Genomic DNA, 109,666 nt, shown 5'->3' with positions numbered 1-109,666 from the left:
GAAGTGCCGGCCGCGGCCTATGGCTATGGCGGCAAGAGCCAGGAGTTCCGCTTCATCAGCGGGAGGCTGAAGGCGGCATAGCGCCCTCTTCCCCTTCTCCACTTGTGGGAGAAGGTGGCCGAGCGAAGCTCGGTCGGATGAGGGGTGATGGACGGAGCGCGGCATCGCAAGTTAAGGGCGTCAAATTGCTCGATTTTCCGGCGACTCATTTCGTCCAGCACCCCTCATCCGTCTCGGCGCTATCGCGCCGATCCACCTTCTCCCACAAGGGGAGAAGGGGAGCGCAGCCTTCCCCGCATTGACCTTGCCCCCACTTCCGCTACCCTCTGCCACCGAAGCGGCCGCTCAAGAGCCGCGCTGGAGGACTGGGAGAGAGCGGCATGATCCTGACCCTGGCGCTGCTGGCGGGTCTTGTTTTTGCCTGGCTGCTGATCGGCGTGATCGAGCGGTTCCGGCTCGACCTGCGCTTCACCCAGGCGCTGCTCTATGTGCCGTTCAAGCTCGCCTACCGCATCGCCGACAATCGCATGCGCATCGCCCGCAGCGCCAAGACGCCGGTCATCTATGTCGTCTCGCACCAGTCGCGCATCGAGCCGGCGCTTATGCTGTCGCTGCTTCCCGACGACACGCTGCACATTCTGGACGAGGCTTCCGCGCGCTCGCCGTGGCTGGAGCCGTGGCGAGAGCTTGCCCGCACCATCGCCTTCAATGCCGAACATATCTTCGTCAGCCGGCGACTGGTGCGCGTGCTCAAGGGCAAGGGACGGCTCGCCGTCTACCTGCCGGACAATGTCGAGCCGGACGTCAAATCGTTCCGGCTGTTTCGCGCCATTACCCGCATCGCCATGCAAGCGGATGCCACCATCGTGCCGATCTTCGTTGCCGGCACGCGCGACCTGCCGGTCTCGCTGACGCCGAAGGAGAAAGCGCCGCGCCACTGGTTCCCGCGGCTTTCGGTGAGCGTTCTGGAGCCGATGACCATTGCCGAGTTGGTGGCGCGCAACCCCGACATGGCCTCCAACACCAACGCGCTGTTCGACCGGTTCGCCGAGGCGCGGCTCTACGGCACCAATCTCGATCGCGGGCTCTTCCTCGCCATGCGCGACGCCGCCGACCGCATCGGCCCTTCCAGCCCGATCATCGAGGACGTGATTTCCGGTTCGCTCAGCTACCGCAAGCTGTTCATCGGCGCGCGCGTGCTCGGCCGCCATTTCGAGGCGGTGACGGCGCCGGGCGAAGCGGTCGGCGTGCTGTTGCCCAACGCCAATGGCGTGGTGCTTACCTTCGTCGGCCTAATCTCCGCGGGCCGCGTGGCGGCGATGATCAACTACACCGCCGGCCCGGCCAGCGTGACCGCGGCGGTCCGCACCGCTGTGATCCGCACCGTGATCTCGTCCCGCGCCTTCATCGAAAAGGCCGCCATCGACGATATCGTCGCTGCGGTCGAGGCGGGCGGCGCCAAGATGCTGTGGCTGGAGGATGTGCGCGCCGGCGTGACGACCCTGGACAAGGTCGCCGCCGCGCTTCTGTGGCGTTTGCCGCTGCAGCGGCAGCAAGCCTCGAAGCCCGCTGTCATCCTGTTCACCTCCGGCTCGGAAGGCACGCCCAAGGCGGTGGTGCTGTCGAACCGCAACCTGCTTGCCAATGTCATGCAGGCGGAGGCGCGCGTCTCCGTCTCGCCGGCCGACATCCTGCTCAATGTGCTGCCGGTGTTCCATTCCTTCGGATTGACCGGCGGCACCATCCTGCCGCTGGTGCTGGGGATAAAGCTGTTCCTCTATCCCTCGCCGCTGCACTACAAGATCATCCCGGAGATCGCCCGCAAAGTGAAGCCTACCGTGATGTTTGGCACCGACACTTTCCTCGCCAACTATGCCCGCACCGCCAAGGACGGCGACTTCTCCAGTCTGCGCTTCGTCGTGGCCGGCGCGGAAGCGGTGAAGCCGGAGACGCGGCGCACCTATCGCGATCGTTTCCACGCCTCGATCGTCGAAGGTTTCGGGCTGACCGAGGCCGCGCCCGTGGTGGCGGTGAACACCGCCATCCATAACCGCGACGGCACGGTCGGGCGGCCGCTGCCGGCCATCCGCGTGAAGCTGGAGCCGGTCGAAGGCATCGCCGACGGCGGCCGGCTGTGGCTCGACGGACCGAACCTGATGATGGGATACATGACCGCCGACCGTCCAGGCGAATTGCAGCGGCTGGAAGGCTGGCACGACACCGGCGACATCGTCTCGATCGACCGCGAGGGCTTCATCACCATACGCGGGCGGGCGAAACGCTTCGCCAAGATTGCCGGCGAGATGGTGTCGCTGGGCGCCGTCGAGATGCTAGTGCAGTCGCTGTGGCCGGAAGAGCGCCACGCGGCGGTGGCGGTGCCCGACAAGAGGCGCGGCGAGCGCATCGTGCTGGTCACCACCGCCGACGACGCCAATGCCGAGGAACTGCGCCAGTTCGGCAAGAACGCCGGCGCGGCCGAGCTGATGGTGCCCAACGACATCATCAAGGTCGATGAGATCCCGGTGCTCGGCTCGGGCAAGACGGATTACATCTCGGCGCGCAAGCTGGCGATCGATCGGCTGGGGCTCAGCGCGGCGGCCTAGGGCGCAGCGCTACCCGATATCCGACGGCGGCACCTTCTCGCCTTCGCGCATGGCCCGCTTCGAATAGGCGCGCACCGAGAATGGCAGGAAAAGCAGATAGCCGGCGACGGAAGCCGTCAGCGTGTACCAGGGATAGGCCATCAACAAAAGGATGTAGAGCAAGACGCCGAGGATCACCGGCAGCACCCGGTCGCCAGGTATCTTGACGCTCTTGCCCGAATAGACCGGCAGGCGGCTGACCAGCAGGAACGCCACCAATACCGTGAAGCCCGAGCCGACGAAGGCCGCCGGCCGGGTGGGCTCCAGTCCGAGCCGCAGAAAATAGAGATAGAGCGGCAGCATGACCAGTACAGCGCCCGCCGGGGCCGGCACGCCGACGAAATATTCGGTCTGCCAGGCCGGCTGGTCGGTATCGTCGGCCAACACGTTGAAGCGGGCAAGCCGCATGGCGCAGGCAATGGTGAAGAGAAGTGCCGCGATCCACCCCGGCGAGCCGGCGCGATCAAGCAGGAAGGCATAGAGCACCAGGGCCGGCGCCACGCCGAAATTGACGATGTCGGCCAGCGAATCCATCTGCGCGCCGAATTTCGAGGTCGCCTTCAGCATGCGCGCCAGCCGCCCGTCTATGCCATCGAGGAAGGCGGCGAGCAGCACCATGACTACCGCGATCTCGAAGCGGTTCTCGAAGGCGAAGCGGATGCCGGAAAGGCCGGCGCAGATGGCAAGCACGGTGACCAGGTTGGGCAGCACCATGCGCATCGGGATCTCGCGGATGCGCGGACCGCCGCTGGCATGAGCCTCGAATTTTTTGAACGGCGCGCCCAACGCTCAGGAAATCCTGACCAGGGGCGTGACGGCGGCGCCGCCGAACTCGGCAAGCACGGTCTCGCCGCCAACCGCCGTCTGGCCGACCGCCACGCGCGGCACGGCGCCCGACGGCAGGAAGACGTCGACGCGCGAGCCGAAGCGGATCAGGCCGAAACGCTCGCCGATCGCGATCGAGCCGCCAGCCTCGGCCCAGCAGACGATGCGGCGTGCCACAAGGCCGGCGATCTGCACGGCGGCGATCGTGCCGTTCGGGCTGTCGATGACCACGCCGTTGCGCTCGTTCTCGGCGCTGGCCTTGTCGAGCTCGGCATTGAGGAATTTGCCGGGCTTGTGCTCGATGCGTGTGATCCGGCCGCGCACCGGAGCGCGGTTGATGTGGCAGGAAAACACGTTCATGAACACCGAGATCCGGGTCATCTCGCCCGAGCCCAGGCCAAGCTCGCTTGGCGGCACGGCGGGGCCGACCGCCGAGATCACGCCATCGGCCGGGCTCACCACCAGCCGGTCGTCGACCGGCGTGACGCGCTCGGGATCGCGGTAGAAATAGATGCACCACGCGGTGAGGATCAGCCCGATCCAGAACAGGATCGAGGAGAAATAGCCGAGAAACAGCGTCGCCGCGGCGAAGGCGGCGATGAAGGGGTAACCTTCGCGATGGATCGGAACGAACGTATTCTTGACCGAGTCGAGAAGCGTCATAGGGCTTGGGGCGGTCCCTGTTTCAGGTTGCGCCTCAATAGCGGAAAGCACCCCTCCCCGCAACGCAACAATGGGGGATAGGATGAGCCCCAGACGGCAGCGCCGGCGTGCAAGCCTAATTTTGCTCCTGTTGTCGGAACTCGGCTCCGTCGCGCGTCCTTGCGAGAGGACACCCAAGGAGCCCGCCAATGCCTTCGCAGAAACCGTCTGCAATGAGTGCCAATATCGTCACAACAGGCCTCGCCTTCGGCGAGTCGCCGCGCTGGCATGACGGCCGGCTCTGGCTGTGCAACTGGAGCACCGGCGAGATCGTCGCGGTGGACGAAAATGGCCGGAGCGAGATGATGCTTACCGTCCCGGCTGTCCTGCCCTATTCGATCGACTGGCTGCCGGATGGGAGGCTTCTGGTGGTCTCGGGCCGGGAAGGCCTGCTGCTCAGGCGGGAAGTAGGCGGGGCGCTCGTCATCCATGCCGATCTCAGACATCTGTCGAAGAACCCGTGGAACGAGATCGTCGTCGATGGGCGCGGCAACATCTATGTCAATGGCGGCGGGCCGGCACCGGCGCCGGGCGAGCATTTCGGCCCGGGCACGATCGTGCTGATCGCAGCGGACGGCGGCGTGCGGCAGGTCGCCGAGGACATCGCGTTCGCCAACGGCATGGCGGTGACACCGGACAACAAGACACTGATCGTCGCCGAATCCCACGCCAGACGGCTGACCGCCTTCGATATTGGCGAAGACGGCAGCCTTTCCAAGCGGCGCGTCTGGGCCGATCTCGGCAACGACTATCCCGACGGGATCTGCATCGATGCCGAAGGCTGCGTCTGGTACGCCGACGTGCCGAACCGGCACTGTGTCAGGGTGCGCGGGGGCGGCGAGAAAATCGACAGGGTCGAGGTCGATCGCGGCTGCTTTGCCTGCATGCTGGGCGGCGTCGACGGCAGGACATTGTTCATCGCCGCTGCCGAATGGCGCGGCTTCGAAAACATGGTGAGCGACGCCCGCACCGGCCAGGTGCTGAGCGCCGCTGTCTCCGTGCCTGGAGCCGGATGGCCGTCCTACACTTCCGGCAGGCGCTGGTAGTTGGCGATGTCGGCCTTGACGCCGAGGCGCGCGATGGTTTCCTGCGCGCTGAAGGCGATGCGCTCATGCGCGGCCTTGACGATCGGCACCACCTTGTCGACGGCGGCCTGGCTTTCCCACTCGACCACGGTGACGAAGTTGAACTCGCCGGGGCCGGAGAACTGTTCGAGCAGGAAGTCCTGCACGAAACCTTCCTGCCGGCGCAGCAACTCGTGCGTCATCCTGGCCTTGCTGAGGATTTCGTCGCGCGCGTGCGCCGGCACGACGAACTTGTCGACGCGGAACACGCTGCCGGTGCGGTGATTATTGGTCGTCATTTTTGATCCATCTCCGTTGTTAGGGTTGCCTGGCTGGTGGCTCGGAGATGGGTCTGCAAGCTCAAGATAGGTTGAGGTCAAGGGGGATTTTGTCCTTCCCTTCTCCCCTTGTGGGAGAAGGTGGATCGGCGCGAAGCGCCGAGACGGATGAGGGGTGTTCCAGGGAACGCCAGCGTCTCACTCCGCTGGAACACCCCTCATCCGGCCGCTTCGCGGCCACCTTCTCCCACAAACAAGGGGAGAAGGAGAAGCCTCAGCTCACCTCCGCCGTCCTCCTGCGCACGACCACCCCAAACTCGTCGCTCTCGCGCGCGATGCGCAGGCGCTCTTCGGCTTCGGTCGCTTCGCGCTGGCGGTCCCACATCGAGGCGTAGAGGCCGTGCTTGACAAGCAGCGCCGCGTGGGTGCCGCGCTCGGCGATCTGGCCATCCTTCAGCACGATGATCTCGTCGGCCGAGATCACCGTCGACAGCCGGTGGGCAATGACGATGGTGGTGCGGCCCTTGCTGACGAGGTCGAGCGCGGCCTGGATCTCCTGCTCGGTCTGGGTGTCCAATGCCGAGGTCGCCTCGTCCAGCATCAGGATCGGCGGCGCCTTGAGGATGGTGCGGGCGATCGCCACGCGCTGCTTCTCGCCGCCCGACAGTTTCAGCCCGCGCTCGCCGACCATCGACTTGTAGCCCTCGGGCAGCTTCTGGATGAACGGGCCGATCTGGGCGAGCTCGGCCGCCTTGCGCACCTCCTCCTCGCTGGCGCCGACGCGACCGTAGCGGATGTTGTAGGCGATGGTATCGTTGAAGAGCACGGTGTCCTGCGGCACCATGCCGAGCACCGCGCGCAGGCTCTCCTGCGTGACGTCGCGGATGTCCTGGCCGTCGATCAGCACCTGGCCGCCCTGCACATCGTAAAAGCGGAACAGAAGCCTGGAAATGGTCGACTTGCCGGCACCGGACGGGCCGACGATCGCCACCGTCTTGCCGGCCGGAACCTCGAAGGAGACGCCTTTCAGGATCTTGCGGTTCGGGTCGTAGGAGAAATGCACGTCGCGGAACTCCACCTTGCCGGGACCGACCTTCAAAGGCTTGGCATCCGGCTTGTCGACGATCTCCTGGGGCACGTCGAGCAGGTCGAACATGTGCTCGATATCCGTCAGCCCTTGCCGGATTTCGCGGTAGATGAAGCCGATGAAGTTGAGCGGCACCGAAAGCTGGATCAGCATGGCGTTGATGAAGACGAAGTCGCCGACGCTCTGCGTGCCGGCCTGCACTTCCAGCGCCGACATGCACATGACGATGACCGTGCCTAGGCCGAAGATGAGGCCCTGGCCGAAGTTCAGCCAGCCGAGCGAGGTCCAGGTCTTGGTCGCGGCGATCTCATAGCGCGCCATCGAACGGTCGAAGCGCTCGGCCTCCATGCGCTCGTTGGTGAAATATTTGACCGTCTCGAAATTCAAGAGCGAGTCGATCGCCTTGGTGTTGGCGTCAGTGTCGCTGTCGTTCATGTCACGCCGGATCGAGATGCGCCAATCGCTCGCCTTGACGGTGAACCAGACATAGAGCCAGACGGTGATGGCGACCACGGCGACGTATTTCCAGCCATAGGTGAAGGCGAAAATGCCGGCGGTCAGCGCGAATTCGAGGATGGTCGGCGCCGTGTTCAGCATGATGAAGCGCACGATCGTCTCGATGCCTTTGGTGCCACGCTCGATGATGCGCGACAGGCCGCCGGTGCGCCGCTCGAGGTGGAAGCGCAGCGACAGCTGATGCATGTGGACGAAGGTGCGGAAGGCGAGCTGGCGCACCGCATACTGGCCGACCCGGGCAAACAGCGCGTCGCGCAGCTGGTTGAAGCCGAGCTGGACCAGGCGCAGCACGTTATAAGCGATGACCAACATAACCGGCGCGAGCAGAAAGGCGGGCAGCGGCGGCGGTGTCTTCGAGCCATGGGCCAGCGCATCGGTCGCCCATTTGAAGAAATACGGGCCGGCGACCAGGGTGACCTTGGCGACGACCAGCAGCAGCGTCGCCCAGGTGACGCGGGCTCTGAGATCGGCGCGCTCGGCCGGCCACATATAGGGCCAGAGGGTGCGCAGGGTCGTGAGAGTGCCGGCTTCGGCGGATACGGTCTTTTCGGCCACTAGTCTTGCCTTTTAGGTGAGAGGCTGGGGCAGCAGGAGTTGACGAGTTCACTGAGCGAGGCTGAGACGCCCGCCAGCGCGACTTGGTCGACGGCATAGCGCGAGCGCTGGCGATCGGCCTCGAAGCGGACGAGCCCCGCCTCGACCAGCACCTTCAGATGTTGCGAAACGGTCGACTGGGCGAGGTCGAGATGGTCGACCACCTCACGGCATGAGCAGCAGCGGCTGGCCGAAAGGCGTTTCAGGATCTCGATGCGTGCCGGATGCGAGAGCGCCGCCAGGCGGAGCGCCATGACGTGACTGTCGCTGCAGCGGATTTCGGGGGATTCGGCCATCGTCCATCGGCGATAGACGATGAAGAGGAATGGGGCAAGCTAGGCGGATGGGTAGATTTGAGGTGCTGGCGGGACAGCACCCCCCTCTGCCCTGCCGGGCATCTCCCCCGCGAGGGGGGAGATTAGACGTCACATAAGCTTTCGCCAATTTTCAACGCCGCAGAACTGGCGAGGCGCGAGAACTGCCAATCTCCGCCCTTACGGGGGAGATTGGCGCTCACTCCGTCTTCGCCGGTGCCGCTGTGATCTGCTCGCCCATGGCCTTCATGTCGGCGGCCTCGCCTTCCTTCGAAGTCGAGGGCACCCTGAACACCTGGCCCGGCCAGATGCGGTCGGGATCGCGGATCTGGTCTTTGTTGGCGAGATAGATGGTCGAAAACCGGGTGCCGTGGCCGTAGACGCGGCGCGAGATGCGCCATAGCGTATCGTTGCGGCGGATGATGACGGCGCTGTCGGCATGTTCGAGCTTCGGCGCGACCGTCTCAGGCATGTCGGTCGAAGGCGTCGCCTCGGCTATCTTGGCGGGCGCCTCGGCTGCCGGAGCCGACATAGCAGGCTTGGCCGCTTGGGCCGTCGCGGCTGCTGGAGCCGCGGCGTCGGCGGTCTTGGTCTCCGCCGGCTTCGCATCGCCGGTCTTTGTTTCATTCGGTGCGACGGCGGCGATCGACTCGCCGGGCTCGCGCTCGAACGGGACGGCAGCGCGGGCGACGACCTTGGCGCCATCATGGTCCAGCCCATCGACATGGATGGTGTAGCTGCCGACCGGAATGTCGCGCGTCGCTTCGATCAGGAAATGCCCGTCGGCCGAAGTCTTGGCATCGCCGAGCAGGATGGCGTCGGCATAGGCGCGCACCTTGCGGCCAGGATCGGCCTTGCCGGCGACGAAGATCTTGCTGCCGTCGATCTCGACTGCTTCGACGGTGATCTTGGGCTCCGCCGCAGTGGCCGCAGCCGGCGCGGTCGCCTGGTCCGTGGCGGCCGGCGCGGTCGTAGCAGGCGCTGCCGCCTGATCGCCAGTTGCCGGCGCGGACGGCGTGCTCTCGGCCTCCGGCACGGTGATCAGTTGCGATGCCTTGCCCGGCTCCTCGACCATGGCCAGCACCTGACCGGTCGGGCTCTGCGGCACCGACACCACGGCGGTCTGAGCCGAGGCGACGGCAGTGCCGCCAACCGTCTGGCGCAGCGTGATCGTATAGTCGCCGGGCTTCAGCGGGTTATCGAGCACGATCGCGAAGGCGCCGTCGGGGCCGGAATCGGTCGAGCCGAGCACGGCGCCGCCATTCAGGATCTCGACCTTGGCGTTGGGCGCGGCGCTGCCGGCGACGACGATCGAGCCATTGCCCTCGACGCGCACGACATCGAAGGTCGGCAGTGTCGGACCAGCCGCGGCGGCAGACGGCTGGGCGGGCGTTGCAGTGGCCGGAGCCGTCGCGTTGTTGGCCGGCGCCATCTTATTGGCGGGCGCCATACTATTGGCTGGCACCATCGTGTTGGCCGGCGCCATTGTGTTTGAAGGAGCCTGAGGCACGCGCGCCTCTGTGCTCCTGCTCGAGGATTCAGCCGGTTTCGCATCGCTCTGCGGCAGCGCCGCAACCTGCGCCGGCTTCTGGCTGTTAATGTAAGGGTCGAGCGCGCCCGAGCCGTAGGCGACCGCCGCGACGGCGACAACGCCGCCCGCCGCGAACAAAAACGCCTTAGAAGGATTGATAGCCATAATTCCGTATTGCCCCCTTAGCCACCTAACGCCCGGTCTAGCGTGTTTTCTCTATGCTCACAAGAAAAAGCCCGTCCGCGGGCTTGACCGCGCCAACCGTCCCCATCACCAATCATCGCCATGAACACGATTCGATCCGTCTGCGTCTATTGCGGCTCGTCTCCGGGCCGCGACGAGGCCTATATCAAGGCCGGCCACATACTCGGCCGCTCGCTTGCCAAATCCGGGTTGCGCCTGATCTATGGCGGCGGCACGAAGGGCATCATGGGCGCCGTCGCCGAAGGCGCGCTCAAGGCCGGCGGCAAGGTCACCGGCATCATCCCGCGCTTCCTGATCAACAAGGAAGCGACCGAAACCGCGCTCGACAAGCTCGATGAATTGCTGATTACCGACAACATGCATGAGCGCAAGCACAGCATGTTCGAAAAATCCGACGCCTTTGTGGCGCTGCCCGGTGGCATCGGCACGGTGGAGGAAATCGTCGAGATCATGACCTGGGCGCAGCTCGGCCATCACCGCAAGCCGATCGTCTTCGCCAACGTCAAAGGTTTCTGGGACCCGATGCTGACGCTGATCGAGCATATGTCGGAGGAAGGCTTCATCCACACCGCGCACCGCGTGAAGCCGCTGGTGGTCAACGACCCTGAAGCGATCGTCGCCGCCATCATGGTGGCGGGTTCGTCTGTCGATGCGCCGACGGAAGGGGTGCAGTCGGTTATCGACAAAATGTAAGGGCGCATTTAGCGGCGCTCGACGCCCTTTGCAGCCAAGATGTCGTCAACGGCCATCGACGTCAGAAATCCCGATAGCTGCTTGGCGGCTTCTGCATGCGTTGGATCGGTGCTGAGGCCAATGGCGAATTCAACGTAACTTTGGAGTTCCGCCGGAAACAGACCGACAAGCGTGACCTCGGGAGCGGCGGCGAGAATCGAAGTCACGGGAATGACCCCCAACTCAGCTTCCCCACGGCCTACGGCCGCTGCTGTCTGCCCTCCCGATATGGCAACCAGCTTGGGCTTCACCTCATCTGCTATTCCCAAGCGTTCCAGCAAATCGGAGAAGTAGCCACCGCTGGTCCCTTCGCTGGCGTAGGCGACTGATCTGGCGCTCTTCAACGCGTGTTCGAATGTTTCCACGGACCCAATCTCGGGCTGTCGACAGCCTGCCTTGGCCGCCACCCCCATTGCTACCCGACCGAACGCCGCCTGGCTTCCGGCCTTGACCTTTCCCGAGGCGACCAGACCCTGGATCAGGTTCGGATTGGTGATGACAAGGTCAAAAGGTTCCCCAGCCTCAATCTGCTTTTTTACTGTCGGATTGAGCTCCCACTTGGCCGCTACGGTGAATCCTGTGGCCTTTTCGAACTGGGATATGAGTGCAAGCACGGCGGGACGAACCGCAATAGCACCAAAAAGTCGGACAGCGTTATTCATGGCCTAACCCGAAATCGGCCGAAACGGCCTTCCTTATAATACCTAGCTAAGCTTTGACTCCATGCTCCGCGTCCGGTGGTGCCGGCCTTCTGATCAAACCGGCTCGAAGAATCGCGCCAAAATCATGTCCGGAATGCACCTTTCCGCCCCATTGGAGCTTGCCTGGAATTCACGTCCCGTTGCCCTACAGTCCTACTGACCGCCTCAAATCCGCAATCGCCGCCCTCCGATCATTGCGCCGCCAGGCAAGGTGGATCTCAACGCTGCGCTTGAACCAGAACAGGTCCCGGAAGACGATGCCGGGCGGCGCGGTCGAGCGCAGGCTTTCCTGTACCGTCGCCAGGCCCAGCCCGGCGCTGACCAGGCCGAGCGAAGTCAAGGGATCGGCCGTCTCGTAGGCGATGTCGGGCATGAAGCCGGATTCGACGCAGGCCGCCAGGAACTGCGCGCGGTTGGTGTCGCCTGGCTGGCGCACGACGGTGATCCAGACGCGGCCGTCGAAATGGCCGGGCGCGATATCGGCGACAGCGGCGAGCGGATCGCCTTCCGGCATTGCCAGCACTAATGGCTCGCGCCGCACCAGCATGCTTTCGATATCGGGATCGCCTCGCGGCGCCGGCGCATAGACGAAGCCGAGATCGAGGGCGCGCTGGCGCAGATCCTCGAACTGTGCCGCGGTCCGCCGGCTGCGCAATTGCAGATGGAAATCCGGCCGCGCGCGTCGAAAATCCCTCAGCATGTCCGCGACCAGTCCGGAATGCACCGCGCCCTCGACATAGCCGATGGCCAGGCTGCCGGCGGCGCCGGTGGCGAGGTTGCGGCCGAGCTCTTCCAGCCTCGCCGCATTGGCAAGCAACGCGCGGGCTTCGGCAAGGAAGGCCCTGCCCTCGGCATTGAGATGGACGCGCTGCTTCGCCCGCTCGAACAACGTGACGCCGAGCTGCTCCTCGAGCTGGATGATCTGCCGGCTCAGGGGCGATTGCGAAATGTGCAATTGCTCGGCGGCGCGGCCGACATTGCCGGTCTCGGCAACGGCGACGAAATATCTGATCTGGCGCAGGTCGAGCATGCGTCCAAGTCCTCAGAGGTCCTAACTTTAGCCTAATCGGTCTTGGACAGTCTGACCAGCGGCGCGCGATATCTCCCGGCGTCAACCAGCCATGAAAGGAGACCGCGATGCAGTTCTTTGCCCTGCTCACCCGCAACACCCAGAAGTTCGGCGACGCCGATTTCGCGCCGCTGCTGCCGCCCGAATCCGAACAGCGCAAGACGCTTTACGCCCAAGGCGCGGTGCGCCAGATCTGGAACCGCGGCGACGTTCCCGGCACCGGCGTAATGTTCGAAGCGGCCGACGAAAAGGAAGTGCGCGGCCACCTCGCCACGCTGCCGCTGATCGAAGCCGGCATGATGGACATCACGGCGATCGTGCCGCTCAACCCTTATCCCGGTTTCGGGCCCAAGCGCTGAGCATGATTCACGTGAGGCTGTCGTCCTGCGCGGCAGCCTCATCGCTTCAGGGCCGTTATCGCGGCCAACCGCTCCCCTTGCCGAAGAAGAGGCCGTGGCTTTCTCGGCACGGGCGCCCTGAGCTCGGCCATCGTCACGGGGTTGAATTCGTTGCCGGGCGAGAAGACGCCGGTGGTGGTCTCGCCGCGCAACGAGGCGATCGCGGCCGAGCTTGCCGCGCGTTATCCGGACGTGCGCGTCGCCGCCGACAACCAAGCCGTGCTCGACCAATGCGACACCGTTATGCTCGCGGTGCGGCCGCAGATCGCGCGCGGGGTGCTGAAGGAACTTCGGTTCCGGCCGGACCATCACGTCGTCAGCCTGATCGCGACGATATCGCGCGAGGAGATCGCCGGCCTCGTGACGCCGGCGGCGCATGTCGGCAAGGCGTTGCCGATGCCGATGATCGCGCGCCTGCAGGGCGCAACGATCATCTGTCCGCCGGACCCAATCGTGGCGGCGTTCTTCGGCAGGCTGGGCGGCGTGATCGAGGTCGAGGACCAGAACGAGTTCGACGTGCTCAGCGTCGTCACCGCGACCTATGCCAGCTATTTCAAGTATCTCGACACGATCCACGCGTGGGTGCGCGGCCAGGGCGTGCCGGGCGACAAGGCGCGCGCGTACATCACCAGCATCTACAAGGCGCTGGCCAACGCGCCGGACACGGCCCCGAACGAAGACTTCATGCATCTTGCCCAAGATTATGCGACGCGCGGCGGCATCAACGAGCAGGTGCTGCGCGAACTCACCGAGCGGGGAACGTTCGAGACCTTCGCGGAGAGCCTGGAGCGCGTGCATAAGCGTATTTCAGGCAAGTAGCCCTGAGCGCCAATGCTGCCGGGCACTGGTTGGTGACGGCGCGCCTCCCTGACTGGCTTAGGTGACACCGGTCAACTCGACGGCGGTGCGTACGCGGGCGAGCACTTCGCTCAGCATATCGTGCATGGCCTTGCGCGCCCTGGCCGCGTCGCCGGCCTCGATCGCTCTCAGCACCTTGCCGTGCGCATCGAGGTCGCCGACCGGATGGCCGAACAGCGCGTTGGTGGTCGGCACGCTGTATTGCAGGGCGGTATGGATCAGCGCCGAGAGCGGCAGGAAGAAGCGGTTGCCAGTGGCCGCGAGCACCGCTTCGTGGAAGGCGGCGTCCGACAAGACCGGATCGCCCTGGCCCGAGGATGCCGCGCGCATCGCTTCGAAGGCCTCGCGGATGGCGGCGATCTCGTCCGCTTTGTTGCGGCTCGCGGCAAGGGCCGCGGCCTCGCATTCGAAGCCCAACCGCACTTCCAGAAGCTCGATGATGAAGTGGCGCGGGGTGGCGCTGGCGCGCAACCAGCCCAGCACCGAAGGGTCGAGGAAATTCCAGTCCTTCAGCGGGCGGATGCGCGAGCCGCGGCGCGGGCGGGTGAGCAGCAGGCCCTTGGCCGACAGGATCTTCACCGCTTCGCGGGCAGCACTTCGGCTGGCGCCGAAGCGGGCGCAAATCTCCTCCTCGCCGAGCAGTGTCGCGCCGGGCGGAAACAGCCCGCCGAGAATCTCGCGGCCGAGAATGTTGGTTATCTCATCGGTCACCGACGAGGTCTGATTGCCTGCCATTGTCCCGGCCCAATTCAGCGTCTTCACGACAGTGTTACACGCGCCGGCGATCGACGCACCGACTAATTATCGGCGCTGCGGATTTTATCTGATTTATCAGATGAATTGTTTTCAACAAGCGTCGCATTCCTGCTAACTGGAGGATCGAGAATTTCAGGGCGAAGCAGCGGAGAGCCGGTTTGTCGCCAATATCCTCCATGCGTGCGGTGGTGCTGCGCCGGCCACTCGACCTCCATGTCGAGGAGCGGGCCGTCCCCTCGCCCGGTCCCGGCGAGGTGCTGGTCCGCATTGCGCGCGGCGGCATCTGCGGCTCGGACCTGCACTATTTCCGCCATGGCGGCTTCGGCACCGTGAGCATGAAGGAGCCGATGATCCTCGGCCACGAGATCGCCGGTCGCGTCGAGGCGCTGGGCGCCGGCGTTTCAGGACCGGCGGTCGGTACGGCGGTCGCCGTCAATCCGGCCAACCCCTGCGGCATCTGCGCCTTCTGCCACACGGGTGAGCCGATTCACTGCCTCGACATGCGCTTCCTCGGGTCCGCGATGCGCACGCCGCATGTGCAGGGCGGCTTTGCCGAGCATCTCGTCTGCCGCGCCGAAAACGCCGTGCCGCTGCCGAAGGGTTCCGACCCTACCGCCGGCGCCTTCGCCGAGCCTCTCGCCGTGACGCTGCATGCCGTCGCCCAGGCGCCGGTCTATGGCAGCCGTGTGCTGATCATGGGCGCCGGGCCGATCGGCACGCTCTTGGTGCTCGCCGCGCGCTTTGCCGGCGCGCGCGAAATCGTCATCACCGACTTGCAGGACAAGCCGCTGCAATACGCCGCCAAGGCCGGTGCCGACCGCACCATCAATGTCGCTACAAATACCGAGGCGATGGATGGCTATGCCGCCAACAAGGGGTATTTTGATTTCGTCTTCGAGGCCGCCGGCCAGGGCGCCACGGTGGCCAGCGCCTTGCCTATCATCAAGCCGCGCGGCACCTTGGTGACCGTCGGCCAGGGTGCGACGGCGGAGCTTTCCATTTCGATGATCGTCACCAAGGAAATCCAGGTGAAAGGCAGCTTCCGCTTCGACACGGAATTCGCCCTCGCGGTCGACCTGATCGGCTCCGGCCGCATCGACGTCGCGCCGTTGCTCAGCAATATTTTGCCGCTTGCCGAGGCCCGCAAAGCCTTCGAACTGGCCAGCGACAAATCCCAATCGATGAAGGTGCAAATTGCGTTCGACTGATTATCTCGGCCGTCTCTTCGGCCTCGAAGGCAGGCATGCTTTCGTCACCGGCGCCAGCCGCGGGTTGGGCCTCGCCTTCGCGGAGGCGCTGGCCGCCGCCGGCGCGCGCGTCACCATCGGCGGCCGCAAGGCCGACGAGCTCAAGGCCGCCGGCGATCGGTTGCGCGCCGACGGCTACACTGTGGCGGAAGCCGAGATCGACGTCACCGACACGCAGTCGGTCGACGCGGCGATCGCAGCGAGCGAAGCCGGCACCGGCCCGATCGACATATTGGTCAACAATGCCGGCATCCAGCGCCGCGCGCCGCTCGAAACTGTTTCCGATGCCGACTGGGACGCGCTGATGGCGACCAATCTCGACGGCGTGTTCAAGGTGAGCCGCGCCGCGGTGAAGGGCATGATTTCGCGCTGCAGGGGCGTGATCATCAACGTCTCCTCGGTGCAGAGCGTGCTCGCCCGCCCCTCGATCGCGCCTTACGCGGCAAGCAAGGGCGCCATCACCATGCTGACCAAGTCGATGGCAGGCGAATGGGGCCAGCATGGCGTGCGCGTCAACGCCATCGCGCCCGGCTATTTCAAGACCGAGCTCAACAGCGCCTTGGTCGCCGACGAGAAATTCTCGACATGGCTGACCGGCCGCACGCCGATGCGGCGCTGGGGCGCTGTGGAGGAACTGGCGGGCGCAGCGGTGTTCCTGGCCTCGGATGCGGCGAGCTTCGTGACGGGACAGACGCTGCTGGTGGATGGCGGGATCACAAGCGTGTTGTAAGGCCGCCCTCACCTCACGCGGACCCGCGCCTCAAACCGGCAAGCTCGTCTCCCCCACCGACGGATGCTGCTCGATGGGCGGATCGATCTTGGTGTCTCTTGCGAACCCAGCCAGCACCCTGTCGACAGACAGCCTGCCCGAACCGGCGAGCGCCAGGATGAACATGCCACCAGCGATTGCCAGGTCCTTCTCGAAATGCAGCAATTCGTTCTGGCTGGCGAAACTGGTGTGGAATAGGCCGGCCGTCATCATGCAGAACAGGCCGAGTCCGATCGCTCCCAGCCGCGCCAGGATGCCGAGCGCCACCGACAGGCCGGCACCAAGCTGCAGCGCGATGGTGGCCAAAAGCAGCGGCGTGCTGACGCCGACCGCGGCCATCGCCTTCTGAGCGCCCTCGAAATGCGTCGCCAACTGCAGACCCTCATGCACGAAGATCAGCGATAGAAGCAGGCGGCCGGCAAGCAGGACGACGTCCCTGGCGTGAAGTCTTTCGGCAAGTTCGATCGGTGTCATGGTCGGCTCCGGTCTTTGAAAACAGGCATCTGGTATGAGCGGGGCGCCACGCCGATGGACGTGCGCCTGCAAGTGCTCGAGGTTGAAAGGTCGGAGCCGGCGCGAGGGAGAGGAACGCCGGCTCCGGTTTTCGGGCGCGCTACCGCCGTGGCGCCCAAAAGTCGGCACTCGGGGCAAGGTCAGTGCCAAGCCCCTCTCCGGCCGCTCCGCGGCCAGTTCTCCGCCACCTTGTGGGGGCCAGGAAACAGGTCGAGCTACTTCGTCACCTTGGTGTCGATGGCCTGCTTGAGGTCGGAAAGCTCCTCGCAGCCCGCCGGGCAGAGTTTTTGCAGCGAGGCGAGCTGCTCGTTCGCCTTGGCCATGTCGCCGGTCTCGACATAGAGCTCGCCCAGATATTCATGCGCGGCCTTATGATCGGGCTGCAGCTCCAGCGCCTTGGTGTAGTAGGTCAGCGAGGTCTGGTAGTCGCCGGTCTTGCGCAGCGTGAAGCCGAGCAGATTGTAGACGTCGGCCTGCTGGTTGTCCTGCGCCAGGTCGCGCAGGTCGGCTAGCGCGCCCTTGTAATCCTTGGCCTCGATCTTGGCCTTCACCGCCGTCAGGTCCGGCGCGTCGGCGCCTTCGATGTCGTCCACGGCATAGGCCGGCACGGCGATGGCGATCGGGGCCGCGGTCAAGACCGCAATGGCGCCGAGCACCGCGAAAAGTGCGTGTTTCATGGGAGATGTCGCTTTCTCTTCAGGATCCGATTCAGATCAGATCTGCGTTGGGGTGAAGGCGTAGGCGTTGCCGTCCTTGACGAAGCTGCCTGTGCCAGGGAACGGGAAGTGCGAGCCGCAGATGCGGATATTGTCGGCAATCACCTGGTCGATGATCTTGTGGCGTGTGGCGATCGCCATCGGCCCGTCCTGGTCGTAGCTGCCCTGCCATTCGGGATGCGGGGCGAGCAGCGCCGGCACGTACATGGTGTCGGCCGAGACGAGGAATTGCTCGGAGCCGGCGTCGACATGGTAGACGGAATGGCCGGGCGTGTGGCCGGGCGCCGCCATGATGCGGATGCCGGGCACCACTTCCGTGCCGTCGTCGACCAGCTTCCAGTTCTTCCATTTCGGGAAGTTCTCGGCGATGCGCTTGCCCGCCGGCTTGCGGCCCTCGGGCAGCTTGACGAGGCGGCTCGGATCCGTCCACCAATTGTACTCGGTCGCGTTAACGATCAGCTCGGCATTCGGGAACACCGGATTGTTGGTGCCCTTTTCCATCAGGCCCCAGACATGATCCGGATGGAAATGCGAGATCATGATGGTGTCGATCGCCTTGTAGTCGATGCCGGCCGCCTTCATGTTGGCCGGCAGATGCGTGGCGTTGGCCTGCCATTGGCCGACGCCGGAGCCGGCGTCCATCATGATGGTGCGGCCGTTCATCTGGAGCACCACGACGGTGAGCGGGATCGGCATGAACTCGGTGGTCAGCCCCGCCTTGGCGAGCGCTGCCTTGGTGTCGTCGACCGACACGCCCTTGATGAAGGCCGGGTCGTGGGGCTTGCGCCAAATGCCGTCATAGACGGCGGTGACCTCAAGCGAACCGACTTTGTATTTGTAGAAGCCGACCAGCGGCTCCACCGGGGTTTCGGCGTGAGCCGCGGGCGCGAATTCCAGCTTGCCGGCAATGCCGAAGGCGGCCGCGGCGGCGGCGGAACCGAGCACCATGCGGCGTGTCATGTTGAACATCAGAAATCTCCTCTTGTGGCTTGCGCGTTTGCTTCAAGTTTCAGGCGGCGTGAGAGAATGGCGGAGGGCCCGGTGCTGCCCTCCGCCGGCTGCGGAAACCGTAACCGGCCGATCCGACTGAAGACCGGCCGGCGCCGGGGAGATCGGGACGTCTGGTCGTTGACCCGAGGCGAGGCGTGCCTTCCTCACACCGGCATCAGAACCTTTGGTCCCGACTCCTGGGCGAGGACCTTTCGGTCCCGCCTGCCTACCGACCCCAAATGCCCTGGCCGGGCTCTTCCGCAGCGATCCTGGCCGCCGGCTTCATGGCGTGGCGGTCCATGTCGGGCTTCGCGAGGGAAGCGGTGGTTGTGGTGTCGATGGCGACGGCCTGCTGGCCGCCATTTGTCCCGGAGAAGTGGTCGCTGCCGGCGAAGGCGCTGCCGGTGGCAACGAGCATGGCGACTGCGGCAAAAGCGGTTCTGTTCATATGCGTAGTCCTTCCGGTTGGTTGATGCGTGCCTTGGGAGGATGGCCCCGCTACAGCCAAGACCCGGAAGGCCCGGGCTTTATTCCCGGGACGCGGAAGAATTTTTTGGCAACGGAAGATCGCGATTTTTGCGGAATGAACGGCCCAGTTAGCCGGCGTTAATCATGGCTTGAGTTTGTTGGCTCAAGGCAAGCCTCCAGGCCGCGAATGGCGCACCTTGAGGCGGGCATGGAAGTTCTAATTTAAGCACTTTCCTTTAACTCCGATCGATGGCGCGTCGTCCTCCGATCGACGGAGCGTCGTCCAGGAAAGCTATTCGGGTTGAATTGACCGCGACAAATTTCAACATCGGCCGTATCAGGCAGGCCGTTTTTTCTTCCGCCAACGTGCCGGCGGCGATTGCTTTCGTCGTGCTCTTGATCTGCGCGATCTTCGTCGACCAGCAGAACAAAAGGGTTTCCGATCAACTCACGCGCGCCGACGTCCTCTACAAGGTCAACATCATCCGCGCCAAGCTGGAAGGAAACATCAACGGCAATCTCCAGCTGGTTCAGGGCCTCGTCGCGGCCATCGTCACCGAGCCCTATATGGGCCAGCAGAGATTTGCCTCCCTGGCTGCCAATCTCTTCAAGCAGAAATCGCAGTTGCGCAACATTGGCGGCGCGCCCGATCTCGTCATTTCGATGATGTATCCGATGGAGGGCAACGAGAAGGCGATCGGGCTCGACTACCGCAAGAACGAGGCGCAACGCTTGGCGGCACTTAGGGCGCGCGACCAGCGCATATCGGTGCTTGCCGGTCCCGTCGACCTCAGGCAGGGCGGGCGCGCCTTCATCGGCCGGATCCCTGTCTTCGTACCGACGGCGGGGGGCGGCGATCGCTTCTGGGGCCTTGTCTCGGCGGCTATCGACATCGATCGGCTCTACGCCGCAAGCGGACTCACCGACCCCGATCTCGACATAGACGTGGCGCTTACCGGAAAGGACGCGCTTGGCGGTGGCGGCCAGCGCTTCTTCGGTAGCGCCGACATCGTCGAGAACAATCCGGTGACGGCAGAAGTGCAGCTACCGTTCGGTTCCTGGCAGATTTCGGCAATTCCCAAGGGCGGTTGGCCGACCGTGCCGAAGAACGAGCGAGTCTTGCAGGCGCTCATGGCGCTCGCCGCTGTGCTGGTGGTGCTGCCCATCCTGGTGGCCGGACGGCTGTTCGGCGAAAGGCAGAAAAACTATGCCGAATTGAGGCGCCTGTCCGGGAGGCTGGAACTGGCTCTGGAGGCTTCAGGCATCGGCGTGTGGGAGCAAGACCTCGTCACCGACGAGCTGCTGTGGGACGATCGCGTCAATGAGATCTACAGCAAGCCCGCCGACGGGAAGCCGCGCGGCTATGACGACTGGGCACTGGCGATCCACCCCGAGGATATCGCGCGGGCACAGCGCGAGTTCGACCTTGCCGTGGCTGCAAAAGGTCCCTACTCCTCGCAGTATCGACTGCTTCGCCCAGACGGCACCGTCCGCCATGTGCGCGCGCGCGCAAGCTACTTCCAGGACAGCGACGGCACGCCGAAGATGGTCGGGGCCGAATGGGACGTGACCAGCGACGTTCTGCTCAACGAGAATCTGGTGCGTGAACGGCAATTGTCGGAATCGAAGAATGCCGAACTCAAGACCGCCAAGGCGCGCATCGAGCATGTGGCGCTGCACGATTCGCTAACAGGCCTGCCCAATCGCCGTTACCTCGACGAGATGCTGGCCAGTTCGCCCGAGGATCGCACTGCGCTGCTGCATCTCGACCTCGACCGCTTCAAGCACATCAACGACACGCTCGGCCATGCGGCGGGCGACGCCATGCTCATGCACGCCTCGAAGGTCATCAAAGCCAACGTCCGGGCAGGTGACTTCGTGGCGCGCATCGGCGGGGACGAGTTCGTTGTGGTGTGCCAGGGGCGCGATGACAATGAACTCGCCGCGCTAGCGGACCATATCATCGAAGAAATGCGTCAGCCCGTCGACTATAAAGGCCACCAATGCCGGTTCGGGGTCAGCATCGGGATTGCGGCGCTTAGCGGCATCGATGCGAAGCAGTTGCTGGTCAACGCCGATCTCGCGCTCTATCGAGCCAAGAGCCGCGGTCGCAACCGTTATGAGTTCTTCAACGAAGAGCTGCAGAGCGAGATCGTCAGGACCAAGCAGACCGCTGACGAGATCCTCGGCGGGCTGGAGCGCAACGAATTCATCGCCTACTATCAACCACAGTTCGATGCCAAGACGCTCGAGATCGTCGGCGTCGAGGCGCTGTCGCGCTGGCGCCATCCACGGCGCGGCCTCCTCGCCCCCGACATCTTCCTCAAAGTGGCCGAGGAATTGAATGTGGTCTCGCTGATCGACCGCACGATCCTCGAACAAACGCTCGAGAATTTCCAGCGCTGGTCGCGCGACGGCCTCAACATCCCGCGCTTTTCCGTCAACGTATCAGCACGAAGGCTGGAGGACAACGACTTGATCAACGGCCTGCGCATGCTGGCGATCAAGGAGGGAACCATCTCGTTCGAGCTCGTGGAATCCATTTTCTTGGACGAAAATGACGAGCTTGTCGCCTGGAACATCGAGCACATCAAAGAGCTCGGGATCGACATCGAGATCGACGATTTCGGCACGGGCCATGCGTCCGTCGTCAGCTTGCTCAAACTGCAACCGCGCCGTCTCAAGATCGACCGGCAGCTCGTCACGCCGATAACGGGCTCAGCGGCGCAGCGGCGGCTGGTGTCGTCCATCATCGAGATCGGCAAATCGCTCGGCATCGGGGTCGTGGCGGAAGGCGTCGAGACGATGGAACATGCGCGAATCCTGAAAGAGCTTGGCTGCGACATCCTGCAAGGCTACGCATTCGGGCGCCCGATGGACGCAAAATCCTTCAGGACCTTCGCGGCGTCACGCAAATGGCTGGCCACGGCATAGGCGGATGAAGCGAGCTTCCGTTTGACCGCACCGCTACCGGCTGCGCAACCCGTTCGGCAAACGAGCAAACGATAGGACAGCCCTGTCGAGAGCGACAGCAGCTGCAGTCATAAGTCACCAAACTGTCACACCAGGCGGCAACCGCCATGGTAGGTTTGCCGAGGCCGCCTCCGCGGCCCCTGACCACATCAAGAGCCGGCGCAGCCGCCATGAACATCGCCCTCCCCGCCGAAGGCACCGACCTCTCGCCCTATTTGCCGGACGAGCACGGGCTGTTCTTCATCTACCATTTCAAGGCCGATGGGAGCCGCACCAAGGATCCAGCGGAGGCGCATTGGAGCTGGCGCAGCTACCAGATCACCGACATGCGCGCCCGCCAGGAGATCGGCGCCGAGCAGGCCTTGCCGGCGGCGGTGCGCGATGCTTTCCTGTCGCCCAGCCATGGCTGCCAGATCGACTTCGAGGACGACTTCCTCTATGGCGACCTGCCCGACTTCAGGCACGATTTTGCCGAGGCGCGCGGGCTCACGCATTTCCGTTTCGCCTTCAACGAAAAGATGCTGGTCGGCGCCCGCAAGCAGCCGCTGGAATCGGTCGACAAGATCCGCAAGCTGGTGGAGAGCGGCACGCGAAAATTCCGCGCGCCGGCCGAGCTAATCGAGGCGGTGATGGGCCAGTCGCTCGACGGCATGGCGGCCGAGCTCGGCAAGATGGGCGACACGCTCGACGGAATCGAGGATCGCATCGTGTGCGATGCATGGCACAATGAGCGCCAGGCGCTGGTCGACGCGCGCCGGCAGCTGGTGCTGATCCACCGGCAGATGGCGACGCTCACGAGTCTCTTTCGCCATCTAGACCATTCGCATCACAACGAACTGCCCGACCCCATCAACGACATGGCGACCCGGCTTTCGCACCGGGCGCACACGCTGCATCACGACGGCGAACAACTGCAGGCGCGCACGCGCCTGTTGCAGGACGAGCTGATGGCCAAGCTGACCGAGCAGTCGAACCAGCTGCTCTATATCCTCTCCGTCATGACGGCGGTGCTGTTGCCGATGACCATCATCTCCGGGCTGTTCGGCATGAATGTCGGCGGATTGCCGCTGGTCGGCACGCCGCTGGGATTCTGGGCGGTGACGACGATCTCGGTCGTCATCGCCGGCATCATCTATATGGTCGTGCGACGGCTGGGGCGCGTGTAGCGCTTCAGGCGGTTGCCCGCAAATCCTCGACGATCGTGCCGGCGGCCTGGACTTCGGCTTCGTGGCCGGGTTCGCGCCACGTCTCGGCAAGTCCGGCCGCGTACCATTCGCGCATGGCCGGGAGGTCGAGCAGCCGCTGCGGATAGTTAGCCGCTTCGCCTTCGAAAATCAGGCCATAGGACTGCGCCCTGAATGCGATGGGGGCAAAGAAGGCATCGACGGCACCAAAACGGTCGCCGGCCAGGAACGGCCCGCCGAAACGCGCAAGGCCATCGTTCCACAAGTCTCCCAAGCGGAAGATGTCGTGCTTCAGCGCGCCGGACATCGGCAATGGCTGGACGCGGACGCCGCAGCTCATCGGGCAGTCATTGCGCATCGCGGTAAAGCTCGAATGCATCTCGGCGGCGGCCGAGCGCGCCCAGGCGCGCGCCTTCGCCTCCGCCGGCCAGACGCCCTGGTGGCGTTCGGCCAGGTATTCGACGATCGAGAGCGAATCCCAGACCGCCCAGCCGTCATCGACCAGGCAGGGTACCCGGCCATTAGGCGAGAATTGTCGGTAGAGTTCGAAACTCGGCCCGGTCGGGAACGGCGTCAGCCGCTCCTCGAACGGAATGTTGAGGACGCGCATCAGCAGCCATGGCCGCAGCGACCAGGACGAATAGTTCTTGTTGCCGATATGCAGAACGTACATCTGACGCCCCTTCCCCTGGTCACGCAATCTCAGACGGAGAACGTTGCGCTTGCTTATCTTGTTGCGGGCGCCGGCGGGCGGACCTCGCGGCCCCTGAACATCGACCATGAATACATCGCCAGCGCCGTCCAGATCAGTGCGAAGGCGATCGCCTGCGTGGTGCCGAACGGCTCATCGAAGATCAGCACGGCGATCAGGAACACCATGGTCGGCGCGATATATTGCATGATGCCGATGGTAGACAGGCGCAGCAGCCTGGCGCCGAAGGCAAACAGCAGCAACGGCACCGCGGTGACCGGACCGCAGCCGATCAGCAAGGCCGTGTCGGCACCGCTGCTGGAGATGAAATGATCCTGGCCGGTGGCGATCAGGTAGGCGATGTAGCCAAGCGCCGGCACCGAGAGCAAAACCACCTCGAGCAGAAAACCCTGGCTCGGGCCGATCGGCAGCGTCTTGCGGAAGAAGCCATAGGCGGCAAAGGAAAAGGCGAGCGCCAGCGATACCCATGGCAATTTGCCGGCCTCGACTGTGAGCACCGTCACCGCGATCGTGGCGAGCGCTACTGCGGCGATCTGCAGCCTGTCGAGCCGCTCGCCGAGCAGCACGGCGCCGACGACGACGCTGACCAGCGGGTTGATATAGTAGCCAAGCGCGGTCTCGACGGTGCGGTCGACCGCGATCGCCCAGACATAGATACCCCAGTTGATCGAGATCAGCACCGCCGTCAGCGCCGCCATGGCAAGGCTCTTCGGCGAGCGGATCGCCGCCTTGAAATCGGCGGTGCGGCCGGCCCAGATGAGCACCGCCGCCGCGATCGGCACCGACCAGACGACGCGGTTGGCGATCACCTCGGCAAGCGGCAGATGCGCCACCGCCTTCATGTAGAAGGGTAAGAGCCCCCAAAGGAAATAGGCGCCAAGCGCCAGGAGGAACCCGCGGCGGGCCTTGGCATCCTGATCGAGATCGGCTGTAGCGGTGACCATGGCCTAACGCTATGGCCCAGCGGAGCGCCCAAGACCATCACAAAATCATGATGGATCAACGGAGTTTTGGTGATGGTTCAAGGAGGTCCCAGTTCTCGCCTCACTTTGGGGACGAGGAAGGGCGGCGGCCTACTCCGCCGCCACCAATCCCGCCATGTCGCGGTTCTTCATCAGCTTGTAGACGATCGAATCCATCAGCGCCTGGAAGGAGGCGTCGATGATGTTTTCCGACACGCCGACCGTCCACCAGCGGGCGCCGGTGGAATCATGCGATTCGACGAGGACGCGGGTGATGGCCTCGGTGCCACCGTTGAGGATGCGCACCTTGAAATCGGCGAGCTCGAGATCGGCGATCTCGTTCTGGTACTTGCCGAGATCCTTGCGCAGCGCGATGTCGAGCGCGTTGACCGGGCCGTGGCCTTCGGCGACCGACATCTTCTCCTCGCCGTCGACCTCCACCTTCACGATCGCCTCGGAGACGGTCTTCAGATTGCCGTTGGCGTCGAAGCGGCGCTCGACCATGCAGCGGAAGGACGTGACGTTGAAGAACTCCGGCAGGCCGTGCAGCATTTTTCGCGCGAGCAGCTCGAAAGAGGCGTCGGCGCCCTCATAGGCATAGCCTTCCGCCTCGCGCTCCTTGACCACGGCGATCAGCGCGTCGAGCCGATGATCGTCCTTCGGCACGTCGATGCCGCGCCGCTTCAGCTCGGCGAGGAAATTGGCCTTGCCGCCCTGGTCGGAGACCATGACGCGGCGGCGGTTGCCGACGGCTTCCGGCGGCACATGCTCATAGGTCGCCGGCTCCTTGGCCAGGGCCGAGGCGTGGATACCGGCCTTGGTGGCGAAGGCGGAGGAGCCGACATAGGGTGCCTGCGCTTCCGGCGCCCGGTTGAGCAATTCGTCGAAGGCGCGGGAGAGCCTGGATATCCCCGTCAGATCTTCGGCCGAAATGCCGGTTTCGAAGCGGTCGGCGAAGGCGGGCTTCAGCGAAAGCGTCGGGATGATCGTGATCAGATTGGCATTGCCGCAGCGCTCGCCGATGCCGTTCAGAGTGCCCTGGATCTGACGCACGCCGGCTTCGACGGCGGCGAGTGAATTCGCCACCGCCTGGCCGGTGTCGTCATGGGCGTGGATGCCGAGATGATCGCCTAGGATGCCGCCGGCGATGACCTTCCCAACGATCTCCCGCACCTCCGAAGGCTGCGTGCCGCCATTGGTGTCGCACAGCACCACCCAGCGCGCGCCGGCATCATAAGCGGTTTTCGCACAGGCCAGCGCGTAGCCCGGATTGGCCTTGAAGCCGTCGAAGAAATGCTCGCAGTCGACCATGGCCTCCTTGCCGGCCGCGACTGCCGTCTCGACCGAGGTCTTGATCGAGTCCAGGTTCTCCTCATTCGTGCAGCCGAGCGCGACGCGCACATGATAGTCCCAGCTCTTGGCGACGAAGCAGATGGCATCCGACTTCGACTGCACCAGCGCCGCCAGCCCCGGGTCGTTGGAAGCCGAGAGCCCTGCCCGCTTGGTCATGCCGAAGGCGACGAATTTCGCGCTCTCAGTCCGTTTCTTTTGGAAGAAGGTCGTGTCGGTCGGGTTGGCGCCCGGATAGCCGCCCTCGACATAGTCGATGCCGAAGTCGTCGAGCAGCTTGGCGATCGCGATCTTGTCCTCGACAGAAAAGTCGATGCCCGGCGTCTGCTGGCCGTCGCGAAGGGTCGTGTCGAAGAGGTAGAGGCGTTGCTTTGTCATGGCAGTAGCTCGAAATCCCGCGCTCCTTCACCGTGGAGCCGCGAACGTGCATCACTATCTCCCCGCGAACCGATCCGTCGCCCGGATCAGCCGGTCCAGAATCCCGGGCTCCGAATAGGCGTGGCCGGCGCCCTCGATGAGGTGGAAATCCGCCTTCGGCCAGGCCTTGTGCAGCGCCCAGGCATATTTCGCCGGGCACGGCATGTCATAGCGGCCGTGGACGATGGTGCCGGGAATGTCCTTCAGCTTCCAGGCGTCGCGCAAAAGCTGCCCTTCGTCCAGCCAGCCGGCATGGACGAAATAGTGGTTCTCTATGCGGGCGAAGGCGATCGCATAGTCGTCCTGGGCGAACTGGTCGCTGGTCTCGGGCTCGGGAAGCAGCGTGATCGTCTCGCCTTCCCAGATGCTCCAGGCGCGGGCGGCCTCAACTTGAGCCTTGCGGTCGGAGCCGACCAGCCGCTTGCGATAGGCGGCCATCATGTCGCCGCGCTCGGCCTCGGGGATCGGCGCCAGGAACCGCTCCCATTTGTCGGGAAACATCTCCGAGACGCCGAACTGATAGTACCATTCGAGCTCGGCGCGGGTCAGCGTGTAGATGCCGCGCACGACGAGCTCGCTGACGCGCTCCGGATGCGTCTCGGCATAAGCGAGCGCCAAGGTCGAGCCCCAGGAGCCGCCGAACACCAGCCATTTGTCGAAGCCCGCCATCTCGCGCAGACGCTCGATATCGGCGACGAGATGCCAGGTAGTGTTGGCCTCGAGCGAGGCGTTGGGCATCGACTTGCCGCAGCCGCGCTGGTCGAACAGGATGACGTCATAAAGTTTCGGGTCGAACAGGCGCCGGTGTTTCGGCGAGATGGTGCCGCCCGGACCGCCATGCAGGAACACGGCGGGCTTGCGGCCCTTGGTGCCACAGCGCTCCCAATAGACGGTGTGACCGTCGCCGACATCGAGCATGCCTGACTCGAACGGCTCGATCTCGGGATAGAGCGTACGCAACGAACTGCCGTGGATCGTCATAGTTTCAAACCGTGCTGCGGCCAGTTGGCCGTCTCGTGGTCGGGATGCTGGAAGGAGATGATCTGCTCCTGCCGCCGATAGAAGTCGGGGTCGTCAAGGATCGGCGCCTCGAAGATCTTTTCCACCCAGGGCAGGCGAACGGCGTAATTCACCTGGATCTGCGGTGCGAGGTCGGAGCGGTCGTCGAAAGCGCCGATGGCGATCTCCAGCGAGCCGGGCTGGCGGTAGGTCAGCGGCGTGCCGCAGCGGGCGCAGAAGCCGCGGTCGATGTTGACCGAGGACTGGAAATAGCTCGGCTCCTCATGGGTCCACTCGACGCCGTCCTTCGGCACCGTCACCAGCGCGCCGAAGAAATTGCCGAACTGTTTCTGGCACATGCGGCAATGGCAGATGGACGGGCGCCCGAGCTTGCCGTGCACGCGGAAGCGCACGGCGCCGCACTGGCAGCCGCCGGTTCGAACTTGATCGGTCATGGTTTTTCCTCCGGCGGCCATTGCTCGGTGTCGTGATCGGGATGCTGATAGGAGACGAGCTCGGCGAGGTAAGGCGCGGACGTGATATCGCCCATCGTCTCCTCGGACGGCAGTTTCGCGATGCCGTCTACATAGGGAAGCTTTGCTTCGACGCCCCACTGGATGGTGGGCGCGATGCCGGTCGGGTCGTCGAAGGCGGCAATCGCTAGCGCGATGCCATCCGGCGCCTCGAAGGTCAGCGGCGTGCCGCATTCGGCGCAGAAGCCGCGCCGGACGGCATTGGACGAGCGGAAGCGTTTCGGCTCGCCGCGCGTCCAGTCGAGCGTAGCGCCGCGCACCGAGACCAGCGGCAGATAGAAATTGCCGCTCGCCTTCTGGCACATGCGGCAATGGCAGACCGAGGCGTCTCCCAGCGCGCCTTCGACGCGGAAGCGCACGGCGCCGCACTGGCAGCCACCTGTATAGACCGGCCGGTTGTCGAGGCTCATCGCTCACTCCTGGGTATCGGCTTACTCCGGGTCATGGGTTTACTCCGGGTCATGGCAAACCGCTTCGACATTGTTGCCGTCGGGATCGAAGACAAAGGCGCCGTAATAGTTGGGGTGATAATGTGGATGCAGGCCCGGCGCGCCATTGTCCCTGCCGCCGGCGACAAGTGCAGCCGCATGGAAGGCATCGACCTCGGCGCGGCTGCGGGCGGTAAAGGCGACATGCTGGGTGGATTTCGGCTTGTCCGTGCTGTCGCTCAGCCAGAACACCGGCCGGTCGCGACCATAGCCGCCAACCTTGGCGCCGCCAGTATATTGCTCAGGCACCATGTAAAGTAGGGAAGCCCCCAGCGGCGCCATCGCCTTGTCGTAGAAGGACTTGGACTTTCCGAAGTTGGAAACATTGATGCCAAGATGATCGATCACGGGACGAACTCCTCCGTTTGTGGCGCGGGCGCATCGGCAAGGCCGACCACGATGACGATGTGCTGGCAGACATTGTCGATATCGCGGATCACGTCGTCGTTCCAGAAGCGCAGAATGGTCCAGCCTCCGGCAGCTAGATAGGCAGTTCTTTCCTCGTCCCGCCGAGAGTGTTCCGCATCACCATGCTGGCTGCCATCAACCTCGATTATGAGGCGATATGCCGAACATGCGAAATCGACAATGTAGGGTCCGATGGGCACTTGCCGCCTGAAGCTCATTCCCATCAGCCGGTGAGCGCGCAACTCGTTCCAGAGTTTCAGCTCGGCATCGGTCATCGCGCGGCGCATCGACTTGGCGTTCTTGCGCTGACCAAGAGGAAAGCGGTCGTGGCCCATGTTCAGACCGCCTTCCGCTGGAGATTAGCGAAACCGGACGCGCCGGCTAATCTCCCCCCTTGCGGGGGAGATGTCCGGCAGGACAGAGGGGGGTGCTGCCCCGCCAGCGTGGCCGAAACTCGGGAGTGCTGCGCTCTCAGAAGATGGTTATCGCCAAAGTGGGCAAGCTCGGACGCTGGCGTTCCTTCACACCCCCCTCTGTCCTGCCGGACATCTCCCCCGCAAGGGGGGAGATTGGCCGTCACCGGCGCCTTCGCCAATCGCCAAGGTTCCCTCACCGCTTGATCTCCCAGGTCGTCACGCGCTCGCCGGTCACGGGGTCCTTTCCGTCCTTCAGTTGCACGCTCTGCGCCAGTAGCTCATTGCGGATGCGATCACCCTCGGCCCAGTTCTTGGCAGCGATAAACTCCAGACGATCCGCGATCGCCTTGGCGATCGCCGCCTCGTCCACCTTGGCCGCGCCCGTATCGAAGCCGAGAAAGGCCAGCGCTGCCTTTAGCGAAGCGGCTGCGCCATTCCCGACATTGCCGCCGGCATCGACCGCCTCGCCGGCAAGCTGCGTCAGCCGCTGCAAGGCAGTGTAAGTGGCGAGATCGTCCGACAGCGCTTCCACCACCTCGGCCGGCAATTCTTTTGCCGCCACAGGCGCGAGGTCGGCGGCGCGCTTCCATTTGCGCAGCGTGTTCTCCGCCTCCTCCAGCTTGCGCACGGAGAAGTCGATCGGCTCACGGTAATGCGTCATCAGCATTGCCAGCCTGAGCACCTCGCCCGGCCAGGTGCGGCCGCCGAAAGTCTCGGTCTCCAGCAGCTCATGGATCGAGAAGAAGTTGCCGAGGCTCTTCGACATCTTCTGGCCCTCTACCTGCAGAAAGCCGTTATGCATCCAGACATTAGCCATGACCTTGGTGCCGTGCGCGCAGCGCGACTGGGCTATCTCGTTCTCGTGGTGCGGAAAGATCAGGTCCAGCCCGCCGCCATGGATGTCGAAAACCTCGCCGAGATAGGCGGCCGACATGGCCGAGCATTCGATGTGCCAGCCGGGCCGGCCCCTGCCCCACGGGCTCTCCCAGCCGGGCTCTTCGGGCGAAGACAATTTCCACAGCACGAAATCGCCGGGGTTCTTCTTGTGCGCGTCGACGGCGATGCGCGCGCCGGCCTGCTGCTCGTCGAGATTGCGCTTCGAGAGCTCGCCATAGTCCGGCATCGAGGCGGTGTCGAACAGCACTTCGCCGCCGGCGACATAGGCGTGGCCGCGCTCGATCAGTTGCGCAATCAGCGACAGCATGTCAGCCTTGCCGTCGGCGCGGGGCGCAACGAACTCGGTGGCCCGCGGCTCGAATGTCGGCTCAAGGCAACCGAGAGCCTTGATGTCCTTGTGGTACTGGTCGGCGGTCTTTTCGGTGACCTTGCGGATCGCGTCGTTGAGCGAGAGCTTTCCGGCCGCAATGTCGTCGCCGAAGTCGCGCAGCGCCCTGGCATTTATCTTGTCGTCGACATCCGTGATGTTGCGCACATACGTGACATGGCTTTCGCCGTAGAGATGGCGCAACAGACGGAAGAGCACGTCGAAGACGATCGCCGGGCGCGCATTACCGATATGGGCGAAGTCGTAGACGGTCGGGCCGCAGACATACATGCGCACATTTTGCGGATCGATCGGGACGAAAGGTCCCTTGGCCCGCGTTAGCGTGTTGTAGAGGCTGAGGCCCTTCGATGCGTCAGACATGCGGTCCCGGTCCTTAGTTTCTTGTTGAGCATGACTTATCCGAAAACCGGCTTCCGCTTTTCGGGGTCATGCTTGAGCCGGAACCGGGTCTGCACCGAAGGCGCAAATCAGGCTCCAGCCTGCTGGCCGGGGCGTTTTTTCCGATCTGGGGAAAGATGAGGCGAAAACGTCCGGACCAGCGCGAGGCTAGCCAATAATGCAAATGCCACAAATGGCGAAAGACGTTTTCATGCGCGGCTTTATCGCGCCGGCAGGTGTTGCCGTCAAGTCGCTCTGCCAAGGAAAGATGTCGTCGGATCACAGGTAAAGGTAGGACGAAACATTTTATTAAACATGTCGGCACAGTTATGAAACATTCGCCGGCTAGACCCGCCAAGTGTCACGATTTGGTCCGAATCAGCCGCCAAACGCTGAACACGAAGCCGTTACCAGGGAAGAGAACAATGCCTCGCAACAAGCAGGAACAGAACCGACAAGCGCAGCCGGCTCTCGCCAGCCACTACCGCGCGATCGGCCCGGCGGCGATCGTCGCGGCCCTTCTCCACACCGCGAAGAAGAAGAAGCCGGCGCAGAAGATCGTTTCGCCGCGCGCTGCTTGAAAAGGTACGATCGGCACGGTCCCCCGACGGCGGGACGCCGGCGATGAGGGCGCCAAAAGAGCGCCCTGGAGATGAAAGGCCCCACAGCAGCCTTTCGAGGCAAGCAGCCTTCCGCTGGATGGTTTGACGCAATCCGAACGGAAGGTTACGGCGAAGGCGCCGAACCTAACCGCTCCACACTTTTCCTGGAATTGCGCTAAAATAAAGTCATTTGGTTTTCGTCCGCGCCGGGCTTCTGGCGCCTGGGTTTTTCGGCCTGCGGCGGAACGATGCCGCGCTGCTGGATCTCCGGCCCGGTGTTGGCGACCTTGTTGACCAGGTCGGAAACCGGAATCGCCTCGAAGAAATCGGGCTCGGCGGGCTTCAGCAGGTCGAGCACGGCGCGCGGCTCCTGCGTGCGGCAATCGAGCCAGCGGGCGAAGTCGTGTTCCTTGATGACCACCGGCATGCGGTCATGGATATGGGCGATGCCGGCATTGGCCTCGGTCGTGATGATCGCGCCGGTGTCCATCTCCGAGCCGCCTGGTTCGGCATAGGTCTCAATCAGCCCGGCGAAGGCAATCACCCCACCTCGCTTCGGCCGGATCCAGTAGGGCTGGCCCTTGGCCGAGCCCGACTGCTGCCATTCGTAAAAGCCGGAGGCCGGCACAAGAGCGCGGCGGTGGCGCATCGCGGCCTTGAACGAGGCTTTTTGCAGCACGCCTTCGGAGCGGGCATTGATGAGCAGCGGAAACGCCTTTGTGTCCTCGACCCAGGCCGGAATCAGGCCCCAGCGCACCAGCATCGCCTGGCGGTCCGGCAGGTTCGAACCAGGTTCCCGCTGCGGACCAGCAAGCGCCATCAGCACCGGCTGTGTCGGCGCGATGTTGTAGCGCGCCGGAAATTCCTCCAGCTCGGCCAGGCCAAGGAAGGCGGCGGTCTGGTCCGGCGTAGCGGTCAGGGCAAAGCGTCCGCACATGGATCTGGGCTCTTCGATTGATGTGCCACGAAAGTGGCGATGGAACCGCCGGGCCGCAACGGCTAAAGCTGGACTCGCCCAACCGGTCCACAAAAGGCTGCAGAAAGATCGGCACGCATGGAACAGCGCAAGATCATACCGGCCGTTTCCGTCGCGGTCGTGCGCGACGGAACCGTGCTTCTGGTCAAGCGCGGGCGGGCGCCGTCGCAAGGGCTCTACGCCTATCCCGGCGGCAAGGTCGAGCCGGGCGAAACGCTGGCGGAGGCCGCTGCGCGCGAATTGCTGGAAGAAACCGGGCTCGAGGCGACAGGCTATCGCCCGCTGCGCGACATCCATATCGACGGCCATGCTGAAAACCACGCGGTCGACTACCTGCTGACGGTGTTCGGCGCCGCCTATGCCGGCGGCGAGCCCGTTGCCAGCGACGATGCCGAGACCGCTGCGTTCTACACGCTGGCGGAAATGGCAGCGATGCCGCTTGCCGGCGATGTGTTCTCGGTCGCCGAGGAGTTGCTCGGCCCCGCGCAAGGCGCCAGACGGTGAGTCTCCAGAATGGCCTTGCAGGCGACAAAATGTTTCGCCACAAAGCCCTGCCCTTTCACCGCAAGGCTTTGATGACCCGCGCTTCCGCTTTTTTCGCCGCCTGCCTCGCCGTCAGCGTCGCTGTAGCGGCACCCCCGGCGTTCGCCGCCGAGGCGCCTTTCGAGCCCGGGCTGATGCGCTTGGCCGAAGTGCTCGGATCGCTGCATTTCCTGCGCAATCTCTGTGGCGAAAAAGGCGACCAGTGGCGGGTCGAGATGGAAAAGCTGCTCGAGTCCGAAAATCCCGATCCCGATCGGCGTGCCCGCTTCATCGCCTCGTTCAATCGGGGCTACCGCTCCTTCAGCGGCACCTACACGCGATGCACGCCTTCGGCGACCGAGGCCATCGCGCGCTACATGAAGGAAGGCGAGACGCTGTCGCGCGACATCGCCTCTCGCTACGGGAATTGAGCCCGGCTCGTCCGGCGGCAACGTTTTACGCGGATTTTGGCGGCAACCGGCGCCAGTATGGCGTGTGTTATTGTGTCCTGTCCCGCTCTGGTGCAATCTGTGTTGCACTTGCGCAACAGCGTTAATGAAACGTTAGTGGACAAATCCGGAATTAACTCAAACTGAAGGTTTTAATGCCGCAAGCTGGGCTAATCGGCTAAGCTCAATACCAATTGAACGCAGCCTTGTTCGATAAGTAGATCGCGACCGTAAAAATGTCGTATTTACAGGCACTTATTCCAGGCTGCCGATAAAGGTCGAGCCCGATCCCTCCTCGGATCGCCGCTTGCGAAGGGTGGACATCGCAAATGGAACATGGTGTCAGCGACATCGACGCGTTGGTCAGGGAAGAAAAGCGCCTGACCGCCGTGGAGAGCCACAGCGAAGCCTGGGCCGAGGGCCTGTCGGCTGGCATCGAACCGGAAATCATCGCCGAAGCGGCGCTGGAGACGGCTTTCGGCGAGATGCTGCGCGCCAATGGCGAGACCTCGGCGCTGGCGCTGCTCGACCGCATGCGGGAGAAAGTGATCGCCGGCGCGTTCGAGCCGGAACGGCTTAGGCATTAGTCCCTTTTTCGATAGCGACTTTTGAGCGTGGCTTTTGACGGGGACGCGCCGTTTGGGCATCATGCCCGCGCGCTCGGACATTCAGAGCCCCGGCCGGGACGGAACCCGGAAACCATGGAGAGGCAAGCGGTGAGATTTTCGATGTCAGGCCGGCCACACGGGCCGGCCCTCAGCATCCTGATCGCCGCTTCCTGCCTAGCGCTGTCGCTGTGCCTCGGCAGCACCCCTTCCTATGCGCTGAGCGAGATCCAGCGCGAGGACCTGCCTTCGCCGGTGACCCCGCCCGCCAATGGCGACAGCGCCGCGCCCGGCACCACCGTGCCCATGCCGGAGGCGCCCGGCACCAAACCCGCGGACGGCCAGCCGGCCGACGACACCGACAAGTCAGAGCCGGAACCGCCGCCCGCCAATGGCGGCATCACCAGCCCGCACGCCGATCCGGACGCGCCGCCGCCCGCCGTCGTCTACGACCTCAATACACTGCCCGAGCCGGTCAAGCGCATGCATGGGCTGATCGTCGAGGCCTGCAAAAGCGGCGACATCGAGAAGCTGAGGCCGCTGATCGGCAAAGGCGATTCCATGACGCAACTGTCGCTGGGCGACATTGACGGCGACCCAGTCACCTTCCTCAAGGGCCTCTCGGGCGACGGCGACGGCCAGGAGATCCTCGCCATCCTGGAAGAGGTGCTTTCGGCCGGCTATGTGCATGTCGACACCGGCACGCCGCAGGAGCTCTATGTCTGGCCCTATTTCTTCGCGCTGCCGCTCGACAAGCTCGATCCCAGGCAGCGCGTCGAATTGTTCAAGCTGGTCACTGCCAGCGACTATGACGACATGAAGCAGTTCGGCGCCTACATCTTCTACCGCGTCGGCATCACGCCGACGGGACAGTGGCTGTTCTTCGTCGCTGGGGATTAAACGCTTTAAACCGGCAGCGCCTCGGAAAACTCCACCGCCCTGCCCTGACCGGGCATGACGATCTCGCCTTCCCACATGACGCGCGTGCCCCGTACTATGGTGCCGATCGGCCAGCCGGCGACCTCTTTGCCGTCATAGGGCGTCCAGCCGGCCTTGGAACCTGCCTGTGCGTTGGTGATGGTCTCGCGCCGCTTCATGTCGACGACCGTGAAATCGGCATCGTAGCCGGCGGCGATGCGGCCTTTCCTGGCCATGCCGAAAATGCGCTGCGGACCATGGCTGGAAAGGTCGACGAAGCGCTGCAAAGTGAGCCGGCCGGCATTTACATGGTCGAGCATGATCGGCACCAACGTCTGCACGCCGGTCATGCCCGACGGCGAAGCCGGATAGGGCTTTGCCTTCTCGGACAGCGTGTGCGGCGCGTGGTCGGAGCCAAGGACATCGACGATGCCCTGGGAAATGCCGTGCCAGATGCCGTCGCGGTGCCGGGCGGCGCGCACCGGCGGGTTCATCTGGATCAGCGTGCCCAGTCTGCCGTAGTCGTCAGCCGTCAGCGTCAGGTGATGTGGCGTCGCCTCGCAGGTCGCGACATCCTTGTGCTGTTCGAGGAAGACGATCTCCTCGGCTGTCGAGATGTGCAGCACATGGATGCGCGCGCGTGTCTGCCTGGCGATGCGTACCAGCCGCTCCGTGCAGCGCAGCGCGGCGATTTCGTCGCGCCAGACGGGATGCGACGACGGATCTCCCTCGACGCGCTCGCCGAGCCGTTCGCGCAGGCGGAACTCGTCCTCGGAATGAAAGGCGGAGCGGCGGCGGGTGTTGCGCAGGATCGAAGCGACGCCTTCATCGTCCTCGACCAGAAGATCGCCGGTGGACGAGCCCATGAACACTTTTATGCCGGCCGCTCCCGGCAGCCGTTCCAGTTCGCCGACATCACGAGCATTGTCGCGTGTGCCGCCGACCCAAAAGGCGAAGTCGCAATGCATGCGGTTCGTGGCGCGCTGCACCTTATCGGCCAGCGCGGCCTCGCAGGTGGTGAGCGGATTGGTGTTGGGCATTTCGAAGACGGCGGTGACGCCGCCCAGCACCGCGGCGCGGGAGCCGGTCTCCAGATCCTCCTTGTGCTCCAGCCCCGGCTCGCGGAAATGCACCTGGCTGTCGACGACGCCGGGCAGGATGTGCAGGCCCGTGCAGTCGACGATTTCGCCGGCCGAAGCCTGGCCGAGATCGCCGATCCGCGCGATGCGGCCGGCCTTCACGCCGATGTCGCGCCGGCCCTCCCCGTCATGGTTGACCACCGTGCCGCCTGTCAGGATGAGGTCGAAGGTGGTCGCCATGGGCAGGTCCAGTCTCTTGCGGGGGGATTGTGGCCGGCTTACGTAATGGCCGACCATTTTGCAAGATCAGGCCGATTTTACGCCCATGCCCTTTGCCCGCCTCAAAGACCGCGCGCTCGTTTCCGTGTCAGGCCCCGATGCCGAGCATTTCCTGCAGAACATCCTCACCACCGATCTCGATACGCTGAAACCTGGGGAGGCAAAGCCCGGCGCGCTGCTTTCGCCGCAGGGCAAGATCCTGTTCGATTTCCTGATCTCGCGCGCCGGCGACAACGGCTTCCAACTGGAAAGCCGGGCCGACATCGCCGATGATTTTGTGCGCAGGCTGATGCTTTACCGCCTACGGACGAAGGCGGATATTGCCAAGCAGGATCAGGTGCTTGTCACAGTCGCATGGGGTGATGATTCAACCGCCTCGGTTTCTGATTCAACAGCACTCGCCGATACGCGCTTCCGCAATGTCGCTGTCAGGCGCACCTATGGAGGCGAGGCAAGGGACAGCGACGATCCTGGCGCCTGGCTGGCGCTGCGCATCGGCAACGGCATTGCGGAGAGCGGTTCCGACTACCAGCTTGGCGACGCCTTCCCGCATGACGTTCTGCTCGATGAAACCGGCGGGGTCGGCTTCAAGAAGGGCTGCTATATCGGCCAGGAAGTGGTTTCGCGCATGCAGCATCGCGGCACCACGCGACGACGCGTGCTGATCGCGTCGGCCGATAGCCCGCTGCCCGTTTCGGGAACCGAGCTCACCGTCGCCGGCCGGCCGGTGGGCACGCTCGGGTCTGTCGGCGGCCAAACCGGTCTTGCGATTGCCCGCATCGACCGCGTCAAGGCGGCGGTCGATGCCGGCGAGGCGATCATGGCGGGCGACGTTTCCGTGACACTTGCCATCCCCGCCTGGGCGAAATTCACCTTTCCTGAAGGTGCGGTCAGCGCGGAGGAGGCCTGATGGCGGCCGACCGTGCCGGAGCGCCGCCCCGCGCCTGGCAACGCATGCTGTCCGGCCGGCGGCTCGACCTGCTCGATCCCTCGCCGCTGGACATCGAGATCGCTGACATCGCGCACGGGCTTGCCCGCGTCGCCCGCTGGAACGGCCAGACCAGCGGCGACCATGCCTTTTCCGTCGCGCAGCATTCGCTGCTGGTCGAAGCGCTTTACGGCGAACTGGCGCCCGAGGCCACTGCCGAGGCGCGGCTCGCCGCGCTGCTGCACGACGCGCCGGAATATGTTATCGGCGACATGATCTCGCCGTTCAAATCGGTGATGGGCGGCTCCTACAAGGACTGCGAGTTGCGCCTGCAGCGCGCCATCCATCTGCGTTTCTCGCTGCCGGCGGAGCTTAACGCAGCTTTGCGCAAGGACATCAAGCGCGCCGACCAGATCGCCGCCTATTACGAGGCCACGCTGCTGGCCGGCTTCTCGACGGCGGAGGCGACCGAGTATTTCGGCCGGCCGCGCGGCTTCTCCGCCGACCGCTTCGACTTCACGCCAAAATCCGTGACCTGGGCGCAAACAGCTTTTCTGAAGCGTTTCAAGACGCTGGAAACCAGGCGCCAGTCTTCGCTCGCGGTGAATTCCACCCCTTAAAGAACGTTAAATTAACCGGCGAGCAGGACAGTATTGCGTTCGGTCACGGTCCGAAGGCGTGCTCATGCCTGGCGCACATATCAAGACTGGTTCGATCGCCGGCAAGCGAAGAGCGGCCAGCATTGGCCCGGCCCGACGAATAGCTGAAGAACTTCGCGCCCAGAATGAGCGCTTCGCGGCGGCCGTCGAGAACATGTCGCATGGGTTGTGCATGTTCGACGCCGATGAGCGGGTGATCATCTGCAACCGCAACTACATCGACATCTTCAGCCTGGACGCCAAAGTGGTGAAGCCCGGCATACGTTTCTTCGACATCCTGCAGCACAGTGTCGACATCGGCATCGCCGCGCAGAGCGCCGGCGAGCTTTATGCCATCCGCAAGCCTTACATCGACGGCGCCAAGCCTTCTACCTATGAGGAAATTCTGTCGGACGGACGCATCATCGTCATTTCGCACCGGCCGATCGCCGTTGGCGGCTGGGTGTCGATCTACGAGGATGTAACGGAGCAGCGACGGGCCGAGCAGGAGCTGAAGGAGCAGCACCGCCGTTTCGACGCCGCGCTCGCCAACATGTCGCAAGGCCTGCTGATGTACGACGCCAACGGCAGGATGATCGTGCGCAACAAACGTTTTCTGGAGCTCTTTAACATCACCGCAGCGGATTTCCCGCTCGGGACCACCCATGGCGATGCGCTTGAGCGACTACTGGAACTTGGCATCTACACCGAGCTTGACGTCGACAGCGAGGTCGCCAAGGCGGAGGCCAGCCTGAAGGCGACAAAAATGCATTCGACGTATCGCCAGCTTACCGACGGCAGGACGGTTCTGGTCGTGCGCCAGACGATGCGAGGCGGCGGCTGGGTGGCGACGTTCGAGGATGTCACCGAGCGCCGGCGTGTCGAAGAGCGCATGACGCATCTTGCGCATCACGACACGCTGACCAATCTGCCCAATCGCTCGATGTTTCGCGAAAAGCTGGATCAGGCGCTCGGCGAGGCCAAGGCCAAGCCGCTGGCGATCCTCTCGCTCGACCTCGACCGCTTCAAGGCCGTCAACGACACATTCGGCCACCCGGCCGGAGACTGGCTGCTGAAATGCGTCGCCAAGCGGCTGCAGCACGCCGTGCGCAGCAGCAAGGACGTGGTGGCGCGCTTCGGCGGCGACGAATTCGCCATCATCCAGTCGGGCATCAAGAACGCTGCGGACGCCGAAAAGCTCGCCAAGCGCATCGTCGAGATGGTCGGCAAGCCCTATCGCGGCAAGGGACGCGAAATGCATGTGGGCGTGAGCCTCGGCATCGCGCTCTATCCCGGCGACGGAGATGATGCCGACACGCTGCTCACCAACGCCGACATGGCGCTCTACCGAGGCAAGAGCGAAGGGCGCAACGTCTATCGCTTCTTCGAGGCGGGCATGGATGCCCGGATGCGGGAGCGCCGGGCGCTCGAGGCCGATCTCGAAGGAGCGCTCTCCAAGCGCGAATTCGAGCTGGACTTCCAGCCGATCCTCGATATCGGCTCCGGCAGAATCGTCGGCGCGGAAGCCCTGATGCGCTGGCGCTCGCCGTCGCGCGGCCTGGTATCGCCGGAAAACTTCATCGCCGCCGCCGAGGAGACCGGATTGATCGTGCAGCTCGGCGACTGGGCGCTGCGCAAAGCGTGCAACGTCGCGGCCAATTGGCCGCGGAACATGCGCATGGCCGTCAATGTCTCGCCCGCGCAGATCAAGAGCGGCGGCTTCGCCCGCAGCGTGATCTCGGCGCTCGCCTTTTCCGGCCTGTCGGCCGACCGCCTGGAGCTCGAGATCACCGAAACGGTGATGATGGATGAAAGCGACACAGTGCTGAAGACAATGAGCCAATTGCGCGGCCTCGGCGTGCGCATCGCGCTCGACGATTTCGGCACCGGCTATTCCTCGCTCGGCTACCTCCGGCGATTCCCCGTCGACAAGATCAAAATCGACCGCTCCTTTATCCGCGACCTCGACAAGCGCGACACGGCGGCGATCGTGCGCACGGTGATCGGGCTCGGCGCCGAGCTCGGCATCATCGTTACCGCCGAGGGCGTGGAGACCGAAGCGCAGCTCGATACGCTGCGCAAGGCCGGCTGCGGCGAGGCGCAGGGCTATCTGATCGGCGTGCCGACCAAGGCGGCCGACATCAGCCGGCTGCTGCGTTCGCAGGCGCTGCTGCGCCAGTCAGGCTGAGTGACACCGTCCGTCAGCGTAGCGCCCCGATATATTTCTCGTGAAAGCTGACATAGCCGGGCTCGACCACTTTGAGATGCCGCTCGATCAGCCGATGGAATTGCGGCAACTGGTGGAACGGCACGCCGGGACAGGCATGGTGCTCGGCATGATAGGGCATGTTCCAGGCGAGCTTGCGCACGAACCAGTTTGTCAGCGTCGTGCGGGTGTTTTCCAGCATGTTGGCGACAAGGGGACAGCGGCCGTGCTCGGCCAGCAGATAAAGCCTCAGGAACGGCTGGCCGAGCAGCGCCGGCACGATCCAGACATAGAGCAGCACCGACGCCTTGAACCAGACCGCCAGCGCCAGCAGGACGACATAGAAGGCGATCATTGCCCGCGCCTCGGCCTTTACTTTCGGCAGTCCTTTGGGCGGCACGTAGCTGTCGCGGCAGCGCCCCATTGCATTGGTGTAGAGCGTCTTGAAATGCCCCCACCACACCGGCAGGCCGGAGACGTGGACGATATATTGCCGCACCGTCTCGGGCTTCGGGAAAGCCAGCTCCGGATCGTTTTCGGGATCCTGGGTGAAGCGGTGATGGGCGAAATGGAAATAGCGGAACCAGTCGGCCGGCAGCGCGATCGCCAGGCTGCAGAAGCGCGCGACGGTATCGTTCAACCACTGCGTTTCGAACGCTGTCCTGTGCACCGTTTCATGTAGCAGCGTGAACAGGAAGACGATCAGGATGCCCTGCGGCAGCATGAGGGCCGGCCAGAACGGCACCTTGGCCGCGATCAGCGCGCCAAGGAGGACGATCGCGCCGAGATGGACCGCGAACTGGACAAGGCGCGGCCGATCCGATTTGCCGGTCAGCCGACTGCGCTCCTCATTCGTCAGCGAGGCTATCACGGAGCGATGGTCGACGGCTGCGTCATGGTCGATTTCGTTCATCAGATCACGATACACAGAAAGAAATCTTTCGAAAAACGAGGATTTCTGCAAAATAGATAAGATCACCTTATCTTTTGGATTGCCATGGTCGCCCTTCCCTCCTTGCGCGGACTTCAGGCCTTCGAAGCGGCGGCTCGGAGGGGGAGCTTTGCCGCCGCGGCGGAGGAACTGTCTATTTCGGCCGCGGCCGTCAGCCAGCTTATCCGCACCGTCGAGGAGCAGATGGGGCGCAAGCTGTTCCACCGGGTCAACCGGCGCGCCGTGCTGACCGAGGCCGGGGTGGAGATGCTGCCGAGGCTCAGCATGGCCTTCCGGGAAATCGGCAGCGTCGCGCGCGATGTCGGCGGCGATGCGTTCAGGCCGAGGCTTGTCGTTTCGGTGCCGCCTTCCATGGCGATGGGCTGGCTTTCGGAGCGGCTCGCCGGCTTTGTCGCCGGGCATGGCGCCGCCGACATATCGCTCAGAGGCGACGACGATCCGGTGCCGTTCGATCATGAATTGATCGACATCCGCCTCTCCTACGGCCCTCACTACCGCGAGCATCCGACGGAAGAGATCGTCAAGGACGCCGTATATCCCGTCTGCGCGCCGACGCTGGCCGGGGCGACCGGATCCGACGGGCTTGCCGGCCTGCCGCTCATCCACACCGACTGGGGACCGACCGGCGCGTCCTTTCCGTCCTGGCGCAACTGGTTCGAGGCGGCGGGAAGCGAGCCGGGCCGCGCGGCACAACGCGGTCTGTCCGCGAACTCGTCGCGAGCAGCGCTCGATCTCGCCCTTTCAGGGCTGGGCGTGGCGCTGGCGCAGGGCATCTATTGCGCCCAGGCGCTGGAGGATGGCAGACTGGTGCGGGCCGCCGCGCAACCCCTGGAACTGCGCCAGCCCTATTGCCTAACGATCCCCGAACGCAGCGCAAGGCGCGATGTCGTGGCCGCGTTCCGGAAATGGCTGATCGGGGAATGCGTTCGCGCCGTCAACTCGCCAGCGCTCGGCACCCAGTCATCCGAGAACTCGTTTAGGAAATTACGGTGACGGAGCACTCATTTCCGTCGCCGCCCGCCCCGCTTTTCAGCCGAACGAAGTAGGAGATTCTTCAATGTCGCTCGAACTCATCAACCCGAACGATCTGCCAGTTCCGGAGATGTACACGCAGGTTGTCGTCGCGACGGGATCCAAGCTGGTGTTCATCTCGGGTCAGCAGCCCGAGGACATACACGGCAAGCTCGTCGGGCATGGCGATTTTGCGGCGCAAGCGCGCCTGGCGTTCGGCAATCTCGGCCGAGCGCTCAGCGCGGCAGGCGCGCGACCCGACCAAGTCTGCAAAATCACTGTCTACGTTGTCGACTACAACCGCGATGAGCACGTTCCGATCATCGAAGACGCGCAGATTTCGCTGTTTGGAGATCACAAACCAGCGAATGTGATTGTCGGCGTGGCGATGATGTCCCCAGGCTACCTGATCGAGGTCGACGCGATGGCGGTCGTTTGACGAGGAGACCGGAATCTACTTTCAAAGATGAGCTGCCAGAGCCGCGACCATGTCCTTGCTCGTCGCCACTGGAATGATCTCGAACTCGACGAGGTCGTTCCACTCGATGGCCCAGCGTTGCAGGATCGTGACGTCATCGGCCTCCACCAACAGGAAGCAGCGGCTCATGTCGCCGGCGATCCAACTGTGATGCACGACAAGTTCATCCGGCTTCAGCCGGCCCCTGTCGCGAAAGCGGCGATAGATTTCCTTGCGATCCGCGCCGTGAAAGTCCTCGATCACGAAAAACAGCATTCTTGTTCCCTCAGTTCGAATGATCGGGCAATTGAGGAACTGGAGAACTGGAGAACTGGAGAACTGGAGAACTGAGGAAGCGAGGACGGATGACTCCGCTAGACACTCAATTCTTCAATTCCCCATTTCCTCAATTCCCCAGTTCCTCATTCCCCATTTCCCCATTTCCTCAATTCCCGCTTCTCCGGCCGCTACTTCTCCGGCCTCTCCAAGCGCTCCAGGAACCACTGCGTCAGCCGCACCCAGAGTTCGTCCTTCTCGCCCGAATCCTCCCAGCCATGGTCGAGATTGGGATTGTCGTTGACCTCGATGACGAAGACTCCGTCCTTGGTCTCCTTGAGGTCGACGCCATAGAGCCCGTCGCCAATGCATTTTGCCGCCCGCACCGCCGTTTCGACGACATGCGGCGGCGTCTGCTTAAGCGTGAACGTCTTGATGCCGCCCTGGTCCGGCTTGCCGCTGGCCTTGTGGTTGACGATCTGCCAGTGCTTTTTCGCCATCAGATAGTGCACGGCAAACAGCGGTTGGCCGCCGAGCACGCCGACGCGCCAGTCATATTCGGTGGGGATGAATTTCTGCGCGATCAAGAGATCGGAATCGTCCAGCCATTCGGTCGCGAGCTTGGTGAGCTCAGCCATGTTCTCGCATTTCTTGACGCCGCGCGAGAAAGACGAATCCGGGATTTTCAGCACAAGCGGAAAGCCTAGCGTCTGCGCCGCCACTTCGAAGTCGGAGGTGCCGGCGATCATCACCGTCGGCGGCACCGGCACTTTGTTGTAGGTCATCAGTTCGTTGAGATAGACCTTGTTGGTGCAGCGGATCATCGACAGCGGATCGTCGATCACCGGCATGCCTTCCTGCTGGGCGCGGCGCGCGAAACGGTAGGTGTGGTTGGAGATCGACGTGGTCTCGCGGATGAACAGCGCGTCGTAATTGGCGAGCTTGGCGAGGTCCTTCCTGGTGATCGGCTCGACCTCGACGCCCATCTTCTCGGCAATCCGCGCCCAGTAGCGCAGCGAGGATATCTCCGACGGCGGCAGTTCCTCATGCGGGTCGACCAGCGTCGCGAACGTATAGCGCGCCGGCGTGCGGCCCTTGGTGTCGCGCCATTCGCGGTTGGTGTAGGTGTCCAGGCACTGCAGGAAGAACTCTTCTTCGTCCTCGGCCATGCGGGCAAGCGGCAGGAAGCCGATCTTGCGGATCGACGCCCATTCGGCGCTGTCCTTGATGTGGACCTCGAGCGCCGGCGCGCGGAACCAGTCGAACAACAGCTTGGCGAAACGGTCCCATATCTTCGACGGACCGATGCCGAAGAAGATCGCCACCTTAGCCGGAAACGCCCCGCCGAGATCCTTGCGGCATTTGTTCAAGGCAAGCTCGAGCTCAGGCAGCGCGTGCTCGTACAGCTTGCGCTCCGAAAGATCGATCATGGTCTCCACGGTCGGTATCACCCTGTGGCCGCGCGAGCCGGCCAGCAGCGAGGCATAGTAGCCGCGGCTCTGATAGCCGTAATTGTTCGACAGGTTGATCACCTTCGGCCGCTGGCCGCGGAACAGCGCCGGATGCGCGAGGTAGTCGCGGTTGGTGATGATCTTGTGGGGTGTGGCCACCTGATCGATGTCGTTCTGCCTGCCTGTGAGGATAACCCAGGTCATTGTCTTAGCGTTTTCCCAGAGTGATGGCGGCGCGCAGGCCGTCGCGACCGAACTGCGCCATGTTCATGAAGATGTCGTAAGGCACCGGAATGTTCGCGGCGTCGAGGATCGTTTCCTGCCTCTCATCCTCGACCCACGGGTCGTGGATTAGGATATGGTCGCCATCGTCGCCGATGGCCAGCACCCAATGCGGCACCTTCTTGCCGAACATCAGGAAGCCGCTGACCAGCACCACCACCAGCTTGCCCCCGGCCAGGGCGTCGCGGATGTCGCCGATGCCGAACGGACGGTAATCGACTGGGATACCGTAAAGCTCGGCACGGCGGCGGAAATCGACTTGGGCGAGCTCCATCACCCGGCGCTTTTCCTCGCTCCTCACCGACTGCAGGAACAGGGCGCCGTAGAAGGAAACGAATATCTCCGCGGCGAGCCCGCTCTCGTAGCCGGCCACGGCCAGGCCGAAGGGCTCGCAGCCGCCAGGGCCGGACATCATGAAGACCGTGGTGGCCTCGCGCCACAGGCGAATCTCCATGACCGGGTCTGGCACGAAGCCACGGTCGAAATTGGCCATCGCCATCATCAGGCAGCAAGGGCCGCAGGTGAACTCGCAGGTCTGCTGGTAGAACGGCACGTTGGTCGCGGTCGGCGTGTCGCCGCGCAGCGTCTTTTCATAGCGCAGCGCGGTCGCGCCATCCTCGTAATAGTCGGGTTCGCGGCCCAATTTCCGATAGCCGGCCTCTTCGTAGATACGGATGGCGCGCTGGTTGTCCTCCCGCACTTCGAGGCGCAGCAGCAGCCGGTCATGCTCGAAGGCCGCTTCCTCGGCGGCCGCCAGCAGAAGCCGGCCGATGCCGAGGCCGCCGAAGAAGGGGCTGACGGCGATGGAATAGAGTCGCGCGACGCCGCTGCCCTTGCGAAACAGCACCACCGCATAGCCGGCGACGCGGCCCTCGTTCTCGGCCACCAGCATCTCGGCGGTGTCGCGTTCGATGAACTGGCGGAAGGAGCGGCGCGAGAGCCTGTCGCCCGGAAAAACAGCCTTCTCGATGGCGGCGAGGTCATCGACGTCTGACGCGCGGGCCTTGCGGATCTCGGCAGGCATGCGGGCTAAGGAGAACCTCGATTGTTTAAGAAACGGCCCCGGTAGATGCGTCGCGAATACTGGCCGAAGGGCCAGTATTCATCAAGCGCTATCGCTCCTTGATTAGGGCTGAATTGTGACAGTTTCCGCGGCGGCGGCAAAGGGCCAAGCGTTTGAACAGAATTGCCGTCCAAAGGAACTGCCGGCCGACAAAAAACTCAGCCAATTCAGCTCGATATGCCGGCCAGCAGCTGGCCGTAGGCGCTCTTTGCGACGTCCGACAGGCGCTCCGGCGGCAACGAGCCGACGACAGCGCAGGCATAGCCCTTGTCCAGCCAGTAGACAGCCTCCGGCCCGCCGGTCTCAGCCGTGTAGGTGCCCTTGGACGTCTCCGACGATTCGGCAGTGACGTAGAGCGAGATGCGCTCGCCCTTGGCGTCCTCATAAAGCAGCATCGCCGCCTTGCCTTGGTCACCGGCAGGCAGCAGCCGGCCGCCGACGAGATCGAAACCTTCCGCCGCAAGATCGGGCGCGACCAGCTTCAGACCGACACGGTTAGACAGCCAGGTCTGGAGATGATCCCTGTCGCTCGCCGGGACTTCGACGGCGTGGCGCTTCTCGGCGGCGTAGGTGACGTGGGCGGCGATCGCCTGCTCGGCGAGCTGGTCGTCGCCGTCGCCGCCACGGGCGACGCTGTCGATGCCGGCGACATAGCCGCCGAGCCCGCCGACCGCGAGCATCACGGCAGCGGCAGCCGACAGCCACCAGCGTGAGCGCCATGCCGATGCTTTTGCAGGCGCCTCGCCAAGCACGACCTGGCGCAGCCTCGCCGGCACCGGCTCGTCCATCACGCCTGCCAAGGCGGCGCGCATGGCGGCGCGGTCGGCAATGTAGCGCGCGGACTTCGCCTTCATCTCGGGATTGGCCTCGAGCCAGGCGTCATAAGCCATGCGCTCCTCGCCCGGCAGTTCGCCGTCGAGGGCCATATGGATATCGCGTTCGGAAAAATCGCTGCGGGTCATTTCTCGACGATCCTTATCGAGCGGCGGCGCGATGTGTCGTCGAGCAATCCTCGCAATTCCTCGCGGCCACGCGCGATGCGCGACATCAGCGTGCCGGCCGGCACGCCAAGGATGTTGGCGGCCTCGGCATAGGAAAAGCCCTCGATGGCGACCATCACCAATGCCGCGCGGCGGTCGGGGCTGATCGCCTGCAAGGCATCCATGATCTCGCGCGAGGCGATAGTCTCGACCTGATCGGCGGGCGCGGCTTGGGCCTCACCGGTGTCGAGAGGCAGCATCGCCGCCTCGCCGCGCCGGTTGACCTTGCGCATCTGGTCGATGAACAAGTGATGCATGATCGTAAACAGCCACCTCCGGGGGCTCTCTCCAGTCTGCCAGTTGTCGAGCCGCACAAGCGCCCGCTCCAGGCAATCCTGAACGAGGTCGTCAGCGGAATCGCGCTCGCGCAGCAGCGAGCGCGCATAGCGCCGCAACCGCGGTATTTCGCTCAGGATCGCTGCCTTCTTGTCGTCCATGGCCGCTAGTTTTCGAGGTCGCTTTCCATCTCGATAGAACGCGCCTTTGCGGCGCGGTGCAAGCAGTCAGCGCGAAGCGGCCCAACCGCTGCGTTACCCAAGCAGGAGAATAACGTTGGCAGATGCGGATTCATTCCCGCCAATTGGAGAGAAAGCCAATTATTTCAAATCCGTCAGCAGGAAATCATTGCCTTTGTAGAGCAGCGGAATATCGAGCACCTTGGCGCAGGCATAGGCAAAGCAATCGCCCAAATTCAGATCGGCTTGATGACCGACGGCCTTGCCATAGCGAGCGCTGGCCTCGATGGCGCGCGAACCGATCTCCTCGCCGATCGGCACATTTTCCCCACCAATTTCCAAAATCAGCTGATCCACCAGATCGCGAGCCTTCAGGAGGGCTTCGGCAGTGGGCTTGCGAGAGCCCGCGCCGGCCCGCGCCAGTGCCTGCGTCGCTTCAAAACGGACCATTGCGGAGACATAGAAGTCGACAGCTAATGAGAATTGTTTGGACAATTCTTCCCAGCCCGGTTCCTGGTTGAGAATAGCGACGATCACCGAAGCGTCGACAAACATCAATCTTCCCACATCTCATCGGTGAATTTCTTCATGTCGAAATCGGGATTGGGCAGACCGATCTTCTTTGCCTCCGCCTGAAGCTTAACAATACGATCGCGCAGCGGCACCCTGGTGCGATGGCGTTCCAGTTCGTGCAAAAGCGCGGTCCGCACAGCCTCGGTCTTGCTGGACGCATTGGTCTCGCGCTGCAGTTTTGCGGCGAGCGCGTCGACCTCGTCATCGCGAATGTAGAGCGGCATGAATATCTCCTATTGGATATTCATATATTCCGTTTTGAATATCCAAACAAGTCAAAGCACTAAGCTTGCCTCGCCGCCCTGGTCAACAGCCGCTGATAGAACAACCCTATGCCGATCAGCACGGCACCGAGGCCGATGAAGGACAGCGCACGCAGCACGCCTTCCAGTTCCGACATGTCGAAGAGGAAGACCTTCACCACCGCCACCGCGATCAGCACCGCGGAGGCGATGCGCAGCACTTGCGATTTCAGCCAGACGCCGGCGGTGAGCAGCGCCACGCCGATCATCAGCCAGAGGGCGGAGTAAGTGTAGGTCTCGAGCTGGCCGAGCCCGCTCCACAAGGCGATGAACTCGCCTTTGAACAGGCGGCGCACCGAGAGCGTGGCATAGGCGAAGGCAAGCAGCGCGGCGATCAGCGCCAGCATCGCCGCGTACCATCGCGGGCGCTTGTCGCGGACATAGAGCGCCAGCGCGCTGGCGCCGATGGCCGGCAGCAGGTAGGCGAGGAACAATAGGTTGAAGACCGGGATCGTACCGGTCGACTCGTCCGTCAGCAGCGGGTTTAGCACGACGAAATGCTGGACCGCGATCAAGCCGGCCGAGACCACGCCGGCAACCATCGAGCCATAGCGCAGAACCGAGCTCGGCGAGCGCATGTCGATGGCGACCAGTATGGCGCCGGCGCCGAGCGCGACCAGCGTGTAGATCGCCTGTTCGGCGAGCGTCACGGTGCCGGTGTCGATGACACCACCATGCATGGCGTGGCGCACCAGCATGGCAATGGTGAGCAGCGCAAACAGCGCGGAGGCCGCCTCCATAGCAAGGCGCGGCCGGCCGTTGGTGGTGTGTGCGAGCTGCCAAGCGGCGAAGCCGAAGGCGAGCGCCGGCACGCCATAGCCCGGCAGCAGCCGGTTGAAGACCGGCGTCCTGGACAGAAACGCCGCGCCGACGATGGTCGGATCAAAGGCGATGCGGCCGAGCACGGCGACCGCCGCGCCAACCGCGATCCAGCCCAGCACGGGGTAAGAGCGCCAGCGCGTGGCCAGCGCCGGGACGATCGCGGCGGCTCCAAGCAGCACAGTCGTCCAGCCCGAGCCGAAGGCCATGTGCAGCATCAACAGGCCGGCCATGCCGGCGCCGCCGAGCGCGAATGAGACGGCCGGGCCGCCGCTGAGCGGCGGCGCTTCGGCGCGCGCTATCCATTCGCTGCCGGCGGCAAGGGCGAGCGCCAGCAACAGTGCCGGCAGCGCGTAGCCGAAGTCGCGGTCGATATCGCCGAAGGTCAGCCACAGCGCGGTGAGCACCACCAAGGGGACGATGACACCCCAGGCCGCCCAGCAGGCCCCGCGCGCCGGGGCGGTGGCGGCAAAGCGGCGCGCGGCCCAGAAGCCGGCGGCGAGGAAGACCAGGCCAAGCGCGATGCCGATGCGGAAAGTCAGGACATCGGACGACGCCAAAGGCTGGGCGTCCAGCCCGACATCGAGCGCATTCGCGCCGATCGTGGCGGGCGGGATGATGCCGAGATAGATCAGCACGGTCGCAATACCGGCGGCAAAGACCAGCGGCAGCGCGCGCGGCCGATAGAGCGCCGCCGCGACCAGCGTGACCAAAAGGACCGCGCCGTGCAATGCATCGCCGGCGCTGGCAAAAGCCGGATCGACGGACAGGGCCAGCGCGCTCAGAGCGATGAAGAAGCCTGGCACGATCGAGGGCCAGTCGAAGCCACGTTCGGCGGTGTCGCGGCCAGTAACCAAGAAAGGGCCGAGCCAGACGAAGGCAAGCACGGCGAGCGTTGCCAGGCTGATGAACAGGACGGCGGCGAGGTTCACATCCGGCGCGTCGACCATGTAAAGAATGGTCCAGATACCGGCGCCGGCGAAAGCGGCGGCCGCTAGCGCCTTCCAGTCTCGGATGCGGGCGATTGCGGCGGCCGCGGCAAGCACGATCGCCAAATAGACGAACAGCGCCCAGGGATTGGGTGCTTCCGAGGCGACCAGGGCCGGCGTGACCATGGCGCCGACGAGGCCGATGCCGGCCAGCGCCAGGCCATGCAGGAGCGAAGCGCCAATGGTCGCGACGCCGATGACGCCAAGCAGCGCGAAGGCGCTCGCCGGACCGATGAAGCCATAGATGCCGTGCGCCGCGTAGACCGTGCCGAACAGGATGAAGGCGCCAGCTGCCGTCAGGATCGATGGAATATAGGCTCCCGTTGCGCCCGGCACCGGCACCTTGAAGCCGGTACGGCGGATGAATTCGGCGCCGGCAATCAGCGCCAGGCCGAGGATGCCGGCCATCGTCAGGCGCACGCCAGGGCCGAAAATGCCGGCCTCGATGGTGTAGCGGATCAGGAACAGGCCGCCCAGCGCCAGCGCGATGCCGCCGACCCAGACCGCCCAGCGCGTGCCCAGCGCTGTTTCGACATCGGTTTGGCGCGCCGCCTTCGCGGGCGCGGGCGATCCTGACGCGGGCGTTTCGGCCGCGGTGGCGGGTTGCGCTGGTTCGGCCGTCCCGGCGGGTTGCGCGGGAACCGTCCTGCCCTTCGTCCAGGGTCCGGCCACGGCCTCGCCTTCGGCGGTCTCTGGCGTCGTGACGACCTCCTCGGCCACAGTCGGGCCATCCGCCAACGGCGCGGCAGGCGCTGCCTTGGCCTCCTCGGGAAGACCTCCCTGCGCGGCGTCCACCGCCTTGAGCGAAGCTCCAGACTGCACTTGGCCGCGCAGTATACCGAGTTCGCGCTCGACCAGCGCGATGCGGTTCTGCTGTCGTGACACGATGGCGAAAAGAGCTATGATGGCGGCAATGGCGATCAGGCTGAAAAACATGGCGGTTTCCCTCAAAGCCAGGCCAGTCGTGGCCGATAAACGCGGCAGTGAGACGGCTGGTGCAAATCAGCGTCTTGCCAGCGAACAAGGTCGAGCATGTTTCGTCGCCGATTGCCAGCAACTTGCCGGTTTGTCGGTATCAAGCCGCCGAGGCCGCTGGCGGGGGTCTGTGAACGCGGCCGTGAAATACTCGTGCTATTCTCGGGCGCTCGAAGAAATGCCGTGAGGTGACCGATGCCGCAACGAAGCGCCGGCCTGCTGATCCATAGGCGCGCCTCAGCTGTGTTCGAATTTCTGCTCATTCATCCGGGCGGACCGTTCTGGGCCAGAAAGGATGAAGGCGCGTGGTCAATCCCGAAGGGGCTGATCGGCGACGACGAGGACGAGCTCGAGGCCGCCAAGCGGGAAGCCGAAGAGGAGCTTGGGGTCGCCATCGACGGCGATTTCCAGCCGCTCGGCAGCTATAAACAGCCGGGTGGCAAGATCGTCATCGCGTGGAGCGTCGAGGCGGACATCGATGCCAATGTCGTCAGGAGCAACATGTTCACCATGGAATGGCCGCCGAAATCGGGGATCATGAAAGCGTTTCCCGAAGTCGACAAGGCCGGCTGGTTTTCGCTGCCCGAAGCCGGCATCAAGATCCTCAAGGGGCAGCGCCCCATGCTCGATGATTTCCTGGAGCGGCGGGGCGCGGATTGAGCGGTTGCCTCCGCTATCCGGCCTCGCCGGCGATCGCCTTCTCCGCCGCATGGTGCCGGCGCAGCGCGGCGAGGAAGCCGGCGCGGGCGTCGGGCGGCTCGAGGCCGCGCGGCTCGTAGACATGGCGGGTGAAGAAGAAGCCGCTCAGCCGGAAGGCGTCTTCCAGTGCTGCCGCATCGGCGCGCAGGCCGGAGCCGCGCTGCAGGAAGGCGGGCAGCGCCAGCATCTTGTCATGCCAAGGCGCGCCGGCGCTGCGCGAGACGGCGCGTCCGGATTTCGGCGAGACATAGGCCAGATCCTGCCTTGAGCCGGTCGCCGCGCATTGGCTGAGGTCGAGGCCGAAGCCCAGTTCATCGAGGATGAGCAGCTCGAAGCGCGCCACTAGCTCGCCAGCCGCATCGGCATCGCCGAGATGCGAGATCATCACGGCAAGGGCCTCGTAAAGCCCGCCATGGGCATCGCGCTCCGGCAGGAGCCTGAGATGCGCGGCCATGGTCTGCAGGCCGTAGACGGCAACCGCGCTGTCCATCAGCCGCGCCGCGTTCATCTCGATCGCCTCTGCCTGGAAGATGCCCAGATGCTCGTCGAGCCGCGCCCGCCACAAAAGGTCGACGCGGTTGCCGGGCTGCAGCACCGGCTGCTGCTTGCGCGAGCGCCCTCCCCGTACAAGGCCGAGATGCCGGCCATGCGCGCGGGTCATCACCTCGAGGATGGCGCTGGTTTCGCCATGCTTGCGAGTGCCGAGAACGATTCCCTCGTCGCGCCATTCCATGACTAGAGCTTTTCACCCGTTGGGTGGTGAAATCAAGGTCTGGCACATCGGGCTCGATCTTTGCTGACATTCGCCGGGTGCCGTGTCGCACCCAACTTCGGTGATCCGCAAGCACCTCGTCGATCACGCGGCGCTGCCTTTCGGCCTCGGCCTGGTTGGCGTCGTGGCCGGCGACGGTGATCAGCGCCTTCCACAGCGCCCAGCCGCGGCCGCGCGCCCAAGTGGCGTGATCGACGGCAATGTGGGTGCGAAAAGCCTCGCGGCTTTCGCCTTCGAAGAACGTCCAGGTTATAGCAAGATCGCAGGATGGATCGCCGATGCCGGAGGTGCCGAAATCGATGACGGCGCTCAAGCTGCCGTCCTCGACCAGCAGATTGCCCGAGGCGACATCGCCATGGAACCAGACCGGGGAGCCAAACCAGGTGTTGGCAAGCGCTGCTTCCCAGACGGTGGTCGCGGCTTGGGTGTCGATCCGGCCATCAAGCGCGGCGATGGCCTGCCTTGCCTCGTTGTCATAGACCGTCAGCGGCCCGCCACGGTGGAAATTATGCTGGCCGGGTGCAGGCCCATCCGTCACATCGATGCCTCGCAGCGCGACGAGGAAATCGGCGAGCGAGACTGCGAAGGCGTTGAGATCGTCGATGCGCGCACTCCTGGCCGTCTCGCCGTCAATCCAGCGATAAACCGACCAATGCCAGGGATAGCCCTCGGCCGGCTCGCCCATGGCCAGCGGCGTTGGAATGGGCAGAGGCAAGAGGGGTGCCAATTTCGGCAGCCAGCGATGCTCCTTCTCGACCTGCAGCGAATAGGCGGCAGCGCTCGGCAGCCTGACCGTCATTTTGTCGCCAAGATGGAAGGTGCGGTTGTCCCAGCCGCCGAAAGCGACCGGGCTGACCGGCAGATGCCGCCATTCAGGGAACTGAGCATCGACCAGCCGGCGCACGGCATCGATGGTTATCTTTGGATTGGGCATGTCGCTGGCCCGTTCCCGGTCCTTCTACGCGACAGGCATCAATGGGGAAACTCCAGCCCCATCTCGCGGTAGCGCTCTGGATCGTCGCCCCAGTTCTCGCGCACCTTCACGAACAGGAAGAGGTGCACCTTCTGCTCCAGAATGGCAGCAATCTCCATCCGCGCGGCCTGCCCGATGGCGCGGATCGTCTCGCCCTTATGGCCGAGCACGATCTTCTTCTGGCTGTCGCGCTCGACATAGATGACCTGCTCTATGCGCACAGAGCCGTCCTTCTTCTCTTCCCATTTCTCGGTTTCGATGTGCGAGGAATAGGGAAGTTCCTGATGCAGCCTCAGATAAAGTTTTTCGCGCGTGATCTCGGCCGCAAGCTGGCGCATCGGCAGATCGGAGATCTGGTCCTCCGGATAGTACCAGGGGCCGGCGGGCAACGTCTCGGCGAGATAGTCGAGCAGGTCCTTGCAGCCGGAGCCGGTGAGCGCGGAGACCATGAAAGTGCGCTTGAACGGCACGCGTTCGTTCGCGGTCGCGGCCAAGGCGAGAAGCGTCTCCGGCTTGACGCGATCGACCTTGTTGAGGACGAGCAGCATCGGCTGCCGGATATCCTTGAGTCGGTCGAGGATGGCATCGGCATCGCCCTTGATGCCGCGCTCGGCGTCGATCAGAAGCACCACGACATCGGCATCCTTGGCGCCGCCCCAGGCGGTCGTCACCATCGCGGTGTCCAGCCGCCGCTTCGGCTTGAAGATGCCCGGCGTGTCGACGAAGACGATCTGCGCGTTGTCATGCGTGGCGATGCCGCGCACGATGGCGCGGGTGGTCTGCACCTTATGGGTGACGATCGACACCTTGGCGCCGACCAGCTGGTTGACCAGCGTCGACTTGCCGGCATTGGGTGCGCCGATCAGCGCAACGAAACCGGAGCGCGTCGCGGGGGCTTCAGGGGTTTCCGTATCGCTCATGCCGCGCTCCATACGCCTTCACGCAGCAAAAGAGTAGCCGCGGCGGCCTGCTCGGCCTCGCGCTTGGATCGGCCGCTGCCGATCGCCGGCGCAAAGGAGCCGACCTCGACGCTGACCGTGAACAGCGGGTCGTGATCCGGACCCTCGCGACTGTCGACGCGGTAGGACGGCACGGCGCCGGCCGCTGCTTGGTGCGCCCATTCCTGCAATTCCGTCTTGGCGTCGCGCCGTGCGGCGCCGATCGCCTGCGAGCGCGGCTGCCAGTAGCGGTGAATGAACGCGCGGGCAGCCTCAAGGCCACCATCGAGGTAAAGCACGGCAATCAGCGATTCCAGCGCATCGGCGCGCAGATTGGTGCGCTTGCGCCCGTCGAGATTGCGCACGTCGGAGCCGGCGCGGATCAGTTCCGGCAGGCCGATCTCCTCGGCGATTTCGGACAGCGCCTCGGCATTGACCAGCGCGTTGAGCCGCAGCGACAGTTCGCCCTCGGCGGCATCGGGAAAGGTCGCGAGCAGCATGTCGGCGACGACGAGGCCGAGAACCCGGTCGCCCAGGAACTCGAAGCGCTCGTAGTCGACGCCGGCATGGGTCGAACGGGCGCTAGCATGGGTCAGCGCCCGCTGCAGACGTTGGCGGTCGGCGAAGGCATGGCCGGTACGCTCGACAAGCGCTTCGGCCAGGGCATCGGCGGTCAAACGCTTGCCGGCCGCCATCGCTCTAGTGGACAAAATGGAACAGTCGCCCGGCGCGCATCAGCGACGGCCACTTCCATATCTCGAGCGGGCTCGCCTTTCCGGCGATCGAGAAGAAGATGAGGTTGGCGCGACCGACAAGGTTCTCGGCCGGCACAAAGCCGACGGCGAAGCGGCTGTCGGAGGAATTGTCGCGATTGTCGCCCATCATGAAATAATGCCCGGCCGGCACGACGAATTCGCGCGTGTTGTCGCCGATCGAATCGGAATTGATGTCGAGCGTGTCGTAGCTGACTCCGTTCGGCAGCGTTTCACGATAGACATCGATGGGCCGGTTTTCCTCGGTGACGTCGGGATTGTCGATCTGGCCGGTCTTCACGCGCGGCACGCCGACGTCATTGATGAGAAGCTGGCCGTCCTTCACCTGGATCTTGTCGCCGGGCAGGCCGACGACGCGCTTGATGTAGTCGACCGACGGATCCGGCGGGAACTTGAACACCACCACGTCGCCGCGCTTGGGCTCCGAGCCCCAGATGCGGCCCGAGAAGAGATCGGGACCGAACGGCAGCGAGTAACGCGAATAGCCATAGGCCCATTTGGTGACGAAGAGATAGTCGCCTTCGAGCAGCGTCGGCCGCATCGAGCCGGACGGAATGGAGAAGGGCTGGAAGAGCAGCGTGCGGATGACGAGCGCGAGCAGCAGAGCCTGGATGATGACGGAGAAGGTTTCACCAAGCCCGCCGGATTTCTTCTGCGATTTTTCAGCCACGCTCATGTCGTCCTCGATTGTGCGATGTTGGTATAGAGTCTCGGCGCGCGCTGGGCAACGTCATGCCGCTCGTGGTCAGATGGAATCAATGTGGCGCTTGTTCGGCGGGCACTGCCTCGATGATCACAAAGGCTTGAGCAAGCGGGAAATCGTCGGTGATGGTGAGATGGATGAGGGCGCGGTGGCCTTTCGGCAGGATTTTCTCCAGCCTGGCCGCGGCGCCGCCGGTCAGCGCCATAGTCGGCGCGCCGCTCGGCAGGTTGACAACGCCCATGTCGCGCCAGAACACGCCCTCGGCCATGCCGGTGCCCAACGCCTTGGCGCAGGCCTCCTTGGCGGCGAAGCGCTTGGCATAGGAAGCCGCGCGTGCCGCGCGCTTTTCCGACTTGGCCTGCTCGACCTCGGTGTAGATGCGCTGGATAAAGCGCTGGCCGTGCCGCTCCAGCGATTTCTCGATGCGCCTGATGTCGATCAGGTCGCTGCCGATGCCGATGATCATTCTGCCGGAACTTCCCGTCCGCCCTGCCGCGCTTTCTTCTCGGCGCGTTCGGCCATGCGCTTCCTGCGCTGCTCGCGAAACACGGTCATGCCCCAGCGCGTGATGCCATAGAAGAGGAGGCCGAATATCAGGCCAAGCAGCACCGCGCCGATCAGCATCGGCTCCAGAACAGGCGCCCAGAGCTTGTCGAAGGAGAGCTTGTGCATCATTTCGCCCAGATGCTCAGGCGGCCCGTGCCTCGGCAGATGCTGACGCAGGATCAGTTTGCCGGTTTCCCAGGAGGCGCCCCACAGCAGCGGGGAGGTCAGTGGATTGCCGAAAAAAACTGCGCCGAGCGCCGCCGCGACCAGATTGCCGGCGATCACCCAGCAAAGCACCGCGGCAACCACGAAATGGACGCCAAGCGGGAAGAAGGAGGCAAAAACACCCGCGGCGACGCCGGCGGCGACTGAATGGGGCGTCGCCTTCAGCCGCAGGATGCGTTTGGAGAAATACTGCACGGAGCGCGAGAACGAGCGGCGCGGCCATAGATAAGTACGCACCCGCTCCAGGAGGCCATCAGGCTCTCGGCGTCGAAAAAGCACTCTGTTCCAGTTCCCGGTCCAACATGCGCTGCCCCTGCCACCACCGGGTCGCGCCAAACATATCTTGCGCTCCGATGGCGCAGAAAGGCAACAAGCTTTGATATAGCGACGACTGGGCCGCGCAACAACGAACGCCGCCGCGATGGTCTGCCGCAGGCTGTAATAAGAGCGTCATTCTGGCGAAACTGAGGAAGACAACCGGGAGGCGGAGCCAAATGATCATCATTCGACTGGCGATGGCCGCCGACGCCGAGGCATTGCCAGCTATCGAACAGTCCGCCGGGCTGGCGTTCCGCGCCATCGCGGAACTGGCGTGGCTCGCCGACGGCGACAATGTCAGCGTCGAGCGACACCGCGCGCTCATCGCCGCGGGCGCATGCTGGGTTGCCGCAGAAGAGAAGGACCGGCCGGTCGGCTTTCTCAGCGCCGGGATCGAGGGCGATGCGCTGCATATCTGGGAGCTGGACGTGCGCCTCGACCGGCAGGGCCAGGGCATCGGCCGCGCCCTGCTCGAACGGGCGGTCGCGGACGCCAGGCGGCGCGGCCTGGCCGCGGTGACGCTCACCACATTTCGCGCCGTACCCTGGAATGCGCCCTTCTATCGCAAGTTCGGATTTCGCATTGTGGAAGATGCCGAGATCGACGGACGGCTGGCCAGCCTGCTCAGCGATGAGGCCGAGCACGGCATGGCTTTGGATCAGCGCTGCGCCATGCGGCTCGATCTCAGGTGAGCGGATACTCGCTGACCTCGACCAGGTTGCCGTCCGGATCGCGGAAATAGACCGACATCATCGGGCCGCGCGCGCCGGTGCGCTCGACGGGACCGACCTCGACCGTCACGCCATTGGCTTCGAGGCTCGCCTGGACTTCGGCAAGCGGCACCGCCGCCACGAGGCAGAAATCGCCGGAGCCCGGCGTCGGCGCCTTCGCCTTCGGCTCGAAGGTGCGGCCGATTTCGTGCAGGTTGATCTTCTGCGAGCCGAACAGAAGCGCGGTCGGCCGGTTTGGCTCATCAAGCCGCCGCATGCCGAGCACACGCTGGTAGAACGCGCAGCTCGCTTCGACCGAGCGGACCGTCAGCACGAAATGGTCAATACCGGCGATCATGGCGCCCCCGGCGCCGGCGGCTGCCTGAGAGATTCAAGCGACGCGCCCAAGTGCTTGCTTTCATACATTGCGGAGTCAGATGTTGCGGCTTCCGGGCTTAATGGCTGGAATGGCGGCAAGTTCCGGCGGCAGGCGGTCGGCGGGATAGGCCGGCACTTCATATTCGGCAAGCGCGATCAACGGCACGCCGACATCGGTCTTGCCGGCCGAGCGGTCGATGATGCAGGCGGCCGCCACGACTTCGGCGCCGAGCTCGCGCAGGCAAACGATGGTCTCGCGGATCGACAGGCCCGTGGTGACGATGTCCTCGACAATGACGACGCGCGCGCCCTTAGCGATCTCGAAGCGGCGCAGCCTGAATTCGCCCCCTTCCCGCTCGACCCAGATCGCCGGGGCGCCGAGATGACGCGAGGTTTCATAGGCCGGGATCAGACCGCCGATGGCAGGGCCGACGACATAATCGATCCTGCCCGGCACAGCCTTGCGTATCTTCTCGGCCAGCGCCTTGCACAAGCGCTCGGTCTTGTCGGCATGCATGAACACGCGGGCCTTCTGCAGGAAGACCGGACTGCGCAGGCCGGACGTCAAGATGAAATGACCCTCGAGAACGGCGCCGGCCTCGCGGAAAATGCCCAGCACTTCGTCGGTGTTCATTTTCGTCCCCTTCAATCCGCATTTAGCCGTTGACGCGCCGCGCATCGCTGACGCTCGAATTATCCTTCAGCTGCGACAGCAGCCGGTTGAGGTGCTTGAGGTCCCAGACCTCAAGATCGATCAGCATCTCGGTGAAATCGGGTGCGGTGCGTATCATCGACAGCGTGTGGATGTTGGCGTCGTTGGACGCCACCACCTGGGCGATGTCGGCCAATGAACCCGGCGCGTTAATGGCGGTAACCGAGATACGCGCCGGGAAACGCTCCTTGGTGCGCTCGTCGATGTCCCAGCGCACATCGATCCAGCGCTCGGGCTGGTCGTCGAAGGCCTGCAGCGCCGGCGACTGGATCGGGTAGATGGTGATGCCGGTTCCCGGCTGGATGATGCCGACGATGCGGTCGCCGGGCACGGCGCCTTCCGGCGCGAAGCGCACCGGCAGGTCGCCACGCACGCCGCGGATCGGGACCGCGCCGTCGCGTTGCTGGTTCTTGCTGTCCTTGCGTGCGGCGCGGGTGCCGGGCATCTGGAACAGCATGCCGGCGGCGTTGCGGATCTTCGACCAGCCTTCTTCGCGCTGCTTGGGCGGCGTGACGGTGACGCGCTCGTCCTTATAGTCGGGGAAGACTGCTTTCATGACGTCGGTCGAGCTCAGTTCGCCGCGGCCGACGGAAGCCAGCACGTCCTCGATATCCTTGCGCGCCAGCCGGTGCAGCACCGGTTTCAGGCTCTCCTTGGTAAAAGTCTTGCCGGCGCGCTCGAAGGCGCGCTCCAGGATGCGGGCGCCGAGGCCGGAATATTGCTTGCGGATCGCGTTCTTGGTGGCGCGGCGGATGGCGGCGCGCGCCTTGCCGGTGACCACGACCGATTCCCAGGCGGCGGGGGGCACCTGCGCCTTGGAGCGGATGATCTCGACCTCGTCGCCATTCTTCAATTCCGTCATCAGCGGCATGATGCGGCCATTGACCTTGGCGCCGACGCAGGTGTCGCCGACATCGGTATGGACGGCATAGGCGAAGTCGATCGGGGTCGCGCCGCGCGGCAGCGCGATCAGCATGCCCTTGGGCGTGAAGCAGAACACCTGGTCCTGGAACAGCTCCAGCTTGGTGTTCTCGAGGAAATCCTCCGGATTGTCGCCTTCGGCCAGTTGCTCGATGGTGCGCCGCAGCCAGGCATAGGCGTTGGTCTCCCTGGAGATCGCATGACCCGTGCCGTTCATCTTGCCGCCGGTATCCTTGTAGATCGAATGCGCGGCGACGCCATATTCGGCTATCTTGTTCATCTCCTTGGTGCGGATCTGCAATTCGACGCGCTGGCGCGACGGGCCGACGATGGTGGTGTGAATCGAGCGATAGTCGTTCTGCTTCGGCGTCGAGATGTAGTCCTTGAAGCGGCCAGGCACCATCGACCAGGTGGTGTGGATGGCGCCAAGCGCGCGGTAGCAGTCGTCGACCGTATCGACCACGACACGGAAGCCGAAAATGTCGGAGAGCTGCTCGAAGGAAAGCGCCTTGGCCTCCATCTTGCGGAACACCGACCACGGCTTCTTCTGCCGGCTCTTCACGCTCGCCTTGATGGCGTGTTTCTCGAACAGGCCCGACAGCGCCGTCTCGATCTCCTGCAGGACGCCCTTGTTGCGCTCGAAAATCTCGGCAAGCCTTGCGGTGACGGCGCGGTAGGCCTCCGGATTAATGTAGCGGAAGGCGATTTCCTCCAGCTCCTCGCGCATGCCTTGCATGCCCATGCGCCCAGCCAGCGGCGCATAGATTTCCATCGTCTCCTCGGCGATGCGCAGGCGCTTGGACTCGGGCATATGGTCGAGCGTGCGCATGTTGTGCAGGCGGTCGGCGAGCTTGACCAGAAGAACGCGAATGTCCTCGGAGATCGCGAGCAGAAGCTTGCGCAGGTTCTCCGCCTGCTCGGCCTTCTTGGAGACCAGATCGAGCTTCTTCAGCTTGGTGAGACCCTCGACCAGCTTGCCCATTTCGGGGCCAAAGAGCTCGTCGATCTCGGCGCGGGTCGCGGTCGTATCCTCGATCGTGTCGTGCAGCAGGGCAACGGCGATGGTTGCCTCGTCCATGTGCATGTCGGTGAGGATGGCGGCGACTTCGAGCGGATGCGAGAAATATGGATCGCCCGAGGCGCGTTTCTGGTGGCCATGCTTCTGCATGGCATAGACGTAAGCCTTGTTGAGCAGCGCCTCGTTGACGTCAGGCTTGTAGCGCTGGACGCGCTCGACAAGCTCATACTGACGCATCATGGCGGGATCTCGCGGTGCTGAAATGATTGATGCGTCGCACTGGCGTGCGACGCATCCCATAGATAGCCACGAAACTTACGAGACGGAAGTGCCGGATGCTTGATCCAGGCGAACTCGGAAGCTTTTCAGAATCCGCTCAACAACCAGCTGAGCAGAATTGTCATAAGCCCTTAGTAGTCGTCGCTCTTTTCCGGCGGCACCAGACCTTCGATGCCGGCGAGCAGGTCTTCCTCGCTCATGCGGTCGAAGGCGATGTTTTCCTCAGCCTCGTCGGTGTCGGCTGCGACAGCGGTCGCGCCGGTCTGGTCGGTGATCGCCTCACCCTCGGCCTCCGGCTCGTCGACCTCGACATGCTTCTGCAGCGAGTGGATCAGGTCTTCCTTGAGGTCGTCGGGCGACAGCGTCTCCTCGGCGATCTCGCGCAGCGCAATGACCGGGTTCTTGTCGTTGTCGCGCGGAACGGTGATCTGCGCGCCCTGGCTGATCTGGCGGGCGCGATGGCCGGCGAGCAGCACGAGTTCAAAACGGTTGTCGACCTTGTCGATGCAATCTTCAACGGTTACGCGGGCCATGGACTGCCCCTTTCATGCGATGGATTTGGTGGAAAGCTGGCGCGCTCCATAACGCGGGCGCGGGCGAAATACAAGCTTTATGGCGCCGGCGCCAACTTTGCGGTCCCTTGCCGGCTCATCATCGGAGCGCGCCATGATGGCGCCTACATAGTCGCGATCACAATTGCTTGCAATGCGGGCCGTGCCCTTGGATATCCACAAATTGCGCGTTATCTCGGATGTGACGGCACCGAGGTCCATTTGCCGGACCTATTCGTCAAACGCTTTTAGACGACAGAAATTTTCGAAAGGGATGTTTTTCAATGTTCGATCCCCGTGAAAAGATCGCTCTTTTCATCGACGGTGCCAATCTCTACGCCACGTCCCGCGCGCTGGGCTTCGACATCGATTACCGCAAGCTCCTGTCGAGCTTCCAGAAGCGCGGCTACCTGCTGCGCGCTTACTACTACACCGCGCTGGTCGAGGATCAGGAATATTCCTCTATCCGGCCGCTGATCGACTGGCTCGACTATAACGGCTTCAAGGTGGTGACGAAGCCCGCCAAGGAATTCACCGACTCGACCGGCCGCCGCAAGATCAAGGGCAATATGGACATCGAGCTGACCGTCGATGCGCTGGAGCTTGCCGATGTCGTCGACCATTATGTCATCTTCTCCGGCGACGGCGACTTCCGCACGCTGGTCGAGGCGCTGCAGCGGCGCGGCCGCAAGGTATCGATCATCTCGACCATGGCCTCGCAGCCGCCGATGATCTCGGACGATCTGCGACGCCAGGCCGACCATTTCATCGACCTGATGACGCTGAAGAGCGAAGTCGGCCGCGATCCGTCCGAGCGGCCGGTGCGCCGGCCGGAGCCCGCCGAAGTCGACGAGGACGATTATTGACGGACTGCGGCCTTGAGCGCCGCGCCCTCCCCCGAACCCGACCGTGACTGCCCGCTTTGCCCGCGGCTGCATGATTTCATCGCCGCCTGGCGCGAGCGTGAGCCGGGCTGGTTCAACGCGCCGGTGCCGACCTTCCTGCCGCCGGAAGGCGAGAATTCGGTCAAACTCCTGATCGTCGGGCTGGCGCCCGGCCTGCGCGGCGCCAACCGCACGGGACGCCCCTTCACCGGCGACTATGCCGGCGACCTGCTCTACGGCACGATGATCACGCACGGCCTGGCGCGCGGCGAGTTCAAGGCAAGGCCGGATGACGGACTCGAGCTTGTCGGCACGGCCATCACCAATGCGGTGCGCTGCGTGCCGCCGGAGAACAAGCCGGTGGGCGCCGAGATCGCCACCTGCCGGACTTTTTTGAAATCCACGATCGCGCGCTTCCCCAACCTTCGCGCCATCCTGACGCTGGGTTCGATCGCGCATCAGTCGACGGTGCGGGCGTTGGGTGAGCGCGTCGCAGCCTTTCCGTTCCAACATGGCGGGCGGCAGGAAGCCGGCAGCGGCATCGCGCTGTTTTCCAGCTATCACTGCTCGCGCTACAACACCAATACGGGTGTGCTGACGGAGGAGATGTTCGTCAGCGTGTTCAAAGAGATCGCGGCGTTCCTGAAGACCTAGATTCAGAGTGCCCCGGTGGGCCCGGCGATTATACCGGCAGCAGTGCATGCGGCTTCACGTTGCCGATCGAGGCATAGGTGTGCGTCTCCTTCACTCCCGGCAGCGCAAGAATGACCCGCGTCAGAAAATCCTGATAGGCGGCCATTTCCGAAATTCGCGCCTTGACCAGATAGTCGAAGCCACCGACGACCATGTGGCACTCGAGAACCTCGGGCGCCTTGGTCACCGCTTCGGCGAAGCGTTCGAAAACATGAGGCGCGGTGTGATCGAGGCGAACCTCGATGAAGACGAGCGTGCCGCGCCCGATCTTGGCGGGATCCAGCACGGCCCTGACTGCGGTGATGTAGCCTTCCCGAAACAGCCGCTTCACCCGCATGCTGGTGCCGGTCGGCGACAGGCCGACACGCGCCGCCAGATCAAGCGTTGTGCGGCGCCCATCCTCCTGCAAAAGCCGAAGAAGACTGCGGTCGACCTCGTCGAGATCGCTTGCTTCTGGATTCACGTTAGAATGGCCTTTTTGATGTGAATTCCGCTACCATTTTCCAAAAAGAGGGTATTTCAATGCAGAAGCCCAGACAATAGCCTGCGCTTTCGCCGCAGCGGTGGAGACCGTCTCCACCGCCGGCGACATTAGGGGTGGCAGGTCGTGGCAGACGCAGGAAAAGCGAGACTGGCGATTATCGCCGGCCTCATCATGATCGGCATCTACGCCATCCAATTCGTCGCCGCCCGCTTCAGCCTCCGGGAGCACCTGACGGCGACGGATCTGGCCGCCTTGCGCTTTGGCGGCGCGGGCGTGGTCTTTCTGCCGATCGTCTGGCGCAGCGGCTTTGCAAGCATGAGGGCGCTTGGTTGGCGACGAGCTCTGGCATTGGCGGCGCTGGCCGGGTTGCCTTATCCGCTGATCATCAATTGGGGCCTGACCTATGCCCCTGCCGCCCATGCGGCGGCGCTTTGTCCAGCGTCGATCGTCTTCTTTTCGTTCCTGCTGTCACGCATCGTTTTCAACGAGCGCGCTCCGCAGCAACGGACCATCGGTGTCGTCGCGATCATCGCCGGCCTGTTGCTGTTCATTGCGCCGAGGCGTGGCGGCACCGGCGGCGTCCTCTTCGGCGATATGCTTTTCATCGGATCGGGGCTGATGTTCTCGACCTATGCCGTTCTTGTCCGGCGGTGGCGTGCCGATCCGGTCACCGCGACGGCTGCGGTGGTGCTTCTGTCGTGCTTGCCGTTGCCGGTTCTCTATTTCGTCGCACCAAGCCATATCCATGCCGCAGCCGCCACGGAGATCATCAGTCAGATCGTGATCCAGGGGATTCTGGCCGGCGCGGCAGCCATGTTTCTCTATACCTATGTCGTCGGGCAGTTGGGGCCGCAGATGGCGTCGCTGTTCCTGCCGGGCGTTCCGATTGCCACGGTATTTATCGGCATGGCCATACTCGGCGAAACGCCACTGGCGATCCAGTTCGCGGCCATCGCGATCATGGCGGTCGGGATGGGCCTGTCAGCGGTCGGAGGACGAATTGCAGGCAAACGTCCGAGCGCGCCTGCGCCCAGCGGATCCTGAGCCCGTCAGCGATGCGGCAGCCAATTCGGCGGCCGGGCAATTCAAGGCGTCGGTGCAAACAACTCAGCCAGCGTATCGCGGCTGCCCCTTAGGACGTTGAGATCGACATCGCCGTTGATGCCGTCGACGCGGCCCATATTGTGGTACTGCCAGTAGATCCAGTCGTTCTCGCGCGGTCTCATCGCCAGCGAACGCAGCCAGCGCTGACGGCTAAGGATGCTTCCGGAATAGGCGTCGGCTGCCTCATCGGTCAGATAGAAGATCGCCTGCTTGCCGAACGCCGCCTCGACAGGGCCGAGGAAAGCGGCAAGCTCGGCGTTCAACTGCTCCGGGGACGGACGCTGCGGGCAATTGCCGCCGAACTCGATGTCGACCACCGGCGGCAGAAGCGGTTCGCCGCGCGGCACCACCGCCATGAAATTCTTCGCCTGATCGGCGCCTGGGCGGCAGAAGGTGAAGAAGTGATAGGCGCCGACCGCCAGGCCGGCCGCGCGGGCTTCGCGCAGATTGGTCGCAAACAGGGTGTCGACATGGGTGCCGCCTTCGGTCGCCTTGATGATGGCGAAGGCGACATCATCGGCCGCGACGCGCGGCCAGTCGATCTTTCCCTGATGATGGGAAACGTCGATGCCCCGGATCGGGAATTCCGCGCGGTCCGGCGAAAAGCCACGGAACCAGAAGAACGCACCCGCCGCCACGGCACAGGCAACAACCACGCCGGCAAGCCCCCAGAACACAATCCGCTTGCCCAAGACATCCCCCGTCGGAAGGCGCGTACGCGCCAGACCAGAGAACCGGCCGGCGGCTTTTTTTTCGGGCGGCCGGGTGCGGGCGGCCCGGGAGCTTAGCCGCGCTCCTTCAGCAGCCGGCCCTTCTCGCGCGACCAGTCGCGCTGCTTTTCGGTCTCGCGCTTGTCGTGCAGTTTCTTGCCGCGGGCAACCGCGAGCAGCAGCTTGGCGCGGCCGCGATCGTTGAAATAGATTTTCAGCGGCACCAGCGTCATGCCCTCGCGCTCGACGCTTTGCGAGAGTTTCGCCATCTCGCGCTTGGAGACCAGCAATTTGCGGCGGCGGCGCGGTTCGTGGTTGAAGCGGTTGGCCTGCAGATATTCCGGAAGATAGGAATTGATCAGCCAGATCTCGCCGCCCTCGGCCGAAGCGTAGCTTTCCTGGATGTTAGCCTGGCCCTGGCGCAGCGACTTGACCTCGGTGCCGGTCAGCACCAAGCCGGTCTCTATCGTGTCGAGCACCTCATAGGAAAAGCGCGCCTTGCGGTTTTCGGCGACCGTCCTGTTATTGGGATCGGCTTTCTTGACTTGATTCATGACGTCCAGAGTCCGTTTCGAAACTCGCTCCTGCGAGTCAGGTGAAGGTGTCACCGAGAACCGGAGCGGAGCGTACATATAGTACGTGAGTACCGGAAGCGCAGGTGGCGCCTTCAGATGGCCGCAGGAGTAGAGTTTCCAGACGGTCTCGCTAATTAATCAAGCCGGCATGCTTAAGCGCCGCGTCGAGCTTCTCGGCGGTCGAAGCTTCGACCGTCACCAGCGGCGAACGCACCACGTTCTCGACCTTGCCCAGCTTCGACAGCGCGTATTTGGCGCCGGATACGCCGGGTTCGATGAAGATCGCCTTGTGCAGCGGCAAGAGCCGGTCCTGCAGCTCGAGCGCCCTGGCGCTGTCGCCGGAGAGCGTCGCTTCCTGGAATTCGGCGCAGAGCCGCGGCGCAACGTTGGACGTCACCGAGATGCAGCCGACGCCGCCATGAGCGTTGAAACCGAGCGCGGAAGCATCCTCGCCGGAGAGCTGGATGAAATCCTTGCCGCAGGTCATGCGCTGCTCCGAGACACGCTCGACCTTGCCGGTGGCATCCTTGACGCCGACGATATTCTTGAAGTCATGCGCCAGGCGGCCCATCGTGTCGGGCATCATGTCGATCACCGAGCGCGGCGGGATGTTGTAGATGATGATCGGCAGCTTGGTCGCGCGGGCAACGGCGGCGAAATGCTCATAAAGGCCGCGCTGCGTCGGCTTGTTGTAATAAGGCGTGACCACAAGGGCAGCATCGGCGCCGGCCTGTTCGGCATACTTCACCAGGCCGACAGCTTCCTCGGTGTTGTTGGAGCCCGCGCCGGCCACGACCGGCACCCTGCCCTTGGCCACCTCGATAGCGACCTTCACGACATGGCGGTGCTCCTCATGCGAGAGCGTCGGCGACTCGCCGGTAGTGCCGACGGGAACGAGGCCCTTGGTGCCCTCGGCGATCTGCCATTCGACGAAAGCGCGAAAGGCTTTCTCGTCGAAGCGCCCGCTCTTTTCGAACGGTGTCACGAGCGCGGTGAGCGAGCCTCTCAGCATATCCTCCAAACTCCTTGGAACTTGTTCGTTTATCATGTCGTTACCCAAAAGCCGGTTCCTGGTTTGGGCAACATGCGTCGGCATCTTATTTGCGCGCCTTCTAACCGAAAGCGAAGCCGCGCACCATAGTCTCGACATGGTTCAGCGGCAAGCATCGGCGTAGTGCCAGCAAGCGCCATTCGAACGGCCTCGATAACCTTTTGTTTACGAGCCCTTCACGACCTAGGTTTAGGCTTCGCGTCGGGGTCTCAAGTGCCCGCGCCTGCTGACGATGTGCTAGGATCGTAAAATGCCGACGAGGCGGCCACATCTTTTCGCGCTTTTGGGAGCGATCGTCGCGCTGATGCCAGGCATGGCAATCGGCGGCAGCGTCGACGCGCGCATGACAGCCTCGATCCCGGGTCCCGATGCACCGCAGGCGCTCGGCCCCACAGCGCCGTCTACCGACATAGCACACCTCAAGAGCGGCCTCGACGCGCTTGCCGCCAACAACATTGCCGGCGCGCGCAATGCCCGCGACACGCTGCCCGCCACTTCGCTCGACAGGCATATCCTCGCCTGGGCGATCGCGCTCTATGGAGGCGACCAGGTGCCGAGCGGCGAGATTGCCGATGCCGCCAAGATGCTTCCCGGGTGGCCGGGCACGATCGCGCTGCGCAAGAACAGCGAGCGTGCGCTCTATCGCGAAAACCCGCCGCCGCAAGTGGTGGTTCAGGCCTTCGGCCGCAGCCAGCCGCTGACGCCCGAGGGCGTCATCATCCTTGCCCGCTCGCAGGTGGCGCTTGGCAACCAGGCCGCCGCCCGCGCGGTGCTGGTGCCGTTCTGGCGCAGCGAAAAGCTGGAAGCCAAGGATGAGAATGCCATCACCAAGGAGTTCGGTACGCTGATTCCGGCGGCCGACCATCGCTACCGCATGGAGCGCATGTTCTACGCCGACCGGCCATCCTCAGCTCTGCGGGTCGCCGGCCTCGCCGGCGCGCAGCCGCTGGCGGATGCGTGGGCGGCCGCCGACAAGGGCGACAAGAACGCCGCCAAGCTGTTGAAGGCGGTGCCCGCGGCGCAGCGCTCGGCGGGCTATTTCTTCGCCGAGGCGGAATATCTGCGCAAGCAGCAGAAATTCGCCGACGCCGCTGCTGTCGTGATGAAGGCGCCGACCGATCGCGAATCGCTGGTCGACCCCGATGCCTGGTGGGTCGAGCGCCGCGTGCTGTCGCGCGAGCTGGTCGACCAAGGCGACATGAAGACCGCCTACAAAATCGTCTCCATGCATGCGGCCGAAAGCCCGGCCAATGCCGCCGAGGCCGAATTCCACGCCGGCTGGTATGCGCTGCGCGGCCTCAACGATCCGGCGACCGCCGCCACCCACTTCAAGCGCATTACCGAGCTCGCCCAGGGACCGGTGTCGCTGTCGCGCGCCTATTACTGGCTCGGCCGCGCGGCGGAAGTCGGCGGCCCGGGCAGCGCCAAGGATTATTTCACGCGCGCTGCCAGCTACGGCACGACCTTCTACGGCCAGCTCGCGGGCGAGCGCGTGGGGCTGAGGACCCTCAACATCTCCTATCCGAAACCGAGCGCCGCCGACCGCCAGAGCTTTGACGGCCGCGAGGCGGTGAGCGCGATCAAGCGGCTGCAGGAGGCTGGCTATGACCGCTACGCCGAAACGCTCTACCGCGATCTTGCCGGGCAGCTGACCAGTCCGGGCGAACTGACGCTGCTTGCGGTGCTGGCCGAAAAGCAGGGCAACCATTTCATGGCGCTGAAGGTCGGCAAGATCGCCGCCCAGCGCGGCATCGATGTCGGCGCGCTGTCGCATCCGCTGGGTGTCATTCCCGATACGGCCAATATCTCCGGGTCGGGCAAGGCGCTCGCCTATGCCATCGCTCGCCAGGAAAGCGAGTTCAACATCGGCGCCGTCTCCAGTGCCGGCGCCCGCGGCCTGCTCCAGTTGATGCCGGGCACCGCCAAGCAGCTGGCGAAGAAGGCCGGCATGAGTTTCTCCCAGGCCAGGCTGACGAGCGATGCCGGCTACAACGCGACACTGGGCTCGGCCTTTCTCGGCGAGCAGCTCGACCGCTTCGCCGGCTCCTATGTGCTGACCTTCGCCGGCTACAATGCCGGCCCGAACCGCGCCGCCCAGTGGATGGCGAAATACGGCGATCCGCGCGGCAAGGACGTGGATGCGGTCGTCGATTGGATCGAGCGGATCCCCTACACGGAAACAAGAAGTTACGTGCAACGCGTGATGGAAAATTACGAGGTCTACAAGATGCGTATTTCGGGGAAATACGACATCGTGGGGGACCTTGTGAATGGGCGGAACTGAGCGCTTTTCCTTCTCCCTTGTGGGAGAAGGTGGCCGAGCGAAGCTCGGTCGGATGAGCGGTGTTCAGCTTGGCGGTATGTCTGAAATCGCCGCGGTCTCATTCCTTCCAGCACCCCTCATCCGTCTCGGCGCTCTCGCGCCGATCCACCTTCTCCCGCAAGGGGAGAAGGCGAAGAGTGTTTGACGACCCCTGCCCTCGCCTGTAGCTGTCGATGACCCCAGTGAGGAGCGGCATTGCGATGGCGAGCGGCGAAGGTTTCTCCGACTTCTTTTACACTGCCCCCGATGGTTTAAGACTCCATGCCCGGATCTATGGCGAAGCGAATGCCGGCAGTTGGCCGGTCGTCTGCCTGCCCGGCCTCACCCGCAACGCCCGCGACTTCCATGAGCTGGCGCTCTATCTTTCCAATCGGGCCAAGAACCCGCGGAAAGTCGTCGCCTTCGACTACCGAGGCCGCGGGCAATCCGACCACGATCCCGATATCGGCCATTATAATGTTGGGGTCGAAGCTGGCGACGTGCTTGCCGGACTGTCGGCGCTCGGCATCGAGCAGGCCGCCTTCATCGGCACCTCGCGCGGCGGGTTGATCATCCATGTGCTCGGGGCATTGAAGCCGGCCGTCCTGAAGGCCATCGTGCTGAACGACATCGGCCCGGTGATCGGGGTCGAGGGCCTCGCCCATATCCGCTCCTATCTCGACCGCGCGCCGAAACCGAAGACATTCGCCGAAGCGGTGGATGCTCAGCGGCGCGTGCATGGCGCCGATTTCCCGGCGCTCACCGATGTCGACTGGGCGCGGATGGTCCGGGCAATCTGCCGTGAGACGGAGGCCGGCTGGGTGCCGGATTTCGATCCGGCCCTGGTCGACACGCTGGCCGGCATCGATTTCGGCAAGCCGCTGCCGGATCTGTGGCCGCAATTTGACGCGCTCGCCGCGACTCCGCTGCTTGCCATTCGCGGCGCGAACTCGAAACTGCTATCCACGGCGACGCTTCAAGAGATGCAGGAGCGGCATCCCGGCATGGAATCGATCACCGTCGAAGGCCAGGGCCACGCGCCCTTCCTCGAAACCGGCGATTTGCCGGAAAGGATCGCGCATTTCTCGATCGAGAAGAAAATCGAGCCACACAAAAGTGATGCCCGAGCCTACATCGGCCCGGGCTTTTCTCCTGAAGTATAGAATTTCTCCGCCAGCCGGGCCGATCCGACCGGCCTATTCGCCTTTCGAACGCTTGCGGGGCGTCTTGGCCGGTTCCGACCCTTTCGCTTTCCGAGACGCTGGGGCGGAGGTCGGCGTGGTGAGGGGCGAAGCGAACATAGAGTTCTCCGCCGACCGAGGCGACGACTCCTGACTGCGCGGCTTCTCGAGGACGGTGACGCAGCCGTCGAGATCGTTGGTGGCCAGGTGGGCGTAACGCATGGTCATCGACAAGGTCTGGTGGCCCAGCCACATCTGGACGCGCCTTATGTCGATACCGCCCTGAACGAGGCGGGAAGCGCAAGTGTGACGCAGGATATGCGGCACCACCTGCTCGTCGGCGCCGAGACCGACTTCCGTCTTCGCGTCGTTCCAGATGGCGCGGTACTGCGCCTGGGTGAGCTTGGTGAACGGGCCTTTCGGCCGGCGTCCTTCGGTGTTCGGCGGCAGCTTGATGACTTCCTTGACGCGCTCCGTCATCGGAATGGTGCGGCTGCGGCCGGACTTGGTGATCCAGCACGAGACCCGGTGTTCCTGGATGTCGTTCCAGATCAGGCCGAGCGCCTCGCCGAGGCGGCAGCCGGAATCGACCAGGAAGACGGAAAGCCTGTAAGCATCCTCGCTGCGGCTGCGGATCGTGGCGAACAGCCTCGCCTCTTCGTCCCTTTCCAGGAAACGAATCCGTCCCGCCCGCTCCTTCTGGCGGCGGAACTCGGGCAGGCTGTGGATATCTCCCATCTTATGCGCCTTACGCAGCAATTTGCTGAGTGCAGCCATCTTGCGATTGATGGTTGCGTTGCTGTTGCCGCGCTGGCGCAATGTGCCGATAAGATTGTCCAGGGTATTCTGGTCAAAGGTGCTGAAACGATCTCCAAGAAGAATCTCGTCTATTTCACCGATGAAAGAGCTGACATTGTATTTATGCCGCCCGTCATCCCAGAGTATATCTCGATAAGCTGCAAAAAGCTCCCCGACCTATACGACTTTACTTCTCTGAACTTGTTGTACGTGTATCGAAAGTTCGAGTTCTGAGAAGAAAAGACCGCAAAGTGAGCAGAGGACCCCCCTCTTGAATCGCTTCGTTCGTCATTTTTTGACCACACCCCCGAGTGGATAGGCACAGCTACCCGCTTGGAAGCGTCCTTTCAAGAGTTTTTGTCCGACAAAATGATTTCAACCGCCAGACGGCGGATCCCGACGAAACCATTTCACAGACTTCAGCTACCAGTACCCCCTTCTCGTCTTTCGTTTGCCCTCACCCAGTCACGAAAACAAATCCAGCCCGGGCAAGAAAACGCCCGGGCTGGATTTCACCTGTGCACGTCCAGCCCTTAGAAGTCGCGCTGGAAGCGGATCATGCCGCCGATGCCGTCGAACTTGCCATGATAGTCGCTGGCGGACGCATTGATGTAGTCGACTTCGCCAGTAACCGTGAAGCCAGGAACCAAGGTGTAGGCAACGTTGGCCGCGAGGCCAAACTTCTTGCCTTCGTCATACGACGCCTGGACGTTGAACGAGGCTTTCTCGTTGAACTTGTAAGAGCCACCGCCCCAGACAGCCCAGTTGCCGTCCCAAAGCTTGAAGAAGTTGTGCCCCGACGGATTTGGCTGGAAGCCGCCAACGTTGAAATCCTCACCGCCGTAACCGCCCATGACGAACAGCGACAGTTCGTTGGTGGCATTCACGTCCAAGCGGACCTTACCAGCAAACTCTCCGAAGTTGCTGTCATAGGCTGCAACACCGGTGATGGCACCCCAGCCCTGTGTGTACTTCACGCCACCGACGACATGCGGCACATAGCTGTCGATGGTGTAGCTGCTAGAACCCTCTTCAAGCGAAACCACGGCCGAGAAGCCATTGCCTGCATCGAAGTAGTACTGAACGACGTTGGTGTCGAAGCTGCCATAAGGAACCAGCGTATCCTGGATGACGTTGCCGGCGTAGCCGATGAACGTGTCGAAAGCCGATTCGTCCTTACCGACGCGCAGGCCACCGAGCTGGATCCAGGCGAAGTTCAGTGAGACGCCCTTGTTGTAGGCGAAATTGTCCGTGCCACCGGGAATACTGACGCCATCGATACTGAAGGTGTGACCCAAGCCACCCTGGTTGCCGAAATTGAAGCGAGTCTCGGTGTAGGTCTTCAACGTGCCGAGCTCGGTTTCCTGACCGGTCCAGGTCTTCAGCGTGAAGCGGGCGTTCTTCTTCCAGGTACCCTGGCTGTCGCCGTCCTTGACGTCGGCGCCACGAGCACCGTCGAACGAGCCCAAATCGCCGCCAGCCGCATCGTAGCGGATGTAGCCACCGATGCGCAGGCAGGTTTCGGTGCCCGGGATGTAGAAGTAGCCGGCGCCGTAGACGTCGCAGATCTTGACGTATTCGGCCGGTTCCGGCTCGGCGACGGTCACCGCGTCGGCGGCGCGAGCACCGGAAACTGCGATCAGGGCCGCAGCTGAGCCGAGAAGAAGGCTCTTGATGTTCATTTTCTGACCTCCAGTCAGAATCGGACGGGAAAAACGAGCCAGTCCGACCTGCTTGGGAGTCAACTCATTGTTACTACGATTTTTTTTCGAAAAAATGAGTTCAGTATGTGCCCGCGACCATCTCACCAAAAACGTTTGTTGGCGAACGCATGGGCGGATCCGGATTTGAGGTAGCGCTCGAAAGAAGTCGCTTTGGCTTGGTCCGAGAAAGCGACGTAAGTGACGACTCGCCAGGGCCGGAACTTGGAAGTGTGATTGGATTTTCCGGAGTTATGGTCGACAAGTCGTTGCTTCAGGTCCGACGTGATGCCGATATAGCGCTCGCCCTCCGCGGCTTCGCTCTCAATCAGATACACGTACCACACCACCCGGCCCTCCTTCGCCAAGGCTTTGGAGGGCATCCTCTCCGCCATCCTGCTTCGCGTAAACGTTAGGGCTTGTCCTGCGAAGCTCGGACAGAAGCGGCGTTGGAACGTGTCAGCGAAGTGGAAGCGTTGTGGCCCTCCTTCGCCAAGGCTTCGGAGGGCATCCTCTCCGCCATCCTGCTTCGCGCAAACGTTGGGGCTTGTCCTGCGAAGCTCGGAGAGCGAAGCAGGATGGCGGAGAGGATGGGATTCGAACCCACGAGAAGCTTTTGACCTCTACTCCCTTAGCAGGGGAGCGCCTTCGACCACTCGGCCACCTCTCCGTCGCGCCGCTGGATAAAGAAAAGCGCGGGCACAATCAACAAGCCGGCGCGATAATCGGCGAAAAATCGGCGGACTTTCGCGCTCATGTCGCTTCAGGTGGCGATTCTGCGGCAATCGCCTGGCGGTCGACTCAGCCGCCCGCCGCATTTCGGTCGGTCCTTTGCCGGATTCGGGGGGATTCAGCCGGTGCGCGGCCCTCGATGGTTAACGAGAGCTTTCTGAGTGAGGCCAAATCGTGTCATTTGTGCAATAATAGCGTCCGGACAGCCCGTGCGCCGATACGATCGTGGTTGAACGGCGCCGGCTCATGGGTAATGTCAGCTTCGGCGCGGTGCGCATCTTTTTCGGTAGTGGGGATGGGGCAGGGAACGCTGTCCTTCAGCAAAAATACCCAGACCCGTTTTTTAACTTTTGACTGGAGGTCAGAAAATGAACATCAAGAGCCTTCTTCTCGGCTCAGCTGCGGCCCTGATCGCAGTTTCCGGTGCTCGCGCCGCCGACGCGGTGACCGTCGCCGAGCCGGAACCGGCCGAATACGTCAAGATCTGCGACGTCTACGGCGCCGGCTACTTCTACATCCCGGGCACCGAAACCTGCCTGCGCATCGGTGGCTACATCCGCTACGATGCGGCTGGCGGCGATTTGGGCTCGTTCGACGGTGCTCGTGGCGCCGACGTCAAGGACGGCGACAGCCAGGGTACCTGGAAGAAGAACGCCCGCTTCACGCTGAAGACCTGGACCGGTCAGGAAACCGAGCTCGGCACGTTGAAGACCTACACCGAGACCCGCTGGAACTTCGGCAACAGCAACAGCGACACGACCCCGTTTGTTAATGCCCCGGGTAACAGCACCTCGCTGAACTTTGCCTGGATCCAGCTCGGCGGCCTGCGCGTCGGTAAGGACGAATCGGCTTTCGATACCTTCGTCGGCTACGCCGGCAACGTCATCCAGGATACGCTGATCCCCTATGGCGGCTTCGACACCAACGTCGTGCAGTACTACTTCGATGCCGGCAACGGCTTCTCGGCGGTGGTCTCGCTCGAAGAAGGTGCGGGTGCGGGCACTCTTAGGGATCCTCTCGGCGTTGGTGCTGGTGCAGCCGCCAACTACGGCCACTACTACGGCGCAGGTGCGATCGACTCCTATGTGCCGCACATCGTCGGCGGCGTGAAGTGGACGCAGGGCTGGGGCGCGATCACCGGCGTCATCGCCTATGACAGCAACTATGAGGAAGTGTCCGGCAAGGTCCGCTTGGACGTGAATGTCAACGACGCCCTGTCGCTGTTCATCATGGCGGGCTACGGCACGGATGACAACCTCAGCGACACCACCTACTTGCACTATGCAGGCGGTCGCGGCTTCTACAAGCCGTGGGGCGGCAACTGGGCTGTGTGGGGCGGCGGTACCTACAAGTTCAACGAGAAGACCGCGTTCAACATCCAGGCCTCGGCTGACGATTGGAAGAACGTCGGCGTTGCCGCGAACGTCGCTTACACCGTTGTCCCGGGCTTCACGGTTACGGCCGAAGTCGACTACCTGCATGCAGGTCGCTTTGGCGATGCTGGTCCGGAGAACTTTGCCTTTACGCCGGCCACCAAGAAGAACAGCGTCGGCGGTATCCTCCGCTTCCAGCGCGACTTCTAAGACCAGATATTTCTGGAAGACGAGAGAACCCCGGCGGGCAGCCGCCGGGGTTTTTCTTTCTGTTTTCATGCATTGTGAGGTGCCAAACCGCTGGCGCAGTTTGGGTGTTGCATCAGCAATGTCGAAGGCGTCGTTTGGCATTCGACACCGTCGAAATGCAGCGTCGGTGAAGAGCTTCAACTCCGGCGGGAACAGCCCCTCTGACCCTCAGGGCAGTCGTATATGGCTTTGGGAGTTCGGACCACCCGGCATGTCTTGGCGTCATCCTCGGGCTTGTGTTGGCCTTCCGATAAACTCCATATGCGACTGCCCTACTCTAACCCTGCGCGACGTCTCTTCGCTTGGGAGCAGATCGAACACTCCCCAACGCGGTTGCCAATCGTCAACGTCGCAGCATCGAGGGTCGAAGCTTGCAGTCTCTCCACTTGTGAGGAGACATCCACTCCAGCCTTCGCATTTGCCGAAGGACGGGCCACGGAGGGAGCGATCACCGCTGACCCGTATCGCGTGCTTCTCATTCCTCGAACTGGTCAAGGCAGCAGTGCCCAAGTCGTCAGAATATCTCGCATCGAGCAACTGGCTCGCCGCAGCCCGTTCCGGTGGCCGAAATCAAACGTCGGCGAGGTCGCCTAGTGCTTCGATCAGCGGTTTGATCTCGCCCTCAAAATTCTTCCAGCGCTTGACGGAGGATTTGTAGATCGGCTGACGAACCTGCCAGCGGCTGGGGGTGGTAACGGCCCCTTCCCTGTCGAAGAAACGAAGGCACGCATCATCCCAAGGCAGGCCGAGATAATCTATCAGCCGGCGCGACTGTGCCTCCTGGTCCTCCACAAGCGTCTCATAACGATTCTCGAAAATACGGCCTGGGAAAACCTCGTTCCAGTGACGCATCAAGCGGTCGTACTCGCGATAGTACAGGCCCAGCGCCTGCAGGTCGGTGTTATAGCTGTGTGCCGAGCTGAACGGCAGGACATAGCACGATACGCAGTTATCGATCGCATCGCGGCGACAGTGAATGATGCGCGCCTTGGGAAAGAGCAATGTGAGAAGGCCGATCAATTCGAAATTGTGCGGCATCTTATCTACGATGCGCTGCGCCGTCGGAGCGCGCTCCCGCAGATAGGTAAGGTGCTCTTCCGCCAACGTCCTGGACAAGCCTTCGGTAATCGTCCCGATCGGCTTGTTGAAATCCGAGACAGAGGGTTGCAGGCCGATTGCATTCGCAACTCGTCTAAGCTTGCTCAACTCCCCGGCGCCATGAACCTCGGGATGACTGGCGCAGATCTGTTCGGTAAGCGTCGTTCCCGAGCGCGGCATGCCCACCACGAACACAGGCGCTTCGGAAGGATTGCCGTAGCCAGACCTTGCGGCAAACAGCTCCGGCGTGAAGGTTTCAATCGTCAGGTCTATGAATCGACGGTACTGATCGATGTCGAATTTGTAACCTTCCGCTTGCTTCGCCTTCTTGAAATGGTCGAAGGCTTCCGCATAGCGCTTGAGGTCGTTCTCCACCTTACCGGCGGCGTAGTTGAGGCTGGCTCTGGCCTCCGGCTTAAGCCCCGGACTGTTCAGCTCACGAAGGATCGCCTGGAGTTCGGCGGGCTCCTCCGTGAACTTTCGGGTTTGCACAAGGTCGTAGTAGGCGGCCGCCGCGTCGATGCCGCGTTCGATCGCCTCCTTGAGATAGGAAGCGGCCTCATCCATCCGCCCAAGACCGGTCAGCGCGGCCGCTATTCCGATCCGCGCCTTGGGATGGTCGCGGTTGATCTTCAGCGCCTTCTCGTACAATGGCAAAGCCAGGTCGGGTTTGTCGAACTGGGTGTAGACGCGCCCCAGGGCGCAAAGCGCCTCTATGAGATCGGGCTGCACTTCCAAGGCATACTGAATATGGTTGATCGCTGCCGAATATTCACTCAGCTTGGCATATGCCTCGCCGAGGCTAAGATGGTAGTAAGGGTTCTTAGGCTCCTCAGCGATCGCGCGTCCGAATAGCGCAGCGCCGCCTCATCGTCGTAGCCGAGGCAAACGGTGCCCATGATGTAGAGAGCCAGCGGATGGTTTGGCGTTCGAGCCAGCACCTGGAAACATAGATCCTGCGCTTCATCGAGTCGTTTGGCTTGTTGACACTCATAGGCTTTCGCCAGCAAAGCGTCGTCGGCCTGTGCGCGGGCGAGCGAATTTGCCTGCTTGAGGCTCGGCAGAGGCGGGCTTGCCTGTGGCCATCTGGGTTTCGGCGCTGGGCCGGATTTCAAGTGTTTGGACTAGGCGGGCGGCAGACGATTGTTCATGGTGTCTGCTACCAAAAAGCGCGGGTGGAATCCAGTCCAAGCTCAACGCGCAGCCCATGCTTTCAGTGACGTTTGCGTCCTTCGCCCACGCGGGCAAGAACGCGTCCAGCGGTTTCAATCCAGCTTGCGCCCAATCAACCATCACGCTAGCAAGAACGCCATTTCCACGCGAGCCTGTGCCATGCTTCGTCGCCCCTCCCTCACGCCGATCATCGGCGCGCTTCCGACCACGGTGCCGTTCGTCGGCCCGGAGGCGCAGGAGCGCGAGCGCGGGCGGCCGTTCCGGGCCCGCATCGGCGCCAATGAAAGCAGTTTCGGGCCTTCGCCGCGCGTCATCGCGCGCATGGAGAGCGTCGCCCGCGACCAGTGGATGTATTGCGATCCCGACAATTACGAGCTGAAGGTGGCGGCCGCCGCGCATCACGGCGTGGCGATCGAAAACGTGGTCGTGGGCGAAGGCATCGACGGCCTGCTCGGCCTGGTGGCGCGCATGTATGTTGGCCCCGGCGATGCCGTGGTCACCTCGCTCGGTGCCTACCCGACCTTCAATTTCCATATCGCCGGCGTCGGCGGCCGCCTGGTGACGGTTCCCTATGCCAATGACAAAGAGGACCTGGACGGGCTTCTCGCCAAGGTCGCGAGCGAAAAGGCGCCGCTGGTCTATCTTTCGAACCCCGACAATCCGATGGGAAGCTGGTGGGAGGCGCCGGATGTCGTCCGCTTCATCGAAGCACTCCCGGAAACCACCATGCTGGTGCTCGACGAGGCCTATGGCGAGTTGGGGCCGGCCTCGGCGCTGCCGGCGATAGACGTCGCGCGGCCGAACGTCATCCGTATGCGCACCTTCTCCAAGGCTTACGGTCTGGCCGGCATACGCTGCGGCTACGCCGTGGCTGAGGCAGAGGTGATCCGCGACTTCGAGAAGATCCGCAATCACTACGGCGTCAGCCGCATGGCGCAGATCGCCGGCCTCGAGGCGCTGGCCGACCAGGATTACCTGCGCTCGGTGGTGACGCGCGTGGCGGCAGGCCGCGAGCGCATTTCAGCCATCGCCAGGCAGAACGATCTCAAGCCGTTGCCGTCGGCAACCAATTTCGTGACCATCGACTGCGGCAGCGATGGCGCCTTCGCGCTGAAAGTGATGCAGGGCATCCTGTCGCGCGACGTGTTCATCCGCAAACCGATGGCGCCACGGCTCGACCGCTGCATTCGGGTCAGTGTCGGCCTCGACCATGAGCTCGACATCTTCGCCGAGGAGTTGCCGGGCGCGCTGGCTGCGGCGCAGGGGAACTGACCTAGTCCCCTGTTGCCTTTGCTTTTTGGTGTGCCAGATTCCGCCAAGTGCAACGCGGAGCACAGGCATGCAATGCGAACATAGGATCGTTCGGACGCGCATTTCCGGCACGGTGCAAGGTGTGAGCTACCGCGTCTGGGCGCGCGCAGAAGCGATACGTCTCGGGCTGACGGGTTGGGTGCGCAACGAACCTGACGGCTCGGTCACCGCGCTGATCGCCGGCGCCGATGCCGCCGTCACGGCGATGATCGAACGCCTGTGGCAAGGGCCGCGGGGCGCGCTCGTCTCGAAAGTCGAGATCGAGGAAGCGGCCGACGACGCGCCCACGGATTTCAAGATCATCGTCTAAGCCAGTATCTTCCCCTCCAAGAGGAGATCAAAAGGCTTGAATTAATTGAACGTTCGTTTTATTAATTTCGCTGGAGGCGAACATGGCGCGCACCACAGGTTCCGACGGGGGAAAAACCGAAGCGGCCGTCCGCGAGGCGGCGGTCAGCCTGATCGCGCGCCTCGGCTACGAGGCGATGTCGATGCGGCAGCTGGCGGCGGAGGTCGGCGTGCAGGCGGCTGCGCTATATCGCTATTTCCCGACTAAGGAAGATCTGCTTTTCACCTTGATGCGAGAGCATATGGAAGGTCTTCTCAAGGCTTGGGCAACGGCGCGACCGGCGAGCGCAGATCCGGTCACCCGGCTTGCCGCTTATGTCGAGAACCACATCGCGTTCCACATCGAGCGGCGCCACGCCACCCATGTCTCCAACATGGAGTTGCGCAGCCTGTCGCATGAAAGGCTGACGCAGATCCTCAAGATGCGCACGGCCTATGAGAAGGAACTGCGCACGATCTTGCGCGACGGCACTGAGGCCGGCGCTTTCGAGATCGACGATACAGGCCTGACCGCTATGGCGCTGATCCAGATGATGACCGGCGTCATCGTCTGGTTCCGTCCGGGCGAACGGCTGTCGGTCGCTGAAGTCACGGCATCATATCTTTCGATGACAATGCGCCTGGTCGGCGCGACAATCAGCCATGGCACCGCGCGTCCTTTCGGGCGCGCCGCCGTGGCACTCTGATTGAGGCATGATCCCCGCGAAGACCGGGGCGTGCGCAGGGAGGAACGGCATGTACACGAATACGCTCAGCTTCGGATTGGATCCTGACATCGAGGCGCTGCGCGATACCGTGCGGCGCTTCGCCCAGGACAGGATCGCGCCGATCGCGGCGGAGATCGACCGCTCCAACGAGTTTCCCACCCATCTGTGGGCCGAACTCGGCGGGCTCGGCCTGCTCGGCATCACCGCCGATCCGGACTTCGGCGGCAGCGGCATGGGCTATCTCGCGCACGTCGTCGCGATGGAGGAGATTTCGCGCGCGTCCGGCTCGGTCGGCCTCTCCTATGGCGCGCATTCAAACCTCTGCGTCAACCAGATCAATCGATGGGCCACGCCGGCGCAGAAGGAGAAGTATCTGCCTGCCCTTTGCTCGGGCGAGACGGTCGGCGCGCTGGCGATGTCGGAACCAGGCGCGGGCTCGGACGTGGTGTCGCTTCGCCTGCGCGCCGAAAAGCGCAACGACCGCTACGTGCTCAACGGTTCGAAAATGTGGATCACCAACGGCCCGGACGCCGCAACGATGGTGGTCTACGCAAAGACCGATCCGGAACGTCATGCGCGCGGCATCACCGCTTTCATCGTCGAAAAAGAAATGGCGGGCTTTTCGGTCGCGCAGAAACTCGACAAGCTCGGCATGCGCGGCTCCAACACCGGCGAGCTCGTCTTCGAGGATGTCGAGGTGCCGTTCGAGAACGTTCTGCATGAGGAAGGGCGCGGCGTCGAGGTGCTGATGTCGGGGCTCGACTATGAACGCGCGGTGCTGTCCGGGGGCCCGATCGGGCTGATGGCGGCCTGCCTCGACGTCGCTGTGCCTTACGTGCATGAGCGCAAGCAGTTCGGCCAGCCGATCGGTACGTTCCAGCTGGTCCAGGGCAAGCTCGCCGACATGTACTCGACGATGAATGCCGCGCGGGCATACGTCTACGCGGTTGCGGCCGCCTGTGACCGCGGCGAGACCTCGCGCAAGGACGCCGCCGGCTGTGTGCTGTTCGCCGCCGAGAAAGCGACGCAGATGGCGCTCGACGCCATCCAGCTGCTCGGCGGCAACGGCTACATCAACGACTATCCGACGGGGCGGCTGCTGCGCGATGCCAAGCTCTACGAGATCGGTGCCGGCACCAGCGAGATCCGCCGTTGGCTGATCGGCCGCGAGATCATGGCGGAGGGGGTTTAACGTGGCCACACTGCAAACCCAGATATCCTCCTCCTCCGAAACCTTCCGCGCCAATGCCGAGCGCATGCGCGCGCTGGTCGCCGACATCGCCGAGAAGGCTGCAAGCGTCGAGCGTGGCGGCTCCGATGAGGCGCGCGAACGGCACGTCTCACGCGGCAAGCTTTTGCCGCGCGAGCGGTTGGCGCAGTTGCTCGACGCCGGCTCGCCCTTCCTCGAGGTCGGCCAGTTCGCGGCGTGGTCGATGTATGGCGAGGACATTGCGTCGGCTGGCATCATCACCGGCGTCGGGCGCGTCGAGGGCACGGAAGTGATGGTCGTCGTCAACGACGCCACTGTGAAGGGCGGCACCTATTATCCGTTGACGGTGAAGAAGCATCTCAGGGCGCAGGAGATCGCGCTGCAGAACAATTTGCCCTGCGTCTATCTGGTCGACAGCGGCGGCGCCAATCTGCCGAACCAGGACGAGGTCTTCCCCGACCGCGAGCATTTCGGCCGCATCTTCTATAACCAGGCCAACATGTCGGCGGCCGGCATCCCGCAGATCGCCTGCGTGATGGGTTCCTGCACGGCGGGCGGCGCCTATGTGCCGGCGATGTCGGACGAGACGATCATGGTGCGCAACCAGGCGACCATTTTTCTCGGCGGCCCGCCGCTGGTGAAGGCCGCGACCGGCGAGGATGTCAGCGCCGAGGAGCTCGGCGGCGCCGATGTGCACACCAGGCTTTCCGGCGTCGCCGACCACTACGCCATGGACGACGAGCACGCCTTGGCCATTTGCCGGCGCATCGTCCGGAACCTGAATCGGAACAAGGCCCTAAGCCTGAATTTGCAGAAGCCGATTCAACCGCTTTACGATCCGGCCGAACTCTACGGCATCGTGCCGACGGATCTGCGCCAGCCCTATGACGTGCGCGAGGTGATTGCGCGGCTCGTCGACGGTTCGGAGTTCGACGAGTTCAAGCAGAACTACGGCACGACGTTGGTCACCGGCTTTGCCCATCTGCACGGCATGCCGGTCGGCATCATTGGCAACAACGGCGTGCTGTTTTCCGAAAGCGCGCTCAAGGGCGCTCATTTTATCGAGCTCTGCTGCCAGCGCGGCATTCCGCTGATCTTCCTGCAGAACATCACCGGCTTCATGGTCGGGCGAAAATACGAGGCCGGCGGCATCGCCAAGGACGGCGCCAAGCTGGTGATGGCGGTCGCCACCGCGAAGGTGCCGAAGCTCACGGTGATCATCGGCGGCTCGTTCGGCGCCGGCAATTACGGCATGTGCGGCCGCGCCTATTCACCCCGCTTCCTGTGGATGTGGCCCAACGCGCGCATCTCGGTGATGGGCGGAGAGCAGGCGGCCACCGTGCTTGCCATGGTCAAACGCGAAGGCATCGAGCGCAAGGGCGGTGAATGGAGCGCCGAGGAGGAGGCGAAGTTCAGGAAGCCGATCCTGATGAAATACGAGCATGAGGGCCACCCGCTCTATTCATCTGCGCGGCTCTGGGACGACGGCATCATCGATCCGGCCAAAACCCGCGACGTGCTGGCGCTCAGCCTCTCTGCCGCGCTTAATGCCGGGATTGAGGAGACGAAATTCGGCGTGTTCAGGATGTGACGATGGGTGCCCTCAGCGACAGAATCCGCATCCACACCGGCGATATCACCAAGCTCGCGGTCGACGCCATCGTCAATGCCGCCAATTCCTCGCTGCTCGGAGGAGGCGGCGTGGATGGCGCCATTCATCGCGCGGCCGGGCCGGAGCTGGTCGCCGAATGCCGCACGCTTCACGGCTGCAAGACCGGCGACGCCAAGCTGACCAAAGCCTATCGCCTGCCGGCGCTTTACGTCATCCACACGGTCGGGCCGGTCTGGCAAGGCGGCGGCAAGGGCGAAGCCGAGCTGCTCGCCTCCTGTTACCGGCGTTCGCTCGAAATCGCGCGTGACCAAGACTGCCGGACGGTGGCATTTCCGGCGATCTCGACCGGTATTTACGGCTATCCGAAAGACCAGGCTACGGAGATCGCCGTCGGCACCGTAAGCGCCTTCCTGCGGGAAAACGCGATGCCGGATGTCATTACTTTCTGCTGCTTCGATGAGCAGACGGCGGAGATTTACCGGCGGACCGTTGCTGATACAGGTGAAGGCTGAGCTTATGAGCCAACCGATTCCTCAATGCAGGCAAATGCGAATTCCCAGACGCCCGCTGGCGCAGGCGAAAGATATTCGTTATTCCTCGACTTGCATTGGGCAAATGGGGTTGGGTAAAAATGACCTTGAAATATTGCGGCAAGTCGATTGCCTGGATACTTTTCGGACTTCTAATATTTGCGGTACCTGCTGCCGTGGCGGCAGAATCGTTGGCGGGCAAGATCGGCGACAAACGGTTTGCTCCGAATTTATCGCTGGATCCAAAGGAAGCCTGCTACAAAGCCTATCTCGCCTTCAAAGCGGCGAGCGGGCATTCGGCCTACGCGACGACCTTCTATTCGCGCGTCGTCGATCTTTATATCATCTGCGGCGCGAAACTCAACGCGCCGACCCAGAAGGCGGCGGAAGAGATCGCCTTGCGCAACTGCCAGTACGGCCTGAAAAAGTGGAAGGTCAGAACCGCGAGCGGCGGCTGCGCCATCGCCGCTTCGAAATAGGCCGGCGCCTGCAGGACTGGTGCCGCCCGAAGCAAAACCGGGAGGCTCCATGTTCGGCAAGATCCTGATCGCCAATCGCGGCGAGATCGCCTGCCGCGTCATCCGCACCGCCCGCAGGCTCGGTGTGCGCACGGTCGCCGTCTATTCCGACGCGGATGCTTGCGCGCTCCATCTCGAGATGGCCGACGAGGCGGTGCATATCGGTCCCTCGCCCGTCGGCGAAAGCTATCTGCGCGGTGACGGGATCGTGACGGCGGCGCTCGCCACCGGCGCCGAGGCCATCCATCCCGGCTACGGCTTCCTGTCGGAAAACCCCGACTTCGTCGACCAGGTGGCGGCGGCAGGCCTTGTCTTCATCGGTCCGTCCGCCGCCTCGATCCGGGTCATGGGATTGAAGGACGCCGCCAAGCGGCTGATGGAAAAGGCCGGCGTGCCGGTGGTGCCCGGCTATCACGGCGAAGCGCAGGAAATCGTGCTTCTTGCCTCCAAGGCGCGCGAGATCGGCTATCCCGTTCTGATCAAGGCGCGCGCCGGCGGCGGCGGCAAGGGCATGCGTCGCGTCGACCACCCAGACGATTTCTCCGAAGCGCTGTCAGGCGCGCGGCGCGAAGCGAAAGCGGCGTTCGGCGACGATCGCGTGCTGGTGGAAAAATATGTCGACAAGCCGCGCCATATCGAAGTGCAGGTGTTCGGCGACAATTTCGGCAATGCGGTCCATCTTTTCGAACGCGACTGCTCGGCGCAACGCCGCCACCAGAAGGTGATCGAGGAGGCGCCCGCCCCCGGCATGACGCCTGCGCTGCGCAAGGCGATGACGGAGGCGGCCGTGAAGGCCGCCAAGGCGATCAATTATTCGGGCGCCGGCACGATCGAGTTCATCGTCGATGCCTCCCAGGGGCTCAAGGCCGACCGCTTTTGGTTCATGGAGATGAACACGCGGCTGCAGGTCGAGCACCCGGTCACCGAGATGATCACCGGCGTCGATCTTGTCGAATGGCAGTTGCGCGTCGCGTCCGGCGAAAAGCTCCCTAAGACGCAAGATGAAATCACTCTATCGGGCCACGCTTTCGAGGCGCGCCTCTATGCCGAGGACGCCGCGAAAGGCTTCCTGCCGGCGACCGGCACCCTGCATCATCTCAAATTCCCCGACGCGGCGCCGGAAAACGCCGCGATGCGCATCGAGACCGGCGTACGCGCCGGCGATGCGATCTCGCCTTTCTACGATCCGATGATCGCCAAGCTGGTCGTGCACGCCAAGGACAGGGCCTCGGCACTCAATGCCCTGCGCGAGATGCTGGCGCGGACCGAAGTGGCCGGCTCGACCGTCAACACCGCCTTCCTGGCGGCGCTCGCTTCCGACGCCGATTTCGCGGCCGGCGATGTCGATACCGGGTTGATCGGCCGGCACCAGGAGGCGCTCACCGCCATTCCCGCGCCGAGCGACGAGACGATCGCAGCCGCGGCGCTTGCCGCAACGGATGCCGGCGCGGCCGGTCCCGCCGCCGATCCATGGTCCACGCTTTCAGGCTATGCGCATTTCCACACGCTCGTGCGCCGCATCCGCCTGCGTCATGGTGAGGAGAAGATCCTGGCCAGGGTTTCGGCACGGCCGGATGGTCGCTTCCAGGTGGCGCTGGAGGCGCCGCATGACGCCGTGAACACGCATGATCTGAGGACCATGCCGCATGCCGCCCGCTGGCCCGGCCATGTCACCGTTTTCGAAGGCGCGATCGGCTATACGTTCACGGTTCCGGATCCGCTGGCCAAGGCCGACGAGGCGGGAGCCGCCGCAGGCAGTCTGCGCGCGCCGATGCCCGGGCTGGTCAAGCTGGTGCGGGCCGCGGCAGGCGATGCGGTGATCAAAGGGCAGCCGCTTCTGATCCTCGAGGCGATGAAGATGGAGCACACGATCGCAGCCCCGCATGACGGCGTGATCGCCGAGATCGCGGCCGAAGGCGCGCAGGTCAGCGACGGCACGGTGCTGGTGCGTTTCGAGGACGTGCAGGGCTGAGACGCCAGGTCACCTTGGGGCCAAACTGCTGGTGTGGGCGGCACAGCGCCAACTTCGCTTGACGAGCAAAGCTAAACGAAAATGGCCGGGGCGAGCCCGGCCATTTCCTCGCTTGCAGAACCGGCTTACGGCTTGATCGGTGCGTATTTGCCGTCGTGCCACTGGTTGATGTCGTAGCTGGCGTTCTTCAGGTCGCCCTTCTCGTCGAAGACGACGTCGCCGACCACGGTGCTGATCGGCTTGCCGTCCTTGAGCGCCTCGGCGACCTTGGCCGGATCGTCGGTGCCGGCGCGCTTGACGCCTTCGGCCACAGCCTGAATCACGGCATAGGAGAACAGCGTGAAGCCTTCAGGCGTGAAGCCGCCGGCCTTGATCTTGGCGACGGCGTCCTTCGCTTCGGGCTTGGCCTGCGGGTCAGACGGAAACACGAACAGGGTGCCTTCACCGGCCGGGCCGGCGACCTGCCAGAATTCCGGCGAAGCGATCGAGTCCGGCATGATCAGCTGGAACTTGACGTTCTGCTCGGCCGCCTGCCTCAGGATGAGGCCCGCCTCGGGGTGATAGCCGCCGAAATAGACGACGTCGGCCTTGAGCCCCTTCAGCTTGGTGACGAGGGCCGAATAATCCTTCTCGCCGGCATTGATGCCTTCATAGTCGACCTCCTTGAGGCCGCCGGCATTCATCGTCGCCTTCACGGCGTCGGCAACGCCTTGGCCGTAGGCGCTCTTGTCGTGCAGGATCACGACGTTCTTGCCGGCATATTTCTTGGCGATCCACGGACCGATGAAGGCGCCCTGCGCATCGTCACGCGTGTAAAGGCGCATGATGGTCGGCCAGCCGGCCTTGGCTGCGGCGTCGGTCAGCACCGGGTTGGACGAGGCGGGGCTCATCATCAGCGTGCCGGCTTCGGCATAAACGGCCGAGGCCGGAATGCTCGAGCCCGAGCAGGCATGGCCGTCGACGAACTTGACGCCGTTGGCGACGATGCGGTTGGCCACCGAAACCGCCTGCTTCGGATCGCACTGGTCGTCCTCGATGTCGAGCTTGATCTTCGAGCCGTTGACGCCGCCGGCGGCATTGATGGCGTCGGCCGCAGCCTGCGCACCCTGCTTGAACTGGTCACCGATGGTGGCGAGCTGACCGGTCATCGGGCCGACCACCGAAATGGTGATGTCGTCGGCGAGGGCAACCGGAGCGCTCATCATCAGGCCAAATACGGCAGCGCTCAAAATACCCAATTTTTTCATGATATAAGAACTCCTCCACTTGAGCGCGGCGGCATGACCGCGCTTCTTCCACAGAGCCGGGACAATTTCACCCTTCGCGGAAACTGTCGAGAGGACAATTCGGAAGGTTTTGGTTCATTTCGGCTGGGATTGCTTGGGCCACGCGCATGATTACCATGCCTAATGCAAAAAGCCGTGCCGGCCTTGTTTCGGTCGGTCACGGCTTTTGCAGTCGAGCTCCCCAGACGCCCCGCGCCTGAAACCCGCTCGCTTCCCTGTTTTGTCGCACGGCTGCGGTTCGTTGACCTGCCGCGTTCTTGATCTTGTCATCCGGCCGTCTATCGCGGCCTTGTCCTCCCGAACTTTCAGGCGCTGCCCGCAGGATCAGTGCATCGTCATCCATTCGCGGGCTTCGCGCAGCGCCGTGGCGATCTCGACCTTCGACATGGTGACCGATAGTTCCGAGCGCAGCTCGGCGGCGCGGACAGAACCCTTGATCGCGGCGATATTGAACCATTTGTGGGCGGCAACGACGTCGGTCTCGCAATCGCGGCCGGTCGCATACATCATGCCCAGTTCGAGAAGAATGTCGGCCTGGGCAGTTGCCCCCATGGCGCCGAAGCCGTCTTCAAGCATTTCAAAACGTGCCATTTCAATCCCCTGTCTGGCTCCCGAGAGCTGCCTCCTTTTCCCCCGGTGTCCCCTCGGGGCGGGCCGCTCTTTCGATGCTTTCGAGGATGACGGCTGGCCTTGAATCCGTCGTTAAATGACTTGCTTAATTTGAGGAAAACAAAGCTAAAACAAGAGGTAAACGCGAAAAACCGTTAAGCATGGGAATCCAGCGTTTCCGCCATTTTGCATCAAATTCGATGAAAATTGCCGCAAGCGGAATCAAGACTTCGCTAACCACGGAAACCGAAGCGTTTTTCCGGCCGCGTTTATTTCCAGCCGTCGGGGCGTCGAGAATCCTTCCAAGCTTACCTGGCGGCACCGCTTTTGTTTTGGCGGGAGCTGGATTAGCTTCCGTTAGCGTAAGGGGCAGATGGGCGGATCGAAATCACCGCAATCCATTGGGAGGACAAGATGTTTCGAAAGATGAACCTGGCCCTGGCGGCCACCTTGATCATGGCGGGTGCCGCGTGCGCCGACCCGATCGAAGGCAGTTGGAAGACGCAGTCCGGCGAGACGGCGACGATCGGCGGCGGCGGCTCTTTCTCCATCACGCTCAAGACCGGCAAATATGCTGGCAAGACGATCGGCTCGCTAAAGGCGACCGGCGACAACAAATATGCCGGCAACATCACCGACCCGGCGAACGACAAGACCTATTCCGGCAAGGCGACCCTTACAGGCACAACGCTCAAGATGAGCGGCTGCGTGCTCGGTGGCCTGATCTGCAAGAGCCAGACCTGGACTAGACAGTAACTCTGCAGACTGGTACCTCGGCGTCTCCAAGGCACAAAACCGGAGACGTCAACCATGCTTCACCCCCACAATCTCAAGGGACGCCAAGCGATCTCTTATGCTCGCTGGTCCTCCGGCAAGCAGTCCCAGGGCGACAGCCTTGCCCGACAGACCAGCAATGCCAAGGCGTTCTGCTCCCAGTATGGCCTAGACCTAGACCTCGACCGCCAGTTGGTGGACGATGGCGTCTCTGCCTTCAAAGGCGCGAACCTGGAGGCTTCTCTTGGTGCCTTCGTGGCTGATGTCCGGTCTGGCAAGATACCGAATGATGTAGTCCTCATAGTCGAGAACATCGACCGCATCACACGCGTTAAGCCAGCCAGGGCAATCCGTTATTTCCTCGATCTCTTGGACACAGGTCTTACCCTGGTGACTTTGACGGACCAGCGCGTCCACACCAGCGAGGGATATGACGACAACTTCGCCGGTCTCATGATGTCCCTCATGGCCATGCAAGCCGCCCATGAGTACAGCGCCAAGCTGTCTTACCGTGTCCAAGAGGCCTGGAAGCGCAAGGCTGAGAAGGCGCGCGCGGGACGCATCAAGCTCGCCAAGGTTCCCTTCTGGATTGATCGCGACACCCAAGAGCTTAACGCCAGGGCCTCAGACGCTCGCCTGTTGTTCGATCTCGCAAAGCAGGGTCTCGGCCAGTTGACAATCACACAGACGCTGAACGCCAAGGGCATCTTAAGCCCAGCAGGTGGCACGTGGTCTCAGATGGTCGTGGGCGAGACGCTGCGTAACCCTGCGGCCTATGGGACGCTTGTCCTTCGAGGCGAGCAGGTGCCGGGCTACTTTCCTGCCCTGATCACTGAGAGCGAATGGCTGGCCTCACGCCAGAGGACCAAGGCCCGACAGCACAGTCGACAGGTGGGCAACACAACGAACCTGTTCAGCCGCATGGTCTATTGCTCGGAGTGCGGCTCCTCAATGGCCGTCACCTCTGTTAAGCGTGGTGGTCGATCCTTCGGCTATCTCACATGCACCGGCAAGATGTCTAAGCGTACCGACTGCCGGGCGCCTAATTGGAACTATGGGGACTTCGAACGGGAGATAGTCAGCCGCATTGGCTTCTTGGCCGTTCCTATACCGCAGGAACCGGAGGCCGTTGACGGTCCCGTGAAGGCCATAGAGACCACCTTGGCCGCCCTCGAAGCTAAGAGGGCGAACGTCCTTGACGGTGTTGCCAATGCCTCCTCAGCCGATGTCATCCGCCTGTTGACGACACAGGCTGATGCTATCTCGCGTGAGATCGCATTGAAGCGCCAAGAACTCGGAAAGCTACGTGAGAACAACGCGAGGTTTCGTGAGGCTGAGGCGGCCGTAGACGATTTTATGGCGGACCAAGAGGAGATTGAACGGCTGGCCCGCGAGGACCGCAAGGCGGCGCAAGGGCTCCTTGGTGACCTGATAGAACGCATCGACCTTGAGAGCGACAGCAAGACCCTCAGGCGAGCCCTTGTCACCATGCGCAGCGGCCAAACCCACGCTATCGTTTTCGACAGCAGCGGGGAGCCCGGCTAATTAGGTGTCCATATAGAGAGTAGCAAGAATAACATTAGCAACTCGTCATATTAGATGTGCTTTATGTCGTCATATGGAGAATGTGAAGCCAGGTCGGTCTGAGACCGCCAATTAGAGCCTCATATGGAGAACAGGAAAGCTCCCACGTTCGGCTTGCTCACCTCTCCTCCCCTGTCTTCCCTGTTTTTCTCTTGGTGGTCTCCTTTGATCACCGAGCCACCGCCATCCACATCTTGGCGCTTGCACCCTGATCATCACAACATGTAGGACCCCATGACCCATACCGCCCCTGCGGATGCGGCTGGCGATGCCGAATTGCTCGCCCTCCGTGAAGCCCTGCGCACCCCGACGACCACCCCAAGCCTCGCCAAGACCTTTCCGTCCCCAAGGAAACGCCCTTGGAGCCGTGAGTTCCCCTTACCAGTCCGCATAACCCGCGCCACCAGACGCCTCGCCCACGTTGGCGGAATGGTGCCGGAAGGCTGCAGCTTGGAGGACATGGAAAGGGTCCGATGCAATCACCGCATCCACGTTGACGCCATCAAGGAAATCCTGGGGACCCTCTGGTCCTTTCGGCTCCTCGGGTGGTTTCCATCCGACACCGTCTACCTGGACCATGACCAAATAGCCGAGATCGTAGCCGCTGGCACCAAACGCCCAGCGGACACTCAAGACCTGATGCCCAACTGGCTCACCCGCCGTCATTCGGTCGATGAACTCAAGGCCTTCCGAGACGGGAAGGCTGCTTAAGGCTGGGCATATTGCCCATGTAGCGTTGCCCACCCAGCACCAACGAAAGGTTCCAAATGACGGAACAAATCTCCACCCCCGAGGCCCTCCAGGTCATCCGGCAGGCCCTCGAAACGAACGGCTCCACGCCACCCGCTCCACTGCCCACCCGCCTCGACCTCAAGGGACCCATCGGCCCCTCGCGTGTCACGTCAATGACGGGTGTCTTCCAGCCGCGTGAACTCGAAGGGCGCAAGCTCGAAGGCGAACGCCACATTGAAACCCTCATGGCCGCTATCGGCTCCCCGTCCAATCCTACCTATCTGGACCCCCTGGCTGTCTGGTGGGGTGGAGACCGGTGGTATGTGGTCGATGGTCACCACCGCCGACACGCTTACCTCCGAGCTGGCGTTCACACCGCCGTGCCCGTCGAGGTCTTCGAGGGGACCCTTGAGGAGGCCCTGGCGTTCGCCGTCGAGGCCAATTCAAAGGACCGCCTGCCCATGACTCTTGTCGAGAAACTGGACCGCGCGTGGTTCCTGACGGTCACCACAGACCTATCCCGTGACAGGATACGCCGCTGCTGCTCCGTAGCGGATGGCACCGTGAAGAACATGCGCAAGGTTCGCGAGGGCCTTGCCGCGACGGGAGCAACCCAGGAGCATCTCATGTCCCTCACATGGCAGGATGCCCGAGACGAGTTGCAGGGACACGCGCCAAAGGCTCCCGTGCCAGACTGGCGTTCCAAGCTGGTTTCCGATTATGAGCGCCGCCTGCGTAAGACCTTCGGCTCCCAGTTGTTCAAGAATGCGGACATCTTCGCTGAGGCCCTTGTGGTTCTTGATAAGCGCTTCCCCGCATGGCTCCTTGAGGCACCCGCCTTTAGTGAGCATGTCGCGGCTAACCTGGATCGCATGATCGAGGAGCGGGACAACCCCGACTACTAGGGGCGGACTGGGCACATTGCCCATGTAGCGTTGCCCAGTTGGGCATACCGCTAGCCCCCCTTCCGCCCCATTGGGGCAGGTTCAACATACCCTAACCATAAGGAGGTCGCCGTGTGCGATTTCGGATTAGTCCTCGGCCTTGCTGCCGGGGCCGCTCAAGCTGCCGGTGAGGCATCCATAGCGAGCGACAAACAAAAGGCTGCTGTGACCAACTACAATCTGCAGCAAGCCGCCAATGAACGCGAGTTCATCGTGAACACCAATGCCGCCCTCAAGGATGGCTATCAGGCCCAGTTGGAAGGAGACCGCGCCCATTCGGCGGCTGTAGCCTCAGGCGCTGGCATGAACGGGCCGACCGCTGGTCTTCGGCTTGCCGAGCAGTCCCGGCAGACAGCATTGTCCATCGCCAACGCCAAGGACCAGATGGACGGCGCCAAGGCCAACTACATCATGACTGGTAAGTCCCAACAGATACAGGCCCAGAGCACTGTCAACGCACTGAAGCCTAACGCAATGTCCACCTTCACGGACATCGCCACCTCTGGTCTCAAGAACTACGGCCAGTTCCAGTAACCCAAGGAACCCTCATGGCATCTCCCGTCACTCGGGGTCACCCGCGCGACTGGCGTGTTGGTGTCCAAGCCCCTGACAACGGCGCCCAGCTGCGCCGCCGACAGATCATCAACGAACGCAAACCTTGCTCCTGCCCTGGCTGTGATCGGAGGCGCTCGGGTGTCTCCCGCTACTGTGGCCACCACAGGGACGCCGCAAGCTCCCGTGGGGACCCCCTGGCCCGCCTTCCGTCCCGCAACGAACTGGCCATCTTCCGCCACGCCATTGCCGTTTACCTACAGACCGACGCTAAGCTGGCCCAGCGTATCGCAGGGGACCTTAGGAGCCTTGAGCGGCGCATGGCGCAGCCTCCTGCCTTCTGCCTCAGCCCTTCCGACATCCACAAGGGACTGCCGCAGATAGCCAAGGCCAAGGGTCTCCTCGCCAACTGGCAGCACCGCGACAGGCGGACCTATACCGAGGCCGTCACCAACGCCCTGGCGCTCAGCGGGTGGATGGAAGTTTACTACGACACAGGCCACGTCGGGGGTCTATGGGAGAACCGCAAGGCCTTCCTGACCACTCGAGCCGGTGCCCTTCTGGGCGACTTCCGCAAGACCATCGGTCGGACGACGCTGCGCAAGGAGGCCTCAGGGGCCACCCACCGGCTCTTTGGCCGCGACTTCGTACACCACGCCAAAACGATCTACGGCCAGGACTTCTGGTTCTCACCCGTCTCCACCAACGACGGTCAGTCCCTGACCCTCCGCGACTACACCCGCATGGCCCTCAAGGCCGCAGGTCTCCTCAGCTGCTGAAGCAGCGTCTAACAATCGAAGGAAATAGCCTCATGTCCGATGACGGAATGATGCGCATGCCTAACCCTATGGACCTCAGGTCCGGTTGGGGCGCCAACAACAACCCGAACTATGCCTCAGGCTCTGCCGCTGGGCCTGCCCCCGATGGCAAGGTCTTCGTGGCTGGTCTCAACACCTATGTGGATGCCGACATCGCCGCCGAGCTTGGTCTCACTGGTGCTACCCCTGCGTCTCAAGCGTACCCCGAGGCCGCTCCCATCGGCTCCCCTGCCACCCTGAACCCTGAGGCCATCCCTGCCGGTCACGACCCTCTCGAACACATCGACGTTGACGATATGACCGACGAGGAACTTGAGGCCCTTCAGGAGCAACTTGAGATCAAGGATGAGGACGCAGCGCCGTCACTCTCCGAGACCCTTGACGCCATTGCGGAATGCTTCACCCCCGAGGCCTTCGTGAATGGCGTGGAAACCCTGGTCGAAACGGGCGACTTCAATGACACGCTCACCCGCCTCTCCGAGGCCACTGGGGTGGATGCCGCCACCGCGTCGGTCCTGGTCGAGACAGCTGTGATGGAAGCCTCGCCCGTCGCATCCGAGCATATCGGAGACGAGCGTTGGGCCTCTCTGGTCTATGCCGCCTCCCGCACGGATGACACCTTCGCTCGTCGCATCGTTTCCGATGTGGTCACCGGTCGCTTGGACCCTTCCCGTTTACCCCAGGCCTATGACTGGTGGTGGCAGTCTCTGCCCGACGCGGACGAGTTCTGATCGATGGCTTTTCTCATGAAACACCTTGCCACCCTCTATCTGGTCCTCGCGACCGCAGCCACCATCGCAGCCCTGCTGCCACACTAATCACAAGGAAGGAAGAACATGGCCAAGAAGCCTATGACTCGCGAGGAACTCCTCGCCCAACTCGACGCCCTCGACAACTCGACCGAGATCGGCAAGCTGAACGCCGAGATCGCGCGTCTCACCAATGAAAACTCGACCCTTGTCCGTCAGCGCCAGGAACTTGAGCGCCAGCTTAAGCAGGAACGCGAGGCCATGCAGTTGGTCCGCGAGGCTATCCGCAAGGTGGACGTTCGGACGCGCTCTCACGGTGCCGACAGGCCCGGCCACGCTGAGGGCGCCGCCGCCGCAGATCGTGCCGACCGGATGGCCATGGCCGAGGTCCGCGCGGGAATCGTGCGGGGCACCCATGACCCTGCCACGGGTCTGCCCTACACTGCCGAGACCAAGCCTCAGCGCGACTTGGCGGCAGGAGCGCCCAGGGTGACCCAGAAGGAACTCACGTCCTTTTTCCCGGCCTTGAGCGGCCCTGAGGTGGACGTTACCGACACCGCCGACACTTTGGCCGACGCTGAACTCGCCGAAAACCAAAGTGCCCTCGCGATAGCGGAAGGCGCGTAATCCGTTTCTCTATCCCCTACGTCGTCGCTCCCGTCCGTTGTCTCTCACCCGGTCTGCGGTAGCGTGAGGTTTGGGGTAGAGCGGACTCAGGGGCACCTTGCGTTTCGTTACGGTCGCGCACGGTGCCCCTGAGTACCCGTCAGGGTAGTTCGATCATCCCCGCTCGCTTGCGGAGGATGTGGAAGGCCGCACTAATCGTCTCATCGTCCTTGCGACGCTGCGCCTCTGGATCATGGTCGTGGTCCGCCTCTTCGATGTGGAAGTCTCCCGACTGAGACGGTTTATGTTTCCACGCCCATTCGCAGGCCTCCCAGTGCCCTTCGCAGGCTACGGTCCTCTTGCTGACGAGGCGTCCCTGTTTTCCAAAAAACATTACTCTGTAGTTGATCATGATATCGGCTTTCCATCTTGAAGCATGGCTTTGTTGCCGACACGCTATCAATCACATGCTCTCTGAGGAAAAAAGTCCGACCACCGAAGAAGCTTCGCTAACGAAGGCAATCTGTGGAGAAACAAGGTATCCCCGCGACAAAATCGAATATGGCGACTTGCTAATGTAGAGGCTCATTTGGACCAGGACTGGCATGTCCAGTGGACAGATTCAAAGTGGTCTTGAGCGACCAGCCGTCCTGTGCCTGTATGCGCCGGAAGTTACTAAGGGGCTAAAATGAAGAAATTGATTGCGGGCTTTGCCGGATGTCTGTTGCTCGGCGGATGCGCTATGACGCTTCCGGTTAGGGGACAGGCTGGAGACGGCTCTGAGACTTTCACCGGAAGCGCGACAGGCTACGCCGACGGCGCCGGGAACCTGACCATCACCAGCAACAAAGGTCGGAAGTGCCAGGGTGACTTTGTGTACGTGAACAACAGGCAAGGCAGCGGAACATTCACGTGCAGTGATGGGTCGAGCGGCCCGTTCAACTTCGTTTCCACAGGCATGAGGGGTACCGGCACCGGGACATTGGGCGGCAAGCCGTTTACCTTCTCCTTTGGCTAAGTCGCCGGGTTCCTTGCCGACTCTACAATTGTGGCGTTAGTCTCAAGGGCACAAACCGCTGCAACTATGAGCGCAGCTGTGGTTTGCTTGATCGCCAAGACGTGAGTGAGGCCTTGATTTCTGAGAGGTGGCGGGCGGTGCCATTTATATACGGGGCGAAAAGCTGCCCATCGACACCTCATCCATGGTGCGGGTCCTAATGGGAAGCGATCACACATCACACGCCAATCATCGGTGCTCCTGTGTGGGGTACCCAAATCGTCCATAGCCAATTGACGATCGAGGCTCTCGTCCCAACGACATAGTCAGCTGCCCAAGACCAAAAGTACAGACTGAGGCAGGCGTTGATCGCGGCAACTGCGTACAGCCACCGCCATTGATTTCGATCCGGCTTGCTTTTGTAGAGCACAACCAAAACGGCGAGCGTAGGGGGCACCACAAGAAGCGGAATAACCGCCAAAATCCACGCCAACATCGAAACTGGATCGGCTCTAATGCTCGCCAAGATTGAAGCGAGCTTCCTCGCTCCTGCCTGCTTGGCATCCTGGACCGCCCATTCCAGAGACAAGACTGCCCCGCAAGTCGGACAGGTGCTAACCCCTTTGAGGGTCTCGCCGAAGCAAGACGGGCACAGTCCAGTCGCGCTCGTTAACGGTCTGCGATCCGAACCCACGTCAGCCTCTCGGCGAGACGGGCGAGGCCCCGGCGAGAAGCATATGGTAGCGGAGGTTCATTGCCTTAGCGGTCTTATAGGCGTCGACTGCGGACCAAATCCAGATGACCCACCCCAACAACACAAACCACAGGGCGATCATGAGGGCAAACATGAGGATGCCCTTCCCTATTTGGCCATTATAGAATTGGCCCAAGCCACAAATGAGAAGCGAAAGAATAAGCGCCACGCCAGCGGACTTGTTCGCCGCCGCGCCGTCCAGAAGGACCGCAGCAACCCCGTGGCCGGGTTGAGGTCCGATATTGTTCGTCACCTGGACGATAGTGGCGCCCTCTGCTGCGTTCACTCTGTTATCCAAACTTGTTCGTGACGGCGGAAGCGGCGCAGTTCTGGCTGGCTCAAAGAAACGACCAAGAACAGGATCGTCTTTGGCAGACTTCCAAACAGTCCCGCCTACTGGGATGACCTGTGAAGCCAAAGTTATGCGCCCTTCCTTAGCGAAGTCTCGAAGTTCGTGACCTGTGTACGGACCATAATTCTGGCCTCCGATATTAAGGTGCCAAGAACCGTCCAAAGGATGCGGTGGAGCATCGGAAATGGTATTCGACCTAGCCCCAGTCGCCACAGGTAGCGCGGGCTTATCCCCCGTTTGCTCTGTCATAGATTCCCCCTAGACCCCTAGCAGCATCTTTAGCAACGGGTCCATAAAAAGCAATGCCAATCTCAAGGTTATCGTCGTCCGTATTGCTAGTGACACTACTCCATGTCTGGCACGTCGCCAGCCACAAAGAGCGTCTTTGGCTCTCCATACTCGCCAATTGACGGGTTGGCCTCGCGAGACCAAGCAATCGCCCCCGCATGTTTCCCCGCGAGGGCCTTGGCGGTTCTTATGGCCCGCTCCTCGGACTGCTGCTCGGCAGGCCCGTAGACGGCTTGGAGGCTGCCCTCTTCGTCCCGATCGAAGGCGGTGACCACGATCAGCTTCGGGGTCTGCCGCTGCGGGAGAATGCTCTCGCTCATGGCTGCCTCACGCCACAGTGGGGTGTGTCTCGTCAAAGCTGATGGAGACAAGCCCCGGATATCGATGGGCGATAGCAAGTATTTGGGTTTCAAGCTCACAGTTGTAGGCCATGAGTGCCTCCACGGCATCCGCCGGGCTCTCGTATTTCGCGATGAGCTTTTGGGCCTCTAAGTGCAGTTCGGCTCTGGTAGCAGGGTCTAGATTGTACGTGCCCATGGTCCGCTCCTCACCCGAACAGACGGCGGGACCGCGAGGACGGCTCGGTGGCGGCGTCAAGCCTCTCTTGGAGGTGCCCGTTGAGCACGATCATTTCCTTGAGAGCCTTCATCACGTCGCCCTTGTGGGTGGCAACGAACTTGTCCGCGATTGCTTGGAGAGCAGCCTCTTGGCGGCCGTCGAGCCTGACAATGTGGTCCATTTCATTAACTCCTAATGGTCCATGCTCTTAGTGAACAAAAAGGGAACGAAATTGTCAAGACGAAATTGACTCAACGAGGAATATACTCCTACCTTGTGTCATGCCCGATACAGGTGGACGAAGCAGGCGCGGAGGCGCGTGGAGACTCAGCAATGCCCATGAAACTGGGCAATTGGTCCGCGTTCATTGTGGGCTGTGCAACGTCAAGCGCTGGTATCAGCCGGACGACTTGAGGAAGATCGTCGGGGATATCGAGGCTGAATCCGTGGGTTCCAAAATGAGATGTGAGCGCTGCGGCAAAAATGATTTTATGCAAGCCGAGACACAAAATCCCTCAGCACGAGAACGACAGACTATTCAGGTTCGACGGCTTGCGGAAATAAGAATGATACGAAGAATCATTTGGAGGGACAGTTAACGCGCCTGCGATTTTCGTAAGGACGCCGGAACGAACTTATCAATCTCCTGATCGGAAAAGGTGTACTCCTCATTTTTTTGGAGACCATCTTGGGCTTTTTTGTAAGCGGCATAGTTTGTCTGGGGTGCCCCCGCATAAATCGCCGCAAGCGTTACCTGAAGTTCATCACGCCGCTGCCCCGCTTCCTTTACCGACAAGGCCCCCATACGGAGGTCCGTCAAGAGCGACAGATAGGACTCCCTCACCGGCCATATGTTTGCAGCTGCGTCACGATGTTTCTGTGCCGTGCCGCCAGGATCAAAACCCTTCATATATCCCGATGCCCAAAGCCCGGCGATGGAAAGGAGCGCTGTCGCCAATTTCAGCCAGAACTGATCCAGAAAGACAACGCTTAGTGCGCCCGACGTTGTGAGCACTGATACCGCAATCTGGCACAGCTTATAACGCTGCAACGTGGTTGCGCAGGCCTCAGCCATTTTCTCGTGGGTTTTGTGGGTGTAGATCACTCGGCCAAAACACTCCCGTATTTGGTCCTCCATAGCGCTGAATTCGGTCATACAAGCTGTATCTTTCTCGCGCGCTACGCGGCGTTTGAGTCGATGGGAACGTGTATCCTATCCTTGGCAACAACAACGCCACGCTTGACGGCGTAGCATTCAGCGATGTGATCGCCACGGAAGTTTGTAGTCTCATTCTTTTCTAGCTTTCCCGCGTCCATCACTATCTGGCCTCGGATACAATTCCTTCTTATGGCCTCGTCCCCTCGATTTAAGATCTTCCAATAGAGCCTAAAATCACCAGGGATATTATGCGCTGCGACATGGAATCTTAGAGTTTTGGACGGCTTCAACGGCAGCTTGAGACGCACAATGTCTCTGAGTAAGCGCTCCCTGAAGCCATTTTGCGACACATCACAATCGATCGTAATCGGGTGCCTAATATCTACCGCGAAACGGTCCTCAATAAACTCCTCAGTTTCACGATAGCTGCCGAAGGCGGCCTCGGCCTTTTTGACACTTGCACTCGCAGCCGGAAACTGCCGTCCGTACACCTTTCGCCATTTGTCGTTCTCATTCTCTTTCCCGGCGGCTTCAATGGCTTTGAGACACAACTCATGAGCGGTTTCAGCTTTCTTCTGGAATTTCTTCTTTACTCGCACCCTCTGACCGCTTCCCAACGCAGCGTAATAGTCTTGGTCAGGGAGGTCGGAAAGGTACTTGAAGAAATCACGGCTCATATAGTCGTAGTACAGATAGCTCTTCTCGTCGTACTCCGACGTAGATTTCAAAAAATTGTAGGCCAGCGTATCGACCAGGAGGCCGCCCATGCCGACGCCGTGCTTGTTCTTCCATGCTCTCGCCATTTTACAAAGGCGGCGTAGGTTGCTGTTTTTCTGTTCGTTGAACTCTGATATCGCCTTGATTTCATCTCGAGGCATCGTGATCTTCCACTTGCCGCCGCCATACGTATCCGGATATTTGAAACTCCCATCTTCTTGCTCGAACACGGGTTGCGCTTCGATATGGAAGTCCGTGTATAGAACACGAACTACCAGTCGATCCACATAAACCTCGGTGTTTGGATAGCGCGCCTTAATGGCGTCCTTGGTTTCAGTCAGTAGCCGAGACTGACCATTGTCCTTGTAGTCATCCCAGCTAGAAGACGGCATGATGTAGAGCATGTCCAAGTCAGAAATACCGTCTATTGCCGTGTGCCGCCCATACGATCCGACTTGCAAACTGTTTGCGGTCTTCGACTCGCTGTCCCGGAAGTTTTTATTTAGCGCTGCAGTGATTTCACCGTAGCGATTGCTAATGACATCCGCATTGGAAATCTTCAGGTTCTCAATGAAGCTCTTAAAGTTATCGGCAACACCCACCGCAATACCTCATCTAGGCGCCGCTTCGCCAAGCAAGAATCAATTTAAATTTTCGGCAATTACGATGAGAGGTGACTTTCAAAAAATCAACATTCTTAAGAAATAAAACTTCGGTTTTCCCCTGCAATGAATGACACAGCCCTCCCACACGGAGTGCCGGATGCGGTACTTGTACAAAAGTTCATCCAAAGGGCAGTCACTTAGAACAGGGATAACTGACCGCTGTTAGTTGCCGTTTGAGGGAACTTGATCTGCGTTTCGGGCTTCCCGACAACCACTAAGGCATCCTCGGGCGCTGTACGCTGCATGTGCCGCGCTTCCGACCAGGGCGCAGTGAGCCAGGTCTCCACCTCCTCGCGCGTGGTGAGAATCACCGGCATAGCCTTCTCATGGATAGGCTTGATGAGAGCGTTAGGTTCGGTTGTCAGAAATCCGTAGACCTCGTGGTCGGCGGGAGCGTCTTTCGCCTTTCGCATCCCGTGCCAACGGGTCCACAGTCCCGCGAAGAAGAACAACGGCCGATCCTCGTTCAACGCGAACCAGTAGTTCTTCTTGATGCCTGTCTCGGGGTCCTTCACATCGATCGGGCTGGGTTCCGCGAAGCTCGTCACCGGCACCACGCAACGGTGTTCTACCCCGAGATACGGCTGCCAATGGAAGTAGTTGGTCTTGCGAACGTTCGTGGTTCCATAGTCCGCCTTGCCCTTAACTCGCTCGGGGGGTGACGGCATCCCCCATAGCAGCCGGGCAAGCTCGCGCTGGCCATCAAGAGCATTGCGCACCACCGGGCCGGGTGTGTTGGGATAGATGTCGATAGAGGGCTCAAGATTCCCCAGGATGTCCCGCATGGCGCGGGTCCACTCGCGGATCGCGTCTTGGCTGGTAGTGATGTTGTAGAGGTTGCACATACACGTCTCTTGTCTGGCGCGGCGGGGCTCCTAAGTCCGAACGCTGTCAGATTTCTGTGGATATCGCAATTGACGCTGCCTTGGAGGCCTCAAGCTCTGAGCCGGAAACGCGCGGCGAATTGTCGTTAAATCGCAACAACAACTGTTCGCGCGCAATCCTGCTGTAGGAATCAGAGAGGACCAACGCGATGGACACACTTGAAATTGCCGCCTGGGGCATTGGAATTCGGGGCGTAGGCCCTATCGGGAGCGCTGCAGCCCTGGCGGCGCTCGTTTTGATCCTCGCCTATATGGCCTACAGGGTGTGGCGCAGGGACAGGCGATGATTCGGGGAAGTTACATTCGGACATGATTGACGTTGAATTCGATACGTTAACGATGGCGCATCAACCGGAGACCAGTCGGCTAGTCGCCGCGCTGCGTAGCGAAGACGACATCGGTGCGGTCATCCGTTGCCATTTCGAAGTGGAGCGTGCTGCTGAACACGCCCTTGAGGTAATTACTCAAGGTAGATTCAAGGTCGCGCGCGCTAACTATCTGTCCGAGAAGCTCAATCTTTTGGAAATCTTGGGCGCACCACAAGCCTTCCTCGGGGCCGCGCGCCTGATGAATAAGCACCGGAACGGGCTGGCCCATAGAGGGGTCGACCAAATCACCGCCGAACAGGAGGCCGAATACTCGGCTGCTGTCCGAAGGGTTTTTCCGCAATACGGGGAGGATTTTAGGCTTCGTGCAACGAAAGGAACTGACTGGTCCTTCGAGAAAATATACGCGGATTGCTCCGTGAGAGAGCGATACGTCTGGTCGACAGGGTTTGTGATAGTGATGGTCGGCGAACTACCGCAGTTCATGGCGAAGTACTTCGCTACCGCCGCCCAACGGCAGGAGTAACAGCATCACTTGAGAGAAGGGTATGGGGTGTCATGAGCAGCGACGAAACCAATTCCGAGAGCGCGGGTTCACGGAGCCATCCCGAGGGAAATCCACAGCGGGGGACTCTTAAAGAACTTGAGGACTCCATTGGTCGTTTAATGCCGCTAGTGGGTCGAGTCCTGGCATCGGCCTGGAACATTCAAATGCGCTTGTTGATAGCGATAGGGCTAATGCCGTATGCCCAGAAATATCCGTGGGCCTTGTTTGTGCTGGCGTTCGTGTTGCTGGGCGTAGTGTTTCCCTTAGGACTTATCTTTACGGCAACGGGGATTGCCGCCTTGAATTACGATGTGCGCGCCAAGGACCAATTCCTAGCGGACTTGGACAAGCGAGCCTGAACTTTCACCAGCGGACATTTCTGCAAAAAATCTGTTTCGGCATTTACCTATATAGGCGGGGCTGGTTTCCCCCGTGGCCCCACAGGGAACGCAGGGTTCCTGCCCCTATCCCGCAGGAGCCACAGACATGGAACACTAACGGCTCACGCATCGTACGCCATGTACAATCTGCAAAGATAAAGTCTTTTCTGGCATAAGCTCTGATCGCAAACTCCAGATGATCCGAACGGGGCCCGAACGGCCCCGTTTTCTTTTGGCGCGGCAACGCTCCGTCGGACCGACGGCGCGTCACCGGCGCCCGTTCAAACCCTCGTCAATCAATTTGAACCGCAGATGAATACCGGTCTCAGAACCGGTTCAGAGGCCGTCAGGCATTTTCTCCCGCATTGAAGGAGAGAGAAATGCTTGCCCGTCGCTTCACCATCGTCTGCCTGCTGATGAGCCTGTTCGGCATGCTCTTCGCCATTCTGGTGGCGGAGGCCGGTCATTCGGCCCGCTCGTGGGAACGGCCGGCGCCTGCGTTGTCGGCGTCGTGAACCAATTCAAGCGCTGAAGCGACCAAGCTGAAGATCAAGTTGAAACGTGGACACCACCAAATGATCCGCATCGCCGCCATCGCAACCAATGCCCTTCGGCTGCTGCCGCGGGCGGCGCTCATCCTGATCCTGCTGGCAGCCCCGGTGCTGGCGGTGCCGATGATGCGGGCCGACACGAGCCACAGGATCGAGGCACCGGCGCACAAGAACACCACCGTAGGCTTTGTACTGCTGATCAGCCTGCAGCGCGGATAAGGTGTGTCGATAATTCCGGTGAGGCCGGCCTGCGAAAGGCGGCTTCCTGCGCCTCCGGTGCTCACGTACTGAAAGTACGCTCCACTCCGGTTCTCGGAATCCACCTTTCTCGACTCGGCCTGACCTGAATCTCGTCACACCTTGAATCGGAGCGATAACAAAAAATCTCCAGCTGGGTTGCGGTTCCTGTCCGCTCACCCCTCCCAAGCGCTCTTCCAAATCTCTATATTGGGCCATGGAAAAGCGAATCTACCCCCAAGCCATCGAATCTGTCGTCATGCCGGAGCCTTTCGGCAAGCAGGACTTCCATGACGCCAAGAAGGCCGTCGCGGCGCTGCAGGCGCTCTACGACCGCAACACCAAATTCCTGCGCGATTCCTTCGCAGCGCTTGCCGCGGGCGGTGACGAGAGCAAGCGTTACCGGGCCTTCTATCCGCAGATCGGCGTTACCACGACGTCGTTCAGCCAGGTCGATTCGCGCCAAGCCTATGGCCATATGCCGACGCCCGGCCATTTCGCCACCACAATCACCCAGCCGCAACTGTTCGAGAACTATCTCATCGAGCAGCTTCGGCTGATCATGCGCAATCACGGCGTGACGGTGACGGTGTCGGAGTCGACCACGCCGATCCCGCTGCATTTCGCCTTCCTGGAAGGCACCTATGTCGACGGCGCGGCCGCCGAACGCATCAGGCGACCGATCCGCGACCTGTTCGACGTGCCGGATCTCGACGGAACCGACGACCAGATCGCCAACGGCACCTTCGAGGTGGCATTGGGCGAGCCGCGGCCGCTGGCGCCATTCACCGCGCAGCGCATCGACTATTCGCTGCACCGCATGACGCATTACACGGCGACCAGCCCGCAGCATTTCCAGAATTTCGTCCTGTTCACCAATTACCAGTTCTACATCGACGAATTCGTCGCGCGCGCCCGCGAATTGATGGCCGATGGCGACAGCGGCTATGTCGAGTTCGTCGAGCCCGGGAACGTCATTACCAGGAACGGAGCGACGGCTTCTGAAGGCACGCTGCCGCAGCGCCTGCCGCAGATGCCGGCCTATCACCTGAAGAAACCCGGCCATGGCGGCATCACCATGGTCAATATCGGCGTCGGCCCGTCCAACGCCAAGACGATCACCGACCATATCGCGGTGCTGAGACCGCATGCCTGGGTGATGCTCGGCCATTGTGCAGGCCTGCGCAACACGCAAGCGCTGGGCGACTATGTGCTGGCACATGCCTATGTGCGCGAAGACCATGTGCTGGACGACGACCTGCCGGTCTGGGTGCCGATCCCGCCGCTGGCCGAGATCCAGGTGGCGCTGCAGGAGGCGGTCGCCGAAGTCACCGGCCTATCCGGCTACGACCTCAAGCGCATCATGCGCACCGGGACCGTCGCCACCATCGACAACCGCAACTGGGAGCTGCGCGACCAGCGTGGACCGGTGCAGCGCCTGTCGCAGTCGCGCGCCATCGCGCTCGACATGGAATCGGCCACCATCGCCGCCAACGGCTTCCGCTTCCGCGTGCCTTACGGGACGCTGCTATGCGTCTCCGACAAGCCGCTGCATGGCGAGTTGAAGCTGCCCGGCATGGCGACCGAGTTCTACAAACGCCAGGTGGCGCAGCATCTCACCATCGGCATCAAAGCGATGGAGAAGCTGGCCGAAATGCCGATGGAGCGGCTGCATTCGCGCAAGCTCAGAAGTTTTTCCGAGACGGCGTTCCAGTAGCCAGGTGCCGGCCAGCCACCGGCGAGGCAATCCGTCGTCTTGCTTGGGCCGCAATTTGGCCGATAAGCGGTCCGGATGAATGGCTGGGGCAGTCGGAGCAGATGACAACGGGCGGTGCGCGCTTGAGCATGATGGCTCAGCTGACATTCCTGGCGATGATGGCATGCTCGGCTGCGCTCTTGGCGGGGTTCTTCGGCGCGCTGCATCCGGCCTTCGACTCCTTCTCGCATTTCCGCATGCATTTGGGCGTGCTGACGGCCTTGCTCGCGCTGGCCCTGCTTGCCGGTCCCTACCGACTGCAGGCCGTCGCGGCGCTGGTCTTCGCCATTATCTGCTTCGCCACGACGACGAGCGCGCTGCCCAGATTGTCGACGCAGCAGGCGGTCGCAAAGCCGGTCGACCGGATCGTCTATAGCCTGCTGCAGATGAACCTGCGCTTCAACAATCCGACGCCGAAGAAGGTGCTGTCGCTGATCGGCAGGACCAATCCGGACGTCATCACGCTCGACGAAGTGTCCGGCATGTGGGCGAAGGAGCTTGGCTACATTGCCCGCGCCTATCCCTACCGCATCTTTTGCGATTATCCCAACGGCATATTCGGCGTCGCGCTGCTCTCGCGCCGTCCCTTCGCCGCCGGCACCGCGCCGCGTTGCGAGCCGCGTGGCGCGATGGCCATCGCCACGATCGATTTCAACGGCGTTCCGGTCGACGTCGCAGCGATCCATCTGAGCTGGCCGTGGCCGAAGGAGCAGTACTGGCAGATCAGCGAACTGGCGGAACCGCTGGCCGGGCTCGGAGAGACCGCGATCATGGCCGGCGACTGCAATGCCGTGCCGTGGAGCGCGGCGGTGCGGCGGGTGGCGCGGCTCAGCGGTATGACGCTGATGCCGTCGGCCGGTCCGACCTGGATCCACCGCACGCTGCCCGACTTCCTGCGCCGCTATGCGGGCCTGCCGATCGACCAGGTGTTCAGCAAAGGCGGGGTGACGATCCTGTCGTCGGCCCGGCTGGAGGATACCGGCTCCGACCATCTGCCGGTGCTGGTCGAATTCACGCTGCGATCCGACAGCAACGCGCCCGAGGACGAGCACAGATCGGCGCTGGCGGCGAACGACGCGCAGGACAGGCCGCGCAGCTGATGTCAGCTTAATAGGCGACCGGCTGGAGTTTTCAGTTCTTCCCCCTCAAAGCATTGACCAGTTTTTCGACATGGCCGCCGTCGCGGTGCTCGCGCGCGTCGAAGGCATTCTGCCTGGCCTCGTAGTCGGCATAGATCGTGTCGATGCGGCGCCTGGCGTCCCAGCGAAGACCGGTGCAGAACCAGTTGTCCTGCCGCTCGAGCCCGGCAAGCGCTGTCTCGGTCGCCCGCATCATCTGCTTGGCGACACGGCCATGGGTGCGCTCATGTTGGCGCACGCCGGCCATGAAACGGTCCCAGCGCCTGCGCAGGACCGGGCCGGACGGCGACGTGCGACGCGGAAACGTATAGGTCAGGTCGATCGTGCCATTAGCCTGGCGCAGCCGGCAGATGCCGTTGTCCCGCTTCACGTCGAGATCCCAATGCACGGTATAGCTGGTCTCGGCGATGGCGCGCGTGGCATGGCCGTGCCGCGGCCCGAGGCCATCCATCGCCTCGATCAGTTCAGCACCGGTCCTGCCGGCGACGTCATAGCTGCGCACATGCACGGTCAGCTTGGTGCCGGCGGAGGCCGTCCCGCAAAAAAGCACACCGGCAGCAGCTAAAATCGCCAGGCTGATGCGCCGCATGTCCGCCTCCTTGTTTTAGAGGCGAAGCAGACCACACTCGGCGCCCGGCTTCAACGGTCTCTGCCGATAAGGCGCGGCTCACATGCCTCGTAAACCGACCTTCGCCGGCTTTGTCGGAGCGGCGCCGAGACGGCCCGGCCGGAGCGGCTCACAGGCCCTGGTAGACCGGCCCCTCACCGCCTTGTGGCGGCACCCAGTTGATGTTCTGGTTCGGATCCTTGATGTCGCAGGTCTTGCAGTGGACGCAGTTCTGCGCGTTGATGACGAAGCGCACGTCCCTGGCCGACGGATCGGCGGCGGCGTTGCCGTCCTTGTCCACCCATTCATAAACGCCTGCCGGGCAGTAGCGGGTCGAGGGACCGGCGAAGACATCGTGTTCCGAACGCTGCTGCAGGGCCATGTCGCCGACGATCAGATGCACCGGCTCGTTTTCCTCATGGTTGGTGTTGGAGAGAAACACCGAGGAGAGCCGGTCAAAGGTCAAGACGCCGTCCGGTTTCGGATAGGCGATCTTCTGATGTTTGGATGCCGGCTCGAGCGTCGCATAGTCGGCCTTGCCGTGCTTCAGCGTGCCGAAAGGCGAGAAGCCGAACAGCGTGTTCAGCCACATGTCGAGACCCCCGATGCCGACGCCGACAATGGTGCCGAAGCGCGACCACAGCGGCTTGACGTTGCGCACCTTCTTCAGATCCTTGCCGATGTCGCTGCCGCGCCAGGCTTCTTCGTAAGACGCAAGTTCGTCATTGGCGCGGCCGCCGGCGATCGCCCCAGCCACATGCTCGGCCGCCAGCATGCCGGACAGCACCGCGTTGTGCGAGCCCTTGATGCGCGGCACGTTGACGAAGCCGGCCGCGCAACCGATCAGCACGCCGCCGGGGAAGGACAGTTTCGGTACCGATTGCCAGCCGCCCTCGGTGATGGCGCGCGCGCCGTAGCCGATGCGCTTGGCGCCCTCGAAAGTGCCGGCGATCGCCGGATGGGTCTTGAAGCGCTGGAACTCCTCAAAGGGCGACAGATAGGGGTTCTTGTAGTTCAGGTGGACGACGAAGCCGACCGCCACCTGGTTGTCCTCGAGATGGTAGAGGAAAGAGCCGCCGCCGGTTTTCATGTCGAGCGGCCAGCCGAAGGAATGCTGCACGAGACCCGGCTTGTGGTTTTCGGGCTTGACCTGCCAGAGCTCCTTGAGGCCGATGCCATATTTGCCGGGTTCGCGGCCTTCGGAAAGTTTGTATTTGGCGATGAGCTGCTTGGCCAAGGAGCCGCGGGCGCCTTCGCCGATCAGCACGTATTTGCCCATCAGCGCCATGCCGGGCGCGTAAGCCGGGCCATGCGTGCCGTCCTTCTCGACGCCCATGTCGCCGGTGATGACGCCGGCGACGGCGCCGGCCTCGTTGTAGACGAGGCTTGCCGCGGCGAAGCCCGGATAGATCTCGACGCCCAGCGCCTCCGCCTTGGTGGCGAGCCAGCGGCAGACATTGCCCAGCGAGACGATGTAATTGCCGTGATTGTTCATCAGCGGCGGCATCAGGACGTTCGGCAGGCGAAACGAACCGGCAGGGCCAAGCACCAGGAAATGGTCCGCCGTCACCGGTGTCTTGAACGGATGATCGCTCTCATCGCGCCAGCCGGGCAGCAGCCGGTCGATGCCGATCGGATCGACGACGGCGCCGGAGAGGATATGCGCGCCGACCTCGCCGCCCTTCTCGAGGACGACGACGGAGAGGTCCGGGTTGAGCTGCTTCAGACGGATCGCGGCGGCAAGGCCGGCGGGACCAGCGCCGACGATCACCACGTCGAATTCCATGCTTTCGCGTTCGATATCGCTCATCGACCCCTCTATAGCTTGCCGCATTCTCGCATTGTGCTGGCTCATGCGCTGCATAGCGCATCAATTCGCGACGCGAAACCGGCGCTGACATGACAATGCCGATTTCGACAAAAAGTCGCGGTTTTCCCTACGAAAAGGCAGCAGCGGAGACCATGCCCAAGCATAGGCCAGCGCCACTTGGTTGACAGGCCAGGCGGCGAGGGCATGTTTTTAATTGTTCGACGGCTTGGTTATCGGCAATACTTCGCGTCATGCGCAGTCCAGAGCCGGCCGGCTTTCCATCGAAGCGCTTACTCTTCACGCCAGGCGCGGCCTGGCGCGCGGTTCTTCCGCTCCTCTTTTTGACCCTACCGGCGGAGGCCGATCCGGTGAAGGTCTGGGCGACCGGCGCCTATTCCTTCTCCGACGAGCTGGGCGGCTTCCGCATCACCGGCGCCTCCGGCATCGGCACCAAGGAAGACCCGCTGATCATCAAGGAAGAGCTCAACACGGCAACGCCGGTGACGCTGACCATCCGCGCGACCAAGCCGATCGAGCCCTTCGGCAAGGCCGGCCAGGTCGCCAACGGCGTGATGTATATGCGCATCGACGTGCTCAACAACAGCGCGCTGCCCTGGGTGGAGTTCCAGTTCGAGCTGCAGGAGATCCTCGACCAGCCAAGCGTGTTCGGCGACGGCCTGTCCTTCGACCAGCGCAACAAGACGCCCGACAACATCTGGTCGAGCAACTTCGCCGATTTCGAGCGCAAGTTCGAACCTTACGACCAGCTGCTGTTCAAGAACGGCAAGGTCGACCCGCTGAAGACGGCGACCTTCGATTTCCTGGTCACCGACTACACGCCGCGCTGGACGTTTTATATCGTGCAGGATCCGCGCATACCCACTGGGTGAAGTACGCCGGTATTCAAGTCGGAGCTGACAACTTGCAAATCGACGCCGCGCGGACAATGGTGGCGCCATGACTGCCGCCTCCCCCAGCACACCAGCCGGAATCGCCGAACTGCTCGCCTTCTATGCCAGCGCCGGCGTCGACGACGCGCTCGAAGACGCGCCGATCAACCGGTTTGCCGAAGCGGCGAAGTCGGCCGAACGCAGGCCTACCGAGCGGACGCCAGCCGCGCCGCGCCGCGAAGCCGCGCCCGAAAGCCGAACGGCACCCGAGCAGGTCCCGGCACGAGTCGAGAACCCGCCAGCGCCCTTATCCGGCCTCGACGCCGCCAATATTCCGGATGCACCGGCCCGGGTGCCGGCGGCCGCGGCCGTTCCCGACGAGGCACAAGCGGCTGCGGCCCGGCAACTCGCGGCAAGCGCTTCGACGCTGGATGAACTGCGCCAGCACATGGCTGCCTTCGACGGCTGCAATCTCAAATTCACGGCCAAGAACCTGGTCTTCGCCGACGGCAACCCGAACGCCGACCTGATGCTGGTCGGCGAGGCGCCGGGCCGCGACGAGGACCTCGAAGGCCTGCCCTTTGTCGGCCGCTCCGGCCGGCTTCTCGACCGGATGCTCGCGGCGATCGGCCTCGACC

116 protein-coding genes, 1 tRNA gene and 4 pseudogenes (2 of these 121 running past the window's edge) are annotated in these 109,666 nt (G+C 62.9%); 52 read left to right on the top strand and 69 right to left on the bottom strand.

Annotated features, from left to right (window positions below; all coding sequences use genetic code 11):
* Together LB553_RS09365 and LB553_RS09360 are read left to right on the top strand one after the other, a co-directional pair.
* Nucleotides 1–81, top strand: partial view of a tautomerase family protein gene (locus LB553_RS09365; RefSeq protein ID WP_224512533.1) — the 3' end only. 327 nt of this gene lie to the left of the window's left edge; only the last 81 of its 408 coding nucleotides appear in the window; its start codon lies off the left edge, out of view; it ends in the stop codon at nt 79–81.
* A 299-nt stretch (nt 82–380) separates the two neighbouring features.
* Nucleotides 381–2,603, top strand: a complete 2,223-nt coding sequence (locus LB553_RS09360; protein ID WP_224512531.1) for an AMP-binding protein — start codon at nt 381–383, stop codon at nt 2,601–2,603.
* Nucleotides 2,604–2,612: 9 nt separating this feature from the next.
* Here LB553_RS09360 and LB553_RS09355 read toward each other — a convergent pair whose 3' ends face one another.
* Nucleotides 2,613–3,428, bottom strand: coding sequence for a CDP-alcohol phosphatidyltransferase family protein (locus LB553_RS09355; protein ID WP_412033327.1), 816 nt, complete (start codon nt 3,426–3,428; stop codon nt 2,613–2,615).
* A gap of 3 nt (nt 3,429–3,431) precedes the next feature.
* On the bottom strand, nt 3,432–4,169 hold the full coding sequence (locus LB553_RS09350; protein WP_318011489.1) for a phosphatidylserine decarboxylase: 738 nt from the start codon (nt 4,167–4,169) through the stop codon (nt 3,432–3,434).
* Between the two features lie 149 nt (nt 4,170–4,318).
* On the opposite strand from LB553_RS09350, the gene LB553_RS09345 reads away from it, so the two are divergent.
* On the top strand, nt 4,319–5,215 hold the full coding sequence (locus tag LB553_RS09345) for an SMP-30/gluconolactonase/LRE family protein (RefSeq protein WP_412033326.1): 897 nt from the start codon (nt 4,319–4,321) through the stop codon (nt 5,213–5,215).
* Here the strand turns inward: LB553_RS09345 and LB553_RS09340 are convergent.
* The 4 genes from LB553_RS09340 to LB553_RS09325 form a co-directional block, all read right to left on the bottom strand.
* Nucleotides 5,191–5,532 carry an antibiotic biosynthesis monooxygenase gene (locus LB553_RS09340; protein WP_224512527.1) on the bottom strand — a complete coding sequence of 114 codons (342 nt, stop codon included), beginning with the start codon at nt 5,530–5,532 and terminating at the stop codon, nt 5,191–5,193. The two genes, LB553_RS09345 and LB553_RS09340, sit on opposite strands and share 25 nt — an antisense overlap.
* A gap of 253 nt (nt 5,533–5,785) precedes the next feature.
* Nucleotides 5,786–7,669 (bottom strand): ABCB family ABC transporter ATP-binding protein/permease, encoded by a 1,884-nt coding sequence (locus tag LB553_RS09335; RefSeq protein WP_224512525.1) that lies wholly within the window; start codon nt 7,667–7,669, stop codon nt 5,786–5,788.
* Nucleotides 7,669–8,004, bottom strand: coding sequence for an ArsR/SmtB family transcription factor (locus tag LB553_RS09330; RefSeq protein WP_224512523.1), 336 nt, complete (start codon nt 8,002–8,004; stop codon nt 7,669–7,671). Before LB553_RS09330 ends, LB553_RS09335 begins: the two co-directional genes overlap by 1 nt.
* Before the next feature lie 217 nt (nt 8,005–8,221).
* Nucleotides 8,222–9,718, bottom strand: a complete 1,497-nt coding sequence (locus LB553_RS09325; RefSeq protein WP_224512521.1) for a LysM peptidoglycan-binding domain-containing protein — start codon at nt 9,716–9,718, stop codon at nt 8,222–8,224.
* Between the two features lie 120 nt (nt 9,719–9,838).
* Between LB553_RS09325 and LB553_RS09320 the strand changes: the two genes are divergently transcribed.
* The gene (locus tag LB553_RS09320) at nt 9,839–10,450 is read left to right on the top strand and encodes a TIGR00730 family Rossman fold protein (RefSeq protein ID WP_224512518.1); all 612 of its coding nucleotides are present in this window, start codon (nt 9,839–9,841) and stop codon (nt 10,448–10,450) included.
* Nucleotides 10,451–10,458: 8 nt separating this feature from the next.
* Here the strand turns inward: LB553_RS09320 and modA are convergent, their stop codons facing one another.
* Both modA and LB553_RS09310 read right to left on the bottom strand, forming a co-directional pair.
* Nucleotides 10,459–11,151: a molybdate ABC transporter substrate-binding protein gene (gene modA / locus LB553_RS09315; RefSeq protein ID WP_224512516.1), complete on the bottom strand. Its 693-nt coding sequence runs from the start codon at nt 11,149–11,151 to the stop codon at nt 10,459–10,461.
* 184 nt (nt 11,152–11,335) lie between these two features.
* The gene (locus tag LB553_RS09310) at nt 11,336–12,220 is read right to left on the bottom strand and encodes a LysR family transcriptional regulator (protein ID WP_224512514.1); all 885 of its coding nucleotides are present in this window, start codon (nt 12,218–12,220) and stop codon (nt 11,336–11,338) included.
* A 107-nt stretch (nt 12,221–12,327) separates the two neighbouring features.
* Between LB553_RS09310 and LB553_RS09305 the strand changes: the two genes are divergently transcribed.
* Entirely contained in the window at nt 12,328–12,618 is a 291-nt protein-coding gene (locus LB553_RS09305; RefSeq protein ID WP_224512512.1) for a muconolactone Delta-isomerase family protein, read from the top strand.
* 57 nt (nt 12,619–12,675) lie between these two features.
* On the top strand, nt 12,676–13,476 hold the full coding sequence (locus tag LB553_RS09300; protein WP_224512677.1) for a pyrroline-5-carboxylate reductase: 801 nt from the start codon (nt 12,676–12,678) through the stop codon (nt 13,474–13,476).
* A gap of 57 nt (nt 13,477–13,533) precedes the next feature.
* Here the strand turns inward: LB553_RS09300 and LB553_RS09295 are convergent, their stop codons facing one another.
* The gene (locus tag LB553_RS09295; RefSeq protein ID WP_224512510.1) at nt 13,534–14,250 is read right to left on the bottom strand and encodes a FadR/GntR family transcriptional regulator; all 717 of its coding nucleotides are present in this window, start codon (nt 14,248–14,250) and stop codon (nt 13,534–13,536) included.
* A gap of 197 nt (nt 14,251–14,447) precedes the next feature.
* Between LB553_RS09295 and LB553_RS09290 the strand changes: the two genes are divergently transcribed.
* Complete coding sequence (locus LB553_RS09290; protein WP_224512675.1) at nt 14,448–15,479, top strand: L-idonate 5-dehydrogenase; 1,032 nt, start codon at nt 14,448–14,450, stop codon at nt 15,477–15,479.
* The gene (locus LB553_RS09285; RefSeq protein WP_224512508.1) at nt 15,466–16,248 is read left to right on the top strand and encodes a glucose 1-dehydrogenase; all 783 of its coding nucleotides are present in this window, start codon (nt 15,466–15,468) and stop codon (nt 16,246–16,248) included. The genes LB553_RS09290 and LB553_RS09285 overlap by 14 nt, the downstream gene beginning before the upstream one ends.
* 30 nt (nt 16,249–16,278) lie before the next feature.
* Here the strand turns inward: LB553_RS09285 and LB553_RS09280 are convergent, their stop codons facing one another.
* The 4 genes from LB553_RS09280 to LB553_RS09265 form a co-directional block, all read right to left on the bottom strand.
* Nucleotides 16,279–16,761, bottom strand: a complete 483-nt coding sequence (locus LB553_RS09280; protein WP_224512506.1) for a DoxX family protein — start codon at nt 16,759–16,761, stop codon at nt 16,279–16,281.
* A gap of 254 nt (nt 16,762–17,015) precedes the next feature.
* On the bottom strand, nt 17,016–17,477 hold the full coding sequence (locus tag LB553_RS09275) for a tetratricopeptide repeat protein (protein WP_224512505.1): 462 nt from the start codon (nt 17,475–17,477) through the stop codon (nt 17,016–17,018).
* 36 nt (nt 17,478–17,513) lie between these two features.
* On the bottom strand, nt 17,514–18,485 hold the full coding sequence (locus LB553_RS09270; RefSeq protein ID WP_224512503.1) for an MBL fold metallo-hydrolase: 972 nt from the start codon (nt 18,483–18,485) through the stop codon (nt 17,514–17,516).
* A 247-nt stretch (nt 18,486–18,732) separates the two neighbouring features.
* Complete coding sequence (locus LB553_RS09265) at nt 18,733–18,954, bottom strand: DUF680 domain-containing protein (RefSeq protein ID WP_224512501.1); 222 nt, start codon at nt 18,952–18,954, stop codon at nt 18,733–18,735.
* A gap of 356 nt (nt 18,955–19,310) precedes the next feature.
* On the opposite strand from LB553_RS09265, the gene LB553_RS09260 reads away from it, so the two are divergent.
* Nucleotides 19,311–21,908, top strand: coding sequence for an EAL domain-containing protein (locus LB553_RS09260; protein WP_224512673.1), 2,598 nt, complete (start codon nt 19,311–19,313; stop codon nt 21,906–21,908).
* Between the two features lie 209 nt (nt 21,909–22,117).
* A complete protein-coding gene (locus LB553_RS09255; RefSeq protein WP_224512499.1) occupies nt 22,118–23,113 on the top strand; it encodes a transporter in 996 nt (331 codons plus the stop codon).
* Between the two features lie 4 nt (nt 23,114–23,117).
* On the opposite strand, the gene LB553_RS09250 is transcribed toward LB553_RS09255, so the two are convergent.
* The 9 genes from LB553_RS09250 to cysS form a co-directional block, all read right to left on the bottom strand.
* Nucleotides 23,118–23,804 carry a glutathione S-transferase gene (locus LB553_RS09250; RefSeq protein WP_224512497.1) on the bottom strand — a complete coding sequence of 229 codons (687 nt, stop codon included), beginning with the start codon at nt 23,802–23,804 and terminating at the stop codon, nt 23,118–23,120.
* Between the two features lie 53 nt (nt 23,805–23,857).
* A complete protein-coding gene (rarD, locus tag LB553_RS09245) occupies nt 23,858–24,787 on the bottom strand; it encodes an EamA family transporter RarD (RefSeq protein ID WP_224512496.1) in 930 nt (309 codons plus the stop codon).
* Nucleotides 24,788–24,916: 129 nt separating this feature from the next.
* Complete coding sequence (cimA, locus tag LB553_RS09240; protein ID WP_224512495.1) at nt 24,917–26,533, bottom strand: citramalate synthase; 1,617 nt, start codon at nt 26,531–26,533, stop codon at nt 24,917–24,919.
* A 54-nt stretch (nt 26,534–26,587) separates the two neighbouring features.
* A complete protein-coding gene (gene pip, locus LB553_RS09235) occupies nt 26,588–27,553 on the bottom strand; it encodes a prolyl aminopeptidase (protein WP_224512494.1) in 966 nt (321 codons plus the stop codon).
* Nucleotides 27,550–28,026, bottom strand: a complete 477-nt coding sequence (locus tag LB553_RS09230) for a GFA family protein (RefSeq protein ID WP_224512493.1) — start codon at nt 28,024–28,026, stop codon at nt 27,550–27,552. The genes pip and LB553_RS09230 overlap by 4 nt, the downstream gene beginning before the upstream one ends.
* Complete coding sequence (locus tag LB553_RS09225) at nt 28,023–28,514, bottom strand: GFA family protein (RefSeq protein WP_224512492.1); 492 nt, start codon at nt 28,512–28,514, stop codon at nt 28,023–28,025. The genes LB553_RS09230 and LB553_RS09225 overlap by 4 nt, the downstream gene beginning before the upstream one ends.
* 39 nt (nt 28,515–28,553) lie before the next feature.
* The gene (locus LB553_RS09220; RefSeq protein ID WP_224512491.1) at nt 28,554–28,940 is read right to left on the bottom strand and encodes a VOC family protein; all 387 of its coding nucleotides are present in this window, start codon (nt 28,938–28,940) and stop codon (nt 28,554–28,556) included.
* Entirely contained in the window at nt 28,937–29,335 is a 399-nt protein-coding gene (locus tag LB553_RS09215) for an endonuclease domain-containing protein (protein ID WP_224512490.1), read from the bottom strand. The genes LB553_RS09220 and LB553_RS09215 overlap by 4 nt, the downstream gene beginning before the upstream one ends.
* A gap of 274 nt (nt 29,336–29,609) precedes the next feature.
* A complete protein-coding gene (gene cysS, locus LB553_RS09210) occupies nt 29,610–31,061 on the bottom strand; it encodes a cysteine--tRNA ligase (protein ID WP_224512489.1) in 1,452 nt (483 codons plus the stop codon).
* A gap of 443 nt (nt 31,062–31,504) precedes the next feature.
* Here cysS and LB553_RS09205 point away from each other — a divergent pair, with 443 nt between their 5' ends.
* A complete protein-coding gene (locus tag LB553_RS09205) occupies nt 31,505–31,660 on the top strand; it encodes a hypothetical protein (RefSeq protein ID WP_224512488.1) in 156 nt (51 codons plus the stop codon).
* Nucleotides 31,661–31,856: 196 nt separating this feature from the next.
* Here the strand turns inward: LB553_RS09205 and LB553_RS09200 are convergent, their stop codons facing one another.
* Nucleotides 31,857–32,618 carry an SOS response-associated peptidase gene (locus LB553_RS09200; RefSeq protein WP_224512487.1) on the bottom strand — a complete coding sequence of 254 codons (762 nt, stop codon included), beginning with the start codon at nt 32,616–32,618 and terminating at the stop codon, nt 31,857–31,859.
* Nucleotides 32,619–32,735: 117 nt separating this feature from the next.
* Between LB553_RS09200 and LB553_RS09195 the strand changes: the two genes are divergently transcribed.
* The 4 genes from LB553_RS09195 (at nt 32,736) to LB553_RS09180 (ending at nt 35,133) form a co-directional block, all read left to right on the top strand.
* Nucleotides 32,736–33,161: an NUDIX hydrolase gene (locus LB553_RS09195; protein ID WP_224512486.1), complete on the top strand. Its 426-nt coding sequence runs from the start codon at nt 32,736–32,738 to the stop codon at nt 33,159–33,161.
* A gap of 71 nt (nt 33,162–33,232) precedes the next feature.
* Nucleotides 33,233–33,610, top strand: a complete 378-nt coding sequence (locus tag LB553_RS09190) for a TIGR02301 family protein (RefSeq protein WP_224512671.1) — start codon at nt 33,233–33,235, stop codon at nt 33,608–33,610.
* A 347-nt stretch (nt 33,611–33,957) separates the two neighbouring features.
* Nucleotides 33,958–34,215, top strand: coding sequence for a hypothetical protein (locus LB553_RS09185; protein ID WP_027164925.1), 258 nt, complete (start codon nt 33,958–33,960; stop codon nt 34,213–34,215).
* Between the two features lie 129 nt (nt 34,216–34,344).
* Nucleotides 34,345–35,133: a hypothetical protein gene (locus LB553_RS09180; RefSeq protein WP_224512484.1), complete on the top strand. Its 789-nt coding sequence runs from the start codon at nt 34,345–34,347 to the stop codon at nt 35,131–35,133.
* 5 nt (nt 35,134–35,138) lie between these two features.
* Here the strand turns inward: LB553_RS09180 and LB553_RS09175 are convergent, their stop codons facing one another.
* Nucleotides 35,139–36,470 (bottom strand): dihydroorotase, encoded by a 1,332-nt coding sequence (locus tag LB553_RS09175; RefSeq protein ID WP_224512483.1) that lies wholly within the window; start codon nt 36,468–36,470, stop codon nt 35,139–35,141.
* Nucleotides 36,471–36,555: 85 nt separating this feature from the next.
* Between LB553_RS09175 and LB553_RS09170 the strand changes: the two genes are divergently transcribed.
* From LB553_RS09170 to LB553_RS09160, 3 genes are all read left to right on the top strand, one after another.
* Nucleotides 36,556–37,419 carry a YgfZ/GcvT domain-containing protein gene (locus LB553_RS09170; protein ID WP_224512481.1) on the top strand — a complete coding sequence of 288 codons (864 nt, stop codon included), beginning with the start codon at nt 36,556–36,558 and terminating at the stop codon, nt 37,417–37,419.
* Nucleotides 37,419–38,057, top strand: coding sequence for a YfbR-like 5'-deoxynucleotidase (locus LB553_RS09165; protein ID WP_224512480.1), 639 nt, complete (start codon nt 37,419–37,421; stop codon nt 38,055–38,057). The genes LB553_RS09170 and LB553_RS09165 overlap by 1 nt, the downstream gene beginning before the upstream one ends.
* Before the next feature lie 64 nt (nt 38,058–38,121).
* On the top strand, nt 38,122–40,263 hold the full coding sequence (locus LB553_RS09160) for a putative bifunctional diguanylate cyclase/phosphodiesterase (protein WP_224512479.1): 2,142 nt from the start codon (nt 38,122–38,124) through the stop codon (nt 40,261–40,263).
* A gap of 13 nt (nt 40,264–40,276) precedes the next feature.
* Here the strand turns inward: LB553_RS09160 and LB553_RS09155 are convergent, their stop codons facing one another.
* Entirely contained in the window at nt 40,277–41,194 is a 918-nt protein-coding gene (locus tag LB553_RS09155) for a fatty acid desaturase family protein (protein ID WP_224512478.1), read from the bottom strand.
* Between the two features lie 84 nt (nt 41,195–41,278).
* On the opposite strand from LB553_RS09155, the gene LB553_RS09150 reads away from it, so the two are divergent.
* Nucleotides 41,279–42,226, top strand: a complete 948-nt coding sequence (locus LB553_RS09150) for a LysR substrate-binding domain-containing protein (protein WP_224512477.1) — start codon at nt 41,279–41,281, stop codon at nt 42,224–42,226.
* 64 nt (nt 42,227–42,290) lie between these two features.
* Nucleotides 42,291–42,683, top strand: coding sequence for a RidA family protein (locus LB553_RS09145; protein ID WP_224512476.1), 393 nt, complete (start codon nt 42,291–42,293; stop codon nt 42,681–42,683).
* Between the two features lie 21 nt (nt 42,684–42,704).
* Here LB553_RS09145 and LB553_RS09140 read toward each other — a convergent pair whose 3' ends face one another.
* The 8 genes from LB553_RS09140 to LB553_RS09105 form a co-directional block, all read right to left on the bottom strand.
* Nucleotides 42,705–42,977, bottom strand: coding sequence for a DUF3303 domain-containing protein (locus tag LB553_RS09140; RefSeq protein ID WP_224512475.1), 273 nt, complete (start codon nt 42,975–42,977; stop codon nt 42,705–42,707).
* Between the two features lie 191 nt (nt 42,978–43,168).
* Nucleotides 43,169–44,632 carry a RimK family protein gene (locus tag LB553_RS09135; protein ID WP_224512474.1) on the bottom strand — a complete coding sequence of 488 codons (1,464 nt, stop codon included), beginning with the start codon at nt 44,630–44,632 and terminating at the stop codon, nt 43,169–43,171.
* Between the two features lie 4 nt (nt 44,633–44,636).
* Nucleotides 44,637–45,734: a GNAT family N-acetyltransferase/peptidase C39 family protein gene (locus LB553_RS09130; protein ID WP_224512473.1), complete on the bottom strand. Its 1,098-nt coding sequence runs from the start codon at nt 45,732–45,734 to the stop codon at nt 44,637–44,639.
* Between the two features lie 206 nt (nt 45,735–45,940).
* Nucleotides 45,941–46,735 (bottom strand): anti-sigma factor family protein, encoded by a 795-nt coding sequence (locus tag LB553_RS09125; RefSeq protein WP_224512472.1) that lies wholly within the window; start codon nt 46,733–46,735, stop codon nt 45,941–45,943.
* On the bottom strand, nt 46,732–47,250 hold the full coding sequence (locus tag LB553_RS09120; RefSeq protein WP_224512470.1) for an RNA polymerase sigma factor: 519 nt from the start codon (nt 47,248–47,250) through the stop codon (nt 46,732–46,734). The genes LB553_RS09125 and LB553_RS09120 overlap by 4 nt, the downstream gene beginning before the upstream one ends.
* Nucleotides 47,251–47,409: 159 nt before the next feature.
* Nucleotides 47,410–47,823, bottom strand: coding sequence for a type II toxin-antitoxin system VapC family toxin (locus LB553_RS09115; RefSeq protein ID WP_224512469.1), 414 nt, complete (start codon nt 47,821–47,823; stop codon nt 47,410–47,412).
* Entirely contained in the window at nt 47,823–48,065 is a 243-nt protein-coding gene (locus LB553_RS09110; protein WP_224512468.1) for a type II toxin-antitoxin system VapB family antitoxin, read from the bottom strand. Before LB553_RS09110 ends, LB553_RS09115 begins: the two co-directional genes overlap by 1 nt.
* A 59-nt stretch (nt 48,066–48,124) precedes the next feature.
* Complete coding sequence (locus LB553_RS09105) at nt 48,125–50,887, bottom strand: DUF2339 domain-containing protein (protein WP_224512467.1); 2,763 nt, start codon at nt 50,885–50,887, stop codon at nt 48,125–48,127.
* Nucleotides 50,888–51,121: 234 nt separating this feature from the next.
* On the opposite strand from LB553_RS09105, the gene LB553_RS09100 reads away from it, so the two are divergent.
* Entirely contained in the window at nt 51,122–51,586 is a 465-nt protein-coding gene (locus tag LB553_RS09100; protein ID WP_224512466.1) for an NUDIX domain-containing protein, read from the top strand.
* 13 nt (nt 51,587–51,599) lie between these two features.
* Here the strand turns inward: LB553_RS09100 and recO are convergent, their stop codons facing one another.
* The 7 genes and pseudogenes from recO to LB553_RS09065 form a co-directional block, all read right to left on the bottom strand.
* Nucleotides 51,600–52,358 (bottom strand): DNA repair protein RecO, encoded by a 759-nt coding sequence (recO, locus tag LB553_RS09095; protein ID WP_224512465.1) that lies wholly within the window; start codon nt 52,356–52,358, stop codon nt 51,600–51,602.
* A gap of 91 nt (nt 52,359–52,449) precedes the next feature.
* Nucleotides 52,450–53,331, bottom strand: a pseudogene (locus LB553_RS09090) (aminoglycoside phosphotransferase family protein); the annotation flags it as partial.
* A 38-nt stretch (nt 53,332–53,369) separates the two neighbouring features.
* Nucleotides 53,370–54,302 (bottom strand): GTPase Era, encoded by a 933-nt coding sequence (era, locus tag LB553_RS09085; protein ID WP_224512464.1) that lies wholly within the window; start codon nt 54,300–54,302, stop codon nt 53,370–53,372.
* Entirely contained in the window at nt 54,287–55,021 is a 735-nt protein-coding gene (gene rnc / locus LB553_RS09080) for a ribonuclease III (RefSeq protein ID WP_411962190.1), read from the bottom strand. Before rnc ends, era begins: the two co-directional genes overlap by 16 nt.
* Nucleotides 55,008–55,757, bottom strand: a complete 750-nt coding sequence (gene lepB, locus LB553_RS09075) for a signal peptidase I (RefSeq protein WP_224512463.1) — start codon at nt 55,755–55,757, stop codon at nt 55,008–55,010. Before lepB ends, rnc begins: the two co-directional genes overlap by 14 nt.
* 79 nt (nt 55,758–55,836) lie before the next feature.
* On the bottom strand, nt 55,837–56,250 hold the full coding sequence (acpS, locus tag LB553_RS09070; protein WP_192244492.1) for a holo-ACP synthase: 414 nt from the start codon (nt 56,248–56,250) through the stop codon (nt 55,837–55,839).
* Complete coding sequence (locus LB553_RS09065; RefSeq protein WP_224512462.1) at nt 56,247–56,834, bottom strand: DUF2062 domain-containing protein; 588 nt, start codon at nt 56,832–56,834, stop codon at nt 56,247–56,249. Before LB553_RS09065 ends, acpS begins: the two co-directional genes overlap by 4 nt.
* Before the next feature lie 236 nt (nt 56,835–57,070).
* Between LB553_RS09065 and LB553_RS09060 the strand changes: the two genes are divergently transcribed.
* Nucleotides 57,071–57,565 (top strand): GNAT family N-acetyltransferase, encoded by a 495-nt coding sequence (locus LB553_RS09060; protein WP_224512461.1) that lies wholly within the window; start codon nt 57,071–57,073, stop codon nt 57,563–57,565.
* Here LB553_RS09060 and LB553_RS09055 read toward each other — a convergent pair.
* From LB553_RS09055 to LB553_RS09035, 5 genes are all read right to left on the bottom strand, one after another.
* On the bottom strand, nt 57,558–57,941 hold the full coding sequence (locus LB553_RS09055; RefSeq protein ID WP_224512459.1) for a VOC family protein: 384 nt from the start codon (nt 57,939–57,941) through the stop codon (nt 57,558–57,560). The genes LB553_RS09060 and LB553_RS09055 overlap by 8 nt on opposite strands.
* 75 nt (nt 57,942–58,016) lie before the next feature.
* Nucleotides 58,017–58,595 (bottom strand): orotate phosphoribosyltransferase, encoded by a 579-nt coding sequence (gene pyrE, locus LB553_RS09050; RefSeq protein ID WP_224512457.1) that lies wholly within the window; start codon nt 58,593–58,595, stop codon nt 58,017–58,019.
* Nucleotides 58,596–58,617: 22 nt separating this feature from the next.
* Nucleotides 58,618–60,852, bottom strand: coding sequence for a RelA/SpoT family protein (locus LB553_RS09045; protein ID WP_224512455.1), 2,235 nt, complete (start codon nt 60,850–60,852; stop codon nt 58,618–58,620).
* Nucleotides 60,853–61,022: 170 nt separating this feature from the next.
* Nucleotides 61,023–61,424, bottom strand: coding sequence for a DNA-directed RNA polymerase subunit omega (gene rpoZ / locus LB553_RS09040; protein WP_224512452.1), 402 nt, complete (start codon nt 61,422–61,424; stop codon nt 61,023–61,025).
* A 12-nt stretch (nt 61,425–61,436) separates the two neighbouring features.
* Complete coding sequence (locus LB553_RS09035) at nt 61,437–61,664, bottom strand: hypothetical protein (RefSeq protein ID WP_224512450.1); 228 nt, start codon at nt 61,662–61,664, stop codon at nt 61,437–61,439.
* 62 nt (nt 61,665–61,726) lie between these two features.
* On the opposite strand from LB553_RS09035, the gene LB553_RS09030 reads away from it, so the two are divergent.
* A complete protein-coding gene (locus LB553_RS09030) occupies nt 61,727–62,308 on the top strand; it encodes an NYN domain-containing protein (protein ID WP_040984251.1) in 582 nt (193 codons plus the stop codon).
* 12 nt (nt 62,309–62,320) lie between these two features.
* Nucleotides 62,321–62,980: a uracil-DNA glycosylase gene (locus tag LB553_RS09025; protein WP_224512448.1), complete on the top strand. Its 660-nt coding sequence runs from the start codon at nt 62,321–62,323 to the stop codon at nt 62,978–62,980.
* Between the two features lie 28 nt (nt 62,981–63,008).
* Here the strand turns inward: LB553_RS09025 and LB553_RS09020 are convergent, their stop codons facing one another.
* A complete protein-coding gene (locus LB553_RS09020; RefSeq protein ID WP_224512446.1) occupies nt 63,009–63,482 on the bottom strand; it encodes an Lrp/AsnC family transcriptional regulator in 474 nt (157 codons plus the stop codon).
* A gap of 144 nt (nt 63,483–63,626) precedes the next feature.
* On the opposite strand from LB553_RS09020, the gene LB553_RS09015 reads away from it, so the two are divergent.
* The gene (locus LB553_RS09015) at nt 63,627–64,547 is read left to right on the top strand and encodes a DMT family transporter (RefSeq protein ID WP_224512445.1); all 921 of its coding nucleotides are present in this window, start codon (nt 63,627–63,629) and stop codon (nt 64,545–64,547) included.
* A 41-nt stretch (nt 64,548–64,588) separates the two neighbouring features.
* Here the strand turns inward: LB553_RS09015 and LB553_RS09010 are convergent, their stop codons facing one another.
* The 3 genes from LB553_RS09010 to dapA all read right to left on the bottom strand — a co-directional run bounded on the left by LB553_RS09010 (nt 64,589) and on the right by dapA (nt 66,904).
* Entirely contained in the window at nt 64,589–65,299 is a 711-nt protein-coding gene (locus tag LB553_RS09010; RefSeq protein ID WP_224512444.1) for a GH25 family lysozyme, read from the bottom strand.
* 92 nt (nt 65,300–65,391) lie between these two features.
* A complete protein-coding gene (gene smpB / locus LB553_RS09005) occupies nt 65,392–65,871 on the bottom strand; it encodes an SsrA-binding protein SmpB (RefSeq protein WP_127877696.1) in 480 nt (159 codons plus the stop codon).
* Nucleotides 65,872–66,022: 151 nt separating this feature from the next.
* Entirely contained in the window at nt 66,023–66,904 is an 882-nt protein-coding gene (gene dapA / locus LB553_RS09000; RefSeq protein WP_224512443.1) for a 4-hydroxy-tetrahydrodipicolinate synthase, read from the bottom strand.
* A gap of 289 nt (nt 66,905–67,193) precedes the next feature.
* Between dapA and LB553_RS08995 the strand changes: the two genes are divergently transcribed.
* Nucleotides 67,194–69,227 (top strand): lytic transglycosylase domain-containing protein, encoded by a 2,034-nt coding sequence (locus LB553_RS08995; RefSeq protein WP_224512442.1) that lies wholly within the window; start codon nt 67,194–67,196, stop codon nt 69,225–69,227.
* A gap of 239 nt (nt 69,228–69,466) precedes the next feature.
* On the top strand, nt 69,467–70,408 hold the full coding sequence (locus LB553_RS08990) for an alpha/beta fold hydrolase (protein WP_224512441.1): 942 nt from the start codon (nt 69,467–69,469) through the stop codon (nt 70,406–70,408).
* A 33-nt stretch (nt 70,409–70,441) separates the two neighbouring features.
* On the opposite strand, the pseudogene LB553_RS08985 reads toward LB553_RS08990, so the two are convergent.
* The 5 genes and pseudogenes from LB553_RS08985 to LB553_RS30495 all read right to left on the bottom strand — a co-directional run bounded on the left by LB553_RS08985 (nt 70,442) and on the right by LB553_RS30495 (nt 73,681).
* Nucleotides 70,442–71,516, bottom strand: a pseudogene (locus LB553_RS08985) (tyrosine-type recombinase/integrase).
* Nucleotides 71,517–71,757: 241 nt separating this feature from the next.
* Nucleotides 71,758–72,906, bottom strand: coding sequence for a porin (locus LB553_RS08980; protein WP_224512440.1), 1,149 nt, complete (start codon nt 72,904–72,906; stop codon nt 71,758–71,760).
* A 122-nt stretch (nt 72,907–73,028) separates the two neighbouring features.
* A complete protein-coding gene (locus LB553_RS08975) occupies nt 73,029–73,307 on the bottom strand; it encodes a GIY-YIG nuclease family protein (RefSeq protein ID WP_263483979.1) in 279 nt (92 codons plus the stop codon).
* 196 nt (nt 73,308–73,503) lie between these two features.
* Nucleotides 73,504–73,594, bottom strand: a tRNA-Ser gene (locus LB553_RS08970).
* The gene (locus LB553_RS30495) at nt 73,556–73,681 is read right to left on the bottom strand and encodes a hypothetical protein (RefSeq protein ID WP_263483978.1); all 126 of its coding nucleotides are present in this window, start codon (nt 73,679–73,681) and stop codon (nt 73,556–73,558) included. The genes LB553_RS08970 and LB553_RS30495 overlap by 39 nt, the downstream gene beginning before the upstream one ends.
* Before the next feature lie 343 nt (nt 73,682–74,024).
* Between LB553_RS30495 and LB553_RS08965 the strand changes: the two genes are divergently transcribed.
* On the top strand, nt 74,025–75,239 hold the full coding sequence (locus LB553_RS08965) for a porin (RefSeq protein ID WP_224512439.1): 1,215 nt from the start codon (nt 74,025–74,027) through the stop codon (nt 75,237–75,239).
* A 609-nt stretch (nt 75,240–75,848) separates the two neighbouring features.
* On the opposite strand, the pseudogene LB553_RS08960 reads toward LB553_RS08965, so the two are convergent.
* A pseudogene (locus tag LB553_RS08960) lies at nt 75,849–77,491 on the bottom strand (tetratricopeptide repeat-containing sulfotransferase family protein).
* 217 nt (nt 77,492–77,708) lie between these two features.
* On the opposite strand from LB553_RS08960, the gene LB553_RS08955 reads away from it, so the two are divergent.
* The 8 genes from LB553_RS08955 to LB553_RS08920 all read left to right on the top strand — a co-directional run bounded on the left by LB553_RS08955 (nt 77,709) and on the right by LB553_RS08920 (nt 85,757).
* Nucleotides 77,709–78,821 carry a pyridoxal phosphate-dependent aminotransferase gene (locus LB553_RS08955; protein ID WP_224512438.1) on the top strand — a complete coding sequence of 371 codons (1,113 nt, stop codon included), beginning with the start codon at nt 77,709–77,711 and terminating at the stop codon, nt 78,819–78,821.
* A 67-nt stretch (nt 78,822–78,888) separates the two neighbouring features.
* Nucleotides 78,889–79,170, top strand: coding sequence for an acylphosphatase (locus LB553_RS08950; RefSeq protein ID WP_224512437.1), 282 nt, complete (start codon nt 78,889–78,891; stop codon nt 79,168–79,170).
* Nucleotides 79,171–79,252: 82 nt separating this feature from the next.
* On the top strand, nt 79,253–79,894 hold the full coding sequence (locus LB553_RS08945) for a TetR/AcrR family transcriptional regulator (RefSeq protein WP_224512434.1): 642 nt from the start codon (nt 79,253–79,255) through the stop codon (nt 79,892–79,894).
* Nucleotides 79,895–79,943: 49 nt separating this feature from the next.
* On the top strand, nt 79,944–81,107 hold the full coding sequence (locus LB553_RS08940) for an isovaleryl-CoA dehydrogenase (protein WP_224512432.1): 1,164 nt from the start codon (nt 79,944–79,946) through the stop codon (nt 81,105–81,107).
* A gap of 1 nt (nt 81,108) precedes the next feature.
* On the top strand, nt 81,109–82,716 hold the full coding sequence (locus tag LB553_RS08935; RefSeq protein WP_224512430.1) for a carboxyl transferase domain-containing protein: 1,608 nt from the start codon (nt 81,109–81,111) through the stop codon (nt 82,714–82,716).
* A 2-nt stretch (nt 82,717–82,718) separates the two neighbouring features.
* Nucleotides 82,719–83,249 carry an O-acetyl-ADP-ribose deacetylase gene (locus LB553_RS08930; protein ID WP_224512427.1) on the top strand — a complete coding sequence of 177 codons (531 nt, stop codon included), beginning with the start codon at nt 82,719–82,721 and terminating at the stop codon, nt 83,247–83,249.
* A 95-nt stretch (nt 83,250–83,344) separates the two neighbouring features.
* Nucleotides 83,345–83,746, top strand: a complete 402-nt coding sequence (locus LB553_RS08925; RefSeq protein ID WP_318011487.1) for a hypothetical protein — start codon at nt 83,345–83,347, stop codon at nt 83,744–83,746.
* A 49-nt stretch (nt 83,747–83,795) separates the two neighbouring features.
* On the top strand, nt 83,796–85,757 hold the full coding sequence (locus LB553_RS08920; protein WP_224512426.1) for an acetyl/propionyl/methylcrotonyl-CoA carboxylase subunit alpha: 1,962 nt from the start codon (nt 83,796–83,798) through the stop codon (nt 85,755–85,757).
* Between the two features lie 125 nt (nt 85,758–85,882).
* Here the strand turns inward: LB553_RS08920 and LB553_RS08915 are convergent, their stop codons facing one another.
* Both LB553_RS08915 and LB553_RS08910 read right to left on the bottom strand, forming a co-directional pair.
* On the bottom strand, nt 85,883–87,004 hold the full coding sequence (locus LB553_RS08915; protein WP_224512424.1) for an ABC transporter substrate-binding protein: 1,122 nt from the start codon (nt 87,002–87,004) through the stop codon (nt 85,883–85,885).
* A gap of 363 nt (nt 87,005–87,367) precedes the next feature.
* The gene (locus LB553_RS08910) at nt 87,368–87,634 is read right to left on the bottom strand and encodes a sel1 repeat family protein (protein WP_224512422.1); all 267 of its coding nucleotides are present in this window, start codon (nt 87,632–87,634) and stop codon (nt 87,368–87,370) included.
* A gap of 432 nt (nt 87,635–88,066) precedes the next feature.
* On the opposite strand from LB553_RS08910, the gene LB553_RS08905 reads away from it, so the two are divergent.
* Nucleotides 88,067–88,408 (top strand): DUF2147 domain-containing protein, encoded by a 342-nt coding sequence (locus tag LB553_RS08905; protein WP_224512421.1) that lies wholly within the window; start codon nt 88,067–88,069, stop codon nt 88,406–88,408.
* A 54-nt stretch (nt 88,409–88,462) separates the two neighbouring features.
* On the top strand, nt 88,463–89,971 hold the full coding sequence (locus LB553_RS08900; protein WP_224512419.1) for a recombinase family protein: 1,509 nt from the start codon (nt 88,463–88,465) through the stop codon (nt 89,969–89,971).
* Between the two features lie 417 nt (nt 89,972–90,388).
* Here the strand turns inward: LB553_RS08900 and LB553_RS08895 are convergent, their stop codons facing one another.
* Complete coding sequence (locus LB553_RS08895) at nt 90,389–90,676, bottom strand: hypothetical protein (protein WP_224512417.1); 288 nt, start codon at nt 90,674–90,676, stop codon at nt 90,389–90,391.
* A 101-nt stretch (nt 90,677–90,777) separates the two neighbouring features.
* Here LB553_RS08895 and LB553_RS08890 point away from each other — a divergent pair, with 101 nt between their 5' ends.
* From LB553_RS08890 to LB553_RS08870, 5 genes are all read left to right on the top strand, one after another.
* Nucleotides 90,778–91,647, top strand: a complete 870-nt coding sequence (locus LB553_RS08890; protein ID WP_224512415.1) for a ParB/RepB/Spo0J family partition protein — start codon at nt 90,778–90,780, stop codon at nt 91,645–91,647.
* Nucleotides 91,648–91,758: 111 nt separating this feature from the next.
* On the top strand, nt 91,759–92,220 hold the full coding sequence (locus LB553_RS08885) for a hypothetical protein (RefSeq protein WP_224512413.1): 462 nt from the start codon (nt 91,759–91,761) through the stop codon (nt 92,218–92,220).
* A gap of 338 nt (nt 92,221–92,558) precedes the next feature.
* On the top strand, nt 92,559–93,017 hold the full coding sequence (locus LB553_RS08880) for a hypothetical protein (RefSeq protein WP_224512411.1): 459 nt from the start codon (nt 92,559–92,561) through the stop codon (nt 93,015–93,017).
* Nucleotides 93,018–93,049: 32 nt separating this feature from the next.
* Complete coding sequence (locus LB553_RS08875; protein WP_224512409.1) at nt 93,050–93,787, top strand: hypothetical protein; 738 nt, start codon at nt 93,050–93,052, stop codon at nt 93,785–93,787.
* 105 nt (nt 93,788–93,892) lie between these two features.
* Nucleotides 93,893–94,432: a hypothetical protein gene (locus tag LB553_RS08870; RefSeq protein ID WP_224512407.1), complete on the top strand. Its 540-nt coding sequence runs from the start codon at nt 93,893–93,895 to the stop codon at nt 94,430–94,432.
* Between the two features lie 139 nt (nt 94,433–94,571).
* On the opposite strand, the gene LB553_RS08865 is transcribed toward LB553_RS08870, so the two are convergent.
* Nucleotides 94,572–94,823, bottom strand: coding sequence for a hypothetical protein (locus tag LB553_RS08865; protein WP_224512405.1), 252 nt, complete (start codon nt 94,821–94,823; stop codon nt 94,572–94,574).
* Nucleotides 94,824–95,099: 276 nt separating this feature from the next.
* On the opposite strand from LB553_RS08865, the gene LB553_RS08860 reads away from it, so the two are divergent.
* Nucleotides 95,100–95,429: a hypothetical protein gene (locus LB553_RS08860; RefSeq protein ID WP_224512402.1), complete on the top strand. Its 330-nt coding sequence runs from the start codon at nt 95,100–95,102 to the stop codon at nt 95,427–95,429.
* Nucleotides 95,430–96,103: 674 nt separating this feature from the next.
* Here the strand turns inward: LB553_RS08860 and LB553_RS08855 are convergent.
* The 8 genes and pseudogenes from LB553_RS08855 to LB553_RS08820 form a co-directional block, all read right to left on the bottom strand.
* A complete protein-coding gene (locus LB553_RS08855; RefSeq protein ID WP_224512683.1) occupies nt 96,104–96,448 on the bottom strand; it encodes a TM2 domain-containing protein in 345 nt (114 codons plus the stop codon).
* 90 nt (nt 96,449–96,538) lie between these two features.
* Nucleotides 96,539–96,763: pseudogene (locus tag LB553_RS30775) on the bottom strand (GYF domain-containing protein); the annotation flags it as partial.
* A 95-nt stretch (nt 96,764–96,858) separates the two neighbouring features.
* On the bottom strand, nt 96,859–97,122 hold the full coding sequence (locus tag LB553_RS08845) for a hypothetical protein (protein WP_224512400.1): 264 nt from the start codon (nt 97,120–97,122) through the stop codon (nt 96,859–96,861).
* A gap of 7 nt (nt 97,123–97,129) precedes the next feature.
* The gene (locus LB553_RS08840; protein ID WP_224512399.1) at nt 97,130–97,339 is read right to left on the bottom strand and encodes a hypothetical protein; all 210 of its coding nucleotides are present in this window, start codon (nt 97,337–97,339) and stop codon (nt 97,130–97,132) included.
* 10 nt (nt 97,340–97,349) lie between these two features.
* On the bottom strand, nt 97,350–97,541 hold the full coding sequence (locus LB553_RS08835) for a hypothetical protein (protein WP_224512396.1): 192 nt from the start codon (nt 97,539–97,541) through the stop codon (nt 97,350–97,352).
* Nucleotides 97,542–97,955: 414 nt separating this feature from the next.
* Nucleotides 97,956–98,516: an SLATT domain-containing protein gene (locus LB553_RS08830; protein WP_224512394.1), complete on the bottom strand. Its 561-nt coding sequence runs from the start codon at nt 98,514–98,516 to the stop codon at nt 97,956–97,958.
* A 23-nt stretch (nt 98,517–98,539) separates the two neighbouring features.
* Nucleotides 98,540–99,838, bottom strand: a complete 1,299-nt coding sequence (locus LB553_RS30675; protein ID WP_224512391.1) for an SMODS domain-containing nucleotidyltransferase — start codon at nt 99,836–99,838, stop codon at nt 98,540–98,542.
* Nucleotides 99,839–100,038: 200 nt separating this feature from the next.
* Entirely contained in the window at nt 100,039–100,746 is a 708-nt protein-coding gene (locus LB553_RS08820; RefSeq protein ID WP_224512389.1) for an SOS response-associated peptidase, read from the bottom strand.
* Nucleotides 100,747–101,094: 348 nt separating this feature from the next.
* Here LB553_RS08820 and LB553_RS08815 point away from each other — a divergent pair, with 348 nt between their 5' ends.
* The 6 genes from LB553_RS08815 (at nt 101,095) to LB553_RS08795 (ending at nt 105,682) form a co-directional block, all read left to right on the top strand.
* On the top strand, nt 101,095–101,637 hold the full coding sequence (locus tag LB553_RS08815) for a hypothetical protein (protein WP_224512387.1): 543 nt from the start codon (nt 101,095–101,097) through the stop codon (nt 101,635–101,637).
* A 32-nt stretch (nt 101,638–101,669) separates the two neighbouring features.
* The gene (locus LB553_RS08810) at nt 101,670–102,017 is read left to right on the top strand and encodes a hypothetical protein (RefSeq protein ID WP_224512385.1); all 348 of its coding nucleotides are present in this window, start codon (nt 101,670–101,672) and stop codon (nt 102,015–102,017) included.
* Nucleotides 102,018–102,418: 401 nt separating this feature from the next.
* Entirely contained in the window at nt 102,419–102,553 is a 135-nt protein-coding gene (locus LB553_RS30480) for a hypothetical protein (protein WP_263483977.1), read from the top strand.
* Between the two features lie 60 nt (nt 102,554–102,613).
* Nucleotides 102,614–102,808 (top strand): hypothetical protein, encoded by a 195-nt coding sequence (locus LB553_RS08805; protein WP_224512383.1) that lies wholly within the window; start codon nt 102,614–102,616, stop codon nt 102,806–102,808.
* 277 nt (nt 102,809–103,085) lie between these two features.
* Entirely contained in the window at nt 103,086–104,543 is a 1,458-nt protein-coding gene (locus tag LB553_RS08800; RefSeq protein ID WP_224512381.1) for an AMP nucleosidase, read from the top strand.
* A gap of 128 nt (nt 104,544–104,671) precedes the next feature.
* Nucleotides 104,672–105,682, top strand: a complete 1,011-nt coding sequence (locus LB553_RS08795; protein ID WP_224512663.1) for an endonuclease/exonuclease/phosphatase family protein — start codon at nt 104,672–104,674, stop codon at nt 105,680–105,682.
* 31 nt (nt 105,683–105,713) lie between these two features.
* On the opposite strand, the gene LB553_RS08790 is transcribed toward LB553_RS08795, so the two are convergent.
* Nucleotides 105,714–106,310, bottom strand: coding sequence for a DUF922 domain-containing protein (locus tag LB553_RS08790; RefSeq protein ID WP_224512379.1), 597 nt, complete (start codon nt 106,308–106,310; stop codon nt 105,714–105,716).
* A gap of 148 nt (nt 106,311–106,458) precedes the next feature.
* Nucleotides 106,459–108,162 carry an electron transfer flavoprotein-ubiquinone oxidoreductase gene (locus LB553_RS08785; RefSeq protein WP_263483976.1) on the bottom strand — a complete coding sequence of 568 codons (1,704 nt, stop codon included), beginning with the start codon at nt 108,160–108,162 and terminating at the stop codon, nt 106,459–106,461.
* A 227-nt stretch (nt 108,163–108,389) separates the two neighbouring features.
* On the opposite strand from LB553_RS08785, the gene LB553_RS08780 reads away from it, so the two are divergent.
* A complete protein-coding gene (locus tag LB553_RS08780; protein WP_224512375.1) occupies nt 108,390–109,028 on the top strand; it encodes a hypothetical protein in 639 nt (212 codons plus the stop codon).
* 67 nt (nt 109,029–109,095) lie between these two features.
* Nucleotides 109,096–109,666 carry the 5' portion of a uracil-DNA glycosylase gene (locus LB553_RS08775; protein WP_224512374.1) on the top strand. 350 nt of this gene lie beyond the right edge of the window, so 571 of the gene's 921 nt are visible here — the first part of the coding sequence; it begins with the start codon at nt 109,096–109,098; the stop codon falls past the right edge of the window.

The organism is Mesorhizobium sp. CA8 (assembly GCF_020164955.1).
Classification (GTDB): Bacteria; Pseudomonadota; Alphaproteobacteria; order Rhizobiales; family Rhizobiaceae; genus Mesorhizobium.
The sequence above is the reverse complement of the archived record's forward strand: the minus strand, read 5'-3'. Positions and strand labels throughout refer to the sequence as shown.

Bases quoted from the DNA above. Each gene is read 5' to 3' on its own strand.
- LB553_RS09360 (WP_224512531.1), top strand. From the start codon at position 381: ATGATCCTGACCCTGGCGCTGCTGGCGGGTCTTGTTTTTGCCTGGCTG.
- LB553_RS09345 (WP_412033326.1), top strand. From the start codon at position 4,319: ATGCCTTCGCAGAAACCGTCTGCAATGAGTGCCAATATCGTCACAACA.
- LB553_RS09340 (WP_224512527.1), bottom strand. From the start codon at position 5,532: ATGACGACCAATAATCACCGCACCGGCAGCGTGTTCCGCGTCGACAAG.
- LB553_RS09330 (WP_224512523.1), bottom strand. From the start codon at position 8,004: ATGGCCGAATCCCCCGAAATCCGCTGCAGCGACAGTCACGTCATGGCG.
- LB553_RS09325 (WP_224512521.1), bottom strand. From the start codon at position 9,718: ATGGCTATCAATCCTTCTAAGGCGTTTTTGTTCGCGGCGGGCGGCGTT.
- LB553_RS09320 (WP_224512518.1), top strand. From the start codon at position 9,839: ATGAACACGATTCGATCCGTCTGCGTCTATTGCGGCTCGTCTCCGGGC.
- modA (WP_224512516.1), bottom strand. From the start codon at position 11,151: ATGAATAACGCTGTCCGACTTTTTGGTGCTATTGCGGTTCGTCCCGCC.
- LB553_RS09310 (WP_224512514.1), bottom strand. From the start codon at position 12,220: ATGCTCGACCTGCGCCAGATCAGATATTTCGTCGCCGTTGCCGAGACC.
- LB553_RS09305 (WP_224512512.1), top strand. From the start codon at position 12,328: ATGCAGTTCTTTGCCCTGCTCACCCGCAACACCCAGAAGTTCGGCGAC.
- LB553_RS09295 (WP_224512510.1), bottom strand. From the start codon at position 14,250: ATGGCAGGCAATCAGACCTCGTCGGTGACCGATGAGATAACCAACATT.
- LB553_RS09290 (WP_224512675.1), top strand. From the start codon at position 14,448: ATGCGTGCGGTGGTGCTGCGCCGGCCACTCGACCTCCATGTCGAGGAG.
- LB553_RS09280 (WP_224512506.1), bottom strand. From the start codon at position 16,761: ATGACACCGATCGAACTTGCCGAAAGACTTCACGCCAGGGACGTCGTC.
- LB553_RS09275 (WP_224512505.1), bottom strand. From the start codon at position 17,477: ATGAAACACGCACTTTTCGCGGTGCTCGGCGCCATTGCGGTCTTGACC.
- LB553_RS09270 (WP_224512503.1), bottom strand. From the start codon at position 18,485: ATGTTCAACATGACACGCCGCATGGTGCTCGGTTCCGCCGCCGCCGCG.
- LB553_RS09265 (WP_224512501.1), bottom strand. From the start codon at position 18,954: ATGAACAGAACCGCTTTTGCCGCAGTCGCCATGCTCGTTGCCACCGGC.
- LB553_RS09255 (WP_224512499.1), top strand. From the start codon at position 22,118: ATGAACATCGCCCTCCCCGCCGAAGGCACCGACCTCTCGCCCTATTTG.
- LB553_RS09250 (WP_224512497.1), bottom strand. From the start codon at position 23,804: ATGTACGTTCTGCATATCGGCAACAAGAACTATTCGTCCTGGTCGCTG.
- rarD (WP_224512496.1), bottom strand. From the start codon at position 24,787: ATGGTCACCGCTACAGCCGATCTCGATCAGGATGCCAAGGCCCGCCGC.
- cimA (WP_224512495.1), bottom strand. From the start codon at position 26,533: ATGACAAAGCAACGCCTCTACCTCTTCGACACGACCCTTCGCGACGGC.
- pip (WP_224512494.1), bottom strand. From the start codon at position 27,553: ATGACGATCCACGGCAGTTCGTTGCGTACGCTCTATCCCGAGATCGAG.
- LB553_RS09230 (WP_224512493.1), bottom strand. From the start codon at position 28,026: ATGACCGATCAAGTTCGAACCGGCGGCTGCCAGTGCGGCGCCGTGCGC.
- LB553_RS09225 (WP_224512492.1), bottom strand. From the start codon at position 28,514: ATGAGCCTCGACAACCGGCCGGTCTATACAGGTGGCTGCCAGTGCGGC.
- LB553_RS09215 (WP_224512490.1), bottom strand. From the start codon at position 29,335: ATGGGCCACGACCGCTTTCCTCTTGGTCAGCGCAAGAACGCCAAGTCG.
- cysS (WP_224512489.1), bottom strand. From the start codon at position 31,061: ATGTCTGACGCATCGAAGGGCCTCAGCCTCTACAACACGCTAACGCGG.
- LB553_RS09205 (WP_224512488.1), top strand. From the start codon at position 31,505: ATGCCTCGCAACAAGCAGGAACAGAACCGACAAGCGCAGCCGGCTCTC.
- LB553_RS09200 (WP_224512487.1), bottom strand. From the start codon at position 32,618: ATGTGCGGACGCTTTGCCCTGACCGCTACGCCGGACCAGACCGCCGCC.
- LB553_RS09195 (WP_224512486.1), top strand. From the start codon at position 32,736: ATGGAACAGCGCAAGATCATACCGGCCGTTTCCGTCGCGGTCGTGCGC.
- LB553_RS09190 (WP_224512671.1), top strand. From the start codon at position 33,233: ATGACCCGCGCTTCCGCTTTTTTCGCCGCCTGCCTCGCCGTCAGCGTC.
- LB553_RS09185 (WP_027164925.1), top strand. From the start codon at position 33,958: ATGGAACATGGTGTCAGCGACATCGACGCGTTGGTCAGGGAAGAAAAG.
- LB553_RS09175 (WP_224512483.1), bottom strand. From the start codon at position 36,470: ATGGCGACCACCTTCGACCTCATCCTGACAGGCGGCACGGTGGTCAAC.
- LB553_RS09170 (WP_224512481.1), top strand. From the start codon at position 36,556: ATGCCCTTTGCCCGCCTCAAAGACCGCGCGCTCGTTTCCGTGTCAGGC.
- LB553_RS09165 (WP_224512480.1), top strand. From the start codon at position 37,419: ATGGCGGCCGACCGTGCCGGAGCGCCGCCCCGCGCCTGGCAACGCATG.
- LB553_RS09160 (WP_224512479.1), top strand. From the start codon at position 38,122: ATGCCTGGCGCACATATCAAGACTGGTTCGATCGCCGGCAAGCGAAGA.
- LB553_RS09155 (WP_224512478.1), bottom strand. From the start codon at position 41,194: ATGAACGAAATCGACCATGACGCAGCCGTCGACCATCGCTCCGTGATA.
- LB553_RS09150 (WP_224512477.1), top strand. From the start codon at position 41,279: ATGGTCGCCCTTCCCTCCTTGCGCGGACTTCAGGCCTTCGAAGCGGCG.
- LB553_RS09145 (WP_224512476.1), top strand. From the start codon at position 42,291: ATGTCGCTCGAACTCATCAACCCGAACGATCTGCCAGTTCCGGAGATG.
- LB553_RS09140 (WP_224512475.1), bottom strand. From the start codon at position 42,977: ATGCTGTTTTTCGTGATCGAGGACTTTCACGGCGCGGATCGCAAGGAA.
- LB553_RS09135 (WP_224512474.1), bottom strand. From the start codon at position 44,632: ATGACCTGGGTTATCCTCACAGGCAGGCAGAACGACATCGATCAGGTG.
- LB553_RS09130 (WP_224512473.1), bottom strand. From the start codon at position 45,734: ATGCCTGCCGAGATCCGCAAGGCCCGCGCGTCAGACGTCGATGACCTC.
- LB553_RS09125 (WP_224512472.1), bottom strand. From the start codon at position 46,735: ATGACCCGCAGCGATTTTTCCGAACGCGATATCCATATGGCCCTCGAC.
- LB553_RS09120 (WP_224512470.1), bottom strand. From the start codon at position 47,250: ATGGACGACAAGAAGGCAGCGATCCTGAGCGAAATACCGCGGTTGCGG.
- LB553_RS09115 (WP_224512469.1), bottom strand. From the start codon at position 47,823: ATGTTTGTCGACGCTTCGGTGATCGTCGCTATTCTCAACCAGGAACCG.
- LB553_RS09110 (WP_224512468.1), bottom strand. From the start codon at position 48,065: ATGCCGCTCTACATTCGCGATGACGAGGTCGACGCGCTCGCCGCAAAA.
- LB553_RS09105 (WP_224512467.1), bottom strand. From the start codon at position 50,887: ATGTTTTTCAGCCTGATCGCCATTGCCGCCATCATAGCTCTTTTCGCC.
- LB553_RS09100 (WP_224512466.1), top strand. From the start codon at position 51,122: ATGCCGCAACGAAGCGCCGGCCTGCTGATCCATAGGCGCGCCTCAGCT.
- recO (WP_224512465.1), bottom strand. From the start codon at position 52,358: ATGGAATGGCGCGACGAGGGAATCGTTCTCGGCACTCGCAAGCATGGC.
- era (WP_224512464.1), bottom strand. From the start codon at position 54,302: ATGGAGCGCGGCATGAGCGATACGGAAACCCCTGAAGCCCCCGCGACG.
- lepB (WP_224512463.1), bottom strand. From the start codon at position 55,757: ATGAGCGTGGCTGAAAAATCGCAGAAGAAATCCGGCGGGCTTGGTGAA.
- acpS (WP_192244492.1), bottom strand. From the start codon at position 56,250: ATGATCATCGGCATCGGCAGCGACCTGATCGACATCAGGCGCATCGAG.
- LB553_RS09060 (WP_224512461.1), top strand. From the start codon at position 57,071: ATGGCCGCCGACGCCGAGGCATTGCCAGCTATCGAACAGTCCGCCGGG.
- LB553_RS09055 (WP_224512459.1), bottom strand. From the start codon at position 57,941: ATGATCGCCGGTATTGACCATTTCGTGCTGACGGTCCGCTCGGTCGAA.
- pyrE (WP_224512457.1), bottom strand. From the start codon at position 58,595: ATGAACACCGACGAAGTGCTGGGCATTTTCCGCGAGGCCGGCGCCGTT.
- LB553_RS09045 (WP_224512455.1), bottom strand. From the start codon at position 60,852: ATGATGCGTCAGTATGAGCTTGTCGAGCGCGTCCAGCGCTACAAGCCT.
- rpoZ (WP_224512452.1), bottom strand. From the start codon at position 61,424: ATGGCCCGCGTAACCGTTGAAGATTGCATCGACAAGGTCGACAACCGT.
- LB553_RS09035 (WP_224512450.1), bottom strand. From the start codon at position 61,664: ATGGACCTCGGTGCCGTCACATCCGAGATAACGCGCAATTTGTGGATA.
- LB553_RS09030 (WP_040984251.1), top strand. From the start codon at position 61,727: ATGTTCGATCCCCGTGAAAAGATCGCTCTTTTCATCGACGGTGCCAAT.
- smpB (WP_127877696.1), bottom strand. From the start codon at position 65,871: ATGAATCAAGTCAAGAAAGCCGATCCCAATAACAGGACGGTCGCCGAA.
- dapA (WP_224512443.1), bottom strand. From the start codon at position 66,904: ATGCTGAGAGGCTCGCTCACCGCGCTCGTGACACCGTTCGAAAAGAGC.
- LB553_RS08995 (WP_224512442.1), top strand. From the start codon at position 67,194: ATGCCGACGAGGCGGCCACATCTTTTCGCGCTTTTGGGAGCGATCGTC.
- LB553_RS08990 (WP_224512441.1), top strand. From the start codon at position 69,467: ATGGCGAGCGGCGAAGGTTTCTCCGACTTCTTTTACACTGCCCCCGAT.
- LB553_RS08980 (WP_224512440.1), bottom strand. From the start codon at position 72,906: ATGAACATCAAGAGCCTTCTTCTCGGCTCAGCTGCGGCCCTGATCGCA.
- LB553_RS08975 (WP_263483979.1), bottom strand. From the start codon at position 73,307: ATGCCCTCCAAAGCCTTGGCGAAGGAGGGCCGGGTGGTGTGGTACGTG.
- LB553_RS30495 (WP_263483978.1), bottom strand. From the start codon at position 73,681: ATGAGCGCGAAAGTCCGCCGATTTTTCGCCGATTATCGCGCCGGCTTG.
- LB553_RS08965 (WP_224512439.1), top strand. From the start codon at position 74,025: ATGAACATCAAGAGCCTTCTTCTCGGCTCAGCTGCGGCCCTGATCGCA.
- LB553_RS08955 (WP_224512438.1), top strand. From the start codon at position 77,709: ATGCTTCGTCGCCCCTCCCTCACGCCGATCATCGGCGCGCTTCCGACC.
- LB553_RS08950 (WP_224512437.1), top strand. From the start codon at position 78,889: ATGCAATGCGAACATAGGATCGTTCGGACGCGCATTTCCGGCACGGTG.
- LB553_RS08945 (WP_224512434.1), top strand. From the start codon at position 79,253: ATGGCGCGCACCACAGGTTCCGACGGGGGAAAAACCGAAGCGGCCGTC.
- LB553_RS08940 (WP_224512432.1), top strand. From the start codon at position 79,944: ATGTACACGAATACGCTCAGCTTCGGATTGGATCCTGACATCGAGGCG.
- LB553_RS08930 (WP_224512427.1), top strand. From the start codon at position 82,719: ATGGGTGCCCTCAGCGACAGAATCCGCATCCACACCGGCGATATCACC.
- LB553_RS08920 (WP_224512426.1), top strand. From the start codon at position 83,796: ATGTTCGGCAAGATCCTGATCGCCAATCGCGGCGAGATCGCCTGCCGC.
- LB553_RS08915 (WP_224512424.1), bottom strand. From the start codon at position 87,004: ATGAAAAAATTGGGTATTTTGAGCGCTGCCGTATTTGGCCTGATGATG.
- LB553_RS08910 (WP_224512422.1), bottom strand. From the start codon at position 87,634: ATGGCACGTTTTGAAATGCTTGAAGACGGCTTCGGCGCCATGGGGGCA.
- LB553_RS08905 (WP_224512421.1), top strand. From the start codon at position 88,067: ATGTTTCGAAAGATGAACCTGGCCCTGGCGGCCACCTTGATCATGGCG.
- LB553_RS08900 (WP_224512419.1), top strand. From the start codon at position 88,463: ATGCTTCACCCCCACAATCTCAAGGGACGCCAAGCGATCTCTTATGCT.
- LB553_RS08895 (WP_224512417.1), bottom strand. From the start codon at position 90,676: ATGACGGCGGGTGAGCCAGTTGGGCATCAGGTCTTGAGTGTCCGCTGG.
- LB553_RS08890 (WP_224512415.1), top strand. From the start codon at position 90,778: ATGACGGAACAAATCTCCACCCCCGAGGCCCTCCAGGTCATCCGGCAG.
- LB553_RS08880 (WP_224512411.1), top strand. From the start codon at position 92,559: ATGGCGCAGCCTCCTGCCTTCTGCCTCAGCCCTTCCGACATCCACAAG.
- LB553_RS08875 (WP_224512409.1), top strand. From the start codon at position 93,050: ATGTCCGATGACGGAATGATGCGCATGCCTAACCCTATGGACCTCAGG.
- LB553_RS08870 (WP_224512407.1), top strand. From the start codon at position 93,893: ATGGCCAAGAAGCCTATGACTCGCGAGGAACTCCTCGCCCAACTCGAC.
- LB553_RS08865 (WP_224512405.1), bottom strand. From the start codon at position 94,823: ATGATCAACTACAGAGTAATGTTTTTTGGAAAACAGGGACGCCTCGTC.
- LB553_RS08860 (WP_224512402.1), top strand. From the start codon at position 95,100: ATGAAGAAATTGATTGCGGGCTTTGCCGGATGTCTGTTGCTCGGCGGA.
- LB553_RS08845 (WP_224512400.1), bottom strand. From the start codon at position 97,122: ATGAGCGAGAGCATTCTCCCGCAGCGGCAGACCCCGAAGCTGATCGTG.
- LB553_RS08840 (WP_224512399.1), bottom strand. From the start codon at position 97,339: ATGGGCACGTACAATCTAGACCCTGCTACCAGAGCCGAACTGCACTTA.
- LB553_RS08835 (WP_224512396.1), bottom strand. From the start codon at position 97,541: ATGGACCACATTGTCAGGCTCGACGGCCGCCAAGAGGCTGCTCTCCAA.
- LB553_RS08830 (WP_224512394.1), bottom strand. From the start codon at position 98,516: ATGACCGAATTCAGCGCTATGGAGGACCAAATACGGGAGTGTTTTGGC.
- LB553_RS08820 (WP_224512389.1), bottom strand. From the start codon at position 100,746: ATGTGCAACCTCTACAACATCACTACCAGCCAAGACGCGATCCGCGAG.
- LB553_RS08815 (WP_224512387.1), top strand. From the start codon at position 101,095: ATGATTGACGTTGAATTCGATACGTTAACGATGGCGCATCAACCGGAG.
- LB553_RS08810 (WP_224512385.1), top strand. From the start codon at position 101,670: ATGAGCAGCGACGAAACCAATTCCGAGAGCGCGGGTTCACGGAGCCAT.
- LB553_RS30480 (WP_263483977.1), top strand. From the start codon at position 102,419: ATGCTTGCCCGTCGCTTCACCATCGTCTGCCTGCTGATGAGCCTGTTC.
- LB553_RS08805 (WP_224512383.1), top strand. From the start codon at position 102,614: ATGATCCGCATCGCCGCCATCGCAACCAATGCCCTTCGGCTGCTGCCG.
- LB553_RS08800 (WP_224512381.1), top strand. From the start codon at position 103,086: ATGCCGGAGCCTTTCGGCAAGCAGGACTTCCATGACGCCAAGAAGGCC.
- LB553_RS08795 (WP_224512663.1), top strand. From the start codon at position 104,672: ATGATGGCTCAGCTGACATTCCTGGCGATGATGGCATGCTCGGCTGCG.
- LB553_RS08790 (WP_224512379.1), bottom strand. From the start codon at position 106,310: ATGCGGCGCATCAGCCTGGCGATTTTAGCTGCTGCCGGTGTGCTTTTT.
- LB553_RS08785 (WP_263483976.1), bottom strand. From the start codon at position 108,162: ATGCGGCAAGCTATAGAGGGGTCGATGAGCGATATCGAACGCGAAAGC.
- LB553_RS08780 (WP_224512375.1), top strand. From the start codon at position 108,390: ATGCGCAGTCCAGAGCCGGCCGGCTTTCCATCGAAGCGCTTACTCTTC.